Origin of the sequence: Actinospineispora spinosispora DSM 44797 (genome assembly GCF_000429025.1) — a bacterium.
GTDB lineage: Bacteria > Actinomycetota > Actinomycetes > Mycobacteriales > Pseudonocardiaceae > Pseudonocardia > Pseudonocardia spinosispora.
Genome location: NZ_AUBB01000020.1, coordinates 173014 through 288356, shown reverse-complemented (window position 1 = coordinate 288356; position 115343 = coordinate 173014). Strand labels below are relative to the sequence as shown.

Genomic DNA, 115343 nt, shown 5'->3' with positions numbered 1-115343 from the left:
ACCCGTCCCCGCGGCGCGGGCCACTGTTCCAGCGGGATTGGTCGACGCTCTGCCACCGGTGCTGACCGTGCTGTCCCAGACCGGGGCCAGCCCCGCGGAGACCATCCTGGTCAATGACGTGCGGTCCTGGTTGGCCGGGCCGGCCCGGTCGGGCACTGCCGACGGGGCGGTAGCCAACCTGCTGGACCACACCTGGCTGGCGGCCTCGGACCGGCTGGATCGGGAATCGGACTGGTCCCAGCAGCACACCGAGCGGCTGACCACGGCGCGCGCGGCGATCGATGCATTCCGCGCTGACCTGGGGATGGGACCCTCGGCAATGACCGCCTCGGACGCGCCGCCGGTCACTGCTCCGGTGTCGAGCTCCGCGCACGCTGCTGACCGCATGAACCAGATGCAGCTGATCCACCTGACCGGGCAGCGCCCGACCGATATCACCTCAAGTGCCGCGGTGAACTACCTGGAATCGGGCGCCGCCACTGCAGACACGGCGATGCTGTCTGGGCCGGTTTCGTCGAAGGCGGACACCGGGCAGGAGTCCGCGGTTGAGGGTCAGCTGGTTCCGATGCCGCAGTCGGAGTCGACGGCGTTATCGGCGATCGACCCGGCCTGGGGCGGTTACGGCATGGTGGCGCCTGATCAGCAGCTGTCGTCGGGGCAGGAGCATGCTGATCTGGAGCAGCCGGCCGAGAGCTGGGAATTGAGCTATCTTACCAGAAAAGCGTATTCCCGGACTGGGCTCTTCATTGATGATGGGCCGGCGGGTGCGCGGATTGGGGCCGCGCTGGCCGGGAGGCAAAATCTCCTTGTGGTTCAGGTTGCGAAGAAGAACTTCGTCGTGTTTGTGCCCGGGCAGACAGGCGAGAATAGAAGTCTTTTCGGGGCTGAAGAGTTTGCTAGGTATAGTCACCCGGACGCGACGTTTTTCGCCTCGGTGGCTTCCTGGAGGGATAGCGATAGTCCGTCTAACAGCCTCGTCGTGCAGGGGTTGGCTGTTCCGGTAGTCGTCGTGGACGGCGACCGCCAGAATCCTGACGAGCTGGCCGATGCCATCACGGACGTCTGGCAGAATCGGCTCTGGCAGGCAGGCAATAACGAATCGATGTCTTCTAGGATCGGTAGTGTATTCTCGAGCGACGCCGGATACATGGTTTCTCCGGCCTCGCGAAATTCGTCAATTGTCAGCTCTGCCGATCGATCGCTCCGGCCATCGGACACGACGAACATTATTCGGGTACAGGTCCCGCAACATGGACTGTACGAGTTCTTGCGAGATGCAAACATCGGAGATTTCGAGCCCGCTAAGCGGTCTCTAGAGCGCGGCCTGAAGCTTGCTGACAAAATTAGAGACGCCCTTGTCGGTCCTGTTCTTGGCGCTGAGAAGGTCACGCCAGGATGGAGTGCCATATTCAACTCGCTGGAAGGTGTCGCGGCCTTCCGGGGGCGTATTGCGGACAAGTACCTGAGCGCAGCGGCGGCGATTCTCGGGGAGAGAGCGCAAGTTCTGAACCGAGAGTGGTACTCCGAATACATCCCTGTTCAGGGGATGGGCGCTACGGCTCTTCCGCCGGAAGTTCGCAAGTTTCTCAGGGAACATCAGGCCAGCGTGTTCAGTGAATTCGACGCCAGCTTCGACGAAATATTCAGTCCGGCTGGTCATGCGCGGGTGGCCCAACATACTGTTCAGGCGTCCGCTGTGGCATTGACCGCTGCGAATAGCCGCGCTGCCTCGATGGCCGAGGAGGTAGCCTGGGCCAACGGGCTGGTTGCTGCGCTCCCGGAAAGTCAACAAACGCAGCAGGTGCTTCAGGATAATGCCGACGCCAATGTGGAACTTGCATACGTCCAGGCCCACGCCGCCGAGGCCGGGGCTGTCGCCACTACTGCCGAGACCGTCGCCGCCGCCGCGGAGTCTGACCGGTTGACGTTGGCCAAGATCGCGGAGATCGAGGCAGCGCTGCGGGAAATGATTCGCTGGGGGGCTGGGGTCAGTTGGTTCAATCTTAATTGGCTGGATGTCGTTGCGGTGTTGGCCCGCGAGGCCGGCGACTATGCCCAGGCGCAGCGCGATATTCGACGTGCTGGCGCGTTGAACACTATGATGCCCAACGGTGGTTACGGTAGTCCAGTCACCGTCGAAGAGTATCGTAATACCGAGTTGATCGGGCCGGACCTGGGTGAGATGGCGACCCAGAGTCCGCTTGCACGTCCTGGGGCAGGAGTGCTGATCAGGAAGCTTGAATTGCCAGGGAGTAGCTGGGAGAAGAAGCGCGAGAATCTCCACAAAATTAATGATGCGCTGGTGAACTCGCGGAAGCGGGCGCAGCTGATAGTCCAGTCTCCGCACACTTCCCTGGGTAATGCATTCTCTATGATTCGGGAGAATGCGACGGTCAAGGCGCTAGTGCCGCTACTGGATGTGGTGGCCGGCTTGCCCGGCGAGCACACCTCGGAAATGGATCAAGTAGGGTCGGCGTTGGCTCATCTCGCGGTTAATGGCGAGATGTCGAATGACACGGTCCAGGTGTTGAGCGACGTGTGGCAGCGTGCATCCGAACTGTTGGGTGCGAAATCGGGTTGGAGCATCCAGCATGTCGTGGTGATGCACACCGCTATGGTGGCGTTGCAAAAACTGCAGGGCGAGCCGGGAACCGCGGGTGCATCTGTCACGCTTGGCAACGAGTTGTTCTTGCCGCATACGGCGGGGCCGCATTCGACGAAGCAGCTGGTAGCTATTGCGGACAATGCATTTGCAAAGTATGGGCATCGTTCTGATCCAGATTTGTGTGTGGTGTTGCAGGGGGCTGTTGGTCAAGGGTTGTATCCGGCGGGTTTGCCCGCTGGTGTGTCGGTGGACGATTTTGTGGTGGACACGGGTGGTATCCGTGGTCGGGTTGCGCCGGGTGCGGTGTGGGTCCCGGCAGGGAGTTGGGCTGCGCTTGAGCGGTCGTTGTTGGGTGGTTCTCACGCGCCGAGGGTGGGTTGGTCGGCGCAGGTATTGTTGGATCGGCCGACTCGTATTGGCCATGCGATATGGCTGTATCGTTCAAGTGACGCCGGCGTGGTTGCGATTGATCCGCAGCGTGCGGCGGGTGACCGCGTCGTTCCGATTCGTCGTTTGCTGGATGATCCGGCGTATGCGGGGACCTTGCTTGCGGTGACGCGAAATTCCGTCGGCACGGTGGTCGAGGCTGGCTGGCAGGCGTCGGGCACAGCGGATGCGCATGGCCAGCTGGTTCCGGAGCCGCAGTCGGAGTCGACGGCGAAATCGGGGGCCGACCCGGCCCGGGCCGGCTACGGCCAGGCCACGCCCCATGGGGAGGCCACCGAACCTGCGTACTCGGCATTCCTGGACGCTGAGCCGAGGTCGGTGGACGTCAGCAGCGTCAGCAGTGGTGACCGCGGTAGCCAATTGCTGGACGATGTGTCGTCGCTGCACGAGGGCTCTGTGATCTCTCCGGCCGATGCGAGGCAGGACGCCAGTGCGTCGTTGACGTCGTCGGAGCAGCGGAATGCTGGGTACGAGACCGCGGCACAGCAGGACAACCTCACTCTGGACGGCCTGGACCAGACGGCGGTCGACCATGACCGGAGCGAGGCAGCGCAGTCCGAGTCGGATGTGCCGTCCGGGCTGGTCGCGGCTGCCGTCACTGCACTGAGGCCGTTCGTGGATGTGGTGAATCGGCTGGCCGGAGAGGACGTCGAGGTCACTCAACAGGCCGCGTCGGCCGTGGATCGGCTGATGCGCCACGAGGGATCCGCCGACACGGTGCAGACGTTGAGCGATATGTGGTGGCTTGTGTCTGACTGGTTGGGCGATGAGTCGGGCTGGAGCCCCGAGGATGCCGCGCTGATGCATGCCGCGGCGGCCGCGCTGGAGACACTGCACGGAGAGCAGAACGAGTGGCGGTCGGCGGGCCAGCCGGAAAGTGCGCAGTCGAGTGCCGTCAACCTGGGCCCCCAGCCGTTGCCAGCCGAAGACGCAGGTTACTGGTTGCAGCGGCTGGAGGATGACAACGCTGAGTACGAGAGGGCGGCGCGGCAGGGCGCCGTCGGTCTGGACAACGCGGTTCAGCAGAGCGCCGGTGACGACGCGCTGAGCGAGTCCAGCCATGCGGACCAGTCCGACTCGAGTGTGGTGATGAACGAGCAGGAGCTGCATGAGTACTCGGAGCTGCTCGCGTCGGCGAGTGCTGCGCTAGACCGGTTGCGGCATACCTCGCCCTCGGAACAGGAGCAACAGCCGACTCAAGGCGACGAGGAGTTCGAGCACACGCCACTGGGTGTGCAGACCGATCATGAGCCGGCCACCTCGCGGCACCTGGCCGGTGAGGACACCACAGCCACAGTGCCACCTGGGACGGAGACCGCGCCGGTTGGCCAGCAGACGAAGCCCGGTCAACAGACGGCTGCGCCGCCCGATGCGATTCAGACCGTGTTCGCGTCCTATCTGGCCAGCAACCCGGCGCGTGCTGCGGTCCACGCGGCCGCCTCGGGTCAGCTCGACGGCGTGAACATGGAGGCGCTCGAACCCACGGACATCATCAGGTTCAAGGACGCCGTTGCCCACCAGTCTGATGAGACCGACGTCGAGCCGGTTGGCCGGCGCGGCAACGTGCGCACCGATCTACAGCCGATGCAGTACTACATCGAGTCGTCCGACACGGTCACTCTGACTCCACGGGGTAACAGCGCGGTCGCCGGGCTGCTCCGGATCGCCGATCAGCAGCCGATCCAGGTCGTGGTGCACGACGCCGCGCTGGCCACCACACTCAACGGGTTGGGGCGGGAACTAGCGGCCCACCCAGACCTGACGAAACACCTGACGGCGCTGTTGTCCGAGGTCGGTCGCGGGCGCGAGGCAGGATATTCCCACGTCGTCGGCTACCAGATCGGCGGTGGTCGGTGGTGGTCGCTGTTCAGCCTTCGTCCGACCGTGCGACCGGTACTGGGCAACTCGCCGCTGCTGGAACTGTTGGTGAGCCATCCGAACCTGACTCTGATAGACGGCGACGCGAACCTGGTCGGCGGTCACGGAGCCAAGGCGACGCCGGTCCAGCAGTACAGTGTCGGCGCGCAGCACAATAGGATTCGCCGGAGCGTGAAGGGGAATTCAACCGGACATTACGTCGACGATGTGTGGCAGTTGGCCGGAAAACCCAAGACTAGTCCCGCGGTGGTCTCCGACGATCGGCTGGAATCGTTTGTCGGGCCTGAGCGTATCGAGAAGTACGGACTGCTTGGTGCGGTCGACCACGTCATGCCTATCAAGCTGTCGGATGATTTCCTGGTTGATGGCCTCGTGAGGAATATGAGTGGCGATCTCTCCGCGCGGGAGATCGCGGAACTTCGGCCGGTGCTCGCTCGGAAGTTGCAGTTGAAGGCGCTCGAACCGGTGTTGTCCTCGTTGAGTCGCGAACCTGACTCCATTCACGTGGATACGTCGACTTTGAGCGGCGACATCAAATATGGATCAATTGCGACCAATGTGCGACCCGACTCTCTTCAAAGGGCGTACCCAGCGTTCGAATTCACCGATGGTGCCGCTGGCTCGGCTACTATAGGTGATTTCGATGAAAAGATGGAACGTACGCTTTTCGGAGGGCACGCAATCGCCAGATTGCATAGGATCGGTCTCCGGTACGGGCCGAGGTTCGTTCGTGACCGATTCCAGTCGGTTGCGATGAGCGTCCGGGTGCAGGCTGATTCGCGGAGCAGGACCAAGGAGCCTGGTTCGGCTCTGCTGATCGACGCGACCATGTGGTTCGATCTCTCCGGACTGAAGCGCATCGTGCCCGACCCATTGGGCGCGGACGTACGATTTTCGCAACCGCTGACCTCGGTGATGTTGCCTGACGTTCCTGTGGTGATGCCCCGCGACGAGGTGCCGAGTCACCGTGTTCCGGTGGCCAAGCACCTGCTGCCGCCGGCGCGGATTACCCAGACCATGGCTGCGGGTGTCAACGATGTGGTGCTGGATCTGCACGCACTCGACGATCACGGGCATCCGGATCGTCAAGGGGTACCCGCGCTCTTGGCGCAGCACACCGCCGTGGCATGGGGGCAGCAGCAGTTCGGCGAGAAATGGCCTCAGGTGCAGGCGGAGATCGAGGCACATCTGAGCCTCACCGTCGTGCAATCCGAGCTGAAGGCGCTCAGCGGCGGTGACCACTATGACATTCCGCTGACCAGCGGCTTGGGCGCTATACGGATCACCGGGATGATCCAACAGCTCAGTCACCTACGCACTATCTCCAACGATGACATATTTGCCAGAATTGACGTGACCAGGGTGGTCAATTCAGGGTCGCGGCAGATCAACCGAAACCAGATACAGGGAAGTGTGGGCGGACGACCGGAAGAGGCTTTCGGTCTCGGTGTCTCGGCCACCGGAGAGTTCAGTCAGCAGAAATCCGAGGGCGACCCCTCGTCGTTCACCCACGGCCTTGGGCTACGCATGGTGATCGAGACCGCGGTCTTCGACGGTGTGGCTCGGTTGTTCTTCGAACATTTACCAGAGCGATCGAGCGAGAACTCGGCGGAGTCATCGACCAAGTCAACTCCTGGTTCGGCCTTGGTAGGTATAAAGTTGAAGACCGAGGCCGCCGAAGGTGTGGCGGTATCGGCTCCGGAAATATGGCGGGCTTCTTCAGACACGACCGTGCCGAGGCGAATGGAGGCGCCGGCGTTGGCGGCGGGCACGAAGGCCTGGCGTCCGAAACTTGGGTCCTGGCGTGGTCGGAATCCGTCCATCGTGGGCCTGCCTCGTCATTCGCTGGTGCTCCAGGTGATGCTGGGTGAGGACAAGGTCCCCGGTCAGGGACACTCGCAGGGATTTTGGCAGGGAACAGAGGGTGCCGGGCGGGCCGCGTTCGGCGATGGCTGGGACCGGGGACTCAGCGGTGTGGTGCGAGACACGTTCGGTGTGCTCAGACTCGGTGCGTCGCTGCCAGACCTGACACGAGGAGGCGCGCTCAAGACCCCGATTATTCGGGAACACGACCTTGACTCGCCGCGATTGTCGAAGACGAAACGCATACTCAAGCTGGCCAATCGGCCCTTCTCATTGTTGAAGCAGACGCTGACGTCGGCGAAGAGCCGTCCGGTGAATGCGCAACGCTCCGGCCCTGACCTCAGTACCACTCAGGTAACAGGAACTGCTGAGCTGAAAAATGTTCAGTTCGTTCGGAGCCTTGACAAGGCCCAACTGCATATGGTGAACAGTCTCAGCGAAGGCATGTCCGAGGCGGAAATGTCCTGGTTCGGGGCTGGGGTGAACCTTCCGCATATCAGTTCGGTGGGCGCGGTTGGTGATTCGCTGGTCGAGGGCGGGGTGTCCGAGCTGTCCGGGGCCGGCGGTGCACAGCTGGTCGAGGGTGGACTGTCGGATGCCTCGGCAGGGCACTCGATCAGTATCCGTAAGGGAACCGGAATCGGTGAGACCGCCAACTCGATCGCCTACCTCAAGTACTTGGAGCCCATGGCGATATTCATCGCCGAAGCTGAGCTGACGCAGCAATTTACCGCTACGGGTACGGACACTCCGCTGGCCCGCAAAATCCGCTTTGTCGTCGCCGTACCTAAAACCGCGCTCGAAGAGTATGAAGTGCCGGAAGGGCCGGCCAGACAGCAGACGATCGACCTCACCCAACGAGCCAAGGCTGCCGCAACGCCAGAAGCATCGGTACCGTCCATGGCGGCGATTACCGCGGCCGATGAGTGGGCGGCATCCACTGTCGTGGCAGTGGACGAGTGGGCGGCGTCCGTGGTCGCCGGCGCCGAGGAGTGGGCAGCGTCGGTCACCCCGGACGGGCCGAGGAAGGTGGGGGTATCCGGCGCCGACGCCTCCGCGCTGAGCGCGGCTCCCGCATCCCGGAGTGCCGCGGCCGACACAGCGGCCGATCAGAGCGCAATCGAGGACACCCCCGCGGCGACGCCCACAACAGAACAGGCACTGGTCACCGCACCGGTCGCCAAGCAGACAGCTGGTGACGGGGGCCTGGCGGTCGGTGGCGAGGCGGTGACCAGTGAGGCAATTCCCGCGGGGGAGCTGGAGTTCGCCCCGCCGCTTCGGATGTCTGAGCATGGCCGGTTCGGCGCCATGGATGTCGTGATGCCTTTCGATGATCCTGATTTCTTGATCATCGCGTTGCGCGAACGTCTTTCGGATGCACCGGCTGCGGCATTCGCCGGCCGCTGGGTGGAGATCGAAAATCAGGTGACGGCGTCGTTCGGTGGCGGCACGTTGCTTCCGCAGCTGACCGGGCTGACCGCGGGTCGTACCGTGTCGCAGAAGATCACGGCCGGGTCCACCAAAGCCAAGATCACCATTTATTCGGCGCAGGCTACGATGACCGAGTTCCTGCGACTGCACCCGACTGTAGAATTTGATACGGGACGCGATCTCTCTTATCAAGCTGGTGAGCGTGGCTTCGTCTGGCACCACAGCCAGTACCGGGTGGCGGCCACGGCTCCAGCGATCACGGCAGAATTGGGTGTGCCGACGCCGGTATCCGGCTCTTTCCATCCGATTGTCGGCCAAGACTTGGTCACGGTAAAAAATCAGTATTCCCGGAACCAGAACAGTATTACCTCCGGCAAGGTCAAGGTGATTGAGCCGGGCGCCTTCTATGTCGGCCATTTTGTGACTTACGTTCAAATCGAATACTACGGCAAGCGCCCAACTGAGCTACTTGCTCCGATGGGGAGCGGGGAGTTCATTTTCCCGGCCCGTGATCTGCCGGTTCACCCGGCGCTTGACGCAAGTCATCAGCCGGACAAGATCTTCGCGGTACCGGCACGGATAGCGCAGTCCAGAAGGCTTGGCGACAGCGACGTCGTGGTGGATGTGTCGCCACAGGTGACACTCGGAAGAACTGGTTCAGCGGCAGCGGATTCATTGACCGAGAGCCGGCGTCCCCCAGTAGGGCTGAACCTCGATGCCCTCGACGAACGGGGGAGCGATCTCTTCGGCCGTCGCTGGAACAAGGTCAAGGCCAAGTTGGCGGACAACGTTCGGCCATTTGATGTGCTGCATCGCTTCGAAGGAATGGTCGCCGGTGAAGCGTGGGAGATCAGCCTGGGCCGTGGCGATAAAGTCTTCGTCACCGCGGCTATCGACGAGATGGAGCATCAGGCCAACAACAAGGACACAGAGTTCACGAACATGTCGGGGATGAGTTCGCAGCAAAGCGGAAGTAATCCGCTGCGGAACTTCCATAAGCGAAACCTGACAGTCAAGGGCTTCATCGTCGACCTGGTGATCGACCCGACTCTCGGTCATTATCCGGCCGGAACGGTCGGGGCCGCCTACCTCAATATGGGAGGCGGCGAACGAATCGCTCACGAAAACAGCACCGTCGAGTCGTCATTCGGGACGAAGTCACGGGTCCCCGGCAGCTCCTTCAACGGCGCCGCTCGACTCTATTTTGACTTCCGGCTAGCTCCACGATACTTCACCCGGGTACTCGACACTCGTCTTCCGAAGACGATCCAGAACGAGATGAAGTCGCTGGCGACGGCGGCTGAAGAACTGCGCACTGCGACTGATGATCAGCGAAGCGCCCTTGCGCGGCGGTATCAAGCTCTACGAGAACAAGCAGACCAGCGCACGCTGACCCAGATCGGCCGAAACACCGGCATCACTGCGCGCCCGAATCTCAAGCGGCGTTGGAAGCTGGTGGACCGGCCACGCGGGGTGGCGACTTCGATGGTCGATTTCCAAGTGATCACCGAGACGAAGCCGCTGACCGAGGTCGCCACCAAGGAAGAGTCGCGGCTGTCCCATGCCATCGCGCAGCTGCCCTCGGTGACAGCGTCGACGGCCATCACGAAGATCAACATTCCGGTGCCCCCCGCGAGGATCTGGCACAAGGGAGTTGCGCCCGACGACATGGTCTTGAGCCTTCCCGATGTCGGATCACTGCACCAGCTCCTGGACCTGGCCGGGAAGCAGTTCTTCGGTGCGGGGGTATGGGACGCCAGGGCGTACACCACGCAGCGCCGCGGCGGACTGATCAAGAAAGAGTTCGGAAAGTCCGCACTGATCTACAACATGTCGAAGATCACGGCTCCGGGTAGCCATCTGGACAGCCGTACATTCATGGTGAACGGGCGACCCGCCTGGGTTGACGCGTCAGCCGAAATAGTGGAGCTGACATACGAGCGCCCGGCTAACGACCAGCTGACACACGCCACCCGAACCGCCGCGACTGGCAGCGGGGAGACTCGGGATATCCGGTGGCACGAAGGGCGTCTGCAACTCGGCGCGCTCGCGTCGACCGCTGCACTGCCGGTCGGTGGATCAGGCGAGTTCGGCCTGGCGGGTCGACGACGTTTCGGTCTGGTTCATGGTTCAGGCAGCGGGGCGACCGCAAACTCCAGAGTCGCGGTCGACCACGAGCGCTACAACGGCTCCATCAAATACACCTTCACCTTCCATCATGGCGATGACTCGTACGCCGTTTCCGGGGTCGTACCGATCACCCTGGGCTTCCGGAAATACTCGGGCATTGACTTCCTGGCGATCCGCGCCGAGCCGGTAACCCTGTTCACGCCACATTATCCCGGCGGAAAACCGGCCATCATCAAGGCTGCGGCCGAGAAGGCGACGCTGACCTCAGCGGTCGAGGCGGGAGCGCACGCGGCCGCGGAGAGTGCGTGGGACTCAGCCGCCAGGGGCTTGACCAAGGCGCAGGCGGCGAGCGTCGGGCATGCGGCAGCGGCACGCGCCTGGACCGCGGCCGTAGAGAATGCCCTGATCAAGGTCGAGGGGTCACCGCCCACGGCGGCGAGCGTGGCGCAGTGGCAACAGGCCGCCACCCCCGCGTGGGACGCGGCCGTCACAGCCACCTGGAACGCGGCAGCGACTGGTGTGACCGGCGCGGACGCCCAGGCCGCCGGGCACGCGGCCGCGACGGCGCTGTGGGCAGATGTCCACCCTCACCGTACTGGGACCGGGCCGGCCACAACGGACGAGGAGCTCTCGGAACAGCTGAGAACTCCTCGGTCGGTGGCGCCTCAGACACCGACGTCTGAGTCAGGCGAGAGTTCCACCCGGCGCACCGGGCTCGGGACGCTGTCCACTATTGCCTCAGCCGACGGTTTGCGCATGATTTCGTCGGAAACAGATTGGGAGGCGCTTTTCGAGCGGATCAGGCAGCTGACGCCGTACAAGTTCGGTGAGCATGTGGCGCCGGGACGGGTGAAGCCGAATGAGATGGATGCCAGCGGGCATGTTCGGCTTAATCCGCTGGGTTTCTCGTTGGGTGAGTTCCCGCGTGCGTGGTTGTTTGAGCGTCCCGGTGCGGTGTGGCATCACATCATGGTTGATGGCGAACCTTATGTGGGCTGTGAGGAGATACTGACCGTAGTGACGGATGGTGAATGGGAGGATTTGCTTAAGTTTGTCCAGGAGAATCATCCTGGTGTGTTGGACTTGCGGCCGGATGTGTTGGCGCAGTATCTGGATGAAGGTTTCGCCAAGAAAGATCTCGATACCAAGGGTCGGACTAAGAGTGCGGAGCAGCGGAAGGCTGCCGTTGAGGCGCTGGTCGCGAGTAATGCTGCTGTCGAGGAGGTTGAGGCGGCGCAGCGTGCTGGTGCGGTGGCTGCCGCTCAGGAGTTCGAGAACCTACGGATTGAGCTGAGAAGTTTGTTGGCGGAGTTGGCCAATCCGCTGACCCGGCTGAAGGTGTATTTCAATGGTCAGGGGCATCCGACGATCGCGGCGTTGTCGGAGGTGCCTGACAGGTTCGAGGGCGGGCCGGTTGAGCGGTTCTCGGGCAGTGTGTTGGATCGGTTGAAGCTGTCTTTGGTGCCGCCGAGCGTGCCTACGGTCACGGTCGAGGGGGAGCTGGCCGGTGAGTTCCGGCTGGTCGACTCCACGTTGGTGATCAACGACAAGTCCGGTCGTTACATGAGTAAGAAGGTTCGGGAGGCCGACACGAAGGATGTGCGGCGCTGGTTGCAGAACACGGTCGACGTGTTCAGCGCGAGTCTGGACGTCGAGGTCAAGTACGAAGTGGTCAAGGCCGATAAACCGGCCAAGCCGGGTAAGGCCGCTCAACAGGACCAGACGGACACAACCGTCGATGAGGCGAGCAACGCGGCCGCGCAGGCAGGCACCGCATCCACCAACCCGCAGCGGCACGAGCGCCCTGGGAAGTTCACCGCAGTGCTCCCGGTGATCGGCGAGGAGTCGGCGACGCAGCTCGAACCGGCCTTCCGCGAGAACACACGTGTCGAGGACGTGGTGCCCGCGCCGACCGCTCCGCGGCTCCCTCAGGAGCGGGCGTTCGAGGGTCCGGACCGGATGGTGGCGCATGGTCAGGTTTCCGCCGCATATCACGTCATGCCGAGCGGGTTGCCGGATAATTTTGTCGTCGACGGTCTGATGGATTCGGTTGGTCCAGAGATGTCGACGGCCGCGGCCGAGGAGATTCGATCGGCATTGCACAGCGAGCTACAGCTGGCGTTCTTGGAACTTCGGTTGCAGTCGCTCACTGTTGAGCCTGGCACGGTGAACCTGAACACGACTCGGGTTAAGGGGACGGTGACATACCGTGCCAAGGCCAGCCGGACACGCTTGAATCCAGACCAGTCGAAGTACGACGCGTTCGAGTTCTTGGACGCCGCGTCGCCGTCGACCACGGTCGGCCAGTACAGCGATGTTCGCCATCGTTGGTTCACCAGCGGTTATTTCCTAGGCCGGTTCACGAGCTGGGCCATGCACTACGGGCCCCGATTCGTTCGGGATCGGTATAAGACCAAGACCCTCGGAGCGAAGGTCCAGGCCGATGCGCGCACCCGGACCAGGGAACCCGCGGTGGGCCTGCTGACCGACTTCGTCGTGACCTTCGACCTTTCGGACGTCACTCATGGTGAGCCGACGGGGAAGCGCAGCCCGCTCAGCGACGAGTTGCATTCTCCTGAAGTGTTGTTGGCGGACGTTCCGGTGGTGGCGCCGCGCGATGAGGTGCCGAGCGAGGTGGTGCCGATCACGCAGCACTACCTGCCTCCGGAGCAGACAGCGCAGACATTGGCGTTGGGCACCGGCGATGTGGTCCTGGACCTCTACCCACTCGATGACAACCGCGCACCCTCCGGCGAAGGGGTTCGTGCGCTGCTCGAGCAGCGCAGCGTCACCGCGTGGGGCCAACGGAAGTTCGGCGATAACTGGCCCAGTGTTAAAGACGAGATCATCGGTCTCCTCGAAATAGAAACACTGCATTCTGAGTTCAAATCGATGACCGGGTCGAAACCGTACGAGGTCAAGCTTTCTGACGGATCGATCATCCGAATTCCCGCGTCGGTACTGGAGCTCACCCACCTGCGCAACATCACGGGTGACGATCTGTGGGCCAGGATCGATTCGATGAATTCGGTCAATGCGGGGAGCGGTCGGGTACATCGGCACCAGATCCGGGGTGGTGTGTCCGGGACGGTGGCTGAATCTCTGGATCTGGGCCTCACCGGCTACGGCGAGTTCAATCACCAGCTTTCGTCGGGAGACCCTTCGTCGTCCACCCATGGGTTCGGGCTGCGGATGGTCATCCCGACAGTGGTGTTCAACGGCCTCGGGCAACTGATGTTCGAGCACGTTCCGGCAGGTTCGATCAGCGACGTCCAGGGCGAACTCGGCTGGGGTGCGGTCGCCGTCGCGGCCTGGGTTGCCGGCGATGAGGCCGCGGGAGCGGCACTGGACAGGGGGGTGCCGCAGGCTCAGGCAGTGCGGCTGGGACGTGAGGCCGCGGAGGATGCTTTTGATGCGGCTGTTGATGTTGTGCAGAGCGTCGGGGGTGCGGCGCTGGATGTTGCGGCGCGGCCCGGGTGGCGTGCGGATGTGTTGGGTGCCTGGGATGCGGGTGTGCAGGCGCACGCGTCCGGAAAGTCGAGCGCCGCGGCGCTGACCGCGTTCGGGGACGCCTGGCGCGCGGCCATGGCGAAGCGGCGGGGAGCCTCGGGCGAGCCACTGGGCGAGGTGTTGGCACACGGTGGCGGCTGGGGCTCGGTCGCGGCGGCGGCGTGGGTTGCCGGGGACGAAGCCGCGGGTGCGGCGCTCGCCGGCGGGGCGTCGAGGGAGCAGGCGGCGCAGCTGGGTCGTGAGGCCGCGGAGGATGCTTTTGATGCGGCTGTTGATGTTGTGCAGAGCGTGGGAGGTGCCTCGCTCGGGGGCGTGGCGCGGCGTGGCTGGCGTGCGGACGTGTTGGGTGCCTGGGATGCGGGTGTGCAGGCGCTCTCGACCGGGGATTCGACCGCCTCGGGGCGCGCAGCGATGGGTGATGCCTGGCGTGCGGCCGTATCGGCGCAACGATTCGGGCTTGCGGTTGTCGGGATCAAGTCGAAGTCGGAGGCCGCCAACTGTCGCGAGGTAGACACAGCGACCACGTGGAACGCGCCGCCGCGGGGTGTCGTGTCCAAGCGGGTACAGGCGCCGAGGTTCCCGGTCGGTGCCACGGTATCGCGGCCGAAGCCGGAATTGTGGCTCGGGCAGGATCGGAAGAGTCCCGGTCTGCCGCCGCACGCAATAGTGCTTGATGTTTTGTTGGGTGAGGACCCGGCACCCGATGCCCTCGGGCAAGCGCACTACTGGGACGAGACCGAGGCGCTCGGCCAGCAGGTCTACGGGGAAGACTGGACCGTGATGCGCACCACGGTGCAGCATACCTGGGGGCCGCTCAGCATCGGCGCATCGTTGCCGGATATGACCAGGGGTTCGGTTCTCAAGACCCCGGTGCTGCGCAAGATCGACCTCCGGAATACGCCGATGGATGACGTCGCGCAGTGGGACACGGTGCTGCCTACCAGGAAGGGGATCTGGGCGACGATCAAGGTGCTCTGGGTTCTGATCAAATCGGACACCAAAGCCATTTTCAGCGGTAAGCAGGGTGCTAACCAGGCCACCGGCACAATGCAGCTTCAGCGGGTCCAGTACGTGCGGGACCTACCCAAGGCGCAGATCCACCTGGTCAACGGTGTGAACTCAGGTGCATCTGATTCGATGTTGCGCGGGTTCTTGGCGCAGGCGCGGCCGAACCTCGGCTCGGAGGGGACGATCGAAGGGCCGATCCCGAACGCCAAGTCCGGCCTGGGTGACCTGTCCGGCACTGTCGTGGTGAACGAGCGTTCCGGTCACGGCGCGTCCGATGCCACCAACTCCATTGCGTTCATCAAATACGAAGAACCCATGGCGCTGTTCCTCGTAGAGGGTGAGCTCGCTCGCCAGTTCAATTCCTCGGCTGCGAGTCAGTCCGCGACCCGCACCCTCCGAGCACTGGTCGCGGTGCCGAAATCCTCACTGGAGGAGTACCTGGTGCCGGAGGGCCAGGCCGGGGAACAGACCTTCGAGCTCCTCGGCCCCGCGGTCGAGGACAGCGTGGCGACGGCGCCGCAACAGCGCAGCAGTGCCGACGGGCTCGATGGTTCGACCGGCCAGGGTGATGGTGACATCGAGCTGGTGTCGATCCCAGCGGGGGTTCCGGCGTTGGAGTTCGAGCCTCCGCCCTGGTTGACCGAACGTCGAGAGCTGGGTCCCGAGGATGTCGTGCTGCCATTGGATGACCCGGACTTCATGGTCAAGCTGTTGCGCTGGGAACTTGCCGACAAGCCGAAGGCCGTATTCGCCGGACGCTGGTCGGACATCGAGAATCAGGTGGTCGCCTCCTACGGTGGCATGTCGCTGACACCGCGGTTGGCGATCTTGACCGCCGGCTCTTCGATGACGGTGACGCTCCGCCTGGGGCTGACCTGGGTGACGGTCGAGGTCGCCTCGGCGGAAGCCACGATGACCGAGTATCTGAAGACGAAGCAGGTCGAATTCGATACCGGTGCAGATGTGTTCTACCGCACCAGCGAACACAGTCTGGGTTGGCGGGAAACACGTACCCGGGTAGCAATCGCGGGGGGCGGAGATAACACCCAAATAGGTATCTCCGCTTCAGGCCTAGGTATCGCGGGGACCGATCACGCCTCCTCGGTCAACGATAGGAGCAGTTCCACAGGCCACCTCACCTCGTCCAAGGCAAAGAAGATCGAGCCGGGATCATTTTACAAGGGTGCAGTCACCACGACGGTGCACATCACGACCCGGACGTTGCTGTCGATGATGGTTCCCGCCCTGATCTCCCGGATCATCCCGATCGGCAGAGGCCAGGTTGACGTCCGTGGCGCCACTGCCACCGGTCAATTCGTCTTCGCCACCCGTAATCTGCCGGTGCACCCGAAGCCGGACACCAGACATGAGCCCGGCGCGATCTACGCGGTTCCTCCGTGGGTCGTGGAGAACGGCAGGCTCGGTGAGAGCGATGTGGTGGTGGGAGTGTGGCGACGCCCGGTTGCCGCCGCCCGGCAGACACTCACGACGACCTCGCAACCGGCGCACCCGCGACTGACGGCAACGGTTCGTGATCTGGACGCGGTGGGCACGTGGCTGTTCGGTTCGGCCTGGCACAAGAAATCGGCTCGGTTGACCGCCAAGCTGGGCACGGACCTGCCCTGGCATCTCAAGGAGCTCCAGGCGGGAGCAGCACTCGAGATCAAGTTGGGCAACGGCGACTGGGTCAGGGTCAAGGCCGTCCTCGACGATATGCGCCATCAGGCGAACGTCAAGGACGTCGAGTTCACCAACATGACCGGCGTGACCTATCAGCACAATGGCACCGACCCCCGACGCAACTTCCAGAAACGGCTGCTGGCGGTATACGGGGTCCTGATCAACATGCTCATTGACCCCACACTCGGAGTCAAGCCGGCCGGGTTGTTAAGGCTTTTCTATGAATATAAGCGCGGTATCGAGACGATCGGCAAGAGCACTTCCGCGGTAGAGACGGGTATCGGTACGAAGTCGCGGGTGCCCGGGAGCATGTTTGAGGGCGATTTCCACCTCCAATTTGACTTCCACCGGCGTACCCGGCTCTTCCCTCGGGTGCTGGACGTGCCCGGACTGGCGAGCAATCTGACGAAACTGGTGGCCGGCGAGAAGGCTGCAGCAGTCGAGAACGGCCCGCGATACCGCCGTGGGCTGATCGGTCCGGAGCGGGCACTCGCGGTCGAGCCGTACGATTTCCACGTTGTCGTCGAGACTCGGCAGCTGACCAAGGTTCCCACCACGGAGCTGTCCAGCCTGTCCCACGCGAGGGAGCAAGCTGCCTCGGCGGCGGCAGCGTCCGCTACCGGACTGGTGTCGTTCTTGGGACGGGACGTTCCGCTCCTGGTACCGCCGAGCAGCGTTTTCACTGACGGTATCGCCGCCGACGTTCTTATTTTGGGCCTTCCTGATATTGATTCGCTGCACCAACTTCTGGACCACGAAGGGGAGCGGTTCTTCGGCAGCGGTGCGTGGTCGAAGAAGGTGTACCACGGGTGGCGCCGCGGCGGTTTGATCAAGAACGATTTCCGCGACGGCTCATTGCGGACCGGAATGCCGGAAATGACCCGGCCGGGCGGTCACCTGGACAGCACCACGTTCACAATAATGGGTCGAACCGCGGGGGTCGAGATATCGGCCCAGGTGGAGAGCCTGACCTACGAGCAGCCCACGACGGCGATGCCTCAACCCAGGGACCAGCTGACGGTCGCCGGTAAGCGGACGAACACGGTCGAGGATCGGACCCGCGTCGTCCGGCAGCACGAGGCACAGGCTCGCGGTGGCACGGTCGCGTCGACACTGGTCCTGCCGATCGGTGGGGCCGGTGAATACGGCAAACGCCGCCGTGACCGTAGCGGGCCGGTGCTAGGACAGGGCAGTTCGATCACCGCGAACTCTCGGGTGTGGATCGACCACGACCGCTATCAAGCAATGATCAAGTACACCGTGACGTTCCGTCGCGGTGGCACCGCACACACGGCCCACGTCGTGCTGCCTGCCACCCTCGGCTTCCGTAAATACCCAGGGCAGACGCGACCGTCCGTGATGGCTCCGGCGAACACTCGATTCACCCCGAGTGCGCCAGGAGGGGAACACACGCCACTGTCCCCGGGGCAGTGGACGAAGGAGAGCGGCTGGCGGGCGATTGCATTCGCCGCGTTGGCCGCCGGTGACGACGCCGCCGGTGCGGCCGTCGAGGACGGTCTGTCCCGCGCGGAGGGGGCAGCGGTCGGACGTGCGGCGGTGGAGCGGGCGTTCGACTCGGCGGTGAGATTCCTGCCGGCTGTCGGGTTGGCGGGTGCGGCCGCGGAAGGAGCCCGGTACACCGAGGGCCAGCTGACCAGCTGGCGTGGCGCGGTGCTGAGCGTCTGGGATGCCGGGATCCTGGCCGGTCAGGATCCACGGTCGCCGAGGACTCTCGAGCTGGCGTTCGCGGCGGCCTGGCGCAACGCCTCGGCGATATCGCGGCGTGAGGTCGGAGCCGACCCGATTGCGGACTTGGCCGGCACGGCTGGGCAGGACCTGGCGGGCCCGTCCGGTGCAGCGCAGCCCGCGGCGTTGCTGGCTGACGGGGAGGCGGGGCTGGGCGCGGTCGTACTGGCCGCGTGGGTCGCCGGCGACGCCGCGATCGAGAGCGAACGGGACAACACCGATCCGCGTGTGCGGGAGGGCGCGGGGCGCGAGGCAGTGGCACAGGCGTTCGACGCGCTGCTTGTGCATGCGCAGCTCGGCGGTTCGGATAGCGCGCCACTGACTGATGAACGCGCGACCGAATGGCGTCACGCTGTCCTGACCGCGTGGGACGCGCACCGGATAGCGCATCAGAGCGCAGGCTCTGATGCGCTATCCACGATCGCCGCCGAGTGGCGGGCTGCGGTGGCTCAGCTACACAGCTCGAAAGAGAACGCCACGACCAGCGCTCAGGACACAGAGCCGGACTCTGCCAACACCAATCCGACCCAGCCTGCGACTTCAATGGCGGCGAGTTCGAGTTCGTCCGCGTATCCCTCTGGATCACGGGACGACTCGGGGGTGAACGACGGAAGCATTTCTGAGCGGTTGGTTGCGGAGGTCCAAGCGGGTCTTGCTCGGAAGTGGGAGGAGGTTCCTGGGCGGTCGTGGTCGGGTTCGATGCCGTTCGGCGAGTACGAGGTCGCTGATGAGCTGCATCGGCTGGCGCTGGACAGGGCGGATGTTTCGGGTGCCCCGCTGGATGAGTTGGCTGGGCTTGTCATCAGCGGAATCTGGGATCGTGATCAGGATGCGATGAGGTCGGTAGCTCCGGTCGTCGAGCCTGGGCTCGGTGATTCGTCGGAGTCGATCGCGGCGCCTGGTCAGGTGCTTGACGAGGACATGCGGGCTCACATGGGGATACCGCTAGCTGAGCACGGTGTGTCTGTGACGCGGGCGCGGAAGGAGTCGGTGTGGCAGACCTATCGGCGGCGGTGGCATGCGCGTCTTCCGTCGCCGACGACGCAGCGGCAGCGGGCGGCTCAGGCGGTGGCCATCGGGGTGCTGGGCAATCTGTCGACCGTCGGCCGGCGGCTCGGTGGCGGTGTGGGGCTCGAGATGGAGACCACGGTCGTGTTGAGCGACGGCGAAGTCAGCGCCCGAGGCAGGCACACCACGGTCGTCAGTGATCGCGATCCTATGCATCGCCACGTCGCTGAGGCGCAGCTTGGGCCGATAGGTTCGTTGCGGGGGGAGCAGCATTTCGCGTCGCCGTCGGAGGCGTGGGAAGAGGGCCGGACGGTGGTGTCCAGCCTCACCGGGGCGCTTCATGGCCAGAGGTTTGGGAACGTACTGCGCGGCGTCGGTATGGACGTCCAACAGGGTGCGAACGTCAGCGTGAGCCCCTCTGCCCAAAACGCCATCTCCGGGCAGTTGACCGTGGATGCCTCGGTGTTCGCGTTGTGGAATATCTACCAGCATGTCCAGTTCGACCCGGAAGCAGAGGGAGTTCTGGGGTTCTCGGTCGCGGCTCACGAGAGGGCGCTGCTGTTCGGGGCATCGGTGGCTGAGCGTTTCGTCAACACGGTGTCCGGTCCGGGTGATGGGACGCGGGTGCGGATGGCGGTGACGGCTGATCGGGAAGCTTTGGCCGGATATGGGGCCCTGGTCTACGCACACGGTGTGACGGGCGCGCTGGGATGGGGCACGGGTTCTGGTTTGGCGAAGAACGGTGTCCAGGTGTTGTCGCGGAATCCGGTGGCGGCGTGGTTCGACAAGCTGCCCGCAAGGGTCCGCGGTTTTCTCAGCGGTCATGCCGCGGAGCTGAACCGCGAGTTCGAGCAAGCGGTGCGTGAGGACCATCAGGATTTCATCGCCGAGCACGGCCTGGGCGCCGATCTGCTCGGTCGTGTGATGCGGCGGAAGTCCGTGGAAAATCAGGTCGCCGTTGAGTACACGGTGCGTGAGTGGCTCGACCAGGCTTGGTCTGGTGCCGGTGGCAACGCGCCGATTGAGATGGACGCGGTCGTCGGGACGATGAAGTCGAAATTCTTGTCTTTGAAGGACTCGCAGGGCCGTCGGTCGGCGCTGCCGACTGGTCAGCTCGAGATGCGGTATTTCGATGTTGATCGTGGCGACGCTGGCGGGTTGGTGGCGATGCAGCGGCGCCAGCAGCACTGGAGTGATCGCACGCGTGAGTTCGACGAGTATGCGTGGGGGTTGATGGCGGCCTCTCGGGCTAATGAGCTCGGTCTCGATGCCGTCCCGCAATTGCCGGTGTCGTTGGTGGTGGAGCCGGCGGTGTTCGTGGGCGACCAGGTCGGCACCGCCGAGAACTTCGACCCGGTCACGGTGACCTTCGGCGGACGTGGCAGGACGATGGCCGCGCTGCCGGACACGGTGCGGCGCGACGTGGAGCGGCGCTTGGATGTGTCGGTTCCACAGATCCTCACCGAGGCTCAACGGGTTGTCGAGGGTGGTGGTCGAGGGGTGCGGGTTGTCGTCACCGGTGGCGGCGCGGGCACCTTCCGCAACAGCGAGAACCGAGGACGAGACCGGGCGCAGGTGCTAGCTGATGAGTTGGTCCGCAGGCTGGACAGGCTGAAACGACCGGGCGTTGTGGTCGAGGTTGTGATCCGGGCCAGGCCGTCGGACTCGGGTGGGGGAGTCGCGGGTGAAGACCGCGAGGTAGATCTTCGGCTCGAGGCGCTGGTCGCTCGGGACGTGGACGTAGCGGCCGTGCGGGCGAAACGGGCGATCGACGACCGTGTCACGTTGGAGAGAGTGCTCGAGCCTTTCGTCGCTGGGCGAGTGGAGCAGGCCCACCCCCAGCGGGAGCAGGTGCCGTGGGGCGGACTGGAGGTCCGTTCGGCTCTGGATCGGCTGTTGGCTGATGGAGTGACTTTGCGCGAGCGATCGACGGCGGAGTGGGCTGATGCCGTCACCGAGGACATCCTCGCGGCTGACCGTTTCGCCGCTGCCTGGTCGGGGGCGGTTGGCGCGGTGCCCTTGGTGTCGCCGGGGCCGTCAGGATTGCGAGCGGTATCGGCCGCTGATCTGGTGGAGTCGGCGTTGCAGACGCTTCGACGTCGCGCGGCGGACGCTCTGCCTGATGTTGTGCCTGTGGACGATGGTGGGTGGCCGATCGGCTCGCCGGTGCTGGTGGGGTGGCTGCGCGAGCTGGCCCAGGAGGTCATGAGACACAGGCAGGCACGGGCCCAGCGCCCGGACGGGGATGTGCGGGTCGGTAGTCATGAAGTGTTGCGCATTCTGGGTGAGATGCGAGTGGGTGCGGACGTGGATGGGGCGCCGGTTCCACCCCTGGGCGATCTCGCTCGGGGGCTGGTGCGCTGGATCGGTGCGCAGCGTCACCGAGGGTTCGACATCGTGGGGGCGTCGGGCTCGCGGCCGGTCACGGTGGAGCTCGATGACGTGGTCACTGCGTTCGCCGATGTACCCGGCCTCAGTCATAGCTCGATCCCCGGGCATGAGGCGATATGGGCGCACCAGGCGTATCTGCAGTGGGCGGGTGCACATCCCGATGGCCGGCCTCGCGTCCGCTCTGCGCAGGCCTCTGAGGCCGTGCGGTTGTGGCTGACCGGGGATACCGCCGAGGCACGTGGTGGGGCAGCGCGTCCCGGAGGCTTGGGCCCGCAGGGGCCGGGCGAAGGCTCGCGCGCTGCCGGCGAGAGCTCGTCGCGCGACGCCGACCAGCATGGCACCGAGTCTGAGCAACCGAGGGCGCTGTCGGAGCTGACGACGGCCGAGCAGACGACTGCTCAACGCATGGCGGACCAGGAAGCATCGTCGACAGGCCCTGCCCGGCCGTTCACGTCCGCTGAACAGCGGGATCAGGCCACTGGGGACACTCGGGACTACAGCATCGAGTCCACGTCCGAGCCGGTCGAGTCGGACGCGTCGCTCTCCGGGGTGGAGGGTGTCGATCCTGGTGAGCTGTTCGGTGGGCAGCGCGAGGATACGACCCTGCGGCCTGTCGTTGGGGAGGAGGTCGAGCGGGTCGCTCCGATGCTCGCGGACCAGGAAGGTGAGCCGCCCTCGGCCGCCGGTTCACGGACGCCGATTGTGCCGGGCGGCCGTATGGCGTTCTTGGACGAGCCGCGACGTGCCGGCCCCACCGCACCGATCCAGTCAGCCGCACCGATCCAGCCGGACCCGCTGGCTGTGCCAGCGGCGGGTACACGTCAGGCGGTGGCACCCGGGGTCCGGCCGGCTGTGGGGGCGCTCGGGATCAGTGCCGGGTCCGAGGCTGCCGAGGAGTCGTTCGTTGGGGTGGCGGCCTCCGAACCTGGTGAGCTGTTCACGGGCCAGACCGCCGCATCGCCCGGTCCGGCCGAGCAGTTGGCGGCATCGGCATCGGCATCGGCATCAGCATCGGCATCGGCATCGGTGTCCGAGCCGCTGGGGATGGGCAGCACTGTGCCGACGGTCGCCGAGGTGGTGCCGCCTGCTGAGGGCGCGCCGGTCGGCGTCGGGCCGGACCGGGCGCTGAACGCGCTGGGTCACGTGCTCGAACCGGCATATGACGTCGGCCCGATTGACCCCGGTACCGTGCTGGTCGCCGTCGCCGGCCGGGCGACCGCCGTCGCCAGCACGGGTCCGCTCACCGTGTACGTGTCCGACCAGGAGCAGCGGCGGTTCGGCGATCACCGGGACGCGGTGCGCGCGTTCCCCGACGCCGCGACCTTCGAGTCCCAGGGAGCATGGGAGGCTGCCGCTCGGCCGGGCGGCAGCCTGATCAGCATGACGGCTCCGCAGCTCGCGGTGCTGGGAAACCAGATGCGGGTGCGGCCGGACGACACTCTGCTGCCGAGCGCCGCGCAGGTGGTCGAGGCGATGCGGCAGTTGTGGAACGCTGCCTGGCAGGCTGGCGCGCACAGCGACGAGTTCAACACGCTGGACGTGGCGTATCCCGGGGGCGGGTTCGTGCTGCCCCCCTGGGCCGGCGAAATCGCGATGTCCGGTTCTGAGCTGCGGCCAGGGATCGGCGGCGAGGTGTCCCCGGCCGACCGGGTGGTGAACTTCTTCCACCTCGACGTGCCGTTGGCCGGTTTGCGGGAGTTCCTGGGGCGCACGAACCTGGGGCAGTTCGAGCCTGCCCTGCGGGTGATCGATGCGGCGCTGGTCGTGTCTGACACGGTCCGTGACTTCATGGTGAAGCGCGACGATGCGTCGCTGACGTCGGGTTGGCGCGCGGTGTTCGACGCGGTGTTCGAGGTCGCGGTATCCCGGGGCTACGTCGCGTCGCTGTTCATCTATGCGGCCGCGCCGATCCTGGCCCGTAACCAGCGGGCCTTGGGCGGGGCGTACGGGAACTTCGTCGCGATCGAGGTGGGCGAATCGCTGGACCAGATCCGCGGTGGGATGCTGCCCCGTGGCGCCCGGGACTTCCTCGCCGAACACCGGGGCACGCTGGTGACGGTGTTCGCCGACGCGTTGGGCCAGCTGCTGGAACCGGCCGGCCACGCGGCTACCGAGGCAGCCGAGAATCGGGATGATCCCGAACTGGCGGCGTCGCACAGCGGCGCGCCGATGCCGTGGGGTGATCAACCGGTGTTCGCACCGCGGGAGGATGGGGCCGGTTCCGCCGCTGAGCGGGCCGAGGAACTCGCGCAGCTGGCGGACACCGAGAACGGGCTGCGCGTCGTGGCCGCGATGTTTGATGACAGGGGCCAGTTCGCGCTCGGCAACGCGTTCGCCTCGACCGCTCGCACCGTGGGCCGGGAGTATCGCGACCTGCTGGCCGCCGCCGCGCTCACCACGCCCCTGGCCGACGACGCGTACACGGTGGCCGACCTGTTGGATGCCGGGCTGGCTGGTGTGGGCGGGGTCAACCAGTACTCGGTGGTGGACACCGCGCTGCGGTTCCCGGGCAAGGACGCCGATTCCGAGCCGGACCCGGGGCAGGTGCCCGTGCGGATGCGGCACCTGGCCGCGCCGACCTGGGAAGCGCTCAGCACTACGGTCCAGGGTGTTGTCGGTGAGGCATTGCACAGCAATGACGTGGCCGCAAGCACGGTCCGGTCGCCGGGGCAGAACTTGTCGGGCGCTGTCGAGACGATTTACCGTCACCCGACGGCATGGGCCATGGCACCGGTGCTGTCCGTCCTGATCGAGGCCGGTGTTCACGCCGTACCGGTGGCACAGGCGGGAACCCGGCTGGCCCGACTCGCCCTGACCGGGCGCGCGGACGCGGACGCCGTGGCGGCGCTGTACAAGGTGTGGCGGGCTGCCCGCGAGCATTCGTCGGCCGCCGAGGTACTGGCCAATGCGCGGCAGGAAATCGACGCCCTGGCCCGCTCGATCGGGCTCGAACCCGAGCAGCACGACGACGAGCAGCACGACGAACTCCACGAGGACGAACAGCAGCAGGAGGACGGACAGCACAACGAGCGGCGGGAGCAGCACGATCGTGGCGGACTGGACGACAGCGAGCCGCGAGACAGCGGGAAGGACGAGAGCGAGCGGGACGACGATGGCACCGATCTGGCACCGGTCCACCGGACCCAGCTCGACGACACCCCCGTGGACGACCTGACCGCACCGACGGTCGAGCCGGTTGCGCCGCCCGCCGCGGCGACGCTTCGGTCGGGGACGCCCGAGACCGAGTCACCGGTCAAGACGCCGACACCCGAGGTCATGAGGGTGGCACCGGTGGTAGGGGCCGGTTCCGAGGCGCCCGAGGAGTCGTTCGCCCGGGTGGCGGCCACCGAACCCGGTGCGCCGTTCGCCGGCCAGAGTGCCGCATCTCCCAACCCGTTCACCCAGGTGGCCGCCGCCGATGTGTTCCAAGGCCAGCGTGTCGACACACCTCAGCCGCTTCTGGAGCCCGCCACCGCGCCGGGCGTCACGAGCGATGTCGAGCCGGTCATCGCTGACACCGAGCCGGCGGACCCCGAGCTCTCGACCGATCCGTCGTCGACCCTCGGCACCCCGAGGCCGACGGTGGCGGCCGGTGCAGACGTGTGGCCGAGGGCGTTTCTCGACCAGCCGCGCGGCGCCGCCGCGACCGTAGACCAGCCTCCCGCTGCCGGCGACCACGAGCGGCCGCTGGAGCCGTCCTTGGTCGCGGTGACCGCACCGGCCGTCGAGGCTCTCGAACTTCCGGTGACAATCCAATCTCCGGTGACGACCGACTCCGCGGACGGCGCACTCACCCGCGGCGCCGAGAACACCGAGACCGGCACTATCGAGACCGGCGCGCAGGCGCTGGTATCTCAGTGGCGGTCGGCGGTCGTAGCGTTTGCCCCGGGCAGCAAGCAGCTCGATGGTGTGGCGCGGTCGGTGCTGGAGCGTTTCGCCGACCGGATGGTGTCCGAGGTGCGCGAGGGGCATGCGGCCGGCCGATACACCGTCGAGTCGCCGCTGGTGTTTGAGGTGGAGGGCGGCGGCAATGGCGGACTGCTCAGCGCCGGGCCGGAGAAGGTCGGCGCGCTGCGCGCCCAGGCTGCAGCGGATCGGCTGCGGGAACTGCTCACCTCCAGACTCGCGGCGCACGCTGTTCCGGGACAGGTAGTCGCGTTCCATGTCACGTCGCGGGGGAAGGCGGCGCCGACCCTGCCGGCGGGGCAGTCGATGGAGCAGTGGCGGCGGCAGGTGTTCGTGTGGCCGCGGGATGAGGATCACTCACAGCGCGCCACGACGTCGTGGGGAACCGAGGTTGGCCGGGCTGAACTGGAGGTCGCAGACCCGGCCGGGCGGGACGACGAGGCGCGCCGGGAGCCGGTTGCCGTTGGTGGCCTCCGGCAACCGGCGAGCGTCGCGGGGGCGCCGATCGAGGCGAACACCGAGGCCCCGGGGGTGCGGCGGTGGCTGGTGTCGGAGTTGTTGGACTCGGCATCCGAGGTCGTTGCGGTGTCCGGGCCGCTGGATGAGCGGGCGCATGCCAGTGAGCTGCGTCGGGTGCGCTTCGGGGATGCCACCTTCGGGGTGTACAGGCCGGCGGCGGGTGAGCATCGTGATCGTGGTCAGGTGCGGGGTGAAGCCGCGATTCGGGAGGCGGCCGCGTTCGCGCTGGATGAGTTGCTCGGATTGGGGTTGGTACCGCCGACCGTGCTGTGGGAGGGGCCGAACGGCCTCGGTTCGCTGCAGCGCTGGGTTGAGCCGACTGAAGTCGGTCGGGCCGTCGACGAGTATTCCCTGGCGGACCGCGAAAGCATGGCGGTGTTGGACTATCTGTTGGCCAATGAGGATCGGAGTTGGGCGAACTATCTGACCGATGCCTCGGGTCGGGTGGTGGCCATCGACCACGGTGCTGGTTTCCCATCCCGCCCGGAGCGGGATATTCGTTCCGGGTTCGTCATGGACCGGTTGGGTCGTCCCTTCAGCCCGGGCATGGGGGCGGCACTGGGACAGGTCACTCAGGAGCGGCTGGAGCAGCGGCTCACCGATCTGGGTATGGATCCTGGCGCCGTCGCGGGTGTCCTCACACGGTTCGCCGAGCTGCGCGGACAGGGCATGATCGACGGTTCGGCGTGGCCGTTGGGGATTATCGGCCCTCGACAACCGGGCCAGACGGTGCAGTGGTGGGACGCACTGCCGGCATCGCCGTCGGATATCGAGGACGAAGCTTCGGTGGCTAGCGGGGGTGGCTTCGGCGGCGAGTTGGACGTTCTCGCCGGCGAGACCGCGTCGAGTGGGCCGCAGCGTGGAAGCTACGAGCAGGTGCCCGAGGTGCAGGTTCCGGAGATCAGGTTCTCCTCGGTGGGCGAGCTGGACCTGTCCGACGCCTCGATGCTGAAAGATCCGGATCTGCCGGACGTGACGGTGACCCAGCCCGAGGAGGCTGCCCCGGTGCCCCCGGCGCCGGACCTGGCGAGGGTCGTGAACGCCCTGCTCGAGGTCGGTGGGACCTGGACGGAGGCAAAGGCGGCCTACCTCGCCCGAGGGCATCTCGATGTCATGCGGAAGCTGGTGCGGTATCGGCAGGAGTACGTGGACCGCTTGCTGGCTGAAGTGCTCGCCGAGTTCCCGGGAGTTACCGCACGGGCGGTGGGCAGCACCGATCTGGGGTCTGACTACGACGTGACGGTGAGCGGGCCGGGAGACACGGAGGTGGTGGCGGAGTTCAACCGCCGGTTCCGGGAGGACGAGGGGTGGGGTCGGGAGTCCGGCACGGTGCTGGACACCAATGTCTACGTGCCGTCGCACGTGCCCGGCCTGCCGTTGGGAGCGGTGTCCGCCGCCGGTCGCCGGCAGGTGGCACGTGATCAGGACATCGCGGCGTTGACCAAGGTGCGCCGGTACCTGTCGCGGCCGGGCTGGGACGCGTTCGTGGCCCAGCTGCTGGAGTTGATCCCGGCGGACGGCCCGGCCAGGGCGGAGGCGGGACGGCGGTTCGCCGACGCGGACGCGTCGTACGAGAAGGCCGAGCGCGAGGCGCGGCAGCGGTTGGACGATCGGCGGTTGACCGGTGCACCACCCGGGTCCCGCCGAGGCTCACTGGAGATGCCGCCGACGGAGTCGGTACAGCATCCCGAGCAGCGGGGCCGTTCGCTGCTGCCGGGTGGCACCCGTTCGCGACGGGCCTCGCCCGGCCCGGCCGCGGCGAGCCGGGACGGATCGCTGGCGCCGAATCCGTTGGCCGGCCGGCGCGGTTCGGACGAGAGTGACCTGTTCGCGGCCGGGGGTGACCACGACGACGCCGAGCAGGATGAGTTGTTGGCGGCACGCAGCCAGCTCTATGTGGAGCACATGCGACAGGAGCGGGACGCGGAGACGAAGTACCACCTGCTTCGGCGCCCGAGTGACCCGATGCCGATGGCGCGCACGCTGGACCGGCTCGCCATCGAGGCCCAGCACCTGGCCGGCGAGGGGCTGCAGCATGCATCGGAGGCGTACCACTCCGTCGGGGCGCTGCTGGACGTGGTGGAGAACCAGCAGGGTGGGGCGGGCCTGCGGCTGTCGGCGGCGCAGCTGCTGCAGTCGATGAACGAGCAGTTCGGGGATCTGCTCAAAGACCTGGACCACTATGGCACCGAGGACACCGGGCGCGGCGCCGGCCAGGCGTATCTGCAGTCGGCGAAGTACTTGGGCCGATTGATGCGGGCGGCCGGCGGGCTGCTCGCGCTGACCCGCCCGGCGGACATCCCTTCGGGCGCGCCAGACCCCCGGTTGCCCGAGACGGTCCGGACCTCGTGGCAGCTGCTGGACCAGTTGGCCGCGTCGGACCTGATGAAGCTGCGTCGCAAGGGTCAGCCGTACGACCAGCTCCGGGGCGGCGAGCGCGCCGACCGGGCTTGGGCGGAGGCCACCAAGATCCTGCCTGAGCAGCAGCGCCCGCTGGTGGCTTTCCGCCGGTTGGTGACCACGTTCGTCGCCACGGTGAACGCGGTGACCCGGCCGGTCACGCAGGACTCTGTGGACCTGACGTTCTCCGCCGAGGTCGCATCGGGGGTCCGCGCGCCCTCGGGCGCGGCGGGCCCGAAGTTCGAGCAGGGGCGGGTCGCGCAACGGCTGCGGCGTGGGCTGGAGCGGGCGAACGTGTCGTTGTCGTTGGACGAGTTGCGGCGGCGGGTGGCCGGTGGCGCTGTCGGGCAGGGCGACTGTCTGGCGCAGTTGGGGCACATGCTGGATGCGGTCCATGAGGGTGGGGTGTGGGCGGATCGGACGCGCGACGACTCGGCGCTGGGTACGGGGCAGTTGCTCGAGTCGGTGCCGGACGAGTGGTGGACCTCGGTGCGGGATTGGCAGGCGGTGCGGGAGGAGTTGGCGCGTCGGGGTGCGGGTTGGTCGGTGGCGACGGTGCACGAGTGGCGAGGCAAGGCCGGGCATGCGGTGTTGCTGCACCACGTCAACGACGAGCAGGCGGGCGCGACCGCGGCTGAGGCGGTGTGGGCGGCACGGCCGAAGGACGGCGGCGGCGCCCGGCATCTGGTGCGACCTCAGGAGCTGACGCCGGGTGTCCGGATTCGGGCGTTGTTGATCAGTGATCGGGGTCAGATCGTGCGGTGGCCCGACGCCGGCGCGGGTGGGTCCTTGGTGTCGGCGTTGACGGATCCGACGGGCGGGCCGATTGAGGGATTGGGGCTGGAGCAGGAGATCAAGCATCGGGTGTGGCTGTCGCAAGAACAGGCGCAGCGGTTGTTCGCCCCGGACCCGCAGCGGCCCGACGAGCCCGGTGACCCTTACAGCGCGGTACTGGTCCAGTGGGCCGGGCTGGTCGAGATCCAGCTGGACTGGGCCACCACCTACGCCATCGACCTCGGCGACGGCCAGGGCCTGCGCTACTACGAAACCCCTGCCGAGGCGCAGGCAGCGGCCGGCATCCCCCAGCAGGGGCGCCGGTACAAGGGCCTGTCGCAATGGCGGGCGGACGGCTCCCCGACGGGCGCGGTGATCGCGGCGAAGGTGCTGATCACCGAGATCGTGGGTCACCATTGGCGGGAGGTACCGGGGGAGGAGAACCTGCCGTCCATGGCGGAGGTGCTCGCCGCGATCGCGGTGGTCCGGCGGCGGCTGTGGAGCGCCGGGCGGGACAGCACCGGGTCCACCCAGGTCGAGGAACTGTTCCATGAGCCGCACTGGAAGATCGGTGAGGCCGGGGTCGGCGCGGTGATCTTCGGCTCGGAGAAGGATGAGCCCGACGAGCGGGCCAGCTACACGCAGTTCACCGCAGGCGTCACGCTCAGCGGACTGTCCGAGTTCCTGTCGGAACTGGCCGAGCTGCCCGTGGACAACATCGCCCGGGAATCCCTGGACTTCGGGCTGTCACTGGCCGATCAACTCGTCGAGTCCTACATCGCCGGGCAACTCGGCGCCTACCCCGGACCGTTGGCCCGCGAGTTCGCCGAGCGTTTCGAGGAGGTCGTTCAACTACACGGCTATCTGACCCACGCATACACCCATGCGGCCGCACCGGTCTATTACGAGCGGGCCGCGGCTCCGGCGCTCACGAAGAACTATCTGCTCGGCGCCTCGAGGATCTCGTTCCATAGGATTCGGGCAGAGCTTCCGAAAGCTGTCCGGGATTTCCTGGAGGATCACGAAGAACAGCTCAGGTCAGCAATCGTGGCTGTGCTGCACAATTCGGTCCAGCCGGACGGCGAGGTGCCCGGACCGGCGAACTCGGTGCTCGGCATCACGCTGAAGCATGCTGAGCACCGCAAGACGGTCGACGATTTTCTGGACACCGTCCTGCTGTCGCCGGAGACGCTGGCGGCGCGCGGCAAGGAACCGGTCACCATCACCGAGCTCCTCGGTATGCGGCCGGAATACGACAAGCTGGACACCAACGGTGGGCTGGTCGCGTTCGCGCTGCTGTTGGTGGAGCTGCGCGACGGTCTCCGTGGCGCCGTCCCGATGGAGCTGCTGCAGCAATACGCGGCGCGAACCGGTGGCTTGACCCGGGTGGGCTATGCGCGCGCCGGGTCCGTGCTGGTGGCCGACCCGGACCTGAAAACCGCGCTGGGAGCCATCAGAGCCGACCCCACGATCGCCGCGCTGGAGCCGTTGCTGTCCCACTTCGTGAACTTGGAGGCGGACGCCAACCTGCGCACGGCCGTGACCGAGGAACTCGCGCGCCTGGCACTGCTCGGTGAGGTGACGAGCGAGACAGTGCAGGCGGTGGACACGCTGCTGCGCACCACACTCGCGGCACTACACCGGCTCGGGCCCGGGGTGGCCGGCATGACCGTGCCAGCTCTGGTGCGCGCGGCAGAGCTGGTGACCACCCAGCTGCAGCAGCGGCTCGAAGTGGCCTCAGTGCCGCTCGATGTACCGCGCCCGTCGGTGACCGATGACCGCGAGCGAGTCAACGCCCAGCTACGTCGCGGACACGTGCGTAGCGCGGTGTCGCTCTCGCCCAGGGAGCTCATACAACTGATTCGTGCGCTACGGCGATCGGATGGTGTGAGTAGGAACTGTTTGGCGCTGTTGCGCGACGTGGCCTCGGAGATCTACCCGGACGGTCTGTGGTCTGGCGGTTCCTCCGACGACGCGGTGTTGAATGCTGGCGGCGTGCTCGGTGACGTTGTGCGGGGGGCATCGTGGGTGAGGGTCGCGGATTGGGATTCGATCGAGCGAGCATTGCTTGCGGCCGGTGTTGGAGCATCGGCGCTGGCAGTGGTGGAGCAGCCGTACGGTGACGGTCATGCGGTAGTGCTGCACCATGCCACGGACGGGAACGTGTGGGCGCTGCAGCCGCAGGCGACGCGGCTGGAGGATGCTGTTGTCCGAGTGGATGCATTGCCGCCCGGGGTGACTATTCGCGCGTTTTTGGTGGACTCGGCGGGTGGCGGGCTCAATCGGCACCCTCAAGGGCCGGTGCCCGGTAAGGCTGCGTCGGGGATGGAAGTTCGACTGGCTTCGCAGGCAGAGTCAACGTCGAAGGTGGCGTCACTAATCGACCCGACGATCAAGGTCTACGGCAAGATGGGCCCTGAGCAGGAGTTGAAGCACCGGGTGGAGTTGACGCCCGAGCAAGCCGCGAACTTGGTCGAGACGTACGGAGCGGTTCTCGTCGAGTCGAAGTACGTCGAGATTGTCCTCGAATCGCAGTCCGCATGGGCCGTCGACATGGATGACGGGAAGGGCCTGCGCCACTTCGAAACGGCGGACGCCGCATTGTGGGCATCAGGGGTCTCTCTGGAACAGCGCCGACGGTTCCCCAACCTGGAGAGCTGGGAAGAAGCCGGAAAGCCGGCGAGAGCCGTAGTCGCGGTGACTATCCTCGGCGTTGAGCTCGTAGGCAAGCCGTGGGCCGTGTTGGCCAGCGAACTCGGGACCGCGCCTTCGTCGGAGTCGGTACTCGACGAGATCCAAGAGATCAGGCGACGGCTGTGGAATGCGGGCCGGGACAGCACCGAGTTCACACTGCTCGAGGAGTTGTTCCCGCAGCCGGACTACGACGTGACGTGGGCGCGGGGCGCCAAAATCTTTGGTTCCGAAGAGTTCAAGCCTGGTCATCGCCGCAGCTATACCCAGCTCACCGTCGGGGTAGCTCTCGCGGGCCTGCATGGGTTTCTGCTCGACCTGCTCCGGCTCAAGAAGAACACCGATCAAGAGAAATTACTGGGGCACGGCCTGAGCTTTTCCAATGAGATAGCGAACAAGTATATCGACACAGCCTTGGGGGGTTCTCAAAATGTGTCGGCACGGGCCTTGCTGCGAGGAACGCCCGACGTGGAATCGTTGCGAGGTTACCTGGCCCTGGCCTATGTCCATGCCGCCGCGGCGATCATGTTCGAACGCCAACCGCGTCGCGTCAACCTCGTAAAGAACTGGACGGTGGTTGCCTCGAGAGTGTCATTCTCGACGATTCAAGAAATAGTTCCTCCGAAAGTTATGGAATTCCTGGAAGATAATCGAGATTATCTGCGCGGAGAGTTCGAGCAGTCGATCGACGCGATCATTCCGAAACTCGGCCGGGATGATCCAAGTGCGCTAAACACGAAATTACTCTGCGCAGGGTACAAGAAGACCGTCGGCCAGTTCATCGATACCGTCCTGCGCAGGACCGAGGTGCTCGAGAGGCTCGGTCAGGAGCCGGTCACGATCACTGAGATCATCGGGATGACGCCGTTGTACGACGAGCTGGACACGAACGGCGGATCGCTCATCTTTGCCCTCATTTTGCTCGAGCTCCGCGATGTCGAACAGGGTGAGGTGCCGAACGCTCGATTGCGGCGGATCGTCGGCCAGATCACGGAGTGGGTCAAGGCTGCGTACGCGAACGCTGAGTCGGTCAGCCGGCTCGACGGCGATCTCGCAACCTTGCTGCGGACGATTACGAGCGACAGGAAGGTCCAACAGGTGCTGCCGTTGTTGGATCTGGTTTCGAGCCTGGACCCGATGCAGGTCGAGCTGCTCGACCGTGTCGGCGAGCGATTGGCGCGATTGGCCCTCGTCGGTGAGGCCGACCACGTCTCCGTGCGGACGATCACGGAGTTGCGGGACGCGGCGACCGCGGCGCTCCTGGACGGCCGGGCGCAGCCGGGCGCGGTGGTCGAGGTCATGCAGGCCGCCGAGACAGCCATCAAGGCGCTGCAACAGGACCTCCTACTCACGGCGCGGGTCAACAGCGGGTTGCGTCGGCGACCGGTGCAGCGCGGCGACGCCCAAGCGCAGCGGCCCGATGTGTCATTGGGCGAAGTGCTCGACGCGCGGGACAACCTGACGCGGAGCGGTGCACTGCCCGCCGGTGATCCGGACGCTGAGGTCAGCGAGATAATCCGCGAGCTAGTGGGTGGCGGGAGTCGTGCCACCATTGTTGTTCCCAGCCTACCGGATGCGCGTGGGGCGGCCCTGACAGAAATCGCGGAAGAAGACGAGTAGGCCCCGAGTGCTATCGAGTAATGGCCACGACTACCACGGGTATCGTGGTGCGCCCGATGCGGACGGGCCGTTTGCAAATTTTCGGCGTATTGTTCAGGTTCTGTTTGCGCCGTGTGGAAAGCAAATGTAAGTGCTTCTCGGCGCTGCCGCGCACTGGTAGCGTGGTGTCCATGTTCCGCCGGTCGAAAGGCGCCGCGGTGGCGCCGGATAGACGGTTCGCCGGAATGACTGTGCACCTCTGAACCTGGAGTTGTCGTGAACCAACGAGTGCTTGCTGCTGCCGATAATGGTCAACCTGACGACGGTGACCGGGTCTTCACGGTCGGTGGTCACGAGTACATACTGCACAAGGGTCAGACGCAGATCGACATCGACGGTAAGACCTGGACGCTCGGCTCGGACGGCAAACTGATGCCGCCGGACGACGGTGACCGGGTCTTCACGGTCGGTGGTCACGAGTACACGCTGCACAAGGGTCAGACGCAGATCGACATCGACGGTAAGACCTGGACGCTCGGTCCGGACGGCAGACTGATGCCGCCGGACAATGGCGATCGAGTATTCGAGGTCAACGGCCACGAGTACACGTTGGCGGCCGGCCAGAACAAGATCGACATCGATGGTAAGACCTGGGAGCTCGGCGGCGACGGCAAGCTGCACCCGCCGGACAACGGTGACCGGGTATTCAAAATCGGTGATAAAGAATACACGTTGCACGCCGGGCAGAACGAAATCGAGATCGATGGTCAGACCTGGAAGGTCGATGCCGACGGCAAGCTGCACACGGACGACAAAGTGTTCAAGATCGGCGACCAAAGTTATGTCGTCAAGCCGGGACAGAAGACTCTGACCGTCGGGAAAAATACCTACATAATCGGCGAAGATGGAAGTATGACCGGACTTCCCGATGGAATGGATTTCCACGGGTTCGAAGTGGCTTTGGGTGAAATGTCACAAGCGGTCACGACGGTGAAACAGCTGTCAAGGCAGGTCGGCGAGCGTATGACGCGTATTGGTACGCTCTTCGACAACATCGGTGACGGTTGGCAGAGTCCGTCGGCACTCTCGGCCAAGAATGTCACAGACTGGTTCAAAAAATCCAGTAAGGATCTGAACGATCTGTTGGACGACGCGAACGAGCGGTTGCGCACTTCGTACCAGAATTACCACGACATCGAGCAGCAGAACCTCAACAATATTTCATAGTATCCGTGAGCGCGGCGCGCGTCCTACAGGCGGGTCAGGACGGCGGACCCGGTGGAGCCAGCGCCGCCCCAGTCGAGTCGGCGCTGATGTTGACCGTGGCGCAGAGCGGCGCCCGGCCGGCCCGCACCCTCCTTGGCCTGTGGGTCCGGACCCTGTCCACCGTCCGAGATTACGAATCCGCTCGACCATGATCCACGGGACACGCGCTAGTTTCCGGAGTCGAGCGCGCGGTCCACGAGGTTGGGGAGTTGCCTGAGTTGCCGGCGGGAGGTGATGCCGAGTTTGCGGAAGATGTTGCGGAGGTGGGCGTCGACCGTGCGGGGGCTGATGAAGAGGCGGGCGGCGACTTCGTTGGAGGTGGCTCCGGTGGCGACGAAGCGGGCGATGTGCACTTCTTGCATGGTGAGCTGATCGTGGGTGCGGGTGGACCGGTTGGAGACGTTCTCCCCGGTGGCGCGCAGTTCGTTGGCGGCGCGCCGGGCGAATGCCTCGATCCCTGCGCCGGACAGCAGCTCGTGGGCGGTGCGCAGGTGGGCGCGGCCGTCCTTGCGGCGGCCCTGCCGGCGCAGCCACTCGCCGTAGACGAGGTGTGCTCGGGCTCGGTAGGGCAGCAGGGGACTCTGGTCGAGGTGCTCGACGGCGTCGCGGTAGTGGTCCTCGACCCCGGTCACCAGTCCTCGGGCGCAGGCCGCGATGCCCAGGCCGGTGGGGGTTCCGCTGGCGTCGGCGCGTTCGGTCAACTGTTCCAGTGCGGTAGTGGCCGTGTCGTGCTTACCGCACCGCACCGCCGCCTCCACCAGTTCGGCCAGGACGAACCCGGTGAAGGCGAGGTCGTGGTGGGCGGTGGCGAGGCGAGCCGCCGCGAGTGCGGCGGGATAGTCCGCCAGGCTGTTGTTCAGCACGGCCGCGGTCCAGTAGGCGGTCGCGAGCAACTGCTCCGTGCCGCGCGCTGTCGCCGCCTCGGTGGCCTCCGCGATCAGGGCCAGCCCCTCCTCGCGTCGGCCTCGGACCGCCGCGAGCTGCAGCTGGCCGTAGTAGGCCGCTGGTCCTCCGGTGGCGTCGGCGATCGCCCCCTCCTCGGCGATCGCCTCGATGGCCCGCCCGACGTCGCCGGCCAGTGCGGCGTTGAACGCCACCTGGGCGAGGCCGAGGCGCAGGGCGAGCGGTGCCCCCGAGTCGCGGCCGGCTCTCATCAATGACTCGCTGATCGCCTGGCTGATGTGCGGATCCCACAGATTGGCGGCGACGACGGCGGAGAGCACGGGGCGCCGCATCCAGAGCGGATTGTCGGCGCCGTCGAGGACACGTCGGATCAGGGGAACCGCGGCGCGGTGCCCCTGAGTGGTGAGCAGGGTCAGCGCGTCCAGGATGTCCGGCGGGCGCGGTGCGGGCGCCGAGGCTCGGGCGGCGTCGAGGACCTTGTCCATGACGCCGCTGGGGCGCCCGACGACGAAGCTCATCTCCAGGGCGTCCAGGAAGCAGTCGCGGGATCGCCGGGGATCCACCGTCGAGAGCCGTTGTCCGGCCCGGATCATGAAGGCCGGACCATCGCCATCCCCATGGCGCAGGAACGCGATCTGGCCACGCAGCAGGTCGACCTCGGCATGCTGGGGCTCGGTCAGGCCGGCGTTCTCGAGGGTGTCGAGTAGCCCGGCGGCCGCGTGGGGGGTGCCGGCGTCGAATGCGGCGCGGGCAGCGGTGAGGGTTCGTGCCATCCGTTTGACGGGATCGAGCGACAGTTCCGCCGCGCGTTCGAGGAAGGCGGCTGAGGCGACGACACCGCCGCGAGCTCGGGCGCGGGAGGCGGAGTGTTCGAGCTCGGCCGCGACGTGTTCGTCGGGGCCGCTGCTGGCTCGCGCGCGGTGCCAGGTCTGCCGGTCCGGGTCGAGGGTGGGGTTCGTGACCTGGGCGAGCACCTGGTGGGCCCGTCGGCGTTCGTCGGCGTCGGCGGCGAGGTAGACCGCCGAGCGGGCCAGCGGGTGGCAGAAGCGGACCCGGGTCGCGAATTCGACGAGCCCGGTGGCGGTGGCGGCCGCGCTGGCGGCCGGTACGTCGATCCGCAGGTGTTGCGCGGCGGGCCACAACAGGCCGGGGTCGCCGGTCGGGTCGGCGCTGGCCAAGGTCAGCAGCTGGCGTGCTTCGGTGGGCAGGTCGACCAGCCTGGCTTGGAAGCCCCGCTCGATCCGGGTCGGGACCGAGGAGGTGTGGGCCATGGCGAACCCATCGACGCCGGGTAGCTGCAACAGGGCGAGCGGGTTGCCTCTGGCTTCGGCCACGATCCGGTCGCGCACCTGGTGGTCGAGCAGCGCGGGAGTTTTCGCCGCCAGCAGGGCTCGGGCATCGTCGTCGCTCAGCTGCTCGACGATCAGGGCAGGCAGCTGATCCAGCGCTCGGGCAGGGGAGGGCACCCTGACGGCGAACAACATCGCCAGGCGTTCGGTGTTGACACGTCGGGCGATGAAAGCCAGCGCCGCCGCCGAGGCCGCGTCCAGCCACTGAGCGTCGTCCACCAAGCACAGCAGTGGGCGTTCTCGCGCGGCGGCCGCCAGCAGCTCCAAGGTCGCCAGCCCGACGCGGAAGGGGTCCGGCGGTCCGGAGGCCAGGCCGAACGCGACCCGCAGGACGTCCTGGTGCTGGATGGGCAGTGTGGTGAGGTGATCGTCGGCGGGCCGGCACAGCTGGTGCAGGGCGGCGAACGGCAGCTCGGACTCGAACTCCGCCCCGGACCCGTGCAGCACCCGGAAACCCGACGCGGCCAGTTGGGCGTGCTCCAGCAACGCGCTCTTGCCGATACCCGCCTCACCACGCAGGACCAGTGCGCCACCCCGTCCGCCACGCACCGCGCCGACCAGCTCGTCGAGAACCCGCATTTCGGCCCGCCTGCCGACGAGTGAACCGACAGGCCCGGCCGACGACGACATACGACATACTTTACGAATAATGGGACCTCACACTTTCGAGATCGGTTCCCGGGGCGAAAGCATTGTTGCTGTCCGCCATTCCTTGGACGAGCTCCGGCCGGTTATGAGGTGTCGATCCCGCCCGACTGCTGAACGATTCAACAGCAGGCCCAGTAGTCGGCCATGATCGCGTGCTCGCGTGACCGGTACGGCGCGGGCGCACCCAGGGTTGCGCGATCGCGCGGCGGAGGTTCCAGGTTCCACCGCGGCACTTCTCGCCCGGCGCGCTCACCACTGTGGAAGTGGGTGCCGAGCTGGTCAGCGAAGAGCAACAGCGCACCGGTTCCCGTCCGACCGTCGCGGACCTCGGCTGAGCGCAACGTGGGTCCGGTATCTACCTGATAGTCGACCCGCACTCGACCGACGGGCGGCATCACGGGCGGGCGAGGATTTCGGCGAGCCTGGCGGTGTCGCTCAGATATCGCTCGTACGGGAATCCTGCTTCGAGTAGACCGTCACGAAGCTCTTCGTAGAGTGGTGTGCCGGTGTCGCGGAAAGCCTTGCTGCCGGTTTCGGTGATGCTGACCAGTCGTCGCCGCCCGTGCTCGGGATCGGTGCGGACCTGCACGAGGCCGGCGACCTCTAGCGGGCGCAGCGCCCGGCTGATCGCGGGGTCGGAAACCGACAGTGCTTGTGCCAGCTGGTGCTGGGTTGCCGGTTGGATGTCTTCCAGCGTTCCCAGCAAGCGCATCTGGCTGTAGCTCAGCCCTCCGGGATCGCTGCCGCGCTGCCGCGCGGCCTCTCCGAGCAGGAGTACTACGCGATGCAGCAAGTCGGCCAGTCCATAGTCCACGGTGCGAGCATACAGCAGTCTTGACAGGTTAATATTAACTAGGTAAGACTTTGGGTATGGACACGGTCTCGTACTTCGCACAGTCTTCTTTCCCTCTCATCTGGCTGCTGGTCGCTGTCGTCGGCGCGCTGATCCGCACGCGGCACAGCTCGTCCCGTCAGGAAACGTTGGAGACCTGGCAGCGGTGGTGGGCGATCGGTGCACTCGGCTGCGGAAGCCTGTGGATGACACTCTCGTTCGTCGCGATCCCGGACATGATGGCCACTGCGATCGGGTTCGGTCGAACCCCGTTCGAGTTCGAAATCGCCTTCGCCAACCTCGGGCTCGCTGTCCTTGGCCTTCGCGCCGGCTCGCCCTCGAGCTCGGCCAGGGAGCGCATCACCATCGGCCTCGGCGCCGGCATGTTCCTGTGGGGCGCGGTAATCGGTCACCTCTACCAGTGGATCGCCAACGGCGACCATGCCCCCGGCAACACCGGTGGCGTCCTTGTCTACGACCTGCTCATTCCGGCGGTCATGATCATCCTCGCCCGTCTCTCGCGGCGACCGACCGCCGTGCGGCAGCCCGATGTCGCGTCCATGGTCTGACGTTCTCGCGGGCGGTTCCTGCTCAGAATTGACCCGTCGACGGCATGATCACTGCCCGGAGCTGGAAGCTCGACCGTGCGGTTCGGTCGATACGGGCAGGGTGTGCCGGGCGCCACACCCGCACTGGCAGCATCGACGGGGCCGCCATTGGTACTGCTGCACGGCATCCCGCAGACCCACCTGATGTGGCATCGAGTGGCCCCGACCCTGGCCGAGCACTTGACGTGGCACACGATGAGTCCGACCGAGGCCGACACCGGCTGCGCTGCCCGGTACTGGCGCCTCGACTAGCCCGGCGATTCATGAAGCGATATGCCGATCTCGAGTGGCTCTTGATGATTTCACTTGGTGATTTCCGTGGCCGGCGCGGACGTGCTCGATTGCTGGTACTCGCAATGACAGCAGTCCGACTGGCAGGGTGCCGCCGCCCGAGTCGGCCACCCACTTTCGCAAGAGTGCGCCATCGCGCAGCCCCGTGCGGGGTTCTCGATCACATTGGTGGGTTCCGGGGAGGTCGGCGAGGCTTCGGCGGCGGCGCCGTCGACGAGCAGCTGGTCACAGCACGACAGTGACGATGATCGGATGAGGTGTGGCGGGTCGGGGGGTGTTGAGCCGCCGATCGGCGGGTCCGGGTTCCCGGGTTTTGCGTCATCGTGGCTCGGCGACCTCAACGGCTGTGTGCGCTTGCGGGGTGCTGGTCGGTAGGTGTGAGGCAGGAGAGTGGCCATGGGTGACGTGCTCCGGAACGTCGATTGCGGTCTCAGTGTGGTGAACCGTCGTCGGCTGCTGCTCGGCGTGCTTCCGGCCGCTGCTGTGCTGGTCGCCGGCTGTTCCCGGGCGAGCGCTGACGAGCTGGGTGGTCAGGCTCCACTCGCATTGATCTACGGTGGCCCGCAGGGTTGCCCGGACTGCGCGCCGGCTGTGGCTGCGTTGCTGCGCGCTGCGCCTCGGCCTTTCCGGACTCGGTACGTGGGCCCCGATTCGGGGGTTGCGCTGACCTCCGCGGTTCTGGCCCAGGCGCGCTTGTACGTGCAGCCGGGCGGTGGTGCCGATCTTGAGGGAGCGTGGCGGCAGCTGCGTGGTTCCGCCGAGTTGGTCCGTGGCTGGGTGCGAGAGGGCGGCAGCTATCTGGGCTTGTGCTTCGGGGCTTATCTGGCTGGGCGCAACCCTGGCTTCGATCTGCTGCCCGGAGACACCGACGGATACACCAGCTCTCCTGGTGCCGCGGTCACCGATGACCGGGACACTGTGGTGGACGTGGACTGGCGGGGACAGCGCAGGCATATGTACTTCCAGGACGGACCGGCCTTCTATCTGAACGAGGGCGCCGGGGCGACGGTGCTGGCGACTTACCCCAACGGAACTGTCGCTGCCGCGGTCGCCCCGTACGGCAAGGGGCGGGTCGGAGTGAGCGGCCCCCACCCGGAGGCCGACGAGTCCTGGTACACGGAGAAGGGACTGAGCAACCCTGACGGCGTCCGCCTCGACCTGGCCTACGACCTGGTCGATGCGACCGTCGGAAGGAGCTGAGACACGGTGGGAATCACGCTGAGGCCCGGTACGTCGACGCCGGTCGGTGACCGCGCGCTCCTGGTCATCGGGTCGGTGCCGGATCGAGTGCTGATCTGGCCCGCTGAACCTGAGGCTGTCGCCTCCTGCACTAACTTTGGCCATGGCGAACGGGGAGCGCGCCATGTCCGAGGAGGACCGTGGCGCCCACGATCAGGCGCGAGGGGTAGATGGACGTGCTGCGGGTGGTAGTCGTCGACGACGAGGCTCTGGTGCGTTCGGGGTTCTCGCTGATCCTCGGCGCGGATCCGGGGATCCAGGTGGTGGCCACCGCGACCGGGACCGACGCGTTGGCGACTGTGGAACGCGAGCGCCCGGATGTGGTGCTGCTCGATATCCGGATGCCCGAGGTGGATGGCCTGACCGTTCTCGCGGCACTGCAGCGGTGGGCCGACCCGCCCGTGGTGGCGGTGCTGACCACCTTCGACAACGACGATTACGTCCTGGCGGCGCTTCGCGGGGGCGCTGCCGGGTATCTGACCAAGGACACCGACCCGGATCGGCTGCCCGGCTTCGTGCGCAGTCTGGCGGCCGGAGCGGTGGTTCTGGGCCCGGGGGTGTCACGGCCGTTCCTGCGTCGTACCGCTGCTCCAGCCGACGACGATGAGACCGCTCGTCTGGAGTTGCTGACCACACGGGAGCGGGACGTGTTGCGACTGGTCGCCGAGGGCCTGTCCAACGCCGAGGTGGGACAGCGTCTCTACCTCGGCGCGGGCACGGTCAAGGATCACGTCAGCGCGGTACTCGGAAAGCTGCGTGTCGGTACCCGGGTCCAGGCCGCGCTGATCGCTCAGCGATCGGATCTGCTCGGCCGCTCCGCGCCGCCTCCCGCCTCGCCGGGACCGGCGCGGTGAATCGCCTCGGAGCGTGGCTGGCCCACCTACCGGTCTGGGTACGAGACTCGGTGCTGTTCTTGCTGGCCGGGCTCGACACCTGGTTCAACCTGTCCGGGACAGCCTGGGAGCCCTGGCGGATCGGGTGCGCCGCACTGGCCTTGCTCGTGCTGCCCGTCCGACGGCGGGCACCGCTCGTAGTCGTTCTGCTGACCCTGCCGGCCACCGCCGTGCTTGATCTGTGGGTCGCTCCCTTCGCCGCGCTCTACACACTCGCCAGTCGCAACAGAGCGATCCTGCTGTTGGTGCTGATGGCGCTCTGTACCGGAGTGGCCGATGCCGATCCGTGGCCGCTGCCGTTGCAGCCCGGCGGTGACCGCGCCGACACGATGGCCAATGTGGTCTATGGGTTCGCCTGGGCGCTCACCCCGGTTCTGCTCGGGCAGCTCACGCTGGCCTACCGCGATCTGAACGAGCGGTCACGACGGATTCGCAAGTTCGAGGCGCACCAACGTGAGGTGTATGCCCAGACCGTGCTCAGCCAGGAACGCGCACAGATCGCCCGCGAGATGCACGATGTGGTGTCCCACCAGGTGAGCTTGATCGCCGTCCACGCCGGCGCGTTGCAGGTGTCGACCACCGATCCTGATACCCGTGCCGCCGCCGCGACGGTCCGCCAGCTGGCTACCGCGACTCTCGACGAGCTGCGCGGCATGGTCGGGTTGCTGCGCGCCTCCGACGGTTTCGGTGACTCGATCGCGCCCCAACCGACGATCGACGACCTGCGGGGCCTCATCGCCTCCGCGGGGATCGAGGTCAGCCTGAGCGGTCAGCTTCCTCGGGAACTCGCCTCACCGGTCCAACGAACCGTCTACCGAACCGTCCAGGAAGCCATCACCAACATCCGCAAACACGCTCCGGGAGCGGCGGCCGAGGTGACGCTGTGGCACCAGGGTCCGGAACTAGGAGTAACGATCACCAACGGGCCTTCGTCACAGCCTCCTCTGGCGCTGCCGCAGTCAGGGCATGGCTTGATCGGCCTACGGGAGCGGGCCACCGCTCTGAACGGCGTCCTGGACAGCGGCGCCACCGTCACGGGCGGGTTCACCGTCGCGCTACGGATACCGGCAGCATGAGGCAAGCACACCGAGAGGTAGTGAGGATGCAACGAAGCAACAGCGCCCCAGTGAACGCCGCGGCTGGCACAGCGACCTCGAACCGGAGACCGATCGGGACCGCTGTCACGCGGGGCGCCGTGGTCGTGTGTCTCATCGGGGCTGTCGCCGGATGCTCCGGTGCTGGGGTGACGTCCGCATCGTCGGATGTGTCCGTACCGGCGTCCGCCACCCCGGCGCCCGTGACGAGCGAGCACACCCCGTCGCACAAGGCGGCCGCGCCGACGGGATCGTCCCGCCGCGCGACGACGGCGGCGCCGGTACTCGGCTCGGCTTCGACGGGGACCAAGGGGTATGGGACGGCCCGGCCGGGGCAGATCGACGGCGGCCGGGACTCGTCGGGGATCGTCTCCGATGTGCAGTGGTCGAACTGGGGCGCGGCCAGGGCGAGCGGGACGGGCATGGCGACCTACGCAGCTCCGGACCAGCCGGCGGCGGAGGGAAAGTCGGAGAAGGCGACCGTGCTCGCGTTCGATCTTGGCCAGTGCGGTGGCAAGCCCGCCTATCGCAAACTCACCTGGTACTTCCCGCAGCATGGGGAGAAGCCGAACGAGGCGGCAGCGCTGGACATCTGCGGCGGGTGAACGCGTGTGGCCGGCTCCCCACACAGCGGGCTCGACAACTCCGAACCATGATCATCACCGCCTCAGGGCTGTTTTCCGGCCGAAAATCAGCCCTGAGGCGGTGATGATCATGAATCGGCGCGACGATCTAGGTGATTGTCACCGATGCGGGCTGGCTGTCGGTCGAGAGATGGTCGGGTTCGAACGAGGGCGTGCGACCGTGCCTGGAATGCGGCCCGAGCCTGTACACACGAGCCTGCTCAGTGAGGGACTATGGAATCGAGAACGTCGGTGAACCTGCCGGTGGCCAGGGAGAACCTGCGTGCGGGGGTATTCATGCCGCCGTGGTCACTTCCGCTCGGGCTGTCTCCGACCACAGCCATCCACCGGGAGCTCGACTTCGTCGATTTTCTGGATCGGGTCGGCTACGACGAGGCGTGGATCGGTGAGCATCATTCGGGCGGTATGGAGATCATCGCCTCTCCGGAGTTGTTCATTGCGGCGGCGATCGAGCGCACCGAACGAATTCGACTGGGCACCGGTGTTATCTCGTTGCCCTACCACAATCCGTTGATGACGGCCGACCGGATCGTTCAGCTCGATCACCAGGCACGCGGTCGGGCCATGTTCGGGTTCGGCCCCGGCCTACTGCCCGCTGATGCTGCGATGCTTGGCATCCCGGCTGATTCACAGCGGGCCCGGATGGCCGACGCGGTCGAGGTGATCGTGCGGTTGTTGGCCGGAGAGACCGTCACCAGGAGTACCGATTGGTACACCCTGGAGGAAGCCACCTTGCACCTCGGGCCCTTCACCAGGCCGCGCCCCCATCTCGCGGTCGCCAGCGCGATCACCCCGTCGGCGGGCCGCGTCGCGGGTCGTCACGGAATGGGTTTGCTGTGTGTAGCCGCCGGCAGCGGCCCCGGTTACGACGTGCTCGACCTGAACTGGCGGATCGCGCAGGAGGTGGCCGCCGAGTACGGCCAAGTCATGGACCGCTCCGGGTTGCGGGTGGTCGCGCCGTTCCACATCGCCGAGTCGAGGGATCAGGCGCTGGCCGAGGTGAAGCACGGGCATGAGCGGTGGTCAAGCTATGTGCGCGACACGCTGGACGGTGGGCCGGAGCTTCTCGGCATGGACAGCCTCGAGAGGATCAACGAAGAGGGACACGGTGCGATCGGGACTGTCGAGGACGCGGTGAACGCCCTGAGCCGGTACTGGGACAAGGCCGGTGGCTTCGGGTGCATTCTCAACCAGCACACTCACTGGGCCGATGAGGAAGCGACGCGGCGGTCCTACCGGACGTTCGTCGACGAGGTCATGCCCGCGTTCACCGGTTCCGCCGGCGCGAGGGAGCAGTCCCATGATTGGACGCGGAACCGTCGTGGCGACCTGTCCGCACGTGCTCTAGGTGCCGCTTCGAAGGCGATCGAGGAGCATTTCCGCACCGCAATTGGATCGTAGTGCGGTGGCCGGACCAGGCAACGACGCAGCGCGGGTGCCCAAGCCGCCGCGGCGTTGGCGGCCTGTGGGTGGCCGATGGCCAGACCGGCCTGAAACCGGCGTCCGACGTGATGGTGCGGGCCGGAACACGAGAGAAAGGAAAGCGATGAGCGTTGGTGTGGTGCCGAAGATACTCGCGGTAGCGGTGCTCCTTGTCGGAGTGCCGGCGGGGTGTTCGCTCTGGAGTTACACCGCGACGAAGCAATCCCCGTCGTCGACCACCACCCGCGCGAACGCGGCCGGAGCGACCGCGTCGACAGGCGTGCACGCCTCGTCGCATTCGGCCGCCGCCTCGGCTCCGGTGCTCGGTTCGTCGACGTCGGGGCCGAAGGGCTACGGGACCGCCCGGCCCTCGGAGATCAACGGCGGTGGGGACTCTTCGGGGATCGTCTCGGGAGTGCGGTGGTCGAGCTGGGGCGCGGCCCAGGCGTCCGGAACAGGTACCGCGTCCTACGTGGGGCCGGGCCAGGCGCTCGCGGACGGGAAGCCGGAGAAGGCGACCGTGGTCGCGCTCGACCTGGGGACGTGCGGTGGTAAGCCGGCCTACCGCAAGCTCACCTGGTACTTCCCCCAGCACGGGCAGCACCTCGACCCGGCCAATGTGCAGAACATCTGCGACACGTGACCGGTTGGTGTAGGAGACGAGCTGCCTGGCCAGGTGCGACGTCGTTGCGCTCGGCGCGCGACAGGGAACGCTACACACAGTCATTGAACTGGCTAGGAGCGGCGCAATCTTCTGTATCGAACGGGCGGCTATCCGCGCGATCTGTGACGATTGTCGTGTAGTTTGGCGCGTGTGGGGTATGCCCGCATGTGAAGGGACTTCCCGTTGATCGCTGGGGAGCGGATCACACGGATGCGAAAGCCGGGCCCGGTCGTCTCGGGGACGATCCGGGCCCGGCTTGTCTTCTCGTGACGCGCCTGGTCGCTGACCTGATCGGTCGCGCCCGTCGGCATCGCGCTGGGGAACGATATCTCTGTTCTTAGTGGCCGCGACGACGTCCGTCATCGCCAGGCAAGGTAGGAACCGATCAGCGGAACCATCGCAACGCCCACCGGCATCCGGCCCCACCTGGCTCCACTCGGGGCGTCGACCCGGCCGTGCACCCGGACCGTTCAGCGCGAGGCGGCCCTTCAGGACGCCACACGGGGGACGAGCACACTGAGGGGTTGGTCAAGAGATGTTGATGACCACGGTGCCGGCGCGGGTGCGCGATCTGCGTGAACGTATCGAAACCGAGCACATCCAAGGCGCCTCGCCCGCGAGATGCACGGACAGCGCGGCTCGACGACATGCGCTCACCGCGATGACATGCACGCGCAGGTCAAGGCCCACCGGCGCAAGATAGGCGAACCCGTACCGGCGCATGATGCCCGACATCCCTCGGCGCGTCGGCCGGCGCAAGCGGCACTGTGGTCAGTGGTGCGTCGGGACCTGACAGTCCTGACCTTGCAGGAGGGGACCGGGGGTGACTGGGCGGCCGGCCGGTGGGTTCAGCTCCACGGGAGCGTTGTCCTGCGTGATCCGGTCAAGACATTGGTCGACGGCCGTTTTGCCCTTACCCCCGTCACCCCGGTCACCGAGCCACAGGTCGAGGTGCCCCTCCTGGTCGGAGGGAGGCGTGGTTGCGCCGGTGTCCTCGACGATGGCGTAGCGCTTGAGTGTGGGTAGGTAGAAACGGGCGCCCACCTTCCACACCCGATCCGCACCGGCGGGGACCGAGGCACTGATCGGGTCGTCGAAGGTGCCGATACCGCCCGGCTTGTCGTGAATCACCGGGTCACCGAGCTTGTTCGCGTTCTTGTTCTTCTTGGTCGGGGTCCAGGTGTGGCCGGTGATCCAGGCGCGTTCCTGTTGCGGAGGGCCGGTGAGGATCAGGGGATTGGCGTGCTCATCATCGTCGCGATCCGAGCGGAAGGCGCCGTCGTCGGTGCGATCACCTTTCCTGTGCTCGGAGTCCTGGCGGTGGTGGTCCGAGTCGAGTGTGTGCGTTGGTGCGTCGGACTGGCGTGCGGCTTCTGGATGTCCGGACGGTGCCGGTAGGTCCAGGCGGTCGCCAGGGTGGATGACGTTCGGGTTGCGCAGGCGGGTCTTGTTCAGTTCGAAGAGCGCTTGCCAACCGCCGTCCACGTGATGTTCCGTAGCGATCGCGCCGAGGCTCTCGCCGGGCCGTACGGTCACCGAGCCGGGTCCGCCGCCCTGTTGCGTCTTCGCCGGAAGTGTCGGCGCGGCGGCGGGTCGTTTGGACACCGAGGGCGGTCGCGGATGCGTCGGGACCGCGGTATCCGCCAGCTCCACCCGTGCGGTGGCGGCGTGCACCCGCTTCGAGCAGACCGGCCAGGCACCCCAGCCCTGCGAGGCCTGCACCTTCTGGGCGACCGCGATCTGTTCCACGCGGCTCGCATGCTCCGCGGAATCCGCGTACTGGGTGCCACCGAACTGCCGCCAGGTCGATGCGGTGAACTGAAGGCCGCCTTTGAAGCCGTTGCCGGTGTTGATCGACCAGTTCCCGCTGCTCTCACATTGGGCGAGATCGTCCCAGACGGATGTCGGTACAGCCGGCGTTCTGGGTCCACTGGCGGGGCTGCTGGTCGGAATGGTGCTGGCAAGCGCCGCAAGCCGGACCTTCGCCACCAGCGTCGGATCCGGTCGGGTGCTATTCGGCTGGGTCGTGGTGCCAGCTCCGAGTGGCGTCGCCGCGTCGACGATGTCCGGCCTAACGCCGAGGGGGGAGTCGGCGCTGCCGGGCAGCGCGCCCCCCACGTACATCGTTGCGGCGCCCGCCAGCACGCCGGCGGTCCAGAACGAACCACGTATGACGTCGCCCGCATGGGGGCGGAAGCCATTCTTGACCTGTGTCGTGTTCAACGCGTCCCCTGGTGGCCTAGTCCCGCTTCGCGCTGTGGTGCGCGCTGTCGCTGTGGCCCCGGTTGTGACCGTGCTTCGACCCGCCGTCGTGGCTGTGGCTGCGGTACTTGTTTTGACTTGTGTGCTTGCTGTGACTCTTGGTGTGTGATTTTCCGTAGCTCTTGCCGCTGTGCTTCCCGCTGTCGTTGCCCGAACCACTCCTGTCGGAGCTGCTCTTGCTCGAGCCGCTGCCGCGGTACTTGCTCTTGGACAGGGACAATCTGGTCTTGCGGGAGCCCTTGTCTGGGGTGAGGACCTTGCTCACGCTGTCGTTGCTCCCGGTCTCGTGGTTCCCTGCTGTGCGCTTGTCCGATGCCGTGGCGAGAGAGTCCCGGCTGTCCTTTGTGCCGCTGTCGCCGTGGGACGAGCCGCTCTTGTGCCCGGAGCCGGACCTGTGTGGAGCTGGACCGGTCAGCTCGGAGATCGGCGGAATCCGGTTCAGGTCGGGCGTCCCCGTGCCCTTGTCGGGCTTGCTCGCGTCGTTGCCGACCACGGCACTGCGTAATGCTGCGGACGCCGGCCCTTCGCCGCCGGTGGCTGCCGGTTGCGCAGGTTTGTCGATCGACTTCTCGGGTGTCCCTGTTGTCCCGGGCGCCGAGGGCCCTGAGGCCGGGGTGGCGTTCGGTGAGTGGGTGAAGTTCATGACGTTGTTGACCAGCGCGGTCGTCTGGTCGACCCCGGTGCTCGGGAGCGGGGTGGATGGCTTTCGGTCCACCGCTGGCGTCAGCTGTTCGAGAGCCTGCTTGGTGGCCTGCCGCTGGGTGGTTGCGATGTGCAGCTGGTGGTCGAGGTCGGCCCGGGTGGCCTGCCTGGCCGGGTCGGGATCATTCGGAGGGAGGGCGGCGAGCTGCTGGGTGAGGTCCGTGAGGCGTCGGTCCAGCTGGGTCAGTTCGCCCTGCAGCCGGGCGGCGTCGTCGTAGGGCCCGAGCTGGGACTGTAACTGGGCTCGTCGCTGCTCGAGCTCGGCTTTGTGTGCGAGCAGGGCGCTGATCGGAGCGGGGGTGTCGCCGAGTGTGGCTGCGCGGGGGTCGCGGTTCCACCTGGCCTGGGTCAGGGTGACCAAGGTGAGCTGGCGATCGGTCAGGTCGAGCACGGCGCGTGCCTGGCGGGTCCAGCTCGCCGGTGCGTCGCCGGGTCGGTCGGCGTCCAGGATGTGGCCGTCGGCGAGCCGGTGTGCGACGCCGGTCGTGCTGGCCCAGCCGCCCACACCGGCCAGGATGCCGAACGCGCCTAGTACCGCCGCCGCGCGCCGTCGGGCCGCTGTGGCGGTCTCGCGCTGCTCGCGTCGCTGCTCCGGGGTCCGCTCGTCCTGTGGAGGCGTTCCCGGTCGATCGTCGGCCGGAAGGGTCGGCCCGGGGGTGCCCTGAGCGAACTGCAGGGTGCTGTCGTCGGCGAACGCCCGTAGCTCGGTCAGCAGAATCTCGGTGCGTTCCTCGTCGAGGTGCTCTGCGCAGAGCTGGTTTCCGGCCGGAGCGGTCGAGCCGACCGGGAGCGGGCCCCCACACCCGGGCCGCACACAGTGGGACACCCCCTGGTGGGGTGACGTACGCATCATGGCTGTCACGCTGAATCGCTCTCTGTCTCGTGCGCGGGGTGGCCGGAGTCGCCCGTCGGGTCAGATGACCCGACGGGCGTTGTGGAAGGGCATGCGGTTCAGCGGGGTGAGCCGCACTACGTCCCCGGTCTGCGGTGCGTTGAGTACCTGGCCGTTGCCCATGTATATGCCGACGTGGTGAACAGGGGTGTAGAAGAAGACCAGGTCACCGGGACGAAGTTGGTCGCGTGACACCGGCACGCCGACGCGGCTCTGCTGTTGGCTGGTCCGGGGCAGCGCGACCCCGGCCTTGCGGTAGGCCCATTGCACCAGCCCGGAGCAGTCGAAGCCTCGAGTGCTTGCGCCGCCCCACACGTACGGGGTTCCACGCACGGCCAGCGCCGAGGTGAGCGCCACCGTGGCCGTGGGTGACGGGTGGATGCCGGTAGCCGGAGCCGGAGCCACCGGGTGCGCGGCCGGGGTCGGCGTGGACGCGGGGGTGGGGCGCGGGACGGTCGCCACAGCGGCGCTCGGTGCGGAGGTGGGCGTCGCTGCCGGCGCCGGAAGCGCGGCGGTGTGGCTGGTCAGCTCGAGTGGGGGAGTCTCGACCGTGAGAGCCGCCTGCACCGAGGCCAGGCTGGGGAGGTTCAAGGGCCCGTGGTCGGCCAGCTGACTCGCGGCGGCAGCCGCGGTGAGCGCCACCAGCGCGAATGCCGCTCGGGTCACCTGCCTCGAATTGTCGGCTCTGAGCTGACCGTCGCGTTGCGTGTCGAGTGCCGCGACAGCGGTGGTCGCCAGAGCCGCGACCGGCCAGTTCGGCCCGAGCCGCGTCCCGCCGATTCCGGCGGCAACGGGATACGTCACGTCGATCTCCCTCCCGCACCGGCACAGCTGCGCTGGACCGGTACCGCTGTCGTCTAGTTCTCGCTCGAGTTCGAATCGGTTGCGTTGGACTCGCCGGAGCTGTGCTCGTGCTCGACCCGTGGCGATGGTTCTTCGGTCGGTCGGATGCGCTCGGACCGATCCGATGAGTGCCGCTCGTTGTTGTCGGAGGTGGAATCGGAGTTCCCTGGTGAGTCCTGCTTGCTCTGGTCGTCCGGCCGGTCGGAGTCGGATGACGGCGTCTTGTCGTCCGGCTGCGGGTTGCGCGTGGGAATCGTGTTGAAGTTGAACCGTTCGTGAAGCTTCGAGTTCGTCTGTGGGTTGGGCGTCGATGACTTCGTCGACTGCTCGTCGTCCCGGAACCGGGCCAGCCAGGGCTGTTGCGCGGAATTGGACGGCTCCGGCGACCTGTCCGGGGTGCGGCCGGACTTGTCGCCGCTGTAGTGGAACGGTTGTTGCTGGTCGCCCTTCTGCTGATCACCGTCCTGCTGGTGATCGGGCCGCTCGCTCTTGACCTTTTGGTCGTCTCGACAGAGCTCACGTTCCGGTAGCCAGCAACGCGGGGCAGCGACCGAGGTGGAGGACGTCGGCGGCGCCGCGATCGGCTTCGGCGTGGAGGTGGGCGTTGCTGTGGGCGTAGGAGTGGGTGTCGCGGAGGGGGTGGGTGTCGCGGAGGGGGTGGGTGTCGCGGACGGAGTGGGTGTCGCGCTGGCGGGGGGCTGGCTGGTCGGGGCGGCCGAAGGGCTGGGAGTCGATTCCGCCCTCGGCGTCGGGGTTGCCGTTGGCGTCGGGGTGCTGCTCGGTCGTGCGGAGGTGGTGGCGCTGACCAGGGCCTGCTGCTGTTGCGTAAGCTGCTGTTTGAGCCGCTCGATCTCGTCGTCCTGGCTGTTGTCGGTGCTCTGCTGTCGTTGTTGTTCCTGGCCGCCGCTGGACCCGCCGGAGCTTCCCGACCCGCCGGAGCCACCACCGGACGCGCCAGAGGAAGAGTTGTCGGGCGCCGCGTAGCCGGCTCCACCGGTGTAGGCGGTGTCCTGGGAACCGCTGTTGGTGGGTGGTGACATCGGGGGATTGGGCCCCGCCCCGAGCTCTCCGCCGAGGGGCGGCTTGAGCGCTTCGCTCGGTGGTGCCGGGCGCTGAGCCTGTTGGGTGGCGATGGCGGTGTTCCGCAGCCGCTGGTGGGAAGCGAGCACGCCCACGCCGACGGTGCCCGCCACGATCACCGCGACCGCGCCGCAGATCAGCACCATCGCGGACACCACGCTCGGCCGGTCGGACTGGCGGGGGCGTCGTGTTGTGCTGGCGAAAGCGCGACCGAATCCGGGTGAGCCGGGCTCGACAGGATCGGTCCAGCCAGGATTGGGCATTCCGAGTCCCCTTCGCGCTCAACAGACGATATGTGCCGGCGGCTGGTTTATCGCCGCGTCGCCCGAGCTGACTCATCGTGCATGGGTCCGCGCGATGGAAAAACAGATTCCGGGGGCGTGCTCCATGATGACTCTTTCATCCGAAAGGTGCAACTATTTACAAGCCTGAAATTACGCGTGAGACGATGAGGGGAGGCGGCGTACAACTGCGTTGCAGACACTGCGCTGATAGGCAGTGAACAATTGCGCAGATAGAGGCGTTAACAAAAAGTTGACAAGTATTCGCGGAGTTGCGCCTGAAATGTCCCGGCGATAATCTCGAGGCTCTTCTTACATGTGCCGTGTTCACGCCCGGTGTCGTTCTAGGCAGCCGGTAGGGAGTAGGTCGGTCGAAGTGAGTGCGGTGATTGAGGACGCTACCGCGATGTTCACCTATCGGGTGCCGTCCGCGTCGATCTGGACTGCCGGTCTCACCGAGTACGACACGGTCCACCCGATCGTCGGTGAGCCGTCCTTACCCGACCTGCTGGACAAAGTGGGGCAACGTCGGTATGGCGCCGAGTGGGCCCGGCTGCGACGCACGGCCCGTCGGTCGCTGAGCCAGATCGGGTCTTCGTCTGGACTGGCGCTGCTGACCGGGAGGGGATGGCCCGGCTACGTACGGATCGGGAAGCTCGCCTGGCTGACCGTGGCAGCCGAGGTGGCCGAGCTGGTGTTCGACCCGAATTCCACGCTCGGCCGGGCGGACGGACGGCGCCCACGTGACCGCGAGCCAATGGTGAGCTACGTGGGTAGCCTCATGTTCCGGTTCTCCTTCCACAGCGCGCCAGAGGAGGGCAACCGCGCCGTGGTGGTGTCCGCCTCCCACGCAACCCGCTACACGGTGCGTATTCCCAGGTCGGCGACCGAGCCGAAGCGTGGCGGCGCGGCCGCCTGGGTGTTCTCGCCGTTGCATGTCGAGGGCCTCCCTCTTGATGAGGACGGCACTGTCGCCGCCCGGCTGATGATCGGCAGTGGTACTGAGGTCGCGCCTGCCGTATTCCTCGAGGAGCCTGCGCCGGAGGCGACCGCTCGGCGGACCACTGTGCTGCTCGCGTCCCACGGGAGCAGCCCCTCGTGGCGCACCGTCGAGGGTGAGCAACAGTTCCTGTTGGGGCGGCCCGCTGCCAACGATCCGATCTCCTCGGCAACGACTTGCGATCTCGCTGTGCTTCGGCCGGAAACACCGGTGGGCGACGGGCTCTGGGAATGGGCGCGGGGTGGTGAGACCGAGGTCAATCGTGTGGAAGCGCTACTGCGGCGTGCCGGATCCGGTTCCAGCGCGGTGGTTGCGGTGCTTGTCGGTGGCCGCTCCGACGTCGACCAATACCACGTGACCAATGAGGACGGCATGGTCTACTGGCGGCGCGAGGCGTCCGATCTCGTCGTCGGCCCGCCGAGGGAGGCGACGAGTGGTGCATACCTGATCCTCGACGCGAACGGCAAGGCATGGACCAGCGACGACGGCGGCCCCGGCACCATGCGCGAGGACCCTGCCGACGACCCTGCTGACGATGTCCCGGTGCCGGTCCTCAGCGAGGATCCGGCGACCGTGCCAGAGCGAGCGCCGTCGAACACACAGGGCTGGACGCGGTCCGACGATCTGACTCCTCGGTTGCTCGTCGCCAGGTCCGACACGGTCTTTCGGTACTTCGTGGACGCCGAGGGAGAAATCTGGCTGGCAAGCGCGAAGAACGCCGCGGCGCTCCCCTCGGCTGATCTGGTGCGCGTGTCCGGCGAGCTGAGCTGGAGCGGCGGAGTCGGTGGGTGGAAGGTCGACGATGGCGGCGGGTGGCAGGTCGACGAGGACGTGCACGCCGATCTGGAGGCCGCACCCGACCTACCGGCCACGTGGCTGGGCAACGTCGCGGCGCGGTTGACCGAGCATCTCGGGGTGCGGGTGTCCGCGGCACCGGCGGTCGAGCAAGGGCCACGGCTGTGGGGTGAGGCCGGCCCGGAGGGAGTGCGCCGGTTGGAGGCGAGACTGCACAAGGCCGGGCCAGGCGCTCGGGCGGTCGTGGCGGCCTTCCGGCCGGGGTCCACCCAGGTGGACCGGTATCAGGCGGCTAACCACGACGGCCGGATCGAATGGACCTCCGGTCTGACCGGTGCGCCCGTCGAGCCGCCGCTGGACGCCGTTCAGGGGGCGTCCGTGGTGTACGGTCCCGACGGATCGCCGGTCAGCGAGTCACGCCGCCCAATGCTTCGAGCAACGGGTTCACCGATTTCTGGTGGAACGATCTGAGGTTGGCCTGGGCTTCCCGCGGCGCGGCGACCACCATCTGCGATAGGTCACCGAGCCGGACCGACTCCACAGCACACGGACTGATGATCACGTCCTGAACCTCGCCGGATACCGCTGAGGATGGCTCGTACGGCATCACCGCCGCCGAAGCCCTCCACCGTGGAGCTCGCCAGCTGCTGCCGGGCCGTCCGCAGGTTCTGTTCGGCCTGCCATCAGATCTACCTCGGGCTCGTTCTCGTTCGCCGTCATCGCTCCCATTGGTTCGACGGGAATTCCTATCACGGAGGTGGTGTTCAGGTCCCGGCAGCTTTCTCGAGACTGCGGACCTGGACGTATCCAGAACCGTATGATCGCACCATGTTGGAGATTTCTCGGTAATACTCTGGGTCGCGCGCTCGAAGATCGGCGTTGATGAGTCGGCGAGCAATTCCGTAGGGGCGAACGCCGTCGTCGGTGATGGCGGTATATGGCTGGCTACACAACCAGGCGAACAAGGCCGAGGAATCGCTGCCGTTCAGTACGGTACGGAGGAGGGCCGGGGTGGTGACGTGTGCCTGGGCGCACACTTGGAGCGTGCGCTCCTGCTCCGGAGTCAGCGTCGCATCGACGAGTGCCATCAGCAGCTCGTGCACGAAGCCCTGTTTCGGCTTCCATTCTTCGCCGGCAAAGCTCTGCGCGTTCCGTCGATCGGCCGCGGCCAGTGCAAGTCCGAGGGGGTTGCCGCCGACCAGCGACACAATGTCCGAGAGATGCCTGCGCGGGCAGCCACGCGCACTCAGGAACTCGCGTGTCTCGCTATCGCTCAGGTCGCGCAGTCGGTGGACCTCCAGCAGCCCGGTCCACCACGTGTCCGTCTGCCACCGCATACTCGGCGGGTTGTGGCCGGCGAGGACGATAATCGCACCGTCGGCGAACTCGGGTAGCAGTTCTTCGTGTAGCCGGCTCTCGAATTCTTGGCATTGCTCGAAGTTGTCGATCAGAACGACCGAGTTCGGGTCGTCTCGGGCCGCCCGCAGGAAGTCGAAGAAGGCGAATCCAGAGGCTTTCACCATTCGCGCGTCGGCGTACGCCACGTTGCGCCCACGCTGTTCGGCCTCGTCGGCGAGGTAACGAAGTAGCGTCGACTTCCCGATGCCACGCGGTCCGTGGAAGAAGAGCACCTTCGTCGGGCCGTCGTTCAACGCGGACGAGAAGCTCGCGCGCTCCGGAGCCCGCCCGACAAAGCTTCGGCGGAGGTTCTCGCGGAAACCCGTCGAGAGCCGTGAGCGGATGCCCTTCACCGCCGAGCACGATGGTGTACGCGCCGGTCGGGCCGGGGGATTCTCGACGCCGGATTCCCTCGACTCGGCCAATCGTAATGTGGGTTTCGGGGCGAGTTGGGTGTTCGTGCCCATGAGGGCAGGATCTGCCTCCAGAATTCTTTGGTTGAGATCCTGAAGGGTGTGGTTCGGCTCGATGCCGAGCTCTGCGCGTAGGAGATGCCGCAGGTCGCGATAGACGGCCAACGCATCGGCCTGCTGCGCGGATCTGTACAGGGCGAGCATCTGAAGCGCTCGCAGTCTCTCGTTGAACGGCGCGATCCGAACGAGCTCTTCGAGCTCGGGGAGAACCCGTGCACAGTTACCAAGGTCGATGTGCAGCTCGACATGCTTCTCGCGGGTATCGATTCGGAGGTCCTCGAGACGGCGGCGCTCAGCATCGACGAACGCGCCCCGAGCCCCGCCCAGCGAGGGGCTCTGCCAGATGGACAGTGCCTCTGAGAGAAGTCTCGCTGCCCGCGACGGGTCCCCGGCCTCGCGTGCGTGGAGTGCCTCGTCAAGGAAGTTGTCGAGTGTGACGAGGTCGAACTCGTCTGCCGGGTCCAACTCCAGCGAGTAGCCGCCACTGTGGTCCGAGTGGATCGCCGATCTGCCGGACGTACCGGCGAGCAGCTTGCGGAGCCTCGAGATGTAGACCCGAACCGTCGAGTTCGCCGAGGCCGGCGGGTTGGCGCCCCAGACCTTCTCGATCAAAGCGTCTGACGGGATATATCTTCCCCGGTGCAGAAGCAGGAGTGTCAGGATCGCCTTTTGTTGCGGAGACCCAGCAGTCAGTTCCAACCCAGAACGCCAGACTCGTACCGGGCCCAGGATGCAGAACTTGAAACTCACGGTTGCCCCTCATGGCTTCTGCATTTTCGGACGTGTTCGATTACGTCAACCGACACGGCTGTACATGGATCCCGCACGCCGCGGCGCCGATTCGCGGCAGGTGTGGTGACACTTCGTGACAAGCCAGCAGGAGTTGGTCCCGACTGTGCTCTCCGCGATGTTCGTGTGCCGACGTCCCTCACGGGTCGTGTGCAATCGCCCTGCGCGAGTTCGATGCCGCCGAGGTTCCCGGTCGACTCGGTGTACTTGGTATTGGTGTAAATCAGTGGGCTGTTAGGCACCGCAGTGATCGTCGGTCGGAGCTCGACGCTCTCGCGTCGGTGAAAACTACGTAGATCCACCGTCTGCCTAGGTAGTCCATGCGACCGCGACGGATTCCGGTGGACACAGGGACGTGGGCCGGGCACGAGCTGGAGCTGCAAGGGGAGTGCATCCTCGGCCCGGCTGGCATCGGTCTCGGCCGTCCTCCGTGCGAAAAGTTGCGCAAATTTGCGCCGTTGCATCTGGTCGAACCATTTGTTATAACGCTAGTGATCGATGGGCTGGCATGTTGACGGCTCGTCGAACGGGCAGCGCCTTGTGCATCGAGGCGCGAGGTCGGTGACCGGCGAGCGTGGGTCGCGTGAGTATCGCTGGTGTTGATCAATCGAGTAACCATTCGCACGTCACGCGGCCCCCGCGCGAGCTGGCCCAGTGGAGTAGTCTGAATTTCTCTTACTGGAGAAAGTTCTCGAATCTGATGCCATTGCTACCTGCGGAAGACCTCAGAGCTCTCGTCGGGCGCAGTCTTGTCGAGCGGACGCTCTTTACCTTCGGTCTGTCCGTCTGTCAAGACTACTGTGAAGCGATAGATGGTGCAGCTGTGCGCACAGTGGCGTTAGCGTTGATGTTATGCCGTCGTTAATTCGCCCTGATGGTTCTCTCGTTGGGCGGCGGGACGAGGTCCGGGCTGTCGAGAGCCTGGTCGCCGCCACGCGTGGCGGATTGGGTGGTGCGCTGGTCCTGCGTGGCGAGGCGGGTATCGGCAAAAGTGCGTTGTTGGACCACGCACAGGCGGCGGTGCCGGAATTTCAGGTGCTCCGTGCCTCCGGGTCGGAGTTCGAGTCGGAACTACCGTTCGCCGCGCTGCAGCAGCTGTGCCGACCGTTGTCCGCGCCTTCGCTCGGCTACTTCCATGAGCTGTCGGTCCGGCATCGGGATGTTCTGCGAGTCGCGTTCGGGCTGGCCGCGGGCCCACCGAGTGCGTTTCGGGTGGGCCTGGCCGTCTTGGAGCTGTTGGCATGCGCGGCTCGGAGGAACCCGGTGCTGTGTCTCGTCGACGACGCCCAGTGGTTGGATGACGCATCGTCGAGGGCGTTGGCGTTCATCGCCCGTCGGATCGGTGTCGAGCCGGTAGCGATGGTGCTGGCGGTTCGGTTACCGGGTTCCCCCAGTGAGTTGGACGAGCTACCGGGTCTGGTCGTCAGCGGCTTGGGTGATAGTGACGCTCGGGCTCTTTTGGCGTCCAAAGGCCAGGCGATGCTGGACGAGCAGGTGCGTGACCGGCTGCTGGCGGAGGCGCGGGGCAACCCATTGGCGTTACTGCAGCTGCCGAGGCCCGACGGTTTCGCTCTGTCAGCGACGTCGGCTTTGCAGACCCGGATCGAGCAGGGCTTCGAGGCGAGGCTGGTCGGCTTGCCGGTCGAAGCGCGCCAACTGCTGACGATCGCCAGCGCCGACCCGACGGGTGATCCCGCTCTGTTGTGGCCGGCGGCGCAGCGAATGGGCGTGGACGTGACCGCCACCAGCGCGATCGTGTCCGGAACCGGACTCGTCGAGTTCTCAACGCGCGTTCGGTTCTGCCACCCGTTGGCGCGCTCCACGGTGTATCTGACGGCCGACGCCGACCAGCGGCGTCTCGCTCATTGGGCGTTGGCGGAGGTCACCGACCCGGCGACAGATCCCGACCGGCGTGCCTGGCACCGTGCCCGGGCCAGTAGCGGGCCGGACGAGGATGTGGCGGAAGAGCTGGAACAGTCCGCGACTCGTGCCCATGCTCGTGGTGGTGTCGTCGCGGCGGCGGCGTTCATCGAACGCGCGGCACAGCTGTCGCTCGATCCGGCCAAACGGAGGCAACGGACGCTCGCGGCCGCGAAGGCCAAGTTCTATGCGGGTGCTCTTGATACGGCGTCGGAGCTGCTCACGGTCGTCGAGCATTCAGACCTGGACGTCCGGCAGCAAGCTGAGGTGGATCTGGTGCGAGGCCAGATCGCATTCCTGCGGCGGCACGACGCCGACGGGCCGCGATTCATGATTCGTGCCGGTCAGCGGCTCGCCGAGCTGGATCCGCAGCATTCCCGAAACTGCTTCGTCGATGCACTCGAGATGAGCTTCGTCGCAGGCCGGCCCAGCGGCGCGATGGAGATGGTTCTCGCGGCGGCACAGTCGGCCGCGAAGTCCTCGAGGTCGGCCGAGCACCCGCCGGACATCATCGACGCACTGGCGCTGCTCACCACACGCGGGCATCACGCGGCGGCCCCGCTGCTACGGACGATTCTCGACGGCACGGACACCCCGCTGTGGACACGGCGGCCCGCACTCGCAGTCATGGTCGCGGCCGGCTTGTGGGACCCGCACGCGCGCTGGGCGATCATCAACTGGCTGCTCAAGGCCGGCCGCGAGTCGGGCTCGCCCATCATCCTGCGTCTGGGACTGGCTCAGCTCGCCTCCGAGTCGGCGCTGGAGGGCGACATCGGGCGAGCGATGTCCGCGATCGCCGAGGAGGAAGCGCTCGCCGACGCAACCGGCGGCGAGCCGGTGTACTACCCCCGGCTGCAGCTTGCCGCGCTGCGTGGACGACGTGACGAGGCGCTCGACGTGATCGAGAAGGCCAGGACGGCGGCGATCGCGCGCGGTTCCGGACAGCTGATCGCGAACGTCCACTGGGCGACGGCCGTGTTGCACAACGGCCTGGCCGACTACCCGGCCGCGCTGGCCGCGGCGAAGCAGGCCGCCGCGCACAACGACGTGTTCCTCAGTGCGTTCGCTCTGCCTGAGCTGGTGGAGGCCGCCGTGCGATGCGGCGAGTACGACACCGCCAACACCGCACTGGAAGCGTTGACCGAACGCACCGACGCCAGCGGAACGGCAATGGGCCTTGGCACCGCGGCGTACGTCCGAGCCCTGGTGACCGGAAACGAGGATGACTACCAAGAGTCCCTCCACCATCTCCGACGATCCCCCCTGGTTCCCTTCCGAGCGCGCGGCCACCTGCTGTACGGAGAATGGCTACGACGAGAGGGCCGCAGAAAAGACTGCCGGTTGCAGCTGCACACCGCCCACGAACTGCTGTCCGCATCCGGAACCGAGGCATTCGCCCGCCGCGCGGCGGACGAGCTGCGAGCCACCGGGGCGAAAGCGCGCAGCCGAACCGACCAGACCCACGACCAGCTCACCATGCAGGAGCTGCATATCGCACGCCTGGTTGCGACCGGTGTGACGTCCAATGAAGTAGCGGCCCGCCTGTTCATCAGCCCCCGCACGGTCGACGCGCACCTGCGCAACATCTTCCGGAAACTCAGTATCAAGTCCCGGCGACAGCTGAAGGAAATACCTGGTATCTACGCGGACCAGGCCTCCTGGAAAGCGTCTTGAGTGGCGTGGCCGACTCGTGGTGGGCCACACAGCGCGGCGACTCCGCGCACTGCGTGGTCATGTCGCGTGGTGTGCGGACAGGGCGGTGTGGACGGCGGGTGCGCGGTGCGGTTTCGGGGCGGGTGGTGCGGGGGCGTTCCGGGGGCAGGGGGCTGAGTGAGACGATCTAATTGCTGTTCTTCGGGATGAGGCATGAGCCGTTCGAGGTGATGGGGCCGACCAAGACCGGTTGGTCGGGTGGCGGGTCCATGATGGCCGGGATACCGACCCCGGTGATCCGGTCCATACAGCGGTCGCTCGCGGTCTTGCTGTCACCTTGGCCGTCGACCCACATATCCAGGTGGCCATCCTGTCCGGAGGGCGCCGGGCTGGCTCCGGAGTCCTCCACGATCGCGTAGCGCTGGACCGTCGGCAGGTAGAACAAGGTCCCGCTGCGCCATGCCATGGTGCGCTCGTCCGCGTGCCCGGGTACCGCCACCGTGATGGGGTCGGTGTAGGTCCCGGTGCCGCCGGCTGTTCGGTGCACCGCGGGGGCACTGACGATGGCCGAACCGGGTGGTGTGTTGTCCTGGAAGGAGTATCCGGTCAGCCAGATGTGCAGCACTTTTGCCGGGTTCCGCGCCAACGACGTGCCGGGCTCGGGCTCTTGAGGTGCGGCCGGCTGGGGAGCTGGTGGCTCGGGCACCGGGTGTGGTGCCTCGGGGACAGGCACCGGCGCGAGGGCCTGGGTGGAGCTGGGTCCACGATCGGAGTGGAACCAGAGTCCTGCACCGGGATCGGCGGATGCCGACGCCGCGATGACCAGCTCGAGGGCGGTGCAGGCGACCAGGACCAGCACTCCTAGCTTCAGCGCTAGGGCGTGTCGGTTTCGGCGTCGCATCGAGGGCTTGGCGGAACGGTCGGGGTCTGATGGCCCGCGCTGCCGAACGGGCCATGATGCCGTGGTGAGTGGCCGAGTCTGTTCATCCGGCACCATGTTGCACCGCCTCCCACGGACAAGGACTTCCAACCTAGCTCGACACCATTAACAAATTGTTGACACAACGCGCTGCCTTTTTGTCAAAGCCCTGGAGGTCGGCCGGTGCAGATGTTTATGGTCATGGTTGTCTCAAGTTCCGATCCATTTCTCGGTCAGTCATGGTGTCGATCATTGTCTTGATGAGGTTTCGGCCCGGCGGCGCGGATGATGCTTGCTCACGCTGCCGTCGAAGCAGTCACCCGCTGGGGGACTGTCAAAGTGCGGCTCTGTCTTTTCCGACCGGCGAGCCGCGGCTCTGGCCGCGTGGCTGCGCGAGCAGTCGGGGACCCACGGTGGTGGACCCACACCGCGATCACCCGCGCGTCGGCTCGCCGCCGACCCGAACGTGGCGACTACCCGGCTACTGGCCGAAATCCGCGAGCGCGGCTACACGGGCAGTGCGAGCCTGCCGGTCCGCTACCTCAACCAGGGCCGCGTCAAGACCGAGCGCGCCGTCCCCGCGCCACGCCGGCTTCCCACTGTTCCGGCAGCGGATTCTGCTCACCCGACCCGGCCCACCACCGCATCTGTGCCAGAGCCGAACATGGGAGGTGGCGCGTATACACGGAGCTGCCCTGGCGAAGCGTCGCGGCATCATGAATCCTGCTCGGTGCGCAGATCCGGTCGCTGTCTGAGCTGCTTACGTGAGGTGATGCCGAGTTTGCGGAAGATGTTGCGCAGATGGGTGTCGACGGTGCGGGGACTGATGAAGAGGCGAGCGGCGACCTCGTTGGATGTGGCGCCGCCGGCGACGAGCCGCGCGACGTGTATTTCCTGCATCGTGAGCTGGTCGTAGGCACGGTTGGCCGGGCCGTCGGTTTTCACTCCGGTGGCGCGTAGCGCGGTGGCAGCTCGGCGGGCGAACGCCTCTAGTCCCGCTCCGGACAGCAGCTCGTAGGCGGTGCGTAGGTGCACACGGCTGTCCTGTCTTCGCCGTTCACGGCCCAGCCATTCCCCGTACAGCAGGTGGGCTCGTGCCCGATAGGGCAGCAGTGAACTGCTGTTGAGATGGCGGAGAGCATCTTGGTAATGGTCCTCGACTCCGGTGACCAACGCTCGGGAGTATGCCGCGATACCCAAACCGGTCGCGGTTGCGCTGGCGTCGGTGCGGTCGGTCAACGAGTCCAATGCCGTGGTGGCGGTGTCGTACTGACCGCATCGCACCGCGGCCTCCACCAGCTCGGGCAACGTGAATCCGGTGAGGAAAAGTTCGCCGGACGAGACGGCCTGTTCGGCGGCGGTCAGCGCGGTCGGATAGTCGGCGAGGCCGTTGTGCAACACGGCCGACGCCCAGTGGACGTTGGCGATCAACTGTCCGGTGCCGCGTGCGGTCGCGGCGTCCGTGGCCCGCGCGATCAGGTCGAGTGCTTCGCGGCGTCGACCGCGCAGGGCGGCCAGTTGTAGCCGGGCGTAGTACACCGGCGCTCCGCCGATCGCGTCGGCGAGCGCTTCCTCCTCGGCGAGCGCCGCCATCGCTTGTCCGACATCGCCTTTCAGCGCGGCGCCGGAGGCCACCTGGGCCAGACCCAGGCGCAGCACGATCGGCGAACCGGACTCACGGCCGGTCTTCATCAGCCACTCGATGATCGCCCAGTGGGTGTGCGGGTCCCACAGCTCGGCCGCGAGCAATACCGCGATCGCTGGTCGCTGGGTCCATAGTGGAGCATCGTCGCCGTCGAGAATCTTGCGGATCAACGGAACCGCGGCTCGGTGTCCCCGGGTGGTGAGCAGGGTCAGTGCGTCCAGGATGTCCGGAGCTCGTGGTGCTGGCGCTGAGTCCCGCGCCGCCGCGAGGACCATGTCCATGACGCCACTCGGCCGACCAACGGCGAAGCTCATCTCGAGCGCGTCCAAGAAGCATTCACGGGACCGTTGCGGGTCCACCGTCGCGAGCTTTTGACCGGCGCGGACCATGAGCCTGGGGCCATCGCTGTTGATGTGTCGGATGAAGGCCACCTGGCCTCGCAGCAGATCACACTCCGCGTGCTGGCGCTCGTCCAGGCCTGCCTCGCTCACTGTCGTGAGCAGTTCCTCCGCCTTATCGGCCGCGCCGGCGCCCATCCAGGCTCGTGCCGCCGCGAACGTCCGTTCGGTCCGCTTGGCCGGGTCGAGGGACAGCTGGGCGGCGCGTTCGATGAACGCCGCCGCAGCTGCTATGCCACCACGTGACTGGGCGCGGGACGCGCACCGTTCCAGCTCCGCGGCGAGATCTTCGTCCGGGTCGGTGCTGGCCCGTGCTCGGTGCCAGGCCCGTCGGTCCGGGTCCCGAGCAGGGTCGGTGGTCTCGGCGAGCACCTGGTGGGCACTACGACGCTGATCGTCGTCGGCGGCCAGATAGATCGCCGACCGGGCGAGCGGGTGGCAGAAACAGACCCTGGTGGAGAACTCGACAAGCTGGGTGGCGGTCACCGCTGTACTGGCACCGGCCACGTCGATGCCGGCTAGCCGCGCGGCCGGCCACAACAAGCCGGGGTCACCGGTGGGGTCAGCGCTGGCGATGATCAGCAACTGGCGGGCCTCGACCGGCAGATCGACCAGCTGCGCCGCGAATCCCCGCTCGATCCTGCCGGGCAGCTCGCAGACGTCCGGGCCGGTGAAGCTGTCGGCTCTGGGCAGGTGCAACAGGGCCAACGGGTTTCCGCGTGCCTCGGCCACGAGCCGGTCACGGACCTGTTCGTCGAGTATCACCCGGCTCTTTGCCGCCAGTAACGCCCGTGCATCGGAGTCGCTCAAACCTTCGAGCACCATGTCGGGCAACCCGCCCAGCTCATTGCCTGCTCCACCCGGCCTCATCGCCACCGTGACGGCTATCGGTTCAGCGTCAATGCGTCGGGCGATGAAAGCCAACGCCTTCGAGGAGGCCGCATCCAGCCACTGGGCGTCGTCGATCGAGCACAACAACGGACGCTCCCGAGCCGCGCACGCCAGCAACTCCAAGGTAGCCAGGCCCACCCGGAACGCACTCGGTCGACCATCGGCAAGGCCGAAGGCCACCTGCAGGACCTCCTGGTGTTGGGCAGACAAGGTGCCCAGAAAATCAAGCGTGGGTGAACACAACGGCCGACACAGTTGGTGCAGGGCCGCGAACGGTAGCTCCGACTCGAACTGCGACCCGGTGGCGTGGAGCACCTGAAAGTCCGACCCGGCGTTCCTCGCGTGATCGAGCAACGTGCTCTTGCCGATACCCGCCTCGCCGCGCAGAACCAGTACACCGCCGCCGCCCCCGCGCGCCGTATTGATCAACTCGTCGATGGCCCGAATCTCGTCCTGCCTGCCGACGAGGGAGTCGACGTCGCGGGTGAATGAGGGTATGTCCGTCCCGCTGTCGCCACGCTGCCACGATGGGTCATCACTCGACTGTCTGTCCGGCACGGGGCTCATCGGCACCCCGAAAAGGTAGGTTTTGTTCGCGACCGGATTGTCGGCACAGTGTCTGACGTCGCTGTGGAGGACCGTTCGTACACCGCCGTACCTGCTGGTCACACTCATGATGACCTCCGTTCGACGAACTGGTGAACCAGCTCGTCGGCGGACACGCCGTACAAATCTTGGATGTGCAGGACGACGTCGATCTCCTCGACGAGCAGTTCGGCGGGTTCCGGCCGAATGGACACTGACTGTGACGGATCGCGTCGAGCTCGCTCGGCGACGTCGGTGAGGGCGGGTGCCTCGGCGTGCGGGGCGACCACCTGGACGCGACGCAACTGCTCGAGGCGGTACTCGGCTGGGTCGAGGCGGTAGTGAATGAACTCGATCTCTTCGGCGTAGGTCCGCTGATCATCGACTCCCAGCGTGTGGGGTCTCTCGGTTAGGCACACGCCATCAGGGCATCGCACAAATCTGACGTCTGAACCCAGCCGTGGGCGCACTGTGAAGCCTTTCCACAAGTTATGCCGCATTTGTTCGGTCACAGCCCGTATCGGGCGGCGTCGAGGGCTTAACTATCAGGTTGGCGGTGAGCCAGGTCACCGTTTTGGTCATAGTGTTCGTGGCGGGTTCCACAAGGTCGAAGGCTGGTGCCAAATCGCAAATACAGCGTTTGCGAATTATCTGCGGAACGTTCAGTGGTACATGTTTTGCTGTGTCGGTGGAGCGCTGACTAGCCGCGCCGACTGAGAGTGCTGATTCCGTAAAGGGTCACCGGAGTGGCCGGAGAGCGATGTCTATATGAGCATTGAGGCCGAGTCGTCTCGCGATGAACTCACCCGATCGCCGAAGAGCGTGCATGGCGGCGTGGTCAGTTTCAGCGCGCCGAAGGACGGCCTCGCGGTCAGCGCCGCTGAGCTCAACGAGGACACCATCGTTCGTTCTCGGGGAGAACGGCCGGCGGCAGGGTGGCGCAATCTGCTGCACAGCGCGACGCGAGGGCTGATCAACCCTGGGTTGGGCGAGGCGGAGGCAGCGCGCAACGTACTGTTGCGACGGATTCGGCGGCACCTGCCCGGCGCGCACCAGATCGCGGTGAGCTCGCTGAAAGGTGGGGTCGGCAAGACCACGGTGTCAGCGGTGCTCGGATTGACCCTGGCGGAGTACCGAGGTGACCGGACGGTGGCGCTGGACGCCAACCCGGACGCCGGGACACTGGCCGACCGGTTGACCAGCGAGACAGGCGTGACCGTTCGGCACATGCTGGACAACATCCACAGCATCGACTCACTCTCGGCTGTGTCGCACTACACGAGCACCGCTGGTCGTTTGCAGGTGCTGGCGTCCGAGCAGGACCCCGCGATGAGTGAAGCGTTCAACCGGGCTGAGTACGAGCAGGTGTGTGCGGTGCTCGCCCGGTTCTACAACATCATCATCACCGACTCGGGTACCGGCCTGGTGCACTCGGCGATGGAGGGAACGCTTGCGCTGGCGGATTCGCTGGTGATAGTGGGTGCCCCCACCGTGGATGGTGCATCACGGGCGTCCAAGACACTGGACTGGCTGGTGGCCCATGACTATTCCGAGCAGGTGGCCGATTCCGTCGTAGTGCTCTGCTGCGACCGGGGAAGCCCAGAGATCGATCGGGACCGGGTGCGTGCACATTTCGCGACTCGATGCCGCGCGGTGGTGGAAGTTCCGCACGACCCGCATCTGGCTACCGGCGGCAGGCTGAACCTGAGCTCGATGCGTAAGGACACGCGACTTGCATTCCTCGAGCTGGCCGCGCTGGTCGCCGACGAGTTCTCCGCCTGACGACCCGGAAATCTGCCGGGCGTCCTTTGCCGCGGTGTGCGGTGGCATTCAGGGTTGCCGTCGGAGCGTCGTAAACCTCAAGGAAGACGATGACCGAGATCGAAGAACTGCCTGCCTCGGCTGCAGCGGATGTCGACCTGATGTCCGACATCGCCGACTGGTCAATCGGGTGTACAAGGTCGCCGAGGACGGGCTGTGGCGCCCCGGCGCGACCCGCACCCATGTCGGCGAGATCGCCGGGCTGACTCGGCGTAGTAGGGCGTCAGCTCGGCACAGAACAGTGGCCGGTCGTCGGCGACACCGTCGAGCGTGCGGACGCGGAAGTCCGAGGGCAGCAGGCGAGGCCGCTGGGCGCCGTAGAGGATGGACGAGTCACCGACGGCGTTGAACAGCGCGGGGGAGATCGCGGGCAGCTGCGGCTGTTGGGGTTGCGCGGCCACCGGCGTTGGACGAGCGGCTCCTATTCCGGCCGGTTCGCCGGATAGATGCCTATTCGGGACAGAAACAGTCGAGCCATCTCGATATCGGTCGAGCTGGCCGAGGTCGGGCTGGGGACGGTGTTGCTCAGCGTCGCTCCCGCCCAGTGGGCCGGCTGCCTCGGTTCGGCCATGATCGAGTGGGCCCACAACCAGGGCCGCGCTCGCGGCGCTATCCGTATCCAGCTCATCACAGACTCGTGTGGCACCTCGGGTAGGTCGCGGGAGGCGGCGCGTTCGCGTCCCGACAGCGATCCGCCACTCAGCCACGAGCGGCTCCGGCCGGCCAGACCACCGCCACCAAGAGACCTCGGCCCCTCGCCGCGGCCACCATGTCGCCGGTGCCACTGGGATCCGGTGACGACCGGCCGTCCCACACCGCGACGATCGCATCGACGCCGGTGAGCAGAGCCTCGTTCCCGACGACCTCGATCTCACCACCGAGCTCGACCACCACTCGGGCGAACACCTCCTCGGCGCCCCTGGCGAGGCAGGTCACCCCGACGATCGGGCGTCGGATGCCGGCCAGCACCGTGCGGAGCGCCTCCGCCACCAATGTCGCGGTCCCCGGGGTCAGGTCGTGATGTCCGGTGATGCCGATGCGCACGGAGCCACCTCGTCGGTCGAGCTGTGCTCACCGGGTGAGCGTGTGGGTGAACTGGCTGGTGTACAGGTCGTGATAGAAGCCGCGCCGATCCAGTAGCTCCTGGTGGGCGCCCTGTTCGACGATCCGGCCGGCCTCCATGACGAGGATCGTGTCGGCCGCGTGAATGGTGGACAGTCGGTGGGCGATGACAAAACTCGTCCGCCCGTGCTGCAGCCGGGCCATGGCCGCCTGGATCATCGTCTCGGTGCGGGTGTCGACGTTGCTGGTCGCCTCGTCGAGGATCAGGATGCCGGGATCGGACAGGAAGGCCCTGGCGATCGTGACCAGCTGTTTCTGGCCGGTGGAGATGTTCGACGCGTCGTCCTGGAGCACCGTGTCGTAGGCGTCGGGAAGGGTGCGGACGAAATCGTCGACGTGGGCGGCTCTGGCCGCGTCGAGGATGTCCCGGTCCCGTGCACCCTCCTTGCCGTAGGCGATGTTGTCCCGGATCGTGCCGTGGAACAGCCAGGTGTCCTGCAGCACCATGCCGAAACACGCGCGCACCTGGTCCCGACTGAGCTCCCGGTAGTCGACACCGTCGAGAAGGATCCTGCCGCCGGAGATCTCGTAGAACCGCACGAGGAGGTTCACGAGCGTGGTCTTGCCCGCTCCGGTGGGGCCGACGATCGCCACCGTCTGCCCGGGGGCCACCTCCAGTGTGAGGTCCTCGATCAACGGGGTGTCCGGCTCGTAGCGAAAGCTGACGCCGTCCAGCGACAGCCTGCGGGCAACCGATGCGGGGCGGACGGGGCTCAGTCGAACCGGCGCGGTTGCGCCATCGCCGTGCGCGGTCGGCAGGGGAGGAAGGACCGGTTCCTCCGGTGCGTCGAGCAATTCGAACACGCGCCCCGCCGACACGATTCCGGACTGGAGCACGTTGGTCTGGCCGGCGATCTGGATGAGCGGTGAGGTGAACCGTTGCGCGTACTGGATGAACGCCTGCACGGCACCGAGGGAGATCACCCCGGCCGCGACCTGGAGGCCCCCGACCGCGGCGACGAGGACGTAGTTCAGGTTGCCCACGAACACAACGGCCGGAAAGATCGCGCCGGACAGGAACTGGGCGGCGAACCCGGCCCGCAGTAACCGGTCGTTCTGGGACCCGAATTCGGTGGTCATCGACTCCCGCTGCCCGTATGCCAGCACCAGGGCGTGACCGGCGTAACTCTCCTCGATCATCGACGTGAGCTCGCCGGTCTGACTCCACTGGGCGGTGAACCTGACCTTCGATCGGCGCGCGATCAGCACGGTCACCACCATCACCACCGGGATCGTCACCACGGAGACGACGGCCAGCAGCGGCGAGATCCAGAACATGATGATCAGCGTTCCCGCGACCGTGAGCACCAGGGTGGGGAACTGGCTGAGCCCCTCCTGCAGCGCGGTGTTGATGTTGTCGATGTCGTTGATGACCCGGCTGAGGATCTCGCCGCGCGGTTGGCTGTCGAAGTACCGCACCGGCAGGCGGGTCAGTTTCTCCTCGGTCTTCTTGCGCAGCTCGTACATGGTCCGCTGGGCGGTGCCGGTCAGGAGCCGGGCCTGTAGCCAGCTGAAGAGAGCGCTGAGCAGGTACGCCAGGGCCACGAGCCCGAGTACCCGACCGATTCGGCCCAGATCGACGCCGGTGCCGGGATGCAGGTCCATCCCGGTGAGCATGTTGGCGAGCTGATCGTGACCGTGTGCGCGCACGTCCGCCACGGCCTGGTCCTTGGTGTCGCCCGGGCGCAGCCTCGCACCGACGATGCCGTCGAAGAGGATGTCGGTGGCCCGGCCCAGCAGGGCGGGACCGACCACCAACAGAGCGACCGAGAGCGTGCCGACCACGGACGCGATCACCACCCGGGTCCGCTCGGGCCGGAACAGGGCGATCAGCCGGGGAAGAACGGCGCGCTCCCGGTCCGGTCGCCGCTCGCCGACGTCCGTGGCGGCGCTCACGCGGCCGCTCCCCAGCCGTGCTGCGAGGCGATGATCTCCTGGTACGCCCGGCAGTCGGCCATCAGCTCCGAATGGGTCCCGACACCCGCGATGCGTCCGCCGTCCAGGACGATGATCTGGTCGGCGTCGAGCACCGTGCTCGCCCGTTGGGCCACGATGACCACGGTGGCATCGGCGGTCTCGGTGAACAGTGCTGCTCGCAGGTGTGCGTCGGTGGTCGCGTCCAGGGCCGAGAAGCAGTCGTCGAAGAGGTACAGACTCGGGCGCCGTACGAGGGCCCGTGCGATGGACAGTCGCTGGCGCTGACCCCCGGACAGGTTCGTGCCGCCCCGCTCGACGCGGGCGTCCAGCTGTCCGGGTAGGCCAGCGACGAACTCGCGTGCCTGGGCTGTCTCCAACGCCCGCCACAGCTGCTCCTCGCTGGCTTCGGGCCGGCCGAAGCGCAGGTTGCCGGCCACCGTGCCGGCGAACAGCTGGGCCGTCTGGGGCGCCAGCCCGATCCCGGCCCGCAGCTGCTCGATCGACTGTCCGGGGACCTCCACCCCGTTGACCAGCACGGCGCCTTCGGTCGTGTCGAGGAACCGAGGGATGAGGTTGAGCAGGGTGGTCTTGCCACTGCCGGTCCCACCGACGATGGCGTTGGTCTGGCCGGGGCGCAAGGCGAACGTCAGGTCGTTCAGGACGGGACGCTCGCTTCCGGCGTACCCGAAGCTGACGTGTCGGAACTCGACCGCGCCGGTGTGGGTCTCCGGGGTGACCGGGTCCGAGGGCTCGGCGATCGCCGGCACGGTGTCGATCACCTGCTGGATGCGCTGCGCGCTGGCCACCGCGCGGGGGAGCAGGAGCAGGACGGTCATCCCGACCCCGACGTACAACAGGATCTGCAGGATGTAGAGCAGGAACGCGACCAGGTTGCCGATCGGCATCGAGCCGTTGGCGACCAGCTTGCCGCCGAACCAGACCACGCCCACGCTCGCCAGGTTGGTGATGGCCAGCACGAGCGGCGTGACCTGGGCGAATACCTGGCCGGCCCGGAGTGTGGCGGCGGTGATGTCTCTGTTGGCCCGGTCGAAGCGGCCGGTCTCCGAGGGCGTACGAAGAAAGGCTCGGATCACCCGGACCCCGGCGATCTGCTCCCTCAGCACCTGGTTGAGTCCGTCGGTCCTGACCTGGACCACGCCGAACATGGGCACCAGCCGGGACATGACCCAGCCGGAGAGCACCAGCATGGCTGCCAGGGTGACGCCCAGCAGTAGCGACAGCCCCGGACCCTGACCCAGCGCCAGGATCACCGCGCCGACGGTCGTGACGACCGCGATCAGCAGGAGGCTGAGCGCAACCTGGAGGAAGAGCTGCACCTGCTGGACGTCGTTCACGCCGCGGGTGGTCAGTGACGAAACCCCGAACCGGTTGAGGTCGATGACCGAGAAGGACTGGACCCGCTGATAGAGGGCGGTGCGGATGTTCGCCCCGACCGACGCCGACACCCACGAGTACAGGTACAGGGTGACCAGGGAACCGGCGCACAGCACCACGGTGATGGCCAACATGACTCCGCCGGCCCGGAAGATGTACCCGAGATCGGCTTTGACCACGCCGTTGTTGATGATGTTCGCGTTCAGGGTCGGCAGATAGAGGTTGCCGGCGGCCTGGAGTATCTGGAGGGCGGCGATGATGCCCAGCCGTCCCGCGTAGGGTCGCAGGAACGTACGGATGAGACCGATCAGTGCGCCGCGCGCGGCCCGGCGTCCACTCCGCGCATTGTCCGGCCGCTGCTGGTGCTCCGGTGCGCCGCCGCCGGGGTCGACATCAGCCATCGCGTTCTCTCGTCCCGTTCTCGAGTGAGCGGTCACGGCGGGCCGCGTCTCGCGTCGTGGCCGGGTCGGCCCGATAGACTCGAGAAACGGCCCGACGGCATCGCGGGGCGGCCGGGCGACGGCACAGGCGCTGTGCCACGGCCCTATTCGACCGAGGCCAGCTCCGAATCAGCCTCGACGACCTCTCCTTCGACCACGGTCTGGTCCGCTTCCGGCGCCTTCGGTACCGCCGGGACGGTGAGCCCGGGAACGGTGAGGTCCGGCACCGCCTTCACGGCCTCCAGAGCAGACTCGATCGCCTCGGCCAGCGAGGGCGATACCGTGTCGTCGAAGTCCATCTTCGTGACCGTGACATCGGCGTTGGTCGGCAGCGAGTCGGTGCCGAAAACGGCGTCGGCGCAACCCGCGCCGCGCAGCGCCGCCGATTCTTCGTCGGTAATCTCTCTGTTGAGAACTAGCGAGAACACGTGTCCCACTGCCCGTCACCTCTTCAGCTTCGATGTTGGTTGAATTCCTTCAGAAGATTGGTTCCGAAGGACGACGGAGAATTGGCGGTGGTGACCGAGTGCCACCGGCCGTCAGCACGGTACCCAGAGCGTTCGACACGAGACAACCTCGGTGTTCGAGTGCGGAATTGCCGCGGTTGAACACCGGAGAGGGAGACCGACGACGCATCAAGGCTGCCCCGGCCAGCAGCGTTGTCGACCGCATATTCATATTCGCCGGTCGGTGTTCAACCGGAGAGAAAGCACGGTTGAACACCGACCGGCGAAGGGGCGCTCGCTAATGCCGCCTCGGCGGGTTGCCTGGCTTCCGCCGCCCGGATTAGTGTCCTGTCGAACGTGATCGTGTTCGGTCTCCTCTTGTTGTGCCTACCCCTTGTGTCGACGATTTCGGCTGTCGGCGAGTCAGGGGAATGCTCACGTCGAGCAATCAGGGAATGGCGGCTGGATGTCTAACGAGGAAAAGCTCCGTGATTACCTGAAGCTGGTGACCGCCAACCTTCAGCAAACCCGCCGCCGCCTGCGGGAGGTCGAGGAACAAGGCCGGGAGCCGGTGGCGATCGTCGGCATGGGTTGCCGGTTCCCCGGGGGCGTGCGGGACGCGGAGCAGCTGTGGGAACTGCTGGCGGCGGGCGTGGATGCCGTCTCTGGGTTCCCGAGCACACGTGGTTGGGACCTGGACGGCCTGTACGACCCGGACCCGGCGCGTTCCGGCACGTCGAACGTGCGCTCGGGCGGATTCGTGTACGACGCGGGCGACTTCGACCCCGGATTCTTCGGGATCAGCCCGCGCGAAGCGCTGGCCATGGACCCGCAGCAGCGGCTCCTGCTGCAGACCTCCTGGGAGGCGCTGGAGCGGGCCGGCATCGACCCGGCAAGCCTGCGGGGCTCCTCGACCGGGGTGTTCGCCGGAGCCAGCCTCTCCGGCTACGGCACCGGCCTCAGAGACGAGGACGGCAGCCTGGAGAGCCACCTGCTCACCGGCACCGCGAACAGCGTCATCTCCGGCCGGGTGGCCTTCACACTGGGACTCGAGGGCCCGGCCGTGTCGGTGGACACGGCGTGCTCCTCGTCGCTGGTTGCACTGCACCTCGCCGTCCAGGCCCTCCGGTCGGGCGAGTGCTCGCTCGCACTGGCCGGGGCTGTGACGGTCCTGGCCAGCCCCACGTGGTTCATCTGGGGCAGCCGGCAGCTCGGCCTCGCCCCCGACGGGCGGTGCAAGCCCTTCTCCGCCTCGGCCGACGGGATGGGGATGGCCGAGGGCGCCGGCATGGTCGTACTCGAGCGGCTCTCCGACGCCCGCAGGCACGGGCACGAGGTGCTCGCGGTGATCCGGGGCAGCGCGGTGAACTCCGACGGCGCCTCCAACGGGCTGACCGCACCCAACGGCCCCTCCCAGCAACGTGTCATCCAGGCGGCACTGGCCGGCGCCGGGCTCACCCCGCACGACATCGACGCGGTCGAAGCACACGGCACCGGCACCGAGCTCGGCGACCCGATCGAGGCCCAAGCGCTGCTGGCGACCTACGGGCAGGACCGGGATCCCGAGCGCCCGCTCTGGACGGGTTCGGTCAAGTCCAACATCGGTCACACCCAGGCCGCCGCCGGTATCGCGGGGCTGATCAAGATGGTGTTGGCCCTGCGCCACGGACGGCTGCCCCGCACCCTGCACGCCGAAGAGCCGTCCCCGCACGTGGACTGGTCGGGTGGGCTGCGGCTGCTGGCCGAGGAGGTCGACTGGGCCGCCGGCGACCGACCGCGCCGGGCCGGGGTGTCGTCGTTCGGGATGAGCGGCACCAACGCTCACGTCATCGTGGAAGAGGACCCGGCCGGGTTCGACGGCGCGGAGGACTCGTCGCCGGACGCGGGTGCGCCGAACGTCGAGGTCGAGAACGCCGTTGTCGGAGCCGCCACCTCGGCAGAGCCGATGCTCACCGGGGCGCCGTCCGTCTGGTTGGTGTCCAGCCGGTCCGCCGCCGGACTTCCGGCCCAGGCAGAGAAGCTGGCTGCGTTCGTGGCCGGCCGGACTGGTGCGGACCCGGCCGAGGACAACGATCTCGCTGAGATCGCCTGGTCGCTGGCGACGACCCGACCGACGTTCGAGCACCGGGCCGTGGTTCTCGGCGCCGACCTCGGCGACCTGACGGCGGGGCTGTCGGCGCTGGCTTCCGGTGACCCCGCTCCCGGCGTGGTGTCGGGGGTGGTGCCGCCCGGCGGCACCTGCCGGGTCGGTTTCCTGTTCGCCGGGCAGGGAGCGCAGCGAGCCGGTATGGGCCGGGACCTGTATGCGTCGTCCCCGGCTTTCGCGGCGGTGTTCGACCAGGCGTGTGCCCTGCTGGAGGCCGATCTCGGGGTACCGATCCGGGAGGTGGTGCTCGGCGGCGGTGACGCGGCCGACGAGGAGGACCCGCGCGCGGACCAGACCCTGTACGCCCAGGCAGGGTTGTTCGCGGTCGAGGCCGGGCTGGTGGCCATGCTCGCGGCGGCCGGGATCACCCCGGACGCGGTGGCCGGTCATTCGGTCGGCGAGATCGCGGCGGCCCACGCGGCGGGGGTGCTGAGCCTCAGCGACGCCTGTCGGCTGGTGGCGGCGCGGGGTCGGCTGATGCAGGCGCTGCCCGAGGGTGGCGCGATGGCCGCCGTCGAGGCGACCGAGGCCGAGATGCTCGCGGTCACCGACGGCGTCGAAGGCGTCGGCTTGGCCGCGGTGAACGGACCGACGTCGGTGGTCGTGTCCGGTGATGCCGAGCGGGTGGACGAGCTCGTCGAGGACTGGCGGGAGCGCGGCCGACGAGTGCGGCGGCTGCGGGTCAGCCACGCGTTCCACTCGGCGCGGATGGACCCGATGCTGGCGGAGCTGGCCGAGGTCGCCGCCGGACTGGACCACACTGAGCCGACGGTCACCTGGGCCGGGGCGCTGACCGGCGAGCTGATCACCGAGCCGCACCCGGGGTACTGGACCGAGCAGGCCCGCCGGCCGGTGCGGTTTGCCGACGCCGTCACCGCGCTGGCCGGCGAAGGCGTCTCGGTGTTCCTCGAGATCGGCCCCGACTCGACGCTGTCCGGCCTGGGGCGGTCCGCCATCGCCGGCCCAGAGGACCCGGTGCCCGGCGCGGACTTCATTCCCGTACTGCGACCGAGAGTGGCCTCGGCGGAATCGGTGCTGACCGCCATCGCCGGGGCGCACGTCCGAGGCGTCGCGGTGGATTGGACGGCCGTGCTTCCGCCCACGCGGCGGGTCGCCCTCCCGACGTACGCCTTCGCGCGGCAGCACTTCTGGGCCCAACCGAGGCCGTCCGGCGGCACGACCCCGGACGCTGAGAGTACCGAGGCGGAGCGGCGTTTCTGGGCTGCGGTCGAGGCCGGTGACCTGGCGACACTGGACAGCACGCTCGCCGTGGACGGCACGCGACCGCTCGGTGAGGTGTTGCCGGCGTTGTGGTCGTGGCGGCAACGCGAGCGTCATGAGGCGGCGACCGTCGGTTGGCGCTACCAGGTCTCCTGGGAACCGATCCCCGACACGGGGCCGGCCCGGCCGGCTGGGACCTGGCTCGTGGTCGCGGACTCGTCGGCCGGTGAGGAGAGCTCCCGGTACCTGTCGATGCTGAGCGCGCGGGGCGCCCGGCCGATCCTCGTCGAGCTTGCCCCTGATGAGCTCGATCGGGCAGTCCTAGCCGCCCGGATCGACGAGACGCTCACCGAGTGCCGGGCCACCGGGGCCGCCCCGCCGGCCGGGGTGCTCTCGATGCTGGCATTGGACGAGGCGCCCCGGCCGGAGTCACCGGTACTCACCTCCGGGTTGGCCGCGACGCTGGGGCTGGTCCAGGCACTGGGCGACGCCGAGGTCCAGGCGCCGCTGTGGGTTCTCACCCGCGAGGCGGTCGCGACCAGACCCGACGAGGCAGTGGCCGGGCTGGTGCAGTCGCAGGTCTGGGGCCTTGGCCGGGTCGTCGCGCTCGAACACCCGGACCGCTGGGGTGGACTCATCGATCTGCCCGCCACGCTGGACGACCCGGCCGAGGCGCGACTGGCCGCCGTCCTTGCCGGGTGCGGCGAGGACCAGGTCGCGATCCGAGGTGCCGGGGCACTGGCCCGCCGCCTGGTGCGGGCCTCGCTCGCCCGTGACGGCGACCGAACCTGGGGGACCCGGGGCGCCACCCTGATCACCGGTGACGCCGGCACGATCGCCGACACGACAGCCCGCTGGCTGGCCGAGAACGGTGCCGAGCATCTGGTGCTGGCTGGCCGGTCGGGCCCGTGCGCGCCCGGCGCGGCCGAACTCGCGGCCGCACTGGCCACCACCGGTAGCACGGTCAGCGTTCTTGCCGTCGATGTCGCTCGACGGGACGAGACGGCCGGACTGCTCGCCAGGGCCGGCCGCGACGAGGTGCCGCTGACGGCGGTGTTCCACACCTCCGGGGTCGAGCAGGCCACCGCCGTGGCCGACACGACCGTCACCGACCTGGCCGACGTCCTCGACGAGAAGGTCGGCGGCGCGATCTGGCTGGACGAGCTCACCCGGTCCCTGGACCTGGACACGTTCGTCCTCTTCTCCTCGATCGCCGCGACCTGGGGCAGCGCCGGCCAGCCCGGTGCCGCGGCGGCGAACGCGTACCTCGACGCCCTGGCCGCACACCGGCGCGGCATCGGGCTGGCGGCGACGTCGCTCGCGTGGGGGCCGTGGGCGGACCATGGCCCGGCGAGCGGTGACGACGGCCGGCGGATGCGGCGGCGCGGGCTGAGGCCCATGGACCCGGCCCAGGGGATTCGCGCGCTGGGACAGAGCCTCGACAACGCGGACACCGCGGTGACCGTCGTCGACGTCGACTGGGCCCGGTTCGCCGCGACCTTCACCCTGCGGCGCCCCAGCCCGCTGCTCGCCGGCCTGCCCGAGGTGTCGAGCTCGCTCGCCGATGCCGAGGTCGACGTGCCGGCCTCGGGGACGGCGTTGGGACGGCAGCTCGCCGGTCTCCCCGAGGCAGAGCAGACCCGCGTCCTGCTCGAGCTGACCCGGGCCAGGGTCGCCGCCGTCCTCGGCCATGCCTCACTCGACGACGTCCAACCGGACTGGGCCTTCAGCGACCTCGGCTTCGACTCCCTGACCGCCGTGGAGCTGCGTGACCGGCTCAACGCCGCGACCGGACTGCGGCTGCCTGCCACGCTGGTCTTCGACTACCCGACTCCGGTGGCGGCCGCGGAGTTCCTCCGCTCCCAGCTGTCCGGGGACGGGCGGGACGCCGACCGTGCCGCCGGGCATTCGGCGCCGGCGGATCCCGGCGAGCCGATCGCCATCGTCGGCATCGGCTGCAGGTACCCCGGCGGGGTCGACACCCCCGAGGGATTCTGGGAGCTGCTCGCCGAGGGGACCGACGCGATCGGTGAGTTCCCGCGCAACCGAGGCTGGCACACCGAGGAACTGTTCGATCCCGATCCGGACCGTGAGGGCACCTCCCACATCCAGCTCGGCGGGTTCCTGCACGCGGCGGACGAGTTCGACGCCGGCTTCTTCGGGATCAGCCCGCGTGAGGCCCTCACCATGGACCCGCAGCAACGCCTGGTGCTGGAGACGTCGTGGGAGGCGCTCGAACGGGCCTCCATCGACCCCACGTCGCTGCGCGGCAGCCGGACCGGGGTGTTCGCCGGCGGCACCGCAACGCGCTACGGCACCGAGCAGTCCGACGGCGCGTTCGACGGCGGACTGGTGACCGGTACCGCGACCAGTGTGCTGTCCGGACGGGTGGCCTACCTCCTCGGTCTGGAGGGACCGGCGCTGACCGTCGACACGGCGTGTTCCTCCGGCCTGGTCGCGCTGCACCTGGCCGCCGCCGCGCTCCGGTCGGGCGAGTGCACGCTGGCGCTGGCCGGAGCCGTGTTCGTGACGGCCAGCCCGGTCATGTTCACCGACTTCAGCCGTCAGCTGGGGTTGGCCCCGGACGGGCGGTGCAAGGCGTTCGGCGCCGGGGCCGACGGCATGGGTGTCGCCGAGGGCGCGGGCATGGTCGTACTGGAGCGACTTTCCGATGCCCGCCGCGCCGGGCACCGGGTGCTCGCCGTGGTGGCGGGTAGCGCGGTCAACCAGGACGGTGCCTCCAACGGGCTGACCGCGCCGAACGGCCCCTCCCAGCAACGGGTGATCCGGGCCGCCCTGGCCAGCGCGGGGCTGAGTGCCGCCGACGTCGACGCGGTCGAGGCCCACGGCACCGGGACCCCGTTGGGCGACCCGATCGAGGCTCAGGCCCTGCTGGCGACCTACGGCCAGGACCGGCCGGAGGGCCGGCCGTTGCGGCTGGGCTCGGTGAAGTCGAACATCGGCCACACCCAGCAGGCCGCCGGGACGGCCGGGCTGATCAAGATGGTGTTGGCACTGCGGCACGGGCTGCTGCCGCGCACGCTGCACGCGGGTGAGCGGTCCCCGCACGTGGACTGGTCCGCCGGTGACATCGAGCTGCTGACGCACGCGTGTGCGTGGCCGTCGGGTGACCGGCCGCGCCGGGCCGGTGTGTCCGCGTTCGGGATCAGCGGAACCAATGCCCACGTCATCCTCGAAGAGGCCCCGGCCGGCGAGTACCCGGCACCGGTCGACGAACCCGTGTCCAGCGCCTGCGAGCCTGTGCCGTCCGTGCTATTGCCCGCGCCACCGGTCTGGCTGCTGTCGGCCCGTTCGGAAGCCGGGCTGGTGGCACAGGCTGAGCGGCTGGCTTCGTATGCCACGGCCCGCCCGGAGCTGGCTCCTGGCGACGTGGGGTGGTCGCTGACCGTGTCGCGGGCGGCACTCGACCACCGGGCCGCGGTGATCGGGGCGGACCGTGATGCGCTACTGGCCGGGCTGTCCGCACTGGTCGCGCAGCGCCGCGACCCCGGGGTGACGACCGGGGTGGCCTCCAGCGGTGGAGTCGGCGGGATCGTATTCGTATTCCCTGGTCAGGGAGCGCAATGGGCTGGAATGGGTCGGGAGCTGGCGGCGTCCTCGCCGGTCTTCGCGGCGCGGCTCGCCGAGTGCGGTGCGGCGCTGGAACCGCACGTCGACTGGTCGCTGGACGCCGTGCTGGCCGGCCACGAGGGTGCGCCGGGGCTCGAACGTGCCGACGTCGTGCAGCCCCTGCTGTGGGCCGTGATGGTGTCGTTGGCCGCGGTCTGGGAGGCCGCGGGCGTGCACCCGGATGCCGTTGTCGGGCACAGCCAGGGTGAGATCGCGGCGGCCTGCGTCGCCGGAATCCTGTCTCTCCAGGACGCGGCGAAGGTGGTCGCCGTGCGCAGCCGGGCCCTCTCCGGGCTGGCGGCGTCGGCCGGGATGCTCTCGGTGGTGATGCCGGTCGCCTCGGTCGAGGCGCTGCTGGCCGGGAACGACAGCTGGGCGCGACGGCTCTCCGTGGCCGCCGTCAACGGTCCGGCGACCACGGTCGTCTCCGGTGACCTGGACGCCCTGGTCGAGCTGGAGCGGGAGCTGTCGGCACGGCGGGTCATGCGCTGGCAGATCCCGCAGACCGATTTCGTGGCCCATTCGGCGCTGGTCGAACCGCTGCGCGACGGCTTGGTCCGCGACTTGGCCGATCTCGAGCCGCGACCGGGTCGGGCGGCGCTGTTCTCCTCGGTGACCGGTCGCCGGGTCGACGGCCCGGAGCTCGACGCGGCGTACTGGTACGCGAACGTGCGCGACCGGGTGTGCTTCCAGGACGCCACCCTGGCGCTGGCCGAGGCGGGGTGCCGGACGTTCGTCGAGGTGTCCCCGCATCCGGTGCTGACCGGGGCGATCGCGGAGACGCTCGAGGAGGCCGAGGTCCCGGGCTCCCCACTCATCGCGGGGACGGTGGAACGCGAGAACAGCGGGGCCGCCCGGTTCCTGGCTTCGCTGGCCCAGGTGCACGTGCGCGGGGTGAACGTCGACTGGGCCCGAGTGCTGACGGCCGGAACAGTCGTGGAGCTGCCCACGTACGCCTTCCAGCGGCAGTCGTACTGGCTGGACCCGGTCGGCGCGCGCCCGACCCCGGCGCGCAGGGCCGGCTCGGTGCCGGACGACTGGCGCTACCGCGACGCCTGGGTCCCGGTCGCCGAGCCGGGCACGACACGGCTGGCGGGAACCTGGCTCCTCGTCGCGGGCGAGGCCGACGCGGACAGGTCCGAGGCGGTCGACCGGCTCCTGACCGCGCAAGGCGCTCAGGTGGAGCGGATCTGTCTGGCCGCGGCCGACGCGGATCGGGAGGGGCTGGCAGCTCGGATTCGTTCCGTCGCCGAGCAGAGGCCGCCGGCCGGTGTGCTGTCCCTGCTGGCGCTGGAGGAGACCCCGCTGGCCGGATCGCCTGCCGTGCCCGTCGGGCTCGCCGCGACCTTGGCCCTGGTCCAGGCGCTCGGTGACGCCGAGGTCGCGGCCCCGCTGTGGGTGGCGACGTCCGGCGCGGTGTCGACCGCGCCCGAGGAGACCCTGACCGGCCTGCCGCAGGCACAGACGTGGGGCCTCTGCCGGGTCGCGGCACTGGAACACCCCGACCGCTGGGGCGGGCTCGTCGATCTTCCCGCCGACCTGGACCAGCCGGCCGGCGCGCGGCTGGCCGCCGTGCTGGCAGGCCTCGACGAGGACCAGGTCGCGATCAGAGCGGACGGCATCCGGGGCAGGCGGTTGACCCACGCCCCTCGGCACGACACGGACGCCGCGCCGTGGACCCCTCGGGGCAGCATCCTGATCACCGGCGGCACCGGTGCGATCGGTCGACACGTGGCCCGCTGGGTGGCCGACAGAGGCGCTCCGAGGGTGGTGCTTCTCAGCCGCTCGGGCGCCGCGTCGACGGGCACCGCCGCGTTGGCCGCGGAGCTGGCGGCCGCCGGTACGACCGTCGCGGTGCTGGCCGGCGACACCGGCGACCGAGGCGACCTGTCCGGGGTCCTGGCCCGGATCGCGGCGACCGGCGACGAGCTGACCGGTGTGCTGCACACCGCCGGTGTCGTCGACAACGGCGTGCTCGACCGGCTCGACCCGGCCCGGTTGGCGCCCGTGCTCGCGGCCAAGGCCGGCAGCGCCGCGCTGCTGGACGAGCTGACGGCCGGTCTCGAGCTCGACGCCTTCGTGCTGTTCTCCTCGGCGGCGGCGACCTTCGGAGCCGGCGGCCAGGGCAACTACGCGGCCGCCAACGCCTACCTCGACGCACTGGCCCAGCACCGGCGTGCCCTCGGTCAGCCCGCGCTGTCGGTGGCGTGGGGGCCGTGGGCGGGAGGCGGTGTCGCGCAGGCCAGCGAAGCGACCCGGCAGCGGCTGAGCCGCAACCGCTGGGAGGTGCTGATGGAGCCGCGGCTCGCGGTCCAGGCACTGGCCGACGCGCTCCTCGGCCCCGACAGCGCGCTCACCGTCATGGACATCGACTGGGCGGTGATCGAGTCCGCCGGCAGCGAGCACGAGATGCAGCGGGCACCGTTGCTGCGCGACCTGGCCGAGATCCAGCGGATGACGGCCGCGTCCGGCGCCACAGCCCGCGACGGCGCGCGGGTGACCAGGGACGAGCTGGTCGGACAGCTGCTCACCCTCCCTCGGGCCGGGCAGGTACCGAAGCTGGTCGGCCTGGTCCAGGCCGTCGCGGCCGAGGTGCTGGCCTATCCCTCGCCGGACGGAGTCGAGGCCGGCAGGGCGTTCAGCGATCTCGGGTTCGACTCGTTGACCGCCGTGGAGCTGCGCAACCGGCTCAGCGCGGCCGCCGGTCTCCGGCTGCCGGCCAGCCTCCTGTTCGACTATCCGACGCCGACGGCACTGGCCGAGCATCTCCGGGCGGAACTGCTGGGCGACCGGTCCGCGACCGACGCGCCGGTGACGACAGCGGCCGCCGCGGGTGAGCCGATCGCCATCGTGGGCATGGGCTGCCGGTTCCCCGGCGGCGTTCGCACCCCGGACCAGCTCTGGGACCTGCTCGTCTCCGGTACGGACGCCATCTCCGGGTTCCCGACCGACCGGGGCTGGGACCTGGACGGCCTCTACCACGCCGATCCCGGCCACAGCGGGACGACGTACGTGCGGGCAGGCGGCTTTGTGCACGAGGCCGGGCTGTTCGACCCGGGGTTCTTCGGGATCAGCCCTCGGGAGGCGATGGCGATGGATCCCCAGCAGCGCCTGTTGCTGGAGACCTCATGGGAAGGCTTGGAACGCGCGGGCATCGAGCCGGGCTCGCTGCGTGGGTCACGGACCGGGGTGTTCGTCGGCGGCTACAGCTCTGGTTACGCGTCGGTGGGACAGCAGACCGGCGCGGAGGGCGCGGACGGACTGGAAGGCCACCTGATGGCCGGCAACGCAACCAGCGTGATCTCCGGCCGGGTGGCCTACACCCTCGGGCTGGAGGGCCCCGCCGTCACGATCGACACCGCCTGCTCGTCGTCCCTGGTCGCCCTGCATCTGGCCGCCCAGGCCCTGCGTTCCGGCGAGTGCACGCTGGCGTTGGCAGGCGGAGTCACCATCATGGCGACCCCCTGGGACCTCGTGGTGTTCTCCCGGCAGCGTGGGCTGGCCCCGGACGGCCGCTCCAAGGCGTTCGGTGCCGACGCGGACGGCATGGGGATGGCCGAGGGCGTTGGCATGCTCGTGCTCGAGCGGCTCTCCGATGCCCGGCGCCTCGGCCACGAGGTACTGGCCGTGGTCCGCGACAGCGCGACGAACCAGGACGGCGCGTCCAACGGGCTGACCGCCCCCAACGGGCCTTCACAGCAACGGGTGATCCGGGCCGCGCTCGCCAACGCGCGGCTGTCACCGGCGGACGTCGACGTCGTGGAGGCGCACGGCACCGGCACGCCGCTCGGTGACCCGATCGAGGCCCAGGCCCTGCTCGCCACCTACGGGCAGGACCGCCCGGAGGACCGGCCGCTGTGGCTCGGCTCGGTCAAGTCGAACATCGGTCACACCCAGGCCGCCGCCGGGGTCGCGGGTGTGATGAAGATGGTGCTGGCCCTGCGGCACCGGAAGCTCCCGCGCAGCCTGCACAGCGAGGAGCCGTCACCGCACGTCGACTGGTCGGCGGGACAGGTGCGGCTGCTGAGCGAGACGGTCGACTGGCCGGTGAACGGGCGCCCGCGCCGGGCCGGGGTCTCGGCGTTCGGGATCAGCGGCACCAATGCCCACGCCATCCTCGAGGAGGCCCCCGGCGACCCGGTCACCTCGACCGAGCCGGCCCGGCCGGCCTTGCTCACCAATGGTTCACGGGTCTGGGTGGTGTCCGGGCGCACGCCGGCCGGGCTGCTGGCTCAGGCCGCGCGGCTGGCCGACTTCGTCTCCGCCCCGACCGGTCCGGACCAGGTCGACATCACTGATGTCGGCTGGTCGCTGGCCACCTCCCGGTCGCCGTTCGAGCACCGGGCGGTGGTCCTTGGCGCCGACCGCGAGACGCTGACCTCTGGCCTGCGCGCGCTGGCCGCCGACGCGTCGGCGCCTTCGGTGGTGCGCGGTGCGGTGCCGGCAGGCCGCCCCAAGATCGGGTTCCTGTTCGCGGGCCAGGGCGCGCAGCGGGCCGGCATGGGGCGCGACCTGCACGCGGCCTCGCCGGCCTTCGCGGCGGCGTTCGACCAGGCCTGCGTATGCCTGGAAACCGAGCTGGGGCTGCCGATCCGGGAGGTCGTGCTCGGGACCGGGCACGACCAGGAACGGGCGGATCAGACGGTCTACGCGCAGACCGGGCTGTTCGCGGTCGAGGTCGGTCTGGTCGCACTGCTGGCCTCGGCCGGGATCGTGCCGGACGCGGTGGCCGGCCACTCGGTGGGGGAGATCGCGGCGGCCCACGCGGCCGGGGTGCTGTCCCTCGCCGACGCGAGCCGGCTCGTCGCGGCGCGGGCTCGGCTCATGCAGGCCCTGCCCACCGGCGGTGCGATGGCCGCGCTGGAGGCGAGTGAGGCCGAGGTGACGGAGACGCTGGAGGGCGTTCCCGGGGTCGAGATCGCGGCGGTGAACGGTCCGTCCGCCGTGGTGGTCTCGGGGGACACCGAGGCCGTCGAGGAGGTGGCGCGGACGTGGCGGGAGCGGGGCAGGCGGGTGCGGCGGCTGCGGGTCAGCCACGCGTTCCACTCGGCCCGGATGGATCCGGTACTGGACGAGCTCGGGCGGGTCGCGGCGGACCTCGAGCACGGGACACCGACGGTCACCTGGGCCGGAGCGTGTGACGGTGCGCTACTGACCGCCCCGGACGGCGGCTACTGGCCGGCCCAGGCTCGGCGGGCGGTCCGGTTCGCCGACGCCGTCGCCTCGCTGGCCGGCCATGGCGTGTCGATCTTCCTCGAGATCGGTCCGGACGGCACGCTCTCGGCGATGGGGCAGGCAGCGCTGCCCGGCCCCGACGCGACCCCGACCGGAGACGAACCGGCTCGCGGCGCCGAGCCGGAGTTCATCCCGCTGCTGCGGGCCCGGACGGCCGCCCACGACGCGGTACTGACCGCGCTGGCCCGCGCTCACGTGCGGGGAGCCGCTGTCGACTGGACGGTGGTCCTGCCGGCCGGGAACCGGGTGGACCTTCCCACCTACGCCTTCGGGCAGCAACGGTTCTGGCCGCTCGGTCCGCACAAGCTCCGGCTCGGGGTGACCAACGGGTCCGGCGACGACCACACGGTCGGTGAGGCCGAGGCACGGTTCTGGGCCGCGATCGAGTCCGGCGACCAGCTGGCACTGTCCGAGACGCTCGCCACCGACGACCCCGGGCTGGGTGAGCTGGTTCCGGTGCTCGCCTCCTGGCGCCGCCGCGAACGGGACCGATCGGCCACCGACGCCTGGCGCTACCGGGTCTCCTGGGCTCCGGTCGCGGACGCCGACCCCGTCACGCTCTCCGGGACATGGCTGGTCGTGACCGGCGCGGCCGGCGACGAGCCGGCCGAGCGCTGTGCCATGGCGCTGACCGAGCGCGGCGCCGAGGTCGTTGTCACCCGCGTCGACAAGGACAACACGACCCGGCAGGCACTCGCCGAGGAGCTCGACCTGGCCGGCAACTCCGGGGTGGCCGGCGTCCTCTCGCTGCTGGCCCTCGACGAGACGCCGCTGGTCGACCGGCCGACGGTGACGGCGGGACTGGCCGCGACCATGGGCCTGGTCCAGGCGCTGGGCGATGTGGAGGTCGAGGCGCCGCTGTGGGTGCTCACCTCCCAGGCTGTGGCCGCCGAGCCTGCCGAACTGCTGGCCAACCCGCTGCAGGCCCAGGTCTGGGGCCTCGGCCTGGTGGTCGGCCTGGAACACCCCGAACGCTGGGGTGGCCTGATCGACCTGCCGGCCGCGCTCGACGACCGGACCGCCGACCGGCTCTGCGCGGTGTTGGCCGGCAGCGGCGAGGACCAGGTGGCGCTGCGCGGCGCGGGTATCCGGGCCCGGCGGCTGGAGCGGGCACCCCGGCCGAGGCGGGACGGGTCCTGGACACCGCGTGGCACGGTGCTGATCACCGGGGGCACCGGGTCGATCGGCGGGCACACGGCCCGCTGGCTGGCCGGCAGGGGTGCTCCACGGGTCGTCCTGACCAGCCGCTCCGGCGTGGGCGCGCAGGGTGCGGTGGCGCTCGCCGCCGAGCTTGCCGCCGAGGGAACCGCGGTCGGCGTCGTTGCGGCCGATGTCGCCCATCGCCCTGACGTCGCCGGGCTGCTGGCCTGGATCGCCGTCGGTGGCCCGCCGCTGACCTCGGTCCTGCATGCCGCCGGTGCCGGACAGGCGACCGCGCTGCGCGACACCACATTGGCCGAGCTCGCCGAGCTGGCGGCCGTCAAGACGGCCGGCACGATGCATCTCGACGAGCTGACGCGCGGCCTCGACCTCGACGCGTTTGTGCTCTTCTCCTCGATCTCCGCGACCTGGGGCAGTGGCCTGCAGCCGGGCTACGCCGCCGTCAACGCGTTCCTCGACGCGCTGACCGAGAACCGCCGGGGCCGGGGCCTGCCCTCAACCTGCGTCGCATGGGGTCCGTGGGACGGCGGCGGCATGAGCGACCACGAGGGCAAGGCCCAGATGGTCCGACGTGGGCTGCGGCTGCTGGACCCGGCACAGGGAATCCGAGCTCTCGGCCAGGTCCTCGACGCCGGCGAGGCACTGGTCACGGTGGTCGATGTCGACTGGACCGTGTTCGCCCCGGCCTTCACCCTGCGCAGGCCCAGCGCCCTGATCGAGGGGCTGCCCGAGGTTGTACTGGCGCTGGCGGGCGGCGGCCCCGAAGCGGACGACCCGGCGGGCGGCGGCCGGAGCGCCCTCACCGAGCAGCTGCTGCCCCTGCCCCGAGCCGAGCAGGAGCAGCTGCTGGTGGAGCTGGTCCGGTCCGAGGCGGCGGGGGTGCTCAGCTACCCCTCACCCGACGACCTTCCGCCCGACCGGGCTTTCAGCGACCTGGGTGCCGACTCGCTGACCGCCATCGAGCTGCGTGACCGGCTCGGTGCCGCGATCGGTCGGCGGCTGTCGGCGACCCTGCTGTTCGACCACACGACGCCCGTCGCCGTGGCCGCGCACCTGCGCTCGCTCCTGGTCCCGGAGGGGATGTCGCCCTCCCAGCCGGTGCTGGCCGAGCTCGACAGGCTCGAGACCCTCCTCGCCGCGACCGTCGGCGAGGACGACGAGACGGCGCGGATCACGGCACGGCTCGAGGCCGTCGTCGCCCGCTGGAAGGACACCACCACCGGCACCCGCTCGGCGGCGGCCGCCGAGAGCCTCGACTCCTCCTCCGATGAAGAGGTCTTCGACTTCATCGGCAAGACGCTCGGCATCCACTGACATGGCCGAATCCGTTGACCGCTTCGGAAAGCTTGGGGTTCCACAGGTGAGCGACGACGACAAGCTCCGCTATTTCCTCCGCCGTGTCACGGCCAATCTCTCGGAGACTCGTCAGCGGCTCAGCGAGATCGAGGCCGCCGCCGACGAGCCGATCGCCATCGTGGGCATGGGCTGCCGCTTCCCTGGCGGGGTTCGTAGCCCCGAGGACCTGTGGGAGCTGTTGGCGGGTGGGGTCGACGCCATCTCCGGATTCCCCGCCGACCGGGGCTGGGACCTGGAGGAGCTGCTCGGCACCGGGCCCGGCTCGGCAGGGAGCTCGCCCGTGCGCGCCGGCGGGTTCGTCGACGGAGCCGGTGAGTTCGACCCGGGCTTCTTCGGGATCAGCCCGCGCGAGGCGGTGGCGATGGACCCGCAGCAGCGGATGCTGCTGGAGGTCGCCTGGGAGGCGTTGGAGCGGGCCGGTCTGGATCCGTTGACGCTGCGCGGCACGTCGACAGGCATCTTCGCCGGGGCGTCGTCCTCGGGTTACGGCTGGGGGCTGAGCGGGCAGACCGAGCTGGAGGGCCATCTGGTCACCGGGACGGCGAGCAGTGTGCTGTCCGGGCGGATCGCCTACACCCTCGGATTGGAGGGGCCGGCCGTCACCGTCGACACCGCCTGCTCGTCGGCGTTGGTCTCGCTGCACCTGGCCTGCCGGGCGCTGCGGGCCCAGGAGTGCTCGCTCGCGCTGGTGGGTGGCGTGTTCGTGGCGGCGACCCCGGTGATGTTCACCGACTTCAGCGCCCAGCTGGGGCTGGCCCCGGACGGCCGGTGCAAGGCGTTCGGCGACGGTGCCGACGGCATGGGGGTTGCCGAGGGCGCCGGGATCGTGGTGGTGGAACGGCTGTCCGACGCCCGGCGCAACGGGCACCCGATTCTGGCGGTCGTGCGCGGCAGCGCGATGAACCAGGACGGTGCCTCCAACGGTCTGACCGCACCCAACGGGCCCGCGCAGCAGCGGGTGATCCGGGCCGCGCTGGCCGACGCGCGGCTGTCGGCGGCCGACATCGACGCCGTCGAGGCGCACGGCACCGGAACCTCGCTGGGCGACCCGATCGAGGCGCAGGCGCTGCTGGCGACCTACGGCCAGGAGCGGCGTGCGGGCGAGCCGCTGCTGGTCGGCTCGATCAAGGCCAACATCGGCCACCCGCAGCAGGCGGCCGGCATGGCCGGAGTGATCAAGATGGTGCTGGCGCTGCGGCACGGCATGCTGCCGCGCACCCTGCACGCCGACGAACCCTCGCCGCACATCGACTGGTCCAGCGGCCAGGTCCGGCTGCTGACCGAGGCGGCGCCCTGGGAGCCGGGCGAGGCGCCCCGCCGGGCCGGAGTGTCCGGGTTCGGCATGAGCGGCACCAACGTGCACGTCATCCTGTCCGATCCGCCGCCGGCAGAGCCGGCCGCCGAGGCGACGGACCCCGAGGCCGAGGCGGAACCGGCCGACGCGCCGGAGAGCCCAGCGCCGGCTCTGCTCACGGCCGCCCCGTCGGTGTGGCTGATGTCGAGCCGATCGGAAGCCGGCGTGGTCACGCAGGCCGAGCGCCTGGCGGAGTTCGCCGGTCGCCGACCGGACCGGGACCCGGCCGAGGTCGCCTGGTCGCTGGCGACGACGCGGTCCACCTTCGAGTACCGGGCCGCTGTGCTGGGCACGGACCCCGACGCGCTGACCGAGGGCCTGACCTCGCTCACCGACGCCCGGCGGAGCCCGGCCGTGGTCCGAGGCGTGGCCGCCAAGGTGGGCAGGAAGGTGTTCGTCTTCCCCGGCCAGGGCACCCACTGGGCCGGTATGGGCCGCGAGATGCTCGCCGTGTCCCCGGTGTTCGCCGCCCGCCTCGCGCAGTGCGCACAGGCCCTCGAGCCGCACGTGGACTGGGTCCTGGAGGACGTCCTGCTCGGCCGGGACGGCGCCCCGGGGCTGGACACCGCCGACGTCGCGCAGCCGGCGCTGTGGGCGGTGATGGTGTCGCTGGCCGCGATGTGGGAAGCGGCCGGGGTCCACCCCGACGCCGTGGTCGGGCACAGCCAGGGCGAGATCGCGGCGGCCTGCGTGGCCGGCATGCTGTCGCTGGAGGACGCCGCCCGAGTGGTGGCCGTCCGGGGCCGGGCACTGTCCGGGCTGGCCGCCGAGGCCGGGATGGTCTCGGTGGTGATGCCGGTCGGCGCGGTCGACGAGCTACTGGCGACGAACGAGGACTGGGCCGAACGCCTGACGGTTGCCGCCGTGAACGGCCCCGCGACGACCGTCGTCTCCGGCGACCTGGAGGCACTGGCCGAGTTCGAGCGGGTGCTGTCCGCTCGGCGCGTCCTGCGGTGGCGGCTGCCCCCGATGGACTTCGTGGCTCATTCGCCGCGGGTGGCGGAACTGGCCGACGGGCTGGCTCGGGACCTCGCCGGCATCGCGCCCTCGGTCGGACGGATCCCGTTGTTCTCGACGGTGACCGGCCGGCGCCTGGACGGTCCGGAACTGGACGCCGGGTACTGGTACGCGAACGTCCGGGAGCGCGTCGGCTTCCAGGACGCCGTACTCGCGCTGGCCAGGGCGGGGCACCGCACGTTCGTCGAGGTGTCCCCGCACCCGGTCCTCACCGCGGCCGTCGACGAGACCCTCGACGCCGCCGACCTCCCGGACACCCCGCCGCCGGCCGTCGGAACGCTGGACCGGGAGGACGCCGGAGCCCGCAGGTTCCTGACCGCCCTCGCCGGCCTGCACGTGCGCGGGGTGCCGGTCGACTGGACAGCGGTGCTGCCGGCCCGGCCGGTGGTCGAGCTGCCCACCTACGCGTTCGCCCGCCAGCACTACTGGCTGGCCCCGGCCACCCCCGAACCCGGCCCGGCGCCGGGGGAGGCGCGCAGTGAGACCGAGGCCCGGTTCTGGGCCGCGGTCGAGAACGCCGACCTGCCCGAACTGTCCGGCCTGCTGGCCGTCGCCGAGCAACCGCTGGACGAGGTCCTCCCGGCGCTGACCGCATGGCGCCGCCGCGAGCGGGAGCGATTCGCAACGGAGTCCTGGCGCTACCGGGTCTCCTGGGCTCCACTCGCCGACCCGGCTCCGGCGCGGCTGAGCGGCACCTGGCTGCTCGTCACCGGACCCGGCCAGTTGCTCGGCGACCAGCTCGGCCGGCTCCTGGGTGACCGAGGCGCGCACGTCGTCCCGGTCACCGTCACCGAGCCTGACCGGCACGCGGTCGCCTCGGTGCTGTCCTCGGCGTGGTCGACCCTCTCGCCGACCGCCCCCGTCGCCGGAGTGGTCTCGCTGCTGGCGCTGGACGAGACGCCGCACCCTCGGTTCCCCGATGTCGCCGTGGGGATCGCCGGGACGCTCGCGCTCGTCCAGGGCCTGGGCGACGCCGGGATCGGCGCCCCGCTGTGGGTGCTGAGCAGAGGAGCCGTCGCGGCGGCTCCCTCGGATGTCCTGTCGGCACCGGTACAGGCGCAGGCCTGGGCGATGGGCAGGGTCGCAGGCCTCGAGCACCGGGAGCGGTGGGGCGGCCTGGTCGACCTGCCCGAGCTGCTCGACGATCGGGCGGCCGGCCGGCTGTGCGCGGTACTTGCCGGCACCCTGGGCGAGGACCAGACGGCCGTACGCCCCGGCGGGATCCTGGGTCGCCGGCTCGTGCCGGCCGCGCTGCCCCCTGCCGGCGGTGCGCGGTGGCGACCGGGTGGCAGTGTCCTGGTCACCGGCGGTACCGGCGCCATCGGTGGTCACGTGGCCCGCTGGTTGACCGGCCGAGGCACCGACCGGATGGTGCTCACCAGCCGCTCCGGTGCCGGTGCCGCCGGTGCGGTCGCACTGGCAGCCGAGGTGGCCGAGCGCGGCACGACCGTGCACGTGGTGAGGGCAGATGTCGGCAGCCGCGACGACGTCACCGGGCTGCTCCGGTGGATCGCGGCCACCGGCACACCGGTGTCGAGCGTCATGCACACCGCCGGCGTGGTCGACAACGGCGTGCTGGACCGGCTGGACACCGACCGGCTGGCCGCCGTGCTCGCCGCCAAGGCCACCAGCGCCACGCTGCTGGACGAGCTGACGGCCGACCTGGACCTGGACGCGTTTGTGCTGTTCTCCTCGGCGGCGGCGACCTTCGGCGGCGGCGGGCAGGGCAACTACGCGGCCGCCAACGCCTTCCTCGAAGCGCTCGCCCAGCACCGCCGGGGTCGCGGCCGCACGGCGCTGTCGGTGGCGTGGGGCCCGTGGGCCGGGGGCGGCGTCGCCCAGGCCAGCGAGGCCACCGTTGCGCGGCTGAGCCGTAACAGGTGGGAGGTCCTGATGGACCCCGCACTGGCGGTCCAGGCACTGGCCGAGGCCATCGACGGCGACGACACCGCGCTGACCGTCATGGACGTGGACTGGACGCGGATGGCCGGCGCCCCCGGCCTCGCCGACCTGCACACCGTGCCGTTCGTCCGCGACCTGCCCCAGATCCGCCGGATGGCCCGGGAACCCGACACCGACCCGGCGGGCGAGACGACCGGCGCCGGGGGTGACCTGGCGCGCCGGCTGTCGGGGCGGACCCGCGCCGAGGCGGACCGGCTGCTGACCGACCTGGTCAGGGCCGAGGCCGCCGCCGTACTCAACTATGCCTCCGGCGAAGCGGTCGACGCTGCCCGCGCCTTCAGCGACCTCGGGTTCGACTCGCTGACCGCCGTGGAGCTGCGCAATCAGCTCAGCTCGGCCACCGGCCTCAGGCTGCCGGCCACCCTGCTGTTCGACCACCCGACCCCGCTGGTACTGGCCGGCCACCTGCGCACCGAGCTGCTGGGCGATCGAGCGATCGTGGCGGCCGCGCCCGCCACGGCGGCACCGGACCGTGAGCCGATCGCCATCGTCGGCATGGCCGGTCGCTACCCCGGCGGCGTGACCGGTCCGGAGAGCCTCTGGGAGCTGCTGGACTCCGGCGGCGACGGGATCTCCGGCATCCCGCTCAACCGAGGCTGGGACCTGGACAACCTGTTCGACCCGGACCCCGATCACCCGGGCACCGCGTACGTGCGGGCCGGCGGGTTCCTGCACGAGGCAGGGGAGTTCGACCCCGGCTTCTTCGGGATCAGCCCGCGTGAGGCACTGGCGATGGACCCCCAGCAGCGGCTGCTGCTGGAGACGGCCTGGGAGGCGCTGGAGCGGGCCGGCATCAACCCTCGGTCGCTGCGCGGGTCGGCCACCGGGGTGTTCGCCGGCGGCTACGGGTCCGGGTACGTGACCGGACTGCAGCTGGCCCCGGAGGGCTCGGCCGGGCTCGAAGGGCACATGGTCACCGGGAACGCCGGCAGCATCATCTCCGGCCGGGTCTCCTACACCCTCGGGCTGGAGGGGCCGTCCCTGACCGTGGACACGGCCTGCTCGTCGTCGCTCGTCGCCATCCACATGGCCGGCCAGGCGCTGCACGCGGGCGAGTGCGGCCTGGCGCTGGCCGGCGGCGTCACGATCATGGCGACCCCGGCGGAGCTGGTCGGCTTCTCGAAGCAGCGCGGCCTGGCCGGGAACGGGCGCTGCAAGTCCTTCTCGGCCGACGCCGACGGGATGGGGATGGGCGAGGGCGCGGGCCTGATCGTGCTCGAACGGCTCTCCGACGCCCGGGCGAACGGCCATCCCGTACTGGCCGTGCTGCGGGGCAGCGCGGTGAACTCCGACGGCGCCTCCAACGGGCTCACCGCACCCAACGGACCGTCGCAGCAGCGGGTGATCCGGGCCGCACTGGCCAACGCCGGACTGCGCCCCGACGAGGTGGATGCGGTCGAGGCGCACGGCACCGGCACCGTGCTCGGCGACCCGATCGAGGCCCAGGCACTGGCGGCGGCCTACGGACGGGACCGGGACGCCGATCGCCCGCTGTGGCTGGGGTCGGTGAAGTCCAACATCGGTCACACCCAGGCCGCGGCCGGGGTGGCCGGGGTGATGAAGATGGTGCTGGCGCTGCGGCACGAGCAGCTGCCCCGGACGCTGCACTCGCGCGAGCCCTCCCCGCACGTGGACTGGTCCGGTTCGGGTCTGCGGCTGCTGACCGAGCCCACACCGTGGCCCTCGGGTGGACGTCCCCGCCGGGCCGGCATCTCGGGGTTCGGGATCAGCGGCACGAACGCCCACGTCATCGTCGAGGAGGCTCCCGAGCATTCGGCGGAGCGGGTCGGCGACGAGACCGGGTCAGGGGTGCTGACCACGGCTCCGGCCTGGTTGCTGTCCGGCCGGACCGCCGAGGCGCTGGCCGCCCAGGCCGGGCGGCTGGCCGCGTTCGTTGGCGCCGACCCCGAGCTGTCGCCGGCGGACGTGGGGTGGTCGCTGGTGACCGCGCGGTCGGTGTTCGAACACCGGGCCGTGGTCGTCGGCGCCGACCGTGACGCACTGCTCGCCGGGCTGGCGTCGGTGGCGGCCGGAGACGCTTCGCCCTCCGTGACCAGCGGGATGGCCCCGGCCGGAACGCCGAGGGTCGGGTTCGTGTTCGCCGGTCAGGGCGCCCAGCGCGCCGGGATGGGCCGGGAGCTCTACGCCGCCTCGGCGGTCTTCGCGGACGCGTTCGACCGGGTGTGTGAGCTGCTGGAGCCGGAGGTCGGGCTGCCGATCCGGGACGTCGTGCTGGGCACCGGCGACGGGGAGGGCGACCCTCGCGCGGACCAGACCGGATACGCCCAGGCCGGCTTGTTCGCGGTGGAGGCGGCGCTCGTCGCGGTGCTCGCGGCGGCGGGTGTGGTGCCGGAGGCGGTGGCCGGTCATTCGGTCGGCGAGATCGCGGCCGCGTACACGGCCGGCGTACTGACCCTCGAGGACGCCTGTCGGCTGGTCGGCACGCGGGCACGGCTGATGCAGGCCCTGCCCGAGGGCGGCGCGATGGCGGCGGTGGCCGCTACCGAGGCCGAGATGCTCGCGGTCCTGCGGGACCGGACCGACGTCTGCATCGCGGCCCTCAACGGCACGTCAGCTGTGGTCGTCTCGGGTGAGGAAACCGCCGTCGAGGACGTTGTCGAGCTCTGGCGCGAGCGGGGCCGGCGGGTGCGCCGACTGCGAGTCAGCCACGCGTTCCACTCGGCGCGGATGGACCCGGTGCTGGCTGAGCTCGGTGAGGTGGCGGCCGAGCTGAACCTGGCGGCGCCCAGGCTGACCTGGGTGGGGACGCTGACCGGCGACGTCGTCGAGGTCCCGGACGCGGCCTACTGGGTACGGCAGGCGCGGGAGCCGGTTCGCTACGCCGACGCCGTCACCACCCTGGCCGCCCAGGGCACGTCGGTGATCGTCGAGATCGGTCCGGACGCGACCCTGTCCGGGATGGGGATGTCGGTCCTCGCCGACACCGCCGCCGACGCGGTCGAGGAGACCGGTCGGCCCGGCATCGGCTTCGTCCCGCTGCTGGACGGCCGGACCCCGGGCCACGAGTCCCTGCTGGGCGCGCTGGCCCGGGCGCACGTGCACGGCGTGGACGTCGACTGGTCCTCGGTGCTGCCGGCCGGCACGGTCGTCGAGCTGCCGACCTACGCGTTCCGGCACGAGCACTTCTGGCCCGGCGGACCACAGGTGATGCGCCCGGGCCCGGCCGCCGTCGGCGGTGGCTCGCCCGCTGAGGCCCGGTTCTGGGCCGCGGTCGAGGACGGCGACCTGACCGGACTGGCCGACGCGCTGGGGCTGGACAGCGGGGACCGGCTCGGCGCGGTACTGCCCAGCCTGACCTCGTGGCGCCGGCGCGAACGGGACGGGTTGTCGACCGCGCACTGGCGGTACCGGACTTCGTGGGCGCCGGTCACCGACCTGCCAGCGGTCCAGCTGTCGGGTACCTGGCTGGTGGTTGCCGGTTCGGAGCAGGACGAGCTGGTGCGGGGGTGTGTCCGGGCGCTGGCGGCCCGGGGGGCGCGCGCAGTGGCCGTCGAGCTCGGCCCGGACGTGGTGGACCGCGGCTCGATCGCGGCCCGGATCGGCGCCGTGCTGGCCTCGGCCGAGGACGGGGTCGACCTCGGCGGTGTGGTGTCGCTGCTGGCCCTCGAGCACAGGGCGCTGCCGGGGTTCGATGTGGTGCCGGCCGGCGTCGCCGCCACGGTGGCGCTGGTCCAGGCGCTGGGGGACACCGGCCTGGGCGCACCGCTGTGGGTACTGACCCGAGGGGCGGTGGCCGCCGCGCCCGCCGAGGCGTTGACTGCTCCGACGCAGGCTCAGGTGTGGGGGCTGGGGCAGGTCGCCGCCCTGGAACATCCGGACCGGTGGGGCGGGCTGATCGACCTGCCCGAGATTTGGGACGACCGGGTCGACACCCGATTGGCCTCGGTGCTGGCCGGTTGCGGCGAGGACCAGGTGGCGATCCGGGACGCGGGGGTGCTGGGTCGCCGGTTGGTGCGCGCCGAGCCCTCCAACGCGCCCGGTTGGGTGGCGCGAGGCACGGCTCTGGTCACCGGTGGCACCGGCGCGATCGGCGCGCGGGTGGCCCGCTGGCTGGTCGAGCGAGGTAGCGAGCGGGTCGTGCTGACGAGCCGCTCCGGCGCTGCCTCGCCCGATGTGGCGGGGTTGGCGGCGGAGCTGGCCGAGGGCGGGGCGACCGCCGTGGTGCTCGCCGCCGACATCGCCGAGCGGGCCGAGGTATCCGGCCTGCTGGCGGCGGTCGCGGCGGGCGGACCACCGTTGCGGACGGTCGTGCACACCGCCGGGGTCGTCGACGACGGAGTACTGGACCGGTTGGACGCGGCGCGGTTGGCCACGGTGCTGCGGCCCAAGGCCGCCGGCGCGGCCGTGCTCGACGAGCTGACCTCGGGCCTCGAGCTCGATGCCTTCGTGCTGTTCTCCTCCTCGGCCGGCACGTTCGGCGGCGGCGGCCAGGGCAACTACGCGGCGGCCAACGCGTACCTCGACGCACTCGCCCAGCACCGCCGAGGCCGTGGGCTGCCCGGCACGTCGGTGGCCTGGGGTCCGTGGTCCGGTGCGGGGATGGCGCAGGCCAGCGACGCCGCACGTCAGCGGCTCGACCGGGGCCTGCTGAGCGCGATGGAGCCGGCACTGGCACTGCGCGTACTCGGCCAGGCGCTCGCGGAGTCCGGCTCCCACGCGGTGCTGACCGTGATGGACCTGGACTGGGCCCGCGCGGTGTCCAGGATGGACGGCCTGCGGCATGTCCCCCTCGTGCGCGACCTGCCCGAGCTGCGCGCCCTTCCGGCCGCCGAAGCACCCCGTGACGGCCGGGTCGGTACCGAGCTCGCCGGGCAGCTCGCCGGTCTGAGCCGAACCGCCCAGGTGCAGACGCTGACCGATCTGGTCCGGGCCGAGGCGGCGGCGGTGCTCGGTCACTCGTCCGCCACGGCCATCGACGCCGAGCGGGCGTTCAGTGACGTCGGGTTCGACTCGCTGACCGCGGTGGAGCTACGCAACCGGCTGACCGGGCGCGGCGGACTGAGCCTGCCGTCGACGCTGGTGTTCGACTACCCGACCCCGAGGGCACTGGCCGAGCACCTCAGGAGCGAGCTGCTCGGTGACGCCGACGCTCCGGACGGCGCTCGGGGGCCGGTCGCGGTGGACGGCGACCCGATCGCGATCGTCTCCATGGCCTGCCGTTTCCCCGGCGGCGTGCGCACCCCCGAGCAGTTCTGGGACCTGCTGGCCTCGGGCACGGACGCGATCTCCGGCTTCCCGGTCGACCGCGGGTGGGACCTGGACAACCTGTTCGACCGGGACCCGGGGCGTGCCGGTACCTCGGTCACCCGCGCCGGCGGGTTCCTGCACGACGCGGCCGAGTTCGATCCAGGGTTCTTCGGGATCAACCCGCGCGAGGCGCTGGCCATGGACCCGCAGCAGCGCTTGCTGCTGGAGACGTCGTGGGAGGCGCTGGAACGGGCCGGCATCGACCCGCGCTCCCTGCGCGGCAGTGACACCGGCGTCTTCGCCGGCGCGGGGTTCTCCGGCTACGGCGTCGGGGCCACCGACAGCGGGCTGGAGGGCTACCTGCTGACCGGGATGGCCGCGAGTGTCATCTCGGGCCGGGTGTCCTACGCGCTCGGTCTGGAAGGCCCTTCGGTCACCGTCGACACGGCGTGCTCCTCGTCGCTGGTGGCGCTGCACCAGGCCACGCAGGCCCTGCGGTCGGGGGAGTGCTCGCTGGCACTGGCGGGTGGGATCACCGTGATGGCGGTGCCGACCGGGTTCTCGGAGTTCTCCCGGCAGCAGGGCCTGGCTTCGGACGGCCGGTGCAAGGCGTTCGGTGCCGGCGCGGACGGCACGGGCTGGGCCGAGGGAGCCGGAATCCTGCTGCTGGAGCGGCTCTCCGACGCCCGACGCAACGGGCACCGGGTACTGGCGGTCATCCGGGGCAGCGCGGTGAACTCCGACGGCGCCAGCAACGGCCTGACCGCGCCCAACGGGCCGTCGCAGCAGCGTGTCATCCGGTCCGCGCTGGCGAGCGCGCAGCTCTCGGCGACCGACATCGACGTGGTCGAGGCGCACGGCACCGGCACGACGCTCGGGGACCCGATCGAGGCACAGGCGCTGCTGGCCACCTATGGGCGGGACCGCGAGGACGACCGCCCGCTGTGGCTGGGGTCGGTGAAGTCGAACATCGGCCACACCCAGTCGGCGGCGGGTGTCGCCGGGGTCATGAAGCTGGTACTGGCGTTCCAGAACAGCCTGCTGCCGCCCACCCTGCACGCCGACGAGCCGTCCGAACAGATCGACTGGTCCTCCGGTGCGATGCGGCTGCTGACCGAGGCGTTGCCGTGGCACACCAACGGCAGGCCCCGGCGGGCCGGTGCGTCGTCGTTCGGGATCAGCGGCACGAACGCACACATCATCCTCGAGGAGGCTCCCGGTCAAGGGCCGGACGTGGCGGGGGACGAACCCGGGGACAGCGCTCCACCGGTGCTGACCGGAGCTCTGGCCTGGCCGGTCTCAGGGCGGACCGAGGCGGCACTGCGGGCTCAGGCCGCTCGGTTGGTGACGCATCTGGACGGTGTCGGTGCTCTGGATCCGGCCGATGTGGGCTGGTCGCTGGCGACGACCCGGTCGGTGTTCGAGCACCGTGCCGTCGTGGTCGGTACCGACGGGCACGAGCTGAGGTCGGGGCTGGCGGCGCTGGCCTCCGGCGGGTCCGCGACGGGTGTGGTCAGCGGCGCCGTGGCGGGCGACCGGCCGAAGGTGGGGCTCCTGTTCGCCGGTCAGGGTGCGCAGCGGGCCGGCATGGGCCGTGGCCTCTACGCGGCGTCGCCGGTGTTCGCGCGTGTGTTCGACGAAGCCTGCGGGCTGTTGGAGGCGGAGCTGGGCCTGCCGATCAGGGACGTCGTCCTCGGCGTCGACGAGGACGACCCTCGGGCCGACCAGACGGTGTTCGCGCAGGCCGGGCTCTTCGCGGTCGAGGTGGGTCTCGTTGCGGTGCTGGCGGCGGCCGGGATCGTGCCGGACGCCGTCGCCGGCCATTCGGTCGGGGAGATCGCCGCGGCCCACGCGGCCGGTGTGCTGACCTTGGCCGACGCGTGCCGGCTGGTGGCGGTGCGTGGCCGGTTGATGCAGGCGCTGCCCGAGGGCGGCGCGATGGCGGCGATCGAAGCCGGGGAGGCGGAGGTTCGCGCCACGCTGACCGAGGTGTCAGGGGTAGCCGTGGCCGCGGTGAACGGTCCGTCGTCGGTGGTGATCTCGGGTGATGAGTCCGCTGTCGACGCACTGCTCGAGACGTGGCGGGACCAGGGCAGGCGGGTGCGGCGGCTGCGGGTCAGCCACGCGTTCCACTCGGCCCGGATGGACCCGATGCTCGACGAGCTGGGCGCCGTCGCGGAGAGGCTGGAACATGCCGCACCTGCCGTGACCTGGGTGGGCGCACTCACCGGCGACGTGATCACGGACCCGGACGCCGGCTACTGGGTCCAGCAGGCGCGATGCGCCGTCCGGTTCGCCGACGCCGTCGCCACCGCGGCCAGCACGCTGTCTGGTGAGGGGCCCTCGGTGTTCCTCGAGATCGGCCCCGACGGGACGCTGTCGGCGATGGGCCCGGCCGCTCTCGGTGACACCGACACCGAGCCGGTGTTCGTCCCGCTCCAGCGCGTGGACACACCCGCATCCGGTGCCCTGCTGGCGGCCCTGGGCCGCGCTCACGTCCAGGGCATCGATGTCGACTGGCGGGCGGTGCTCACCCCGGGTCGACCGGTGGACCTGCCGACGTACGCATTCGTACGCGAGCGGTACTGGGTGACCGGTTCGCAGGCGGCTCCGCTGGCGCACGGGACAGGTGACCCGGCGGGGGACCGGTTCTGGGCGGCCGTCGACGACGGTGACGTGGCCGGCCTCGCCGACACCCTGGCGCTGGACGGACAGCGACTTGCGGGGGTGCTGCCGGCGCTGGCGTCCTGGCGGCGTCGGGAACGCGCCCGGTCGCTCACCTCGGACTGGCGGTACCGGATCTCCTGGACACCGGTCGCCGAACGCCGCCCGGCCGCGCCGGCCGGAACCTGGCTCGTCGTCACCGGAACGGCAGACCCCGACCTGGCCGCCGCTTGTGCCAGGGCCCTGACCGAGCACGGCGCCGACGTCGTCCGCGCCGAGGTGTCGTCACCGGACCGGGTCGCCGTTGCGGCACAGCTGCGGGACGTTGTCGGACCGACGGTCGTGACCGGGGTGTTGTCGCTGCTGGCGCTGGACGAGACGCCGCTGGCGGACACCCCGACGGTGTCGACCGGTCTCGCCACGACGGTCGGGCTGGTCCAGGCCCTCGGGGACCTGGGGCTGGCCGCCCCGTTGTGGGTGCTGACATCGGGAGCGGCCGGGCCGGAACCGGCGCCGGCCAGCCCGGTGCAGGCGCAGGTCTGGGGGCTGGGCCGGGTCGCAGGACTGGAACATCCGGACCGCTGGGGCGGCCTGGTCGACGTGCCCGAGGTGCTGGACGGACCGGCCGCGGCCCGGTTGTGTGCCGTGCTGGCAGGCGGCGGGTCGACCGGCGGGGTGGTCGGCGAGGACCAGGTGGCGATCCGGGCCACGGGTGTGCTGGCCCGGCGGATGGTGCGGGCGTCCCGACCGCGGTCCCAGGCCACCTGGGCGCCGCGCGGGACGGTGTTGGTGACCGGCGGGACCGGGGCGATCGGTCGGCGGCTCGCCCGGTTGACGGCGGTGCGCGGCGCGCTCCGGGTGGTGCTGTCGAGCCGCTCCGGCCCCTCGGTGCCCGGGGTCGGTGCGCTGGCGGCGGAGCTCGCCGGCTCCGGTACCTCGGTGGCCGTGCTCGCCTGCGATGTCGGCGTCCGGGCCGAGGTGGCCGGCCTGGTGGACTGGATCGGGGCGGCCGGTCCGGCACTCAGCTCGGTGTTCCATGCGGCCGGCGTGGGCGGCGGAGGGCACATCGCTGAGCTCGCGATGGCCGGCCTGGCCGGCTCGATGGCGGCGAAGGCGGGCGGCGCGGCCCATCTGGACGAGCTGACCGAGGACCTGGACGCGTTCGTCACCTTCTCCTCGGGCGCGACCACCTGGGGCAGCGCACATCTCGGCGGGTACGCGGCCGCTAACGCCTTCCTGGACGCGCTGGTCGAGAACCGGCGCGATCGAGGACTGGCCGGTACCTCGGTCGCCTGGGGGCTGTGGGGCGGCGGCGGGATGGCCGAAGGTGAGGCCTCCGCCGTGATGCAGCGACTGGGCCTGCGGGAGATGGACCCGGACCTGGCGATCGGCGCGCTGGCGCACGTCCTGGACCACGGCGAGGGACCGGTCACGGTCGCCGACATCGACTGGGACGTCTTCGCGGCCGTGTTCACCGTGCAACGACCCAGCCCGCTGATCGGTGACCTCGCCGAGGTCCGGCAGGCACTGAGCGACGCGCCGGTCGACGCCGGTCAGGAGAGGACGACAGTCGGTCACGAACTGACGGCCCGGCTGACCGACCTGAACCCGGCCGACCGGAGCCGAGTGCTCACCGAGCTGGTGCGCGCCGAGGCGGCCGCTGTCCTGGGGCACACTTCCCCCGAGGCGCTGGTGGCCGGACGGGCGTTCAAGGACCTCGGCTTCGACTCGCTCACCGCGGTCGACCTGCGCAACCGGCTGAACGCCGCCACCGGGACGACCCTGCCGGCCACCATGGTCTTCGACTACCCGACCCCGGCGACGCTTGCCGACTTCCTGCGCTCGCGGCTGCTCGGTGACGGAGCCGGCGAGGTCTCGGCCCCGGTGGTCACCGCCGCCGCCGCGGACGACCCGATCGCGATCATCGGCATCGGCTGCCGCTTCCCCGGCGGGGTCGGCGGACCCGACGACTTCTGGCGGCTGCTGGCACTCGGGGCCGACGTCGTGTCGGACCTGCCGACCGACCGGGGCTGGGACCTGTCCGCGCTCCACGACGGAACGTCCGAGCGGCGAACGGCCCCGCGCGGTGGGTTCCTCCACGACGCGGGGCAGTTCGACCCCGGGTTCTTCGGGATCAGCCCGCGCGAGGCACTCACCATGGACCCGCAGCAGCGGTTGCTGCTGGAGACCTCCTGGGAGGCGCTCGAGCGGGCCGGCATCGACCCCGGACTGCTGCGCGGCTCGGCGACCGGAGTGTTCGTCGGCGCCGCCTGGTCCGGCTACGGCCTCGACCGGCAGCAGGTCGACGGCGGCGACAAGGGACACCTGGCGACCGGCACGTCGAGCAGCGTGCTGTCCGGGCGGATGTCGTACGTGCTCGGCCTGGAGGGCCCGGCGGTATCAGTGGACACGGCCTGCTCGTCGTCCCTCGTCGCGCTGCACCTGGCCGGTCAGGCACTGCGGTCCGGTGAGTGCACGCTGGCGCTGGCCGGCGGCGCGTTCGTGGCGGCCACACCGGTGATGTTCACGGGCTTCGACACCCAGCTCGGCCTGGCGCGGGACGGTCGCTGCAAGGCCTTCGGAGCCGGCGCGGACGGCATGGGCGTGGCCGAGGGCGCGGGTGTCCTGGTCGTGGAGCGGCTGTCGGACGCTCGCCGAAACGGTCATCCGGTGCTGGCGGTGGTCCGTGGCAGCGCGGTGAACCAGGACGGCGCCTCCAACGGGTTGACGGCGCCGAACGGACCGTCCCAGCAGCGGGTGATCCGGGCGGCGCTGGCCAATGCGCGCCTGTCGGCCGGCGATGTCGACGCGGTCGAGGCACATGGCACCGGGACGGCGCTCGGGGACCCGATCGAGGCACAGGCGCTGCTCGCGACATATGGGCAGGACCGACCGGTGGACCGGCCGCTGTGGCTGGGCTCGGTCAAGTCGAACATCGGGCACACCCAGGCCGCCGCCGGAATGGCCGCCGTCATCAAGATGGTGCTGGCCCTGCGGGGCCGTGAGCTGCCGAGGACCCTGCACGTGGCCGAGCCGTCGCCGCACATCGACTGGTCGACAGGTGCGGTGCGGCTGCTGGCCGAGGCGGTGCCGTGGCCGGTCGGCGACCGGCCACGGCGGGCCGGGGTCTCGTCGTTCGGTATGAGCGGCACCAACGCACACGTCATCCTCGAAGAGCCACCCGTCGCGGACCAGGGTGGCGACGTCGTCGATCCGCCACGCGAGCCGGCGATGCTGGCCGAGGCGCCGCCACTGTGGTTGGTGTCCGGACGGTCACCCGGCGGTCTGGCCGAGCAGGCCCGTCGGCTGGAAGCCCACCTGAGCACCCATCCGGACCTCGACCCGGTCGACGTGGGCTGGTCGCTGGCGACCACCCGCTCGACGTTCGAGCACCGGGCGGCCGTGCTGGGCGCGGACCGGGACGAGCTGCTCAGCAGGCTGGCGGCGCTGGCGGCGGGGGAGTCCTCACCCGGAGTGGTCAGCGCGACGGCCGGTGCGGTCGACCCGGTCGTGTTCGTGTTCCCCGGCCAGGGCTCGCAGTGGGTCGGCATGGGCCGGGAGCTGGCGGCGGCGTCGCCGGTGTTCGCCGCCCGCCTGGAGGAGTGCGGGCGGGCACTGGCCCCTCACCTGGAGTGGTCCCTGGACGACGTCCTGACCGGCGCCGAGGGGGCACCGAGCCTCGAACGGGTCGACGTGGTGCAGCCCGCGCTCTGGGCGATCATGGTGTCGCTGGCCGCGGTCTGGCAGGCGGCGGGGGTGAGTCCCGCCGCTGTGGTCGGCCATTCGCAGGGTGAGATCGCGGCGGCGGTCGTGGCCGGGCTGCTGTCGCTACCCGACGCCGCGAAGGTGGTGGCACTGCGCAGCCGGTCGCTGACCGCGCTGTCCGGTCACGGCGGCATGCTGTCGATCGCTGAGCCCGCCCACCTCGTCGCGGAGCGGCTCGCGGCCTGGGCGGGCGAGGTGTCGGTGGCGGCGGTCAACGGACCCGACGCCACCGTCGTCTCCGGGTCCGTCGCGGCGCTCGCCGAGGTCGCCGAGGACTGTGCTCGCGCCGGGGTGCGCACTCGTCCGCTACCCGTCGACTACGCCTCGCACAGCCCACAGGTGGAGACCCTGCGGGACGAGATCCTGGCCGCGTTGCGCGGGATCGACCCCCGGCCGGGATCGGTCCCGCTGGTGTCCTCCCTGACCGGTGAGGTGCTCACCGGCCCCGAGGCGGGGCCGGAGTACTGGTACGCGAGCCTGCGCGGCACGGTGCGGTTCTCCCGGGCGGTCGAGGCACTGTTCGAGGACGGCCACACGGTGTTCGTCGAGGTATCGCCCCACCCGGTACTGACCGCGGCGGTGGCTGCCACCGTGGAGGCGGCCGAGCCGGACGGCGCCGAGGGGACGACCGTGGTCACCGGGACGCTGCGGCGCGACGACGGCGGACCGGACCGGTTGCTGATCTCATTGGCCGAGCTCCACGTCCGGGGCGTACCGATCGACTGGTCCGCGGTGCTGAAGCCCGGGCGGCCCGTGGACCTCCCGACGTATGCGTTCCAGCACCGGCGGTACTGGCTCGAAGCCCTGCCGGCCGACGCGCCGGGTAACCGGGTCGGCGATCCGGCGGAGGAGCGGTTCTGGTCGGCGGTCGACGACGATGATGTGGCCGGGCTGGCCGAAACACTCGCCGTCGGGGCCGACCGGCCGCTGCGCGAGGTGCTGCCCGCGCTGGCGTCGTGGCGGCGCCGTCAGCGGAGCGAGGCGGCGGTGGCGGGGTGGCGTTACCGGATCGACTGGGTGCCGGTCGCAGATCCGCCGTCGCCGCGGTTGGCGGGCACCTGGCTGCTGGTGACCGGGCCGGCGGGCGCCGAAGCGGCCGAGGCGTGCGCGCGGGGTCTGGTGCGGTGCGGGGCCGAGGCCGTGGTCGCCGAGATCCCGGCGGTGGACCGCACGACTCTCGCGGCCCGGCTGCGGGAGGCGCTCGGGACGCGGGCGGTGGCCGGAGTGGTGTCCTTCCTGGCCTGGGAGACGACGGCCTCGGTCGAGAGCCCGATGGTTCCGGCTGGCCTGGCCGCGACGGTGTCGCTGGTTCAGGAACTGGGCGATCTGGGGTGCGACGCGCCGCTGTGGGCGTTGACCTCGGGCGAGGCCGGGCCGGAGCGGTCATCGGGGAGCCCGACGCAGGCCCAGGTGTGGGGGTTGGGCCGGGTGGCCGCCCTGGAACATCCCGACCGCTGGGGTGGCCTGGTCGACCTGCCGGAGGTACTGGACGCGCCGGTGGTGGACCGGCTGTGCGGAGTGCTGGCCTCGGGCGGAGAGGACCAGGTGGTGATCCGGCGGGCGGGAGTGCTGGCGCGGCGTCTGGTGCACGCGCCGGCAACCGGGATCGGGCGGGAGTGGGCGCCCGGCGGCACGGTGCTGGTCACGGGCGGCACCGGCGCGATCGGTGCTCGGGTGGCCCGGTGGGCGGCGGGTCGCGGTGCCCGGCGGGTGGTGTTGCTGAGTCGGTCCGGCCCGGCGACGGGTGTCGGAGCGTTGGTCGCGGAGCTCGCGTCGGCGGGGTCGTCGGTGGTGGTGGCGGCCGGTGACGTGGGCGTCCGGGCCGAGGTTGCGGGCTTGCTGGGCCGGCTCGACGGAACCGGGCCGGCGCTGAGCTCGGTGTTCCACGCCGCCGGAGTGGGCGGTGGCGCCCCGCTGGCGGAGGTGCGCGTCGTGGATCTGGCCAGGTCCCTGGCGGCCAAGGCCCTCGGCGCGGCGCATCTGGACGAGCTCACCGAGGACCTCGACGCGTTCGTGGTGTTCTCCTCGGGCGCGGCGGCGTGGGGAAGTGCCCGGCTCGGTGGTTATGCGGCGGCGAACGCGAGCCTGGACGCGCTCGTCGAGGAGCGGCGCCGACGGGGGTTGGCGGGCACCTCGGTGGCGTGGGGGCTGTGGGGCGGAGGAGGGATGGCCGAAGGACAGTCGGCGGAGATGACGCGGCGAGGGCTGCGCCAGCTGGACCCGGACCTGGCGATCGGGGCGCTGGCGCGGATCGTGGATCACGACGAGGGCCTGATCACGGTCGCGGACATCGACTGGGCCCAGTTCGCGCCGGTGTTCACCGTGCGACGGCCCAGCCCGCTGATCAGTGACCTGCCCGAGGTCCGGGAGGCGCGCGAGGACGGGGCGTCCGCATCGGAGCAGGACCGTTCCGACGCGGGCGACGCGCTGGTCGCGCAGCTGTCGGGGCGGTCGCGGGCCGAGCAGGACCGGATCCTGGTGAACCTGGTCCGGACCGAGGCAGCCGTGGTGCTTGGGCACGACTCCGGCGAGGCGGTCGGGGCCGGCCAGGCGTTCAAGGACCTCGGCTTCGACTCACTGACCGCGGTCGAGCTGCGCAACCGGTTGACCACCGCCACCGGTCAGCGGCTGCCGACGACCGTGGTCTTCGACTACCCGACGGCCTCGGCGCTGGCCGCCCAGCTCCGTGCCGTGATCTACCAGGACACGGACCCGGTATCGCCGGTGTTCCCCGAGCTCGACGCGCTGGAGTCCGTCCTCTCCGGCATACCGGCGGGCAGCGACATCCGCGCCGACGTCACGGCCCGTCTGCAGACCGTCCTGTCCAAGTGGATCAGCGCCGACGCCGGCCCCCAGGAGAACGAGGCCGTCGACAAGCTCGACGCCGCGACCGCCGACGAGGTCATCGACTTCATCGACAGAGAACTCGGGGTCTCGTGAACCCGATGTCCACCGCACTGTCCGGGGCCGTTCCCGAGGGAGAACTCTGATGGTAGAGAGCGACAAGCTGCTGGCCTACCTGAAGCGGGTGTCGGCCGAGCTGTACGAGACCCGGGAACGCCTGCGCAAGCTCGAGGCCGGGGAGCAGGAGACCGTCGCGATCGTCGGGATGGGCTGCCGGTTCCCCGGCGGTGCCGACAGCCCGGAGAGCATGTGGCGGCTGCTGGCCGAAGGCAGGGACGCCACCTCCGGGCTCCCCGCCGACCGTGGCTGGGCACCCGACGTCGAGATCGATCCCGACTCGGCGATGTGCCGGGGCGGCTTCGTGCACGGCGCGGCCGAGTTCGATGCCGGGTTCTTCGGGATCAGCCCGCGCGAGGCACTGGCGACCGACCCCCAGCAGCGGCTGCTGCTGGAGACCTCCTGGGAGGCGTTGGAACGCGCGGGCATCGACCCGAGATCACTACGGGAGTCGTCCACCGGTGTCTTCGCGGGCGCGACCTTCTCCGGGTACCCGGCCGGCGCGGCAGCGGGGGCGGGCATCTACCAGCTGACCGGGACGGCCGCCAGCGTCATCTCGGGCCGGGTCGCGTATGCGCTCGGCCTGGAAGGGCCCGCGGTGACCGTGGACACCGCGTGCTCGTCGTCGCTGGTCGCGCTGCATCTGGCCGCTCAGGCGCTGCGGTCGGGGGAATGCACGCTGGCCCTGGCGGGCGGGGTGACCGTGATGGCCGTGCCTTCGGCGTTCTCGGAGGTCTCCCGCCTGGACGGACTGGCCTCGGACGGGCGCTGCAAGGCGTTCTCGGCGGCCGCTGACGGGATGGGCTGGGCCGAGGGCGCGGGTGTGCTGGTCCTGGAGCGGCTCTCCGATGCGCGCCGCAACGGGCATCCGGTGCTGGCGGTCCTGGCCGGGAGCGCGGTGAACTCCGACGGTGCCTCGAACGGGCTGACCGCGCCGAACGGTCCGTCGCAGCAGCGGGTGATCCGGGCAGCGCTGGCCGCCGCGCGGTTGTCGGCCGGCGATATCGACGTGGTGGAGGCGCACGGGACCGGTACGAAGCTGGGCGACCCGATCGAGGCCCAGGCGCTCTTGGCGACCTACGGGCAGGACCGTCCGGTAGATCGGCCGCTGTGGCTGGGTTCGGTGAAGTCCAACTTCGGCCACACCCAGGCCGCGGCAGGCGCGGCCGGGGTGATCAAGGTGGTGCTCGCCCTCCGCAACCGCCTGCTCCCACCGACCCTGCACGCCGCCGAGCCGTCGCCGCACATCGACTGGTCCGGCGGGCAGGTACGGCTGCTCACCGAGGCGACGCCGTGGCCGGCCAACGGGCAGCCTCGGCGGGCCGGGGTGTCCTCGTTCGGGATCAGCGGAACCAACGCCCACGTGATCCTCGAGGAGGCGCCCCACGCCGAACCGTCCGGCACCGACCCCGAGCACCCGGCCGACGCCGGCCTTCGGCTGTTGACCGGCCCCGCCACCGCCTGGCTGGTCTCGGCGCGGGACGCCACCGGCCTTGCGGCCCAGGCCGAGCGGCTCGGGGAGCTGACCCGCACCGGGGAACCCCTCGACCCGAAGGACGTGGGCTGGTCACTGGCCACCACCCGGTCGGCGTTCGAACGGCGCGCGGTGCTGGTCGGTGAGCACCGGCACGAGCTCACCGAGGGACTGTCCGCCGTGGCCGAGGGCCAGCCGGCGGCGGGCCTGGTCAGCGGCACAGTCCCGCCCGGCGGCGACACGGGGCTCGTGGTGTTCGTGTTCCCTGGCCAGGGAAGTCAGTGGGTGGGCATGGGCCGGGAGCTGGCGGCGGCGTCGCCGGTGTTCGCGGCCCGGTTGGCCGAGTGCGGGCTGGCGTTGAAGCCGTTCGTGGACTGGGACCTGGACGAGGTGTTGGCCGGGGGCCCGGGTGCACCGGGCCTGGAACGGCTGGATGTGGTGCACCCGGTGCTGTGGGCGGTGATGGTGTCGCTGGCGGCGGTGTGGCAGGCCGCCGGGGTGCGGCCGGACGCGGTGATCGGGCACAGCCAGGGTGAGATCGCGGCGGCGTGCGTGGCGGGTGCCCTGTCGCTCGCGGACGGCGCGCGGGTCGTCGCCCGTCGCGGTCAGGCGATGCTCGCCATCGCCGGTGAGGGTGGGGTGCTCTCTATCGCGGCGCCGCTGGGCGCGGTGGAAGCCCGGCTGCGCACCGGGGACGGTCGGGTGGACGTGGCGACCGTCAACGGTCCCGAGGCGGTCACGGTGTCGGGTGCGGTGGAGGCGCTACGGACGTTGGCGGCCGAGTGCGAGCGGGACGGGGTCCGGACCCGGTTCGTGCCGATGGACTACGCGCCGCACGGCGTGCAGGTGGAGAGCATCCGCGATGCGGTGCTGGCCGCGGTCGAGGGGATCGTCCCCGGCCACTCGGCGATCCCGGTGGTGTCGGGCATGACCGGTGACTACCTCGACGGCGCCGACCTGGACGCGGGCTACTGGTATGCCAGCCTGCGGTCGACGGTTCGGTTCAGCCGGGGTGTCGAGCGGCTCGGGCGCGACGGGTACGGGGTGTTCGTCGAGGTCTCGCCGCATCCGGTGCTGACCTCGGCGATCGCGGCCACCCTTGACGGCGTCGAAGGACGGTCCGCACCGGAGCCGGTCGTGACCGGGACATTGCGCCGGGACGACGGTGGTCCGCGCCGGTTGCTCGCCTCCCTGGCCGAGGTCCACGTGCACGGTGTCCCCGTCGACTGGCCCTCGGTCCTGCCTGCCGGCCGGGGTCTCGCTCTGCCCACCTACCCCTTCCAGCGTCAGCGGTACTGGCCCGACACCGCCACCCGAGCCGACGTCGCCTCGGCCGGTCTGGGACCGGTCGGGCACCCCTTGCTCGGCGCCGCGATCGAGCTGGCCGACGGTGACGCACTCGTGTTCACCGGGCGGCTCTCGCTCCGGTCCCATCCCTGGCTGGCCGACCACGAGATGGGCGGCACCGTCTTCTTCCCCGGGACCGGTTTCGCGGAGCTCGCGGCCGTCGCCGGAGCCCGGGTGGACTGCACCCGGATCGACGAGCTGACCATGGCCGAGCCCCTGGTGCTCTCCGCGCACGATGCGGTCCAGGTCCAGGTCACCGTGGGTGGCGCCGACAGCGACGGGCGCCGGACGGTCGAGATCTTCGCTCGGCCGGCGGACGCCGGCATCGGGTGGACCCGGCACGCCACCGGGCGGCTCACCGCGGCAGGACCGCCGGCCGACCTCGTCGACGACGACTTCGCCGTCTGGCCGCCGACCGGTGCCGCCTCGGTACCGGTGGACGGCGAGTACCGGGACCTCGCCGCGGCCGCCGGGTTCGGGCCCGCCTTCCAGGGACTGCGGGCGGTCTGGCGCCGCGCGGACGACATCTTCGCCGAGGTCGCCCTCCCCGAGCCGATCGCGGGCGACGCCGGTGACTTCGGCCTGCACCCGGCCCTGCTGACCGCCGCGTCGCACGCACTCTGGCTGGCGGTGCCGACGGTCGGTGCCGATGCCGTGCAGATGCCGTTCTCCTGGTCCGGGATGTCGTGCTACGCGGTGGGTGCCTCGGTGCTGCGGGTCCGGCTGCGACAGTTGCCGGGCGGGGCGTTGTCGCTGGTCGCGGCGGATGCGACCGGTGCGGTTGTGGTGTCGGTCGATTCGTGGGCATTCCGCCCGGTCGCGGACGCGGACGCGGCCGGTGGCGCGCTGCGCCAGTCCCTGTTCAGCATCGAATGGATCCCCGTCCCGGACTCGGCACCCGCACCCGGTGGGCCTTGGGCGGTCCTCGGTCCCGATCGGCTGGCGCTGACCGAGGCCCTCGGCGCAACCGGTGTCGCGGTGCGTGGCTACCCCGATCCGGCCGGGCTGGCGGCCGCGATCGATGCCGGTGACCCGGCGCCGGAGCTGGTGCTGGCCGCCATCGGGACGGCATCGCACGACCGGTCCGGGACGGACGAGGCACGATCCGCCCGGCAGGTCACCGGGCAGGCGCTGGAACTGGTGCGGCAGTGGCTGGCGCTGGACCTGCCAGCTCGACTGGCCATCGTCACCCTCGGCGCGGTGGCGACCCGGCCCGAGGACGGAGTGGCCGATCTGGGTGCCGCCGCCGCCCGGGGCCTGCTCCGCTCCGCACAGACGGAGAATCCGGGCCAGCTGGTCCTGGTCGACCTGCCGGCCCACAGCGACGCCGAAGTCTCGGGCGGGACACTGGCGGCCGCGCTGGGCAGTGGGGAGCCTGAGCTCGCGCTTCGCGGGGGCCGGGCCTACGGGCGTCGGCTGACCCGCCCGCCGACCGTGGCGGCCCCGGCCGACCCCCTGGCGCCGTCCCGTCGCCCCGGTGCGGTCCTGGTCACCGGAGGTACCGGGAAGCTGGGTGGTCTCACCGCGCGGCATCTGGCCGTGACCGGCCGGGCCGGCCACCTGATCCTGCTGAGCCGCTCCGGTCCGGCCGCCGCCGGAGCCGCGGCACTGGCCGCGGACATCGCCGCCGCCGGGGCCGGCGTGACGGTGGTGGCCGGGGACGCAGGAGACCGGCCGACCCTGGCCGCGCTGCTCGCCGGAACGTCCCTGCTCGCCGGAACGTCCCTGTCCGGCGTCGTGCACACCGCCGGGGTCGTCGACGACGGCGTCATCGGCTCACTCACCGCCGAACGTGTCGACGCCGTGCTGCGGCCAAAGGCCGACGCGGCCTGGGCGCTGCACGAGCTGACCCAGTGCCTCGACCTGGACCTGTTCGTCCTCTTCTCCTCGGCGTCGGCGACCTTCGGCGCGGCCGGGCAGGGCAACTACGCGGCAGGCAACGCCTTCCTCGACGGGTTGGCCGAGCGCCGCCGCGCCGCGGGCCAAGCCGCGGTCTCACTGGCCTGGGGAGCGTGGCTGGCCAGTGAGGGCATCGGCCGCAACCTGAGCAAGGGGCTGCTCGACCGGGTCACCGGTACCGGTGCCGGCGAGCTGTCCGCTGACGAGGGCCTCGCGCTGCTCGACCTGGCTCTGGGCCGGGACGAAGCGGTCCTGATGCCGGTGCGGGTCGACGTGGCCCGGCTGCGCGCCCAAGCCCGCCAAGGCGTCGATCTGCCGGTGCTGTTGGCAGGACTGGTCGGGCCGGCCCGGCTGGCCACGGTATCGGCAGAGGCGCGGGAGGCCGGCGGCGACGCGCTGCGCCGGCAGCTGGCCGGGGTGTCCGAGGCCGAGCGCGGCCGCGTGCTGACCGACCTCGTGCGGGTCCACGTCGCCGCTGTACTGGGGCACGCCTCGGCCGGCGCGGTCGAGCTGAACCGAGCCTTCACCGACCTCGGTTTCGACTCGTTGACGGCCGTCGAGCTGCGCAACCGGCTGAGTGCCGTGACCGGACTGCGGTTGCCGGCCACGCTGGTCTTCGACTACCCGACGGCCGCCGTGCTGGCCGGTCAGCTGGCTGAGCAGCTGCTCGGCCAGCGGGCCGCCAAGCCGACGGCCGCGGCCGAGGTGCGGGCCGGTGAGCCGATCGCGATCGTGGGGATGGCCTGCCGCCTGCCCGGCGGGGTCGCCGACCCGGACTCGTTGTGGGACCTGCTGACCGCCGGTGGCGACGCGGTCACCCCGCTGCCGCTCGACCGGGGTTGGGACATCGACGGCCTCTACGACCCCGATCCCGACCGGGCCGGCGCCTTCTACTCCCGAGCAGGCGGGTTCGTCCACGACGCGGCCGAGTTCGACCCAGGCTTCTTCGGGATCAGCCCCCGCGAGGCGCTCGCGATGGACCCGCAGCAGCGGCTGCTGCTGGAGATCTCCTGGGAGGCGCTGGAACGGGCCGGGATCGACCCGATGACCCTGCGCGGCTCGGCGACCGGGGTGTATGCCGGTGGCACCACCTGGGGATACGGGCTCTTCAGCCCGGCCGGCGCGGAAGGACACCTGATCACCGGTGGCGCGACCAGCGTGATCGCCGGACGGGTCTCCTACACGCTCGGCCTGGAGGGCCCGGCGGTCACGATCGACACCGCCTGCTCGTCCTCGCTGGTGGCGGTGCACCTGGCCGCCTCGGCACTGCGCGCCGGGGAGTGCTCGTTGGCCCTCGCGGGCGGCGTGACGATCATGGCGACGCCGGCCGGGCTGGTCGGGTTGTCCCGGCAGCGCGGCCTGGCGAGGGACGGGCGGTGCAAGGCGTTCTCGGACTCGGCCGACGGGATGGGCATGGCCGAGGGCGCCGGGATGCTCCTGCTGGAGCGGCTGTCGGATGCGCGTCGCAACGGGCATCCGGTGCTGGCGGTGGTGGCCGGGAGCGCGGTCAACCAGGACGGCGCCTCGAACGGCTTGACGGCGCCGAACGGTCCGTCGCAGCAACGGGTGATCCGGGCGGCGCTGAACACCGCGGGGCTGTCGGCCGGCGATGTCGACGTGGTGGAGGCGCACGGGACCGGGACCGAGCTGGGGGATCCGATCGAGGCCCAGGCGCTGCTGGCGACCTACGGCCAGGACCGGCCGGGTGACCGGCCGCTGTGGGTCGGTTCGGTGAAGTCGAACCTGGGTCATACACAGGCCGCGGCGGGGGCGGCCGGGGTGATGAAGATGGTTCTGGCGCTGCGCCACCAGCAGCTGCCGTTGAGCCGGTACGCCGACCGGCCGGCGACCAACATCGACTGGTCGGCCGGGCACGTCCAGCTCCTGGCCGAGGCCAGGCCGTGGCCGGTGAACGGCCGGGTCCGCCGGGCCGGGGTGTCCTCGTTCGGCATCAGCGGAACCAATGCTCACGTCATCCTCGAGGAACCGCCCGCCGTCGAGGAGACTCCCGCGCGGTCCCGTCCGGAGCCGGTGCTGACCGGGACGGTCGGCGCGTGGCCGGTGTCCGCCCGAGGGGGACCGGCGCTGGCCGCGCAGGCGGGTCGGCTGGCCGAGTTCGTCGGGGCCCGTCCCGAGCTGGGGGTCGCGGACGTGGCCTGGTCGCTGGCCACCACCCGCTCGTCCTTCGAACACCGGGCGGTGCTGCTCGGCCGGGACCGTGACGAGCTGCTCGCCGGACTCTCGGCCCTGGCCGCCGGTCGGCCGGCCGCGGGTGTGGTTCGGGGAGGCGCCTCGGCCGGAGGTGGCCGGGTGGTGTTCGTGTTCCCGGGTCAGGGTGGGCAGTGGCTGGGGATGGGGCGGGACCTGGCCGCGTCCAGCCCGGTGTTCGCGGCGCGGTTGGCCGAGTGCGCCGACGCACTGTCCCCCTTCGTCGACTGGGAGCTGGCCGAGGTGCTGGCCGGCGCTCCTGGTGCGCCCGGGCTGGAGCGGATCGACGTGGTCCACCCGGCGTTGTGGGCGGTGATGGTGTCGCTGGCGGCGGTGTGGCAAGCAGCCGGGGTGCGGCCGGACGCCGTGGTCGGGCACAGCCAGGGAGAGATCGCGGCGGCGTGTGTGGCCGGCGTGCTGTCGCTCTCGGACGGTGCCCAGGTGGTGGCCCGCCGGGCCCAGGCGATGCGTGCGATCGCGGGCCGGGGCGGGGTGCTGTCGGTCGCCGCCCCGCTGGAAGCTGTGGAGGCGCGGTTGCGGGCCGGGGGCGGTCGGCTGTCGGTCGCGACGGTCAACGGCCCCGAGGCGGTCACCGTCTCCGGTGCGGTGGACGCCCTGCGGTCGCTGTCCGCCGAGTGTGAGCGTGACGGGGTACGGGCCCGGTTCGTGCCGATGGACTATGCGCCGCACGGGCCGCAGGTGGAGGCGATCCGGGACGCCGTGCTGGCGGCGGCGGACGGGATCACGCCGAGGCCGGCGTCGATCCCGATCGTCTCGGGGATGACCGGTGAGTTCCTCGAGGGACCGGAGCTGGACGCCGGATACTGGTACACGAGCCTGCGCTCGACCGTCCGGTTCACCCGGGCGATCGGGACGTTGGACCGAGCCGGGTACGAGGTGTTCGTCGAGACCTCGCCGCATCCGGTGCTCGTGACCGCGATCGGTGCGACGCTCGAGAACACCGGAGCTGACGACGGCCCGGCGCAACCTGGCGCCGACCGGCCCCGGAGCCTTCGCCGGACTCCGGTGCTCACCGGGACACTGCGGCGCGACGACGGCGGCCCGAACCGGCTGCTGGCCTCCCTCGCCGAGCTCCACGTCCACGGCGTGCCGGTCGACTGGGCCGCCGTCCTCCCGGCCCGCGAACGCGTCGACCTCCCCACGTACGTCTTCCAGCACCAGAGATTCTGGCTGGAATCGGTGCCGACACCCGCTACCGCCGACCCCGTCGAGACCCGGTTCTGGGCCGCTGTCGAGCACGACGACCTGGCCGGCCTGACCGAGGCGCTCGCGGTCGACGCCGACAAGCCGCTGCGTGAGGTCCTGCCCGCGTTGGCCTCATGGCGACGGCGCGAACGCGGCGCCACGGTCACGTCCGGCTGGCGGTACCGGACGTCGTGGCGCGCCCTGCCCGACCCCGAGCCGGTGCCGCTGGCCGGGACCTGGCTGTTGGTCGCCACCGCTGCCGAGCGGAACTTCGCGGTCACGTGTCGCAGGGCGCTGAGCGAGGCTGGCGCCGACGTCGTGCTCGTCGAGGCCGTACCGGACGAGACTCGCGCGGAGCTGGCTTCCCGACTCGATCCGGACCTGGCGCCGGCGGGGATCGTCTCCCTGCTGGCCCTCGACGAGACACCGCTGCCCGGGGCGCCGGCGGTCGCCGCCGGGCTGGCCGGCACCCTCCGGCTGATCCAGGCGCTGGGCGACCAGGGGATCGGGGCACCGTTGTGGGCACTGACCAGGGGTGCCGTGGCTGTCGAACCCGCTGAGCTGCTCACCGCACCCGGCCAGACACCGGTGTGGGGGCTCGGCCGGGTGGCCGGCCTGGAACATCCCGACCGGTGGGGCGGCCTGATCGACCTGCCCGCCGAGCTGGACCGGCCGGCCACGGACCGGCTCGTCGGGCTACTCGCCGGTGGTGGCCGCGCCGGTGCCGTCGAGGACCAGGTGGCCATCCGGGGAAGCGGACACTATGGCCGCCGCCTGGTCCGGGCTCCCCGGACCGCTCCGGCGCCGCACTGGGTGCCGCCGGGCACGGTCCTGGTGACCGGTGGCACCGGAGCCATCGGCGGCCGGGTGGCCGGTTGGCTGGCCGGCCGTAGGGCGCCTCGGATCGTCCTGTCCAGCCGCTCCGGGCCGGCCGCGACCGGGTCGGCCGCACTGGCCGCCCGGCTGGCGGAGGCCGGGGCCGCAGTGGACATGATCGCCTGCGACACCGCCGAGCGGGCGCCGACCGCTGAGCTGTTGGCGCGGATCGAGCGGTCCGGGCCGACCCTGTCCGCCGTCTTCCACGTCGCCGGGACCGGCCAGACGATCCCGCTCGACGACCTCACCGTCGACGGGCTGGCCGAGGTTGCCACGGCCAAGGTGGCCGGGGCGGCGAACCTGGACGAGCTCACGGCAGACCGGAATCTGGCCGCTTTCGTCCTGTTCTCCTCTGGCGCCGCGGCCTGGGGCAGTGGCCTGCAGGCCGGGTACGCCGCGGCCAATGCGTACCTCGACGGACTGGCCGAGAACCGGCGGGGCCGAGGCCTTGCGGGGACCTCGGTCTCCTGGGGCCTGTGGGGTGGCGGCGGGATGGGGCACGGCGAGGGCGGGGCCCAGCTCCAGCGGCTGGGCCTTCGCGAGATGGATCCCGACCTGGCCATCCGGACACTGGCCGACATCGTCGACACCGCTGCCGCCGACAGCGTGTCCGGCGACACGGCGACGGAGACGGTCGCCGACCTGGACTGGGCCCGATTCGCGCCGGTGTTCATGCTGCACCGAGGGAGTGCCCTGATCGGAGATCTGCCCGAGGTGAGGCGGGCCATGGCCGGGGACTCGGCCGAGGGCCGCGACGACGCTGCCGGAGGCGGCGCCGCGCTCGTGCGGCAGTTGAACGGGTTGTCCCGCGTCGAGCGGGAGCGGATGCTGACGGAGCTGGTCCGAGCCGAGGCCGCCGCCGTCCTCGGGTATGCCTCGACGGACGACGTGGAGGCCGACCGGGCCTTCAAGGACCTGGGGTTCGACTCGCTCACCGCCGTGGAACTGCGCAACCGGCTGAACACGGCGACCGGGTTGACCCTCCCCGCCACGTTGATCTTCGACTATCCGACACCGGAGGAACTGGCCGGCCACGTGCGGACCGTGATGAGCCCGGACGAGGACACCGGGGAGCCGTCGATCATCGCCGAGATCGACCGGCTGCGGTCCACGCTCTCCTCGGCGACCGCGGACCTCGAGACGCGCGACGAGGTCACCAAGCTGCTGCGAGGAATGCTCTCGAACTGGATCGACATGCATCAGGCCAACAGACCTGACGACACCGGTATCCAGTTCCACTCGGCCACGCCCGACGACGTCTTCAGTTTCCTTGACCAGGAACTCGGGCTTCCGCCGTCGGCGCCGCAGACCAACTGACCTGCTGATCGCTCCAGGGAGTCCGTCATGGATAGCCAAGAGAAGCTCTTTGACTACCTCAAGAGGGCTACGGCCGAGCTTCAGGAGACCCGCAACCGGCTGCGCCAGCTGGAGGCGGCCGAGCAGGAACCGATCGCGATCGTCGGTATGGGCTGCCGGTTCCCCGGTGGTGTCCGGGACGTGGAGAGCTTCTGGGACCTCGTGGCGTCCGGCACCGACGCGGTCGGTGG

Annotated in this window: 32 protein-coding genes (2 of these 32 only partly in view); 17 read left to right on the top strand and 15 right to left on the bottom strand. The window is 69.5% G+C overall.

Annotated elements, in window-relative coordinates:
• Positions 1-33607, top strand: the 3' portion of a protein-coding gene (locus G406_RS45420; RefSeq protein ID WP_156934733.1) for a hypothetical protein. The gene continues 9521 nt to the left of window position 1, outside the view; the window shows 33607 of its 43128 coding nt (coding positions 9522-43128); the start codon falls outside the window, past its left edge; it ends in the stop codon at positions 33605-33607.
• A 255-nt stretch (positions 33608-33862) separates the two neighbouring features.
• The gene (locus G406_RS0108235) at positions 33863-34813 is read left to right on the top strand and encodes a WXG100 family type VII secretion target (protein WP_028933472.1); all 951 of its coding nucleotides are present in this window, start codon (positions 33863-33865) and stop codon (positions 34811-34813) included.
• A gap of 206 nt (positions 34814-35019) precedes the next feature.
• Here the strand turns inward: G406_RS0108235 and G406_RS45415 are convergent, their stop codons facing one another.
• Both G406_RS45415 and G406_RS0108220 read right to left on the bottom strand, forming a co-directional pair.
• The gene (locus G406_RS45415; RefSeq protein WP_037075687.1) at positions 35020-37734 is read right to left on the bottom strand and encodes an AAA family ATPase; all 2715 of its coding nucleotides are present in this window, start codon (positions 37732-37734) and stop codon (positions 35020-35022) included.
• A 412-nt stretch (positions 37735-38146) separates the two neighbouring features.
• Entirely contained in the window at positions 38147-38566 is a 420-nt protein-coding gene (locus G406_RS0108220) for a MarR family winged helix-turn-helix transcriptional regulator (RefSeq protein ID WP_028933470.1), read from the bottom strand.
• A gap of 56 nt (positions 38567-38622) precedes the next feature.
• Between G406_RS0108220 and G406_RS0108215 the strand changes: the two genes are divergently transcribed.
• From G406_RS0108215 to G406_RS45405, 8 genes are all read left to right on the top strand, one after another.
• Positions 38623-39153 (top strand): DUF6790 family protein, encoded by a 531-nt coding sequence (locus tag G406_RS0108215; protein WP_028933469.1) that lies wholly within the window; start codon positions 38623-38625, stop codon positions 39151-39153.
• Positions 39154-39228: 75 nt separating this feature from the next.
• Entirely contained in the window at positions 39229-39444 is a 216-nt protein-coding gene (locus G406_RS55495; protein WP_084215868.1) for an alpha/beta fold hydrolase, read from the top strand.
• Positions 39445-39879: 435 nt separating this feature from the next.
• The gene (locus G406_RS0108205; RefSeq protein ID WP_051341820.1) at positions 39880-40683 is read left to right on the top strand and encodes a BPL-N domain-containing protein; all 804 of its coding nucleotides are present in this window, start codon (positions 39880-39882) and stop codon (positions 40681-40683) included.
• A 215-nt stretch (positions 40684-40898) separates the two neighbouring features.
• The gene (locus G406_RS0108200; protein WP_028933467.1) at positions 40899-41576 is read left to right on the top strand and encodes a response regulator; all 678 of its coding nucleotides are present in this window, start codon (positions 40899-40901) and stop codon (positions 41574-41576) included.
• Positions 41573-42691: a sensor histidine kinase gene (locus G406_RS0108195; protein ID WP_051341818.1), complete on the top strand. Its 1119-nt coding sequence runs from the start codon at positions 41573-41575 to the stop codon at positions 42689-42691. Before G406_RS0108200 ends, G406_RS0108195 begins: the two co-directional genes overlap by 4 nt.
• A 167-nt stretch (positions 42692-42858) precedes the next feature.
• Complete coding sequence (locus G406_RS56675; RefSeq protein WP_156934732.1) at positions 42859-43314, top strand: hypothetical protein; 456 nt, start codon at positions 42859-42861, stop codon at positions 43312-43314.
• Positions 43315-43566: 252 nt separating this feature from the next.
• Complete coding sequence (locus G406_RS0108180; protein ID WP_051341817.1) at positions 43567-44754, top strand: LLM class flavin-dependent oxidoreductase; 1188 nt, start codon at positions 43567-43569, stop codon at positions 44752-44754.
• Positions 44755-44899: 145 nt separating this feature from the next.
• Complete coding sequence (locus G406_RS45405; RefSeq protein ID WP_156934731.1) at positions 44900-45418, top strand: hypothetical protein; 519 nt, start codon at positions 44900-44902, stop codon at positions 45416-45418.
• 792 nt (positions 45419-46210) lie between these two features.
• On the opposite strand, the gene G406_RS59305 is transcribed toward G406_RS45405, so the two are convergent.
• Genes G406_RS59305 through G406_RS58740 form a run of 4 tightly spaced genes read right to left on the bottom strand, consistent with a single transcriptional unit; the run spans position 46211 to position 51481 of the window.
• Positions 46211-47662, bottom strand: coding sequence for a LysM peptidoglycan-binding domain-containing protein (locus tag G406_RS59305; RefSeq protein ID WP_156934730.1), 1452 nt, complete (start codon positions 47660-47662; stop codon positions 46211-46213).
• A 16-nt stretch (positions 47663-47678) separates the two neighbouring features.
• A complete protein-coding gene (locus G406_RS0108165; protein ID WP_156934729.1) occupies positions 47679-49256 on the bottom strand; it encodes a hypothetical protein in 1578 nt (525 codons plus the stop codon).
• A 60-nt stretch (positions 49257-49316) separates the two neighbouring features.
• A complete protein-coding gene (locus G406_RS58330) occupies positions 49317-50099 on the bottom strand; it encodes a C40 family peptidase (RefSeq protein ID WP_051341814.1) in 783 nt (260 codons plus the stop codon).
• A 53-nt stretch (positions 50100-50152) separates the two neighbouring features.
• A complete protein-coding gene (locus G406_RS58740) occupies positions 50153-51481 on the bottom strand; it encodes a hypothetical protein (RefSeq protein WP_156934728.1) in 1329 nt (442 codons plus the stop codon).
• Between the two features lie 394 nt (positions 51482-51875).
• Here G406_RS58740 and G406_RS0108150 point away from each other — a divergent pair, with 394 nt between their 5' ends.
• Positions 51876-53765, top strand: coding sequence for a hypothetical protein (locus G406_RS0108150; protein ID WP_169736643.1), 1890 nt, complete (start codon positions 51876-51878; stop codon positions 53763-53765).
• 293 nt (positions 53766-54058) lie between these two features.
• Here G406_RS0108150 and G406_RS53740 read toward each other — a convergent pair whose 3' ends face one another.
• Positions 54059-55915 (bottom strand): BTAD domain-containing putative transcriptional regulator, encoded by a 1857-nt coding sequence (locus tag G406_RS53740; RefSeq protein WP_084215867.1) that lies wholly within the window; start codon positions 55913-55915, stop codon positions 54059-54061.
• Between the two features lie 891 nt (positions 55916-56806).
• On the opposite strand from G406_RS53740, the gene G406_RS45385 reads away from it, so the two are divergent.
• Positions 56807-59548, top strand: a complete 2742-nt coding sequence (locus tag G406_RS45385; RefSeq protein ID WP_037075684.1) for a helix-turn-helix transcriptional regulator — start codon at positions 56807-56809, stop codon at positions 59546-59548.
• Positions 59549-59714: 166 nt separating this feature from the next.
• Here G406_RS45385 and G406_RS58325 read toward each other — a convergent pair whose 3' ends face one another.
• The 3 genes from G406_RS58325 to G406_RS0108125 form a co-directional block, all read right to left on the bottom strand.
• Positions 59715-60386, bottom strand: a complete 672-nt coding sequence (locus G406_RS58325; RefSeq protein WP_051341813.1) for a hypothetical protein — start codon at positions 60384-60386, stop codon at positions 59715-59717.
• Positions 60387-61160: 774 nt separating this feature from the next.
• Positions 61161-63947: a helix-turn-helix transcriptional regulator gene (locus tag G406_RS0108130; protein ID WP_084215875.1), complete on the bottom strand. Its 2787-nt coding sequence runs from the start codon at positions 63945-63947 to the stop codon at positions 61161-61163.
• A gap of 104 nt (positions 63948-64051) precedes the next feature.
• Positions 64052-64384, bottom strand: coding sequence for a hypothetical protein (locus G406_RS0108125; RefSeq protein ID WP_028933457.1), 333 nt, complete (start codon positions 64382-64384; stop codon positions 64052-64054).
• Between the two features lie 415 nt (positions 64385-64799).
• Here G406_RS0108125 and G406_RS45375 point away from each other — a divergent pair, with 415 nt between their 5' ends.
• Complete coding sequence (locus G406_RS45375; RefSeq protein ID WP_051341812.1) at positions 64800-65747, top strand: MinD/ParA family ATP-binding protein; 948 nt, start codon at positions 64800-64802, stop codon at positions 65745-65747.
• 161 nt (positions 65748-65908) lie between these two features.
• On the opposite strand, the gene G406_RS56665 is transcribed toward G406_RS45375, so the two are convergent.
• The 5 genes from G406_RS56665 to G406_RS0108100 all read right to left on the bottom strand — a co-directional run bounded on the left by G406_RS56665 (position 65909) and on the right by G406_RS0108100 (position 71097).
• Positions 65909-66187, bottom strand: a complete 279-nt coding sequence (locus tag G406_RS56665) for a hypothetical protein (RefSeq protein ID WP_156934726.1) — start codon at positions 66185-66187, stop codon at positions 65909-65911.
• Positions 66188-66485: 298 nt separating this feature from the next.
• Positions 66486-66830, bottom strand: a complete 345-nt coding sequence (locus tag G406_RS0108115) for a hypothetical protein (RefSeq protein WP_028933456.1) — start codon at positions 66828-66830, stop codon at positions 66486-66488.
• Positions 66831-66857: 27 nt separating this feature from the next.
• Positions 66858-68804, bottom strand: coding sequence for an ABC transporter ATP-binding protein (locus G406_RS45370; protein WP_051341811.1), 1947 nt, complete (start codon positions 68802-68804; stop codon positions 66858-66860).
• Positions 68801-70621: an ABC transporter ATP-binding protein gene (locus G406_RS0108105; protein WP_084215865.1), complete on the bottom strand. Its 1821-nt coding sequence runs from the start codon at positions 70619-70621 to the stop codon at positions 68801-68803. The genes G406_RS45370 and G406_RS0108105 overlap by 4 nt, the downstream gene beginning before the upstream one ends.
• 143 nt (positions 70622-70764) lie before the next feature.
• Positions 70765-71097: a hypothetical protein gene (locus G406_RS0108100; protein WP_028933454.1), complete on the bottom strand. Its 333-nt coding sequence runs from the start codon at positions 71095-71097 to the stop codon at positions 70765-70767.
• Positions 71098-71572: 475 nt separating this feature from the next.
• On the opposite strand from G406_RS0108100, the gene G406_RS0108095 reads away from it, so the two are divergent.
• The 4 genes in view from G406_RS0108095 to G406_RS45355 are tightly spaced (at most 46 nt apart) and all read left to right on the top strand, a layout consistent with a single transcriptional unit that may run on beyond the window.
• Complete coding sequence (locus tag G406_RS0108095; RefSeq protein ID WP_028933453.1) at positions 71573-85813, top strand: type I polyketide synthase; 14241 nt, start codon at positions 71573-71575, stop codon at positions 85811-85813.
• 46 nt (positions 85814-85859) lie between these two features.
• Positions 85860-104765, top strand: a complete 18906-nt coding sequence (locus G406_RS58730; RefSeq protein WP_037075679.1) for a type I polyketide synthase — start codon at positions 85860-85862, stop codon at positions 104763-104765.
• 46 nt (positions 104766-104811) lie between these two features.
• Positions 104812-115113: a type I polyketide synthase gene (locus G406_RS58720; protein ID WP_425414574.1), complete on the top strand. Its 10302-nt coding sequence runs from the start codon at positions 104812-104814 to the stop codon at positions 115111-115113.
• A 27-nt stretch (positions 115114-115140) separates the two neighbouring features.
• On the top strand, positions 115141-115343 hold the beginning of the coding sequence (locus G406_RS45355) for a type I polyketide synthase (protein ID WP_037075676.1). The gene runs 18655 nt beyond the window's last position; only the first 203 of its 18858 coding nucleotides appear in the window; its start codon is at positions 115141-115143; its stop codon lies off the right edge, out of view.

Coding starts and splice junctions, on each gene's coding strand:
- G406_RS0108130 (WP_084215875.1), bottom strand. CDS start 63,947: ATGAGCCCCGTGCCGGACAGACAGTCGAGTGATGACCCATCGTGGCAG.
- G406_RS0108215 (WP_028933469.1), top strand. CDS start 38,623: ATGGACACGGTCTCGTACTTCGCACAGTCTTCTTTCCCTCTCATCTGG.
- G406_RS0108180 (WP_051341817.1), top strand. CDS start 43,567: ATGGAATCGAGAACGTCGGTGAACCTGCCGGTGGCCAGGGAGAACCTG.
- G406_RS0108105 (WP_084215865.1), bottom strand. CDS start 70,621: ATGGCTGATGTCGACCCCGGCGGCGGCGCACCGGAGCACCAGCAGCGG.
- G406_RS58740 (WP_156934728.1), bottom strand. CDS start 51,481: ATGCCCAATCCTGGCTGGACCGATCCTGTCGAGCCCGGCTCACCCGGA.
- G406_RS0108095 (WP_028933453.1), top strand. CDS start 71,573: ATGTCTAACGAGGAAAAGCTCCGTGATTACCTGAAGCTGGTGACCGCC.
- G406_RS45415 (WP_037075687.1), bottom strand. CDS start 37,734: ATGTCGTCGTCGGCCGGGCCTGTCGGTTCACTCGTCGGCAGGCGGGCC.
- G406_RS45385 (WP_037075684.1), top strand. CDS start 56,807: ATGCCGTCGTTAATTCGCCCTGATGGTTCTCTCGTTGGGCGGCGGGAC.
- G406_RS45405 (WP_156934731.1), top strand. CDS start 44,900: ATGAGCGTTGGTGTGGTGCCGAAGATACTCGCGGTAGCGGTGCTCCTT.
- G406_RS0108205 (WP_051341820.1), top strand. CDS start 39,880: ATGGGTGACGTGCTCCGGAACGTCGATTGCGGTCTCAGTGTGGTGAAC.
- G406_RS0108165 (WP_156934729.1), bottom strand. CDS start 49,256: ATGATGCGTACGTCACCCCACCAGGGGGTGTCCCACTGTGTGCGGCCC.